The sequence below is a fragment of the Lacibacter luteus genome (assembly GCF_004118265.1).
GTDB classification, from domain to species: Bacteria; Bacteroidota; Bacteroidia; order Chitinophagales; family Chitinophagaceae; genus Lacibacter; species Lacibacter luteus.
This window is the reverse complement of record NZ_SDHW01000006.1, coordinates 230687-346029: the sequence shown is the minus strand read 5'-3', so window position 1 is coordinate 346029 and position 115343 is coordinate 230687. Positions and strand designations below refer to the sequence as shown.

Annotated in this window: 115 protein-coding genes, 1 tRNA gene and 1 pseudogene (2 of these 117 running past the window's edge); 49 read left to right on the top strand and 68 right to left on the bottom strand. The window is 40.5% G+C overall.

Features of this window, described 5'->3' with window-relative positions; genetic code table 11:
- From ESA94_RS18215 to ESA94_RS18205, 3 genes are all read left to right on the top strand, one after another.
- Positions 1 to 3983, top strand: partial view of a DUF6443 domain-containing protein gene (locus ESA94_RS18215; protein ID WP_129132369.1) — the 3' portion only. The gene continues 1288 nt to the left of window position 1, outside the view; 3983 of the gene's 5271 nt are visible here — the last part of the coding sequence; the start codon falls outside the window, past its left edge; the stop codon is at positions 3981 to 3983.
- Positions 3984 to 3989: 6 nt separating this feature from the next.
- Positions 3990 to 4238, top strand: a complete 249-nt coding sequence (locus tag ESA94_RS18210; RefSeq protein WP_129132368.1) for a hypothetical protein — start codon at positions 3990 to 3992, stop codon at positions 4236 to 4238.
- A gap of 355 nt (positions 4239 to 4593) precedes the next feature.
- Positions 4594 to 5175 (top strand): hypothetical protein, encoded by a 582-nt coding sequence (locus ESA94_RS18205; RefSeq protein WP_129132367.1) that lies wholly within the window; start codon positions 4594 to 4596, stop codon positions 5173 to 5175.
- 92 nt (positions 5176 to 5267) lie between these two features.
- On the opposite strand, the gene ESA94_RS18200 is transcribed toward ESA94_RS18205, so the two are convergent.
- From ESA94_RS18200 to ESA94_RS18190, 3 genes are all read right to left on the bottom strand, one after another.
- Positions 5268 to 6311, bottom strand: a complete 1044-nt coding sequence (locus tag ESA94_RS18200; RefSeq protein ID WP_129132366.1) for a WD40 repeat domain-containing protein — start codon at positions 6309 to 6311, stop codon at positions 5268 to 5270.
- 157 nt (positions 6312 to 6468) lie between these two features.
- Positions 6469 to 6768, bottom strand: a complete 300-nt coding sequence (locus ESA94_RS18195; protein WP_129132365.1) for a hypothetical protein — start codon at positions 6766 to 6768, stop codon at positions 6469 to 6471.
- A 12-nt stretch (positions 6769 to 6780) separates the two neighbouring features.
- The gene (locus tag ESA94_RS18190) at positions 6781 to 7443 is read right to left on the bottom strand and encodes a hypothetical protein (RefSeq protein WP_129132364.1); all 663 of its coding nucleotides are present in this window, start codon (positions 7441 to 7443) and stop codon (positions 6781 to 6783) included.
- A 260-nt stretch (positions 7444 to 7703) separates the two neighbouring features.
- On the opposite strand from ESA94_RS18190, the gene ESA94_RS18185 reads away from it, so the two are divergent.
- Positions 7704 to 8066 (top strand): hypothetical protein, encoded by a 363-nt coding sequence (locus ESA94_RS18185; RefSeq protein ID WP_129132363.1) that lies wholly within the window; start codon positions 7704 to 7706, stop codon positions 8064 to 8066.
- Positions 8067 to 8453: 387 nt separating this feature from the next.
- Here the strand turns inward: ESA94_RS18185 and ESA94_RS18180 are convergent, their stop codons facing one another.
- The 3 genes from ESA94_RS18180 to ESA94_RS18165 form a co-directional block, all read right to left on the bottom strand.
- A complete protein-coding gene (locus tag ESA94_RS18180; protein WP_129132362.1) occupies positions 8454 to 9122 on the bottom strand; it encodes a response regulator transcription factor in 669 nt (222 codons plus the stop codon).
- A gap of 11 nt (positions 9123 to 9133) precedes the next feature.
- A complete protein-coding gene (locus ESA94_RS18175) occupies positions 9134 to 9880 on the bottom strand; it encodes a sensor histidine kinase (protein ID WP_129132361.1) in 747 nt (248 codons plus the stop codon).
- A 621-nt stretch (positions 9881 to 10501) separates the two neighbouring features.
- On the bottom strand, positions 10502 to 10876 hold the full coding sequence (locus tag ESA94_RS18165; RefSeq protein WP_129132359.1) for a hypothetical protein: 375 nt from the start codon (positions 10874 to 10876) through the stop codon (positions 10502 to 10504).
- Positions 10877 to 11523: 647 nt separating this feature from the next.
- Between ESA94_RS18165 and ESA94_RS18160 the strand changes: the two genes are divergently transcribed.
- The 6 genes from ESA94_RS18160 to ESA94_RS18135 all read left to right on the top strand — a co-directional run bounded on the left by ESA94_RS18160 (position 11524) and on the right by ESA94_RS18135 (position 16160).
- On the top strand, positions 11524 to 13680 hold the full coding sequence (locus tag ESA94_RS18160) for a DNA/RNA non-specific endonuclease (RefSeq protein ID WP_129132358.1): 2157 nt from the start codon (positions 11524 to 11526) through the stop codon (positions 13678 to 13680).
- 66 nt (positions 13681 to 13746) lie between these two features.
- A complete protein-coding gene (locus ESA94_RS18155) occupies positions 13747 to 14424 on the top strand; it encodes a hypothetical protein (RefSeq protein WP_129132357.1) in 678 nt (225 codons plus the stop codon).
- A gap of 15 nt (positions 14425 to 14439) precedes the next feature.
- Positions 14440 to 15033, top strand: coding sequence for a hypothetical protein (locus ESA94_RS18150; protein ID WP_129132356.1), 594 nt, complete (start codon positions 14440 to 14442; stop codon positions 15031 to 15033).
- Positions 15023 to 15433: a hypothetical protein gene (locus ESA94_RS18145; protein WP_205756011.1), complete on the top strand. Its 411-nt coding sequence runs from the start codon at positions 15023 to 15025 to the stop codon at positions 15431 to 15433. Before ESA94_RS18150 ends, ESA94_RS18145 begins: the two co-directional genes overlap by 11 nt.
- Positions 15434 to 15495: 62 nt before the next feature.
- Entirely contained in the window at positions 15496 to 15972 is a 477-nt protein-coding gene (locus ESA94_RS18140) for a hypothetical protein (RefSeq protein ID WP_129132354.1), read from the top strand.
- A 2-nt stretch (positions 15973 to 15974) separates the two neighbouring features.
- On the top strand, positions 15975 to 16160 hold the full coding sequence (locus ESA94_RS18135; RefSeq protein WP_129132353.1) for a hypothetical protein: 186 nt from the start codon (positions 15975 to 15977) through the stop codon (positions 16158 to 16160).
- Positions 16161 to 16400: 240 nt separating this feature from the next.
- Here ESA94_RS18135 and ESA94_RS18130 read toward each other — a convergent pair whose 3' ends face one another.
- Positions 16401 to 16646 carry a hypothetical protein gene (locus tag ESA94_RS18130; RefSeq protein WP_129132352.1) on the bottom strand — a complete coding sequence of 82 codons (246 nt, stop codon included), beginning with the start codon at positions 16644 to 16646 and terminating at the stop codon, positions 16401 to 16403.
- Between the two features lie 312 nt (positions 16647 to 16958).
- On the opposite strand from ESA94_RS18130, the gene ESA94_RS18125 reads away from it, so the two are divergent.
- Positions 16959 to 17429 carry a hypothetical protein gene (locus ESA94_RS18125; protein ID WP_129132351.1) on the top strand — a complete coding sequence of 157 codons (471 nt, stop codon included), beginning with the start codon at positions 16959 to 16961 and terminating at the stop codon, positions 17427 to 17429.
- 639 nt (positions 17430 to 18068) lie between these two features.
- Positions 18069 to 18440, top strand: coding sequence for a single-stranded DNA-binding protein (locus ESA94_RS18120; RefSeq protein ID WP_129132350.1), 372 nt, complete (start codon positions 18069 to 18071; stop codon positions 18438 to 18440).
- Between the two features lie 99 nt (positions 18441 to 18539).
- On the opposite strand, the gene ESA94_RS18115 is transcribed toward ESA94_RS18120, so the two are convergent.
- Entirely contained in the window at positions 18540 to 19262 is a 723-nt protein-coding gene (locus ESA94_RS18115; RefSeq protein ID WP_129132349.1) for a hypothetical protein, read from the bottom strand.
- Between the two features lie 123 nt (positions 19263 to 19385).
- Here ESA94_RS18115 and ESA94_RS18110 point away from each other — a divergent pair, with 123 nt between their 5' ends.
- Positions 19386 to 20888 (top strand): recombinase family protein, encoded by a 1503-nt coding sequence (locus ESA94_RS18110; protein WP_129132348.1) that lies wholly within the window; start codon positions 19386 to 19388, stop codon positions 20886 to 20888.
- Here ESA94_RS18110 and ESA94_RS18105 read toward each other — a convergent pair.
- The 5 genes from ESA94_RS18105 to ESA94_RS18085 all read right to left on the bottom strand — a co-directional run bounded on the left by ESA94_RS18105 (position 20863) and on the right by ESA94_RS18085 (position 26610).
- Positions 20863 to 21924 carry a YifB family Mg chelatase-like AAA ATPase gene (locus ESA94_RS18105; RefSeq protein ID WP_240671090.1) on the bottom strand — a complete coding sequence of 354 codons (1062 nt, stop codon included), beginning with the start codon at positions 21922 to 21924 and terminating at the stop codon, positions 20863 to 20865. The two genes, ESA94_RS18110 and ESA94_RS18105, sit on opposite strands and share 26 nt — an antisense overlap.
- A gap of 64 nt (positions 21925 to 21988) precedes the next feature.
- Positions 21989 to 22294, bottom strand: a complete 306-nt coding sequence (locus ESA94_RS18100) for a hypothetical protein (RefSeq protein WP_129132347.1) — start codon at positions 22292 to 22294, stop codon at positions 21989 to 21991.
- 63 nt (positions 22295 to 22357) lie between these two features.
- Positions 22358 to 23362, bottom strand: coding sequence for a hypothetical protein (locus ESA94_RS18095; protein ID WP_129132346.1), 1005 nt, complete (start codon positions 23360 to 23362; stop codon positions 22358 to 22360).
- Between the two features lie 567 nt (positions 23363 to 23929).
- Positions 23930 to 25243, bottom strand: a complete 1314-nt coding sequence (locus tag ESA94_RS18090) for a MutS-related protein (protein WP_129132345.1) — start codon at positions 25241 to 25243, stop codon at positions 23930 to 23932.
- A 23-nt stretch (positions 25244 to 25266) separates the two neighbouring features.
- The gene (locus ESA94_RS18085) at positions 25267 to 26610 is read right to left on the bottom strand and encodes a dihydroorotase (protein WP_129132344.1); all 1344 of its coding nucleotides are present in this window, start codon (positions 26608 to 26610) and stop codon (positions 25267 to 25269) included.
- Positions 26611 to 26709: 99 nt separating this feature from the next.
- Between ESA94_RS18085 and ESA94_RS18080 the strand changes: the two genes are divergently transcribed.
- Positions 26710 to 28425 carry a hypothetical protein gene (locus ESA94_RS18080; protein WP_129132343.1) on the top strand — a complete coding sequence of 572 codons (1716 nt, stop codon included), beginning with the start codon at positions 26710 to 26712 and terminating at the stop codon, positions 28423 to 28425.
- 137 nt (positions 28426 to 28562) lie between these two features.
- Here the strand turns inward: ESA94_RS18080 and porT are convergent, their stop codons facing one another.
- Together porT and ubiE are read right to left on the bottom strand one after the other, a co-directional pair.
- Positions 28563 to 29276 (bottom strand): type IX secretion/gliding motility protein PorT/SprT, encoded by a 714-nt coding sequence (porT, locus tag ESA94_RS18075; RefSeq protein WP_129132342.1) that lies wholly within the window; start codon positions 29274 to 29276, stop codon positions 28563 to 28565.
- Complete coding sequence (ubiE, locus tag ESA94_RS18070) at positions 29249 to 29995, bottom strand: bifunctional demethylmenaquinone methyltransferase/2-methoxy-6-polyprenyl-1,4-benzoquinol methylase UbiE (protein ID WP_129132341.1); 747 nt, start codon at positions 29993 to 29995, stop codon at positions 29249 to 29251. The genes porT and ubiE overlap by 28 nt, the downstream gene beginning before the upstream one ends.
- A gap of 119 nt (positions 29996 to 30114) precedes the next feature.
- Here ubiE and yihA point away from each other — a divergent pair, with 119 nt between their 5' ends.
- Positions 30115 to 30759, top strand: coding sequence for a ribosome biogenesis GTP-binding protein YihA/YsxC (gene yihA / locus ESA94_RS18065; protein WP_129132340.1), 645 nt, complete (start codon positions 30115 to 30117; stop codon positions 30757 to 30759).
- Between the two features lie 81 nt (positions 30760 to 30840).
- Here the strand turns inward: yihA and ESA94_RS18060 are convergent, their stop codons facing one another.
- Positions 30841 to 31539 (bottom strand): response regulator transcription factor, encoded by a 699-nt coding sequence (locus ESA94_RS18060; protein ID WP_129132339.1) that lies wholly within the window; start codon positions 31537 to 31539, stop codon positions 30841 to 30843.
- A gap of 151 nt (positions 31540 to 31690) precedes the next feature.
- Here ESA94_RS18060 and ESA94_RS18055 point away from each other — a divergent pair, with 151 nt between their 5' ends.
- Positions 31691 to 32062, top strand: coding sequence for a co-chaperone GroES (locus ESA94_RS18055; protein WP_129132338.1), 372 nt, complete (start codon positions 31691 to 31693; stop codon positions 32060 to 32062).
- 53 nt (positions 32063 to 32115) lie between these two features.
- On the opposite strand, the gene ESA94_RS18050 is transcribed toward ESA94_RS18055, so the two are convergent.
- Positions 32116 to 32508, bottom strand: a complete 393-nt coding sequence (locus tag ESA94_RS18050; RefSeq protein ID WP_129132337.1) for a hypothetical protein — start codon at positions 32506 to 32508, stop codon at positions 32116 to 32118.
- Between the two features lie 276 nt (positions 32509 to 32784).
- On the opposite strand from ESA94_RS18050, the gene ESA94_RS18045 reads away from it, so the two are divergent.
- On the top strand, positions 32785 to 34347 hold the full coding sequence (locus ESA94_RS18045; protein WP_129132336.1) for a helicase HerA-like domain-containing protein: 1563 nt from the start codon (positions 32785 to 32787) through the stop codon (positions 34345 to 34347).
- Between the two features lie 38 nt (positions 34348 to 34385).
- On the opposite strand, the gene ESA94_RS18040 is transcribed toward ESA94_RS18045, so the two are convergent.
- From ESA94_RS18040 to ESA94_RS18025, 4 genes and pseudogenes are all read right to left on the bottom strand, one after another.
- Positions 34386 to 34763: a hypothetical protein gene (locus tag ESA94_RS18040; protein WP_129132335.1), complete on the bottom strand. Its 378-nt coding sequence runs from the start codon at positions 34761 to 34763 to the stop codon at positions 34386 to 34388.
- Positions 34764 to 35158: 395 nt separating this feature from the next.
- Entirely contained in the window at positions 35159 to 37072 is a 1914-nt protein-coding gene (locus ESA94_RS18035) for a RecQ family ATP-dependent DNA helicase (RefSeq protein WP_129132334.1), read from the bottom strand.
- A 26-nt stretch (positions 37073 to 37098) separates the two neighbouring features.
- Positions 37099 to 37451: pseudogene (locus tag ESA94_RS18030) on the bottom strand (four helix bundle protein).
- Between the two features lie 112 nt (positions 37452 to 37563).
- On the bottom strand, positions 37564 to 39789 hold the full coding sequence (locus tag ESA94_RS18025) for a heavy metal translocating P-type ATPase (protein WP_129132333.1): 2226 nt from the start codon (positions 39787 to 39789) through the stop codon (positions 37564 to 37566).
- Between the two features lie 44 nt (positions 39790 to 39833).
- Here ESA94_RS18025 and tsaE point away from each other — a divergent pair, with 44 nt between their 5' ends.
- Together tsaE and ESA94_RS18015 are read left to right on the top strand one after the other, a co-directional pair.
- Positions 39834 to 40277 carry a tRNA (adenosine(37)-N6)-threonylcarbamoyltransferase complex ATPase subunit type 1 TsaE gene (gene tsaE / locus ESA94_RS18020; RefSeq protein WP_240671089.1) on the top strand — a complete coding sequence of 148 codons (444 nt, stop codon included), beginning with the start codon at positions 39834 to 39836 and terminating at the stop codon, positions 40275 to 40277.
- 46 nt (positions 40278 to 40323) lie between these two features.
- A complete protein-coding gene (locus tag ESA94_RS18015) occupies positions 40324 to 41541 on the top strand; it encodes an alanine dehydrogenase (RefSeq protein ID WP_129132332.1) in 1218 nt (405 codons plus the stop codon).
- 57 nt (positions 41542 to 41598) lie between these two features.
- Here the strand turns inward: ESA94_RS18015 and ESA94_RS18010 are convergent, their stop codons facing one another.
- The 6 genes from ESA94_RS18010 to ESA94_RS17985 all read right to left on the bottom strand — a co-directional run bounded on the left by ESA94_RS18010 (position 41599) and on the right by ESA94_RS17985 (position 47140).
- Entirely contained in the window at positions 41599 to 41919 is a 321-nt protein-coding gene (locus ESA94_RS18010) for a cupin domain-containing protein (protein ID WP_129132331.1), read from the bottom strand.
- 4 nt (positions 41920 to 41923) lie between these two features.
- Positions 41924 to 42541 (bottom strand): ABC transporter ATP-binding protein, encoded by a 618-nt coding sequence (locus ESA94_RS18005; RefSeq protein ID WP_129132330.1) that lies wholly within the window; start codon positions 42539 to 42541, stop codon positions 41924 to 41926.
- Positions 42522 to 43328 carry an acyl-ACP--UDP-N-acetylglucosamine O-acyltransferase gene (lpxA, locus tag ESA94_RS18000; protein WP_129132329.1) on the bottom strand — a complete coding sequence of 269 codons (807 nt, stop codon included), beginning with the start codon at positions 43326 to 43328 and terminating at the stop codon, positions 42522 to 42524. The genes ESA94_RS18005 and lpxA overlap by 20 nt, the downstream gene beginning before the upstream one ends.
- Positions 43318 to 44742, bottom strand: coding sequence for a bifunctional UDP-3-O-[3-hydroxymyristoyl] N-acetylglucosamine deacetylase/3-hydroxyacyl-ACP dehydratase (locus ESA94_RS17995; protein ID WP_129132328.1), 1425 nt, complete (start codon positions 44740 to 44742; stop codon positions 43318 to 43320). The genes lpxA and ESA94_RS17995 overlap by 11 nt, the downstream gene beginning before the upstream one ends.
- 48 nt (positions 44743 to 44790) lie before the next feature.
- On the bottom strand, positions 44791 to 45846 hold the full coding sequence (gene lpxD / locus ESA94_RS17990; RefSeq protein ID WP_129132327.1) for a UDP-3-O-(3-hydroxymyristoyl)glucosamine N-acyltransferase: 1056 nt from the start codon (positions 45844 to 45846) through the stop codon (positions 44791 to 44793).
- A gap of 76 nt (positions 45847 to 45922) precedes the next feature.
- Entirely contained in the window at positions 45923 to 47140 is a 1218-nt protein-coding gene (locus tag ESA94_RS17985; protein WP_129132326.1) for an HD domain-containing protein, read from the bottom strand.
- A gap of 137 nt (positions 47141 to 47277) precedes the next feature.
- On the opposite strand from ESA94_RS17985, the gene porX reads away from it, so the two are divergent.
- From porX to ESA94_RS17960, 5 genes are all read left to right on the top strand, one after another.
- Positions 47278 to 48834 carry a T9SS response regulator signal transducer PorX gene (gene porX / locus ESA94_RS17980; RefSeq protein WP_129132325.1) on the top strand — a complete coding sequence of 519 codons (1557 nt, stop codon included), beginning with the start codon at positions 47278 to 47280 and terminating at the stop codon, positions 48832 to 48834.
- 135 nt (positions 48835 to 48969) lie between these two features.
- A complete protein-coding gene (locus tag ESA94_RS17975; RefSeq protein ID WP_129132324.1) occupies positions 48970 to 49251 on the top strand; it encodes a hypothetical protein in 282 nt (93 codons plus the stop codon).
- A gap of 101 nt (positions 49252 to 49352) precedes the next feature.
- On the top strand, positions 49353 to 50129 hold the full coding sequence (locus tag ESA94_RS17970) for an MBL fold metallo-hydrolase (RefSeq protein WP_129132323.1): 777 nt from the start codon (positions 49353 to 49355) through the stop codon (positions 50127 to 50129).
- 62 nt (positions 50130 to 50191) lie between these two features.
- The gene (locus ESA94_RS17965; RefSeq protein ID WP_129132322.1) at positions 50192 to 51151 is read left to right on the top strand and encodes a ComEA family DNA-binding protein; all 960 of its coding nucleotides are present in this window, start codon (positions 50192 to 50194) and stop codon (positions 51149 to 51151) included.
- A gap of 174 nt (positions 51152 to 51325) precedes the next feature.
- A complete protein-coding gene (locus ESA94_RS17960; RefSeq protein ID WP_129132321.1) occupies positions 51326 to 52465 on the top strand; it encodes an acyl-CoA dehydrogenase family protein in 1140 nt (379 codons plus the stop codon).
- 53 nt (positions 52466 to 52518) lie between these two features.
- Here ESA94_RS17960 and ESA94_RS21505 read toward each other — a convergent pair whose 3' ends face one another.
- The 6 genes from ESA94_RS21505 to ESA94_RS17935 all read right to left on the bottom strand — a co-directional run bounded on the left by ESA94_RS21505 (position 52519) and on the right by ESA94_RS17935 (position 57458).
- The gene (locus tag ESA94_RS21505) at positions 52519 to 52692 is read right to left on the bottom strand and encodes a hypothetical protein (protein ID WP_164972785.1); all 174 of its coding nucleotides are present in this window, start codon (positions 52690 to 52692) and stop codon (positions 52519 to 52521) included.
- A 224-nt stretch (positions 52693 to 52916) separates the two neighbouring features.
- A complete protein-coding gene (gene clpX / locus ESA94_RS17955; RefSeq protein ID WP_129132320.1) occupies positions 52917 to 54149 on the bottom strand; it encodes an ATP-dependent Clp protease ATP-binding subunit ClpX in 1233 nt (410 codons plus the stop codon).
- A gap of 139 nt (positions 54150 to 54288) precedes the next feature.
- Positions 54289 to 54918, bottom strand: coding sequence for a ClpP family protease (locus tag ESA94_RS17950; protein WP_129132319.1), 630 nt, complete (start codon positions 54916 to 54918; stop codon positions 54289 to 54291).
- A 21-nt stretch (positions 54919 to 54939) separates the two neighbouring features.
- Positions 54940 to 55635 carry a ClpP family protease gene (locus ESA94_RS17945; RefSeq protein WP_129132318.1) on the bottom strand — a complete coding sequence of 232 codons (696 nt, stop codon included), beginning with the start codon at positions 55633 to 55635 and terminating at the stop codon, positions 54940 to 54942.
- Between the two features lie 276 nt (positions 55636 to 55911).
- Positions 55912 to 57285: a trigger factor gene (tig, locus tag ESA94_RS17940; RefSeq protein ID WP_129132317.1), complete on the bottom strand. Its 1374-nt coding sequence runs from the start codon at positions 57283 to 57285 to the stop codon at positions 55912 to 55914.
- Positions 57286 to 57376: 91 nt separating this feature from the next.
- Positions 57377 to 57458: transfer RNA gene (locus ESA94_RS17935), tRNA-Leu, on the bottom strand.
- 152 nt (positions 57459 to 57610) lie between these two features.
- On the opposite strand from ESA94_RS17935, the gene ESA94_RS17930 reads away from it, so the two are divergent.
- The 4 genes from ESA94_RS17930 to ESA94_RS17915 all read left to right on the top strand — a co-directional run bounded on the left by ESA94_RS17930 (position 57611) and on the right by ESA94_RS17915 (position 63021).
- On the top strand, positions 57611 to 59857 hold the full coding sequence (locus tag ESA94_RS17930; protein WP_240671088.1) for a RelA/SpoT family protein: 2247 nt from the start codon (positions 57611 to 57613) through the stop codon (positions 59855 to 59857).
- A gap of 89 nt (positions 59858 to 59946) precedes the next feature.
- A complete protein-coding gene (locus tag ESA94_RS17925) occupies positions 59947 to 61209 on the top strand; it encodes an adenylosuccinate synthase (RefSeq protein WP_129132316.1) in 1263 nt (420 codons plus the stop codon).
- 88 nt (positions 61210 to 61297) lie between these two features.
- On the top strand, positions 61298 to 61723 hold the full coding sequence (locus ESA94_RS21620) for a hypothetical protein (RefSeq protein WP_205756009.1): 426 nt from the start codon (positions 61298 to 61300) through the stop codon (positions 61721 to 61723).
- 8 nt (positions 61724 to 61731) lie between these two features.
- The gene (locus ESA94_RS17915) at positions 61732 to 63021 is read left to right on the top strand and encodes an anthranilate synthase component I family protein (RefSeq protein WP_129132315.1); all 1290 of its coding nucleotides are present in this window, start codon (positions 61732 to 61734) and stop codon (positions 63019 to 63021) included.
- Here the strand turns inward: ESA94_RS17915 and ESA94_RS17910 are convergent.
- The 6 genes from ESA94_RS17910 to ESA94_RS17885 form a co-directional block, all read right to left on the bottom strand.
- Positions 63018 to 64103 (bottom strand): lytic transglycosylase domain-containing protein, encoded by a 1086-nt coding sequence (locus tag ESA94_RS17910; protein WP_205756008.1) that lies wholly within the window; start codon positions 64101 to 64103, stop codon positions 63018 to 63020. The two genes, ESA94_RS17915 and ESA94_RS17910, sit on opposite strands and share 4 nt — an antisense overlap.
- Before the next feature lie 10 nt (positions 64104 to 64113).
- The gene (gene gatA / locus ESA94_RS17905; protein ID WP_129132313.1) at positions 64114 to 65556 is read right to left on the bottom strand and encodes an Asp-tRNA(Asn)/Glu-tRNA(Gln) amidotransferase subunit GatA; all 1443 of its coding nucleotides are present in this window, start codon (positions 65554 to 65556) and stop codon (positions 64114 to 64116) included.
- A 57-nt stretch (positions 65557 to 65613) separates the two neighbouring features.
- Positions 65614 to 65823: a Sec-independent protein translocase subunit TatA/TatB gene (locus ESA94_RS17900; protein ID WP_129132312.1), complete on the bottom strand. Its 210-nt coding sequence runs from the start codon at positions 65821 to 65823 to the stop codon at positions 65614 to 65616.
- Between the two features lie 414 nt (positions 65824 to 66237).
- The gene (gene rplS, locus ESA94_RS17895; protein WP_129132311.1) at positions 66238 to 66591 is read right to left on the bottom strand and encodes a 50S ribosomal protein L19; all 354 of its coding nucleotides are present in this window, start codon (positions 66589 to 66591) and stop codon (positions 66238 to 66240) included.
- A 124-nt stretch (positions 66592 to 66715) separates the two neighbouring features.
- Positions 66716 to 68275 (bottom strand): ribonuclease Y, encoded by a 1560-nt coding sequence (rny, locus tag ESA94_RS17890; protein WP_129132310.1) that lies wholly within the window; start codon positions 68273 to 68275, stop codon positions 66716 to 66718.
- 140 nt (positions 68276 to 68415) lie between these two features.
- Positions 68416 to 68718: a cell division protein ZapA gene (locus ESA94_RS17885; protein ID WP_240671087.1), complete on the bottom strand. Its 303-nt coding sequence runs from the start codon at positions 68716 to 68718 to the stop codon at positions 68416 to 68418.
- A 118-nt stretch (positions 68719 to 68836) separates the two neighbouring features.
- On the opposite strand from ESA94_RS17885, the gene ESA94_RS17880 reads away from it, so the two are divergent.
- The gene (locus tag ESA94_RS17880) at positions 68837 to 69088 is read left to right on the top strand and encodes a hypothetical protein (RefSeq protein ID WP_129132309.1); all 252 of its coding nucleotides are present in this window, start codon (positions 68837 to 68839) and stop codon (positions 69086 to 69088) included.
- On the opposite strand, the gene ESA94_RS17875 is transcribed toward ESA94_RS17880, so the two are convergent.
- Both ESA94_RS17875 and pheT read right to left on the bottom strand, forming a co-directional pair.
- On the bottom strand, positions 69089 to 69376 hold the full coding sequence (locus ESA94_RS17875; RefSeq protein ID WP_129132308.1) for a hypothetical protein: 288 nt from the start codon (positions 69374 to 69376) through the stop codon (positions 69089 to 69091).
- Positions 69377 to 69395: 19 nt separating this feature from the next.
- Positions 69396 to 71819, bottom strand: coding sequence for a phenylalanine--tRNA ligase subunit beta (gene pheT / locus ESA94_RS17870; RefSeq protein WP_129132307.1), 2424 nt, complete (start codon positions 71817 to 71819; stop codon positions 69396 to 69398).
- Between the two features lie 451 nt (positions 71820 to 72270).
- Here pheT and dnaB point away from each other — a divergent pair, with 451 nt between their 5' ends.
- From dnaB to ESA94_RS17845, 5 genes are all read left to right on the top strand, one after another.
- Positions 72271 to 73869, top strand: coding sequence for a replicative DNA helicase (gene dnaB, locus ESA94_RS17865; RefSeq protein ID WP_129132306.1), 1599 nt, complete (start codon positions 72271 to 72273; stop codon positions 73867 to 73869).
- Between the two features lie 164 nt (positions 73870 to 74033).
- Positions 74034 to 74744 (top strand): RsmE family RNA methyltransferase, encoded by a 711-nt coding sequence (locus tag ESA94_RS17860; protein WP_129132305.1) that lies wholly within the window; start codon positions 74034 to 74036, stop codon positions 74742 to 74744.
- 104 nt (positions 74745 to 74848) lie between these two features.
- Complete coding sequence (locus tag ESA94_RS17855; RefSeq protein WP_129132304.1) at positions 74849 to 75337, top strand: carboxypeptidase-like regulatory domain-containing protein; 489 nt, start codon at positions 74849 to 74851, stop codon at positions 75335 to 75337.
- Positions 75338 to 75445: 108 nt separating this feature from the next.
- On the top strand, positions 75446 to 75715 hold the full coding sequence (locus ESA94_RS17850) for a hypothetical protein (protein WP_129132303.1): 270 nt from the start codon (positions 75446 to 75448) through the stop codon (positions 75713 to 75715).
- A 169-nt stretch (positions 75716 to 75884) separates the two neighbouring features.
- Positions 75885 to 76331, top strand: coding sequence for a hypothetical protein (locus tag ESA94_RS17845; RefSeq protein ID WP_129132302.1), 447 nt, complete (start codon positions 75885 to 75887; stop codon positions 76329 to 76331).
- Positions 76332 to 76421: 90 nt separating this feature from the next.
- Here ESA94_RS17845 and ESA94_RS17840 read toward each other — a convergent pair whose 3' ends face one another.
- The 8 genes from ESA94_RS17840 to ESA94_RS17805 all read right to left on the bottom strand — a co-directional run bounded on the left by ESA94_RS17840 (position 76422) and on the right by ESA94_RS17805 (position 82320).
- Positions 76422 to 76895, bottom strand: a complete 474-nt coding sequence (locus tag ESA94_RS17840) for a ribonuclease H-like YkuK family protein (RefSeq protein WP_129132301.1) — start codon at positions 76893 to 76895, stop codon at positions 76422 to 76424.
- A gap of 124 nt (positions 76896 to 77019) precedes the next feature.
- A complete protein-coding gene (locus ESA94_RS17835; RefSeq protein WP_129132300.1) occupies positions 77020 to 77382 on the bottom strand; it encodes a CoA-binding protein in 363 nt (120 codons plus the stop codon).
- A 3-nt stretch (positions 77383 to 77385) separates the two neighbouring features.
- A complete protein-coding gene (locus tag ESA94_RS17830; RefSeq protein WP_205756007.1) occupies positions 77386 to 78171 on the bottom strand; it encodes an energy transducer TonB in 786 nt (261 codons plus the stop codon).
- A 52-nt stretch (positions 78172 to 78223) separates the two neighbouring features.
- On the bottom strand, positions 78224 to 78667 hold the full coding sequence (locus ESA94_RS17825; protein WP_129132298.1) for a hypothetical protein: 444 nt from the start codon (positions 78665 to 78667) through the stop codon (positions 78224 to 78226).
- Positions 78668 to 78689: 22 nt separating this feature from the next.
- Positions 78690 to 79043, bottom strand: a complete 354-nt coding sequence (locus tag ESA94_RS17820; RefSeq protein WP_129132297.1) for a hypothetical protein — start codon at positions 79041 to 79043, stop codon at positions 78690 to 78692.
- A 76-nt stretch (positions 79044 to 79119) separates the two neighbouring features.
- On the bottom strand, positions 79120 to 79626 hold the full coding sequence (locus ESA94_RS17815; protein ID WP_129132296.1) for a GbsR/MarR family transcriptional regulator: 507 nt from the start codon (positions 79624 to 79626) through the stop codon (positions 79120 to 79122).
- 199 nt (positions 79627 to 79825) lie between these two features.
- Entirely contained in the window at positions 79826 to 80584 is a 759-nt protein-coding gene (gene map / locus ESA94_RS17810) for a type I methionyl aminopeptidase (protein ID WP_129132295.1), read from the bottom strand.
- Positions 80585 to 80682: 98 nt separating this feature from the next.
- Entirely contained in the window at positions 80683 to 82320 is a 1638-nt protein-coding gene (locus ESA94_RS17805) for a 2-oxo acid dehydrogenase subunit E2 (RefSeq protein ID WP_129132294.1), read from the bottom strand.
- Between the two features lie 207 nt (positions 82321 to 82527).
- Here ESA94_RS17805 and ESA94_RS17800 point away from each other — a divergent pair, with 207 nt between their 5' ends.
- Entirely contained in the window at positions 82528 to 82989 is a 462-nt protein-coding gene (locus tag ESA94_RS17800; RefSeq protein WP_129132293.1) for an META domain-containing protein, read from the top strand.
- 8 nt (positions 82990 to 82997) lie between these two features.
- On the opposite strand, the gene ESA94_RS17795 is transcribed toward ESA94_RS17800, so the two are convergent.
- Positions 82998 to 84833, bottom strand: coding sequence for a DNA polymerase III subunit gamma/tau (locus ESA94_RS17795; RefSeq protein WP_129132292.1), 1836 nt, complete (start codon positions 84831 to 84833; stop codon positions 82998 to 83000).
- A 138-nt stretch (positions 84834 to 84971) separates the two neighbouring features.
- Between ESA94_RS17795 and ESA94_RS17790 the strand changes: the two genes are divergently transcribed.
- Together ESA94_RS17790 and ESA94_RS17785 are read left to right on the top strand one after the other, a co-directional pair.
- Entirely contained in the window at positions 84972 to 85244 is a 273-nt protein-coding gene (locus tag ESA94_RS17790) for a hypothetical protein (RefSeq protein ID WP_129132291.1), read from the top strand.
- A gap of 121 nt (positions 85245 to 85365) precedes the next feature.
- Positions 85366 to 85689 carry a hypothetical protein gene (locus ESA94_RS17785; protein ID WP_129132290.1) on the top strand — a complete coding sequence of 108 codons (324 nt, stop codon included), beginning with the start codon at positions 85366 to 85368 and terminating at the stop codon, positions 85687 to 85689.
- Positions 85690 to 85735: 46 nt separating this feature from the next.
- Here ESA94_RS17785 and ESA94_RS17780 read toward each other — a convergent pair whose 3' ends face one another.
- On the bottom strand, positions 85736 to 86896 hold the full coding sequence (locus ESA94_RS17780; protein ID WP_129132289.1) for a hypothetical protein: 1161 nt from the start codon (positions 86894 to 86896) through the stop codon (positions 85736 to 85738).
- An 83-nt stretch (positions 86897 to 86979) separates the two neighbouring features.
- Here ESA94_RS17780 and glpK point away from each other — a divergent pair, with 83 nt between their 5' ends.
- From glpK to ESA94_RS17760, 4 genes are all read left to right on the top strand, one after another.
- A complete protein-coding gene (gene glpK, locus ESA94_RS17775) occupies positions 86980 to 88464 on the top strand; it encodes a glycerol kinase GlpK (protein WP_129132288.1) in 1485 nt (494 codons plus the stop codon).
- A gap of 32 nt (positions 88465 to 88496) precedes the next feature.
- On the top strand, positions 88497 to 88997 hold the full coding sequence (locus ESA94_RS17770; RefSeq protein ID WP_129132287.1) for a hypothetical protein: 501 nt from the start codon (positions 88497 to 88499) through the stop codon (positions 88995 to 88997).
- Positions 88998 to 89092: 95 nt separating this feature from the next.
- Positions 89093 to 90643 (top strand): glycerol-3-phosphate dehydrogenase/oxidase, encoded by a 1551-nt coding sequence (locus ESA94_RS17765; RefSeq protein ID WP_129132286.1) that lies wholly within the window; start codon positions 89093 to 89095, stop codon positions 90641 to 90643.
- Between the two features lie 134 nt (positions 90644 to 90777).
- The gene (locus ESA94_RS17760; protein ID WP_129132285.1) at positions 90778 to 91488 is read left to right on the top strand and encodes an MIP/aquaporin family protein; all 711 of its coding nucleotides are present in this window, start codon (positions 90778 to 90780) and stop codon (positions 91486 to 91488) included.
- A gap of 3 nt (positions 91489 to 91491) precedes the next feature.
- Here the strand turns inward: ESA94_RS17760 and ESA94_RS17755 are convergent, their stop codons facing one another.
- A complete protein-coding gene (locus ESA94_RS17755; RefSeq protein ID WP_129132284.1) occupies positions 91492 to 92106 on the bottom strand; it encodes a low molecular weight phosphatase family protein in 615 nt (204 codons plus the stop codon).
- A gap of 182 nt (positions 92107 to 92288) precedes the next feature.
- Here ESA94_RS17755 and ESA94_RS17750 point away from each other — a divergent pair, with 182 nt between their 5' ends.
- From ESA94_RS17750 to nifJ, 3 genes are all read left to right on the top strand, one after another.
- Positions 92289 to 92519, top strand: coding sequence for a hypothetical protein (locus tag ESA94_RS17750; RefSeq protein WP_129132283.1), 231 nt, complete (start codon positions 92289 to 92291; stop codon positions 92517 to 92519).
- Positions 92520 to 92529: 10 nt separating this feature from the next.
- Positions 92530 to 92835 carry a hypothetical protein gene (locus ESA94_RS17745; RefSeq protein ID WP_129132282.1) on the top strand — a complete coding sequence of 102 codons (306 nt, stop codon included), beginning with the start codon at positions 92530 to 92532 and terminating at the stop codon, positions 92833 to 92835.
- Between the two features lie 427 nt (positions 92836 to 93262).
- Positions 93263 to 96835 (top strand): pyruvate:ferredoxin (flavodoxin) oxidoreductase, encoded by a 3573-nt coding sequence (gene nifJ, locus ESA94_RS17740; RefSeq protein ID WP_129132281.1) that lies wholly within the window; start codon positions 93263 to 93265, stop codon positions 96833 to 96835.
- Between the two features lie 79 nt (positions 96836 to 96914).
- Here nifJ and ESA94_RS17735 read toward each other — a convergent pair whose 3' ends face one another.
- The 16 genes from ESA94_RS17735 to ESA94_RS17660 all read right to left on the bottom strand — a co-directional run bounded on the left by ESA94_RS17735 (position 96915) and on the right by ESA94_RS17660 (position 110409).
- Entirely contained in the window at positions 96915 to 97160 is a 246-nt protein-coding gene (locus ESA94_RS17735) for a redox-active disulfide protein 2 (RefSeq protein ID WP_129132280.1), read from the bottom strand.
- Positions 97161 to 97167: 7 nt separating this feature from the next.
- Complete coding sequence (locus ESA94_RS17730; RefSeq protein WP_129132279.1) at positions 97168 to 98226, bottom strand: kelch repeat domain-containing protein; 1059 nt, start codon at positions 98224 to 98226, stop codon at positions 97168 to 97170.
- Between the two features lie 35 nt (positions 98227 to 98261).
- Entirely contained in the window at positions 98262 to 98714 is a 453-nt protein-coding gene (locus ESA94_RS17725; protein ID WP_129132278.1) for a DUF1569 domain-containing protein, read from the bottom strand.
- Positions 98705 to 99112, bottom strand: a complete 408-nt coding sequence (locus ESA94_RS17720) for a hypothetical protein (protein ID WP_129132277.1) — start codon at positions 99110 to 99112, stop codon at positions 98705 to 98707. The genes ESA94_RS17725 and ESA94_RS17720 overlap by 10 nt, the downstream gene beginning before the upstream one ends.
- Positions 99113 to 99153: 41 nt before the next feature.
- The gene (locus tag ESA94_RS17715; RefSeq protein ID WP_129132276.1) at positions 99154 to 100557 is read right to left on the bottom strand and encodes an NADH-quinone oxidoreductase subunit N; all 1404 of its coding nucleotides are present in this window, start codon (positions 100555 to 100557) and stop codon (positions 99154 to 99156) included.
- A gap of 8 nt (positions 100558 to 100565) precedes the next feature.
- Complete coding sequence (locus ESA94_RS17710; RefSeq protein ID WP_129132275.1) at positions 100566 to 102056, bottom strand: complex I subunit 4 family protein; 1491 nt, start codon at positions 102054 to 102056, stop codon at positions 100566 to 100568.
- Between the two features lie 2 nt (positions 102057 to 102058).
- Positions 102059 to 103990 (bottom strand): NADH-quinone oxidoreductase subunit L, encoded by a 1932-nt coding sequence (gene nuoL, locus ESA94_RS17705; protein WP_129132274.1) that lies wholly within the window; start codon positions 103988 to 103990, stop codon positions 102059 to 102061.
- A gap of 185 nt (positions 103991 to 104175) precedes the next feature.
- Positions 104176 to 104490, bottom strand: coding sequence for an NADH-quinone oxidoreductase subunit NuoK (gene nuoK / locus ESA94_RS17700; protein ID WP_129132273.1), 315 nt, complete (start codon positions 104488 to 104490; stop codon positions 104176 to 104178).
- Positions 104487 to 105002 carry an NADH-quinone oxidoreductase subunit J family protein gene (locus ESA94_RS17695; protein WP_129132272.1) on the bottom strand — a complete coding sequence of 172 codons (516 nt, stop codon included), beginning with the start codon at positions 105000 to 105002 and terminating at the stop codon, positions 104487 to 104489. The genes nuoK and ESA94_RS17695 overlap by 4 nt, the downstream gene beginning before the upstream one ends.
- Before the next feature lie 178 nt (positions 105003 to 105180).
- The gene (locus ESA94_RS17690; protein WP_240671086.1) at positions 105181 to 105600 is read right to left on the bottom strand and encodes a 4Fe-4S binding protein; all 420 of its coding nucleotides are present in this window, start codon (positions 105598 to 105600) and stop codon (positions 105181 to 105183) included.
- A gap of 183 nt (positions 105601 to 105783) precedes the next feature.
- Entirely contained in the window at positions 105784 to 106860 is a 1077-nt protein-coding gene (gene nuoH, locus ESA94_RS17685; protein ID WP_129132270.1) for an NADH-quinone oxidoreductase subunit NuoH, read from the bottom strand.
- A gap of 146 nt (positions 106861 to 107006) precedes the next feature.
- A complete protein-coding gene (locus ESA94_RS17680) occupies positions 107007 to 108122 on the bottom strand; it encodes an NADH-quinone oxidoreductase subunit D (RefSeq protein ID WP_129132269.1) in 1116 nt (371 codons plus the stop codon).
- A gap of 3 nt (positions 108123 to 108125) precedes the next feature.
- Positions 108126 to 108590, bottom strand: a complete 465-nt coding sequence (locus ESA94_RS17675; protein WP_129132268.1) for an NADH-quinone oxidoreductase subunit C — start codon at positions 108588 to 108590, stop codon at positions 108126 to 108128.
- On the bottom strand, positions 108587 to 109129 hold the full coding sequence (locus ESA94_RS17670) for an NADH-quinone oxidoreductase subunit B (protein ID WP_129132267.1): 543 nt from the start codon (positions 109127 to 109129) through the stop codon (positions 108587 to 108589). Before ESA94_RS17670 ends, ESA94_RS17675 begins: the two co-directional genes overlap by 4 nt.
- 19 nt (positions 109130 to 109148) lie before the next feature.
- The gene (locus ESA94_RS17665; protein ID WP_129132266.1) at positions 109149 to 109499 is read right to left on the bottom strand and encodes an NADH-quinone oxidoreductase subunit A; all 351 of its coding nucleotides are present in this window, start codon (positions 109497 to 109499) and stop codon (positions 109149 to 109151) included.
- A gap of 190 nt (positions 109500 to 109689) precedes the next feature.
- Complete coding sequence (locus tag ESA94_RS17660; RefSeq protein WP_129132265.1) at positions 109690 to 110409, bottom strand: ferredoxin--NADP reductase; 720 nt, start codon at positions 110407 to 110409, stop codon at positions 109690 to 109692.
- A 505-nt stretch (positions 110410 to 110914) separates the two neighbouring features.
- On the opposite strand from ESA94_RS17660, the gene atpD reads away from it, so the two are divergent.
- The 5 genes from atpD to ESA94_RS17635 form a co-directional block, all read left to right on the top strand.
- Positions 110915 to 112414 (top strand): F0F1 ATP synthase subunit beta, encoded by a 1500-nt coding sequence (atpD, locus tag ESA94_RS17655; protein WP_129132264.1) that lies wholly within the window; start codon positions 110915 to 110917, stop codon positions 112412 to 112414.
- 82 nt (positions 112415 to 112496) lie between these two features.
- On the top strand, positions 112497 to 112748 hold the full coding sequence (gene atpC / locus ESA94_RS17650) for an ATP synthase F1 subunit epsilon (RefSeq protein WP_129132263.1): 252 nt from the start codon (positions 112497 to 112499) through the stop codon (positions 112746 to 112748).
- A 77-nt stretch (positions 112749 to 112825) separates the two neighbouring features.
- On the top strand, positions 112826 to 113176 hold the full coding sequence (locus tag ESA94_RS17645; RefSeq protein WP_129132262.1) for a hypothetical protein: 351 nt from the start codon (positions 112826 to 112828) through the stop codon (positions 113174 to 113176).
- An 89-nt stretch (positions 113177 to 113265) separates the two neighbouring features.
- Complete coding sequence (locus ESA94_RS17640) at positions 113266 to 115152, top strand: DUF4139 domain-containing protein (protein ID WP_129132261.1); 1887 nt, start codon at positions 113266 to 113268, stop codon at positions 115150 to 115152.
- A gap of 166 nt (positions 115153 to 115318) precedes the next feature.
- Positions 115319 to 115343, top strand: partial view of a VOC family protein gene (locus ESA94_RS17635; RefSeq protein ID WP_129132260.1) — the 5' portion only. 1034 nt of this gene lie beyond the right edge of the window; the window shows 25 of its 1059 coding nt (coding positions 1–25); it begins with the start codon at positions 115319 to 115321; its stop codon lies beyond the right edge, outside the window.

Here is a 115343-nt window from a genome sequence, read left to right as displayed (position 1 = left end):
CAATTGCTTTTGACTTTAATGGCGAACCAGATAATGTAAGAATCTGGAAAATAGGTTATGCGCAGAGTTCTGTTCCTTATTCAACAAACTCATTTGCACCCGGAAGTTTGTTCAAGTCTGTTCTGACGGACAAACTAGGCAATAAAACAATTGAGTATAAAGATTATTCAGGGAGAGTAGTGCTAAGCAAAGTGCAAAATGTAGCAGAGAATACACTAACAGATCATCATACAGGATGGGCTTGTACATATTACGTCTATGATGACTTTAATCGATTACGTTTTCTCATTACCCCAAAGGCTGTTGAATGGTTACAAAATAACAACTGGGACTTTCAGAATAATCTTAGCATAATAGATGAGCTCTGTTTTTGGAATGAGTATGATAAACGGGGAAGGATTATCAGAAAAAAATCACCTGGCGGTGCTATTGTTGAAAATGTATATGATAGTCACGACCGGCTTGTTTACCAGCAAAACGGCAATTTACGGGATGCAAATCAATGGCTGCTGAATTTGTTTGATAGCCAAGATCGACTGGTTGCTACTGGCTTAATTTCCGGTACAGGTAAATCAAGACAAGTTTTACAGGGAGAAGTCGATTTAATAAACTTTCAGGCTAATCCAAGCACTTTATCAATAGTAATAAATAACGGGGTACAGCATAACCTGCTTGTTAAAGGTTCACCTATTGCTAATGCCCAAAGCTTGTATGTTTTAACGGTTAATTATTATGATTATTATAACTATCCAGGTGTCAAAACATTTAATTCGCAGGTGAACTTTACCAATACTATTTCCTCAAACCAAGCTATAGAATTTAGCCAATCTCTTGCAACACTTGGTTTATTGACAGGAAACTATGTCAGGGTACTTGATAATGGCGACAGATTTTTATCAAAAACAATTTTTTACGACAAGGATGGTAATGTAATTCAAACACATGTTGAAACTATAAGGAATACAGTAGATATAACATCAGTCCAGTTCGATTTTGCTGGCAATGTTCGGAGTACCCATAGCGCCCATACCTCAAACCTGGGCGCACTTGTTATTGTAGAAAAGAATACACTTGACAAATTAGGAAGAGTAACGGAAGTAACACAATCGTTAAATGGATCTACTGATAAGTCAATAGTAAAGTACCATTACAACGAATTGGGTCAAGTAAAGAAAACAGTGCTTTCCCCCTCTTACAATAATGGTTCAGGAATTGAAACATTAAATTACGAATACAATTTGCGTGGAGTGCTTACTTCTATGAACAAAGCCCACGTAAATGATTATTCGAGAGGTGATAATTATTTTGGCTACGAGCTTGTTTATGAAAAAGGCACAACCGATGTTACAAATGTGAGAATGGACGGGAAGATAGCATCGGTTAAGTGGAAGTCTTTTGGGGATAATCGTCAGCGTGTATTTAACTATAACTATGACTATAGAGGACAGTTATTAAATGCTAACTTTTATCAGAAAAACTATGGTAGTACAACCTGGTCTAATGACAAAATGGATTTTTCATCTTCCTTTACGTACAAAGATTTAAATGGGAATTTAGGCACATTGATAAGAATGGGGGTTGTGCCGGGAGAAGGGGTTAAAACGATTGATAATCTGGAATACACTTACGATAATTCAGAGTTAAGTAACCGTTTAATAAAGGTGAAAGACAATGTGATTGGTAACTATGACGGAAAGCTCTTTGATTTCAAGGATGGCAGTACAACTGGAAATGATTATGAGTATAATACTGCAGGACAGCTAACCAAAGATCGAAATAAAGGAATAGGTACATCGCAGAATGGTATTGATTATAATGCGTTGGGTATGCCTATTTCTGTCAGGCTTGAAAACACGGGAAGAGTTATTTCTTATGTATATGACGCAAGCGGAAATATATTATCGAAGAGAATAACAGAGCCTGCCGGAGCTTTGAATAACAACCAGGCAGTAGATGTGTTGACCGAATATGCCAATGGATACATATATGAAAAAGGTGCTCTCGCTTTTTGGCAACATGCTGAAGGCAGAGTGAGGCTTATCACTCCTGTTAATAATGGAAACAATTATTTAAATGGAGGTATATCCATTTTCTCCGGGAAAGAAGCGATTTATGATTATTATATAAAAGACCATCTTTCCAGTATCAGAGTAATACTTACTGAAGAAAAGCAACAAAATTACTCAATTGCTACAATGGAGGATGAGAATACCAGTGTTGCGCAAACAGAGCAGACTATCTTCGGTCAGGATGGAGCAAACAATGAGGTAGTATTATCCAGAAAGGATAAGCCTAATGGATGGAACTCAAATAATTCCAATAAAGTTAGCAGGCTTTCTTCCATCGGTAGTGATAAAAAAATTGGCCCAAATGTTTTCATGCGTGTTATGGCTGGGGATAAGATTTACGGAATGGTAAATTATTTCTATCAACAAAATGAGACAAGTCAGCCACAGTCGCAGTTAACAAGTTTGCTTGTTAATACATTGATTTCTGGAATAGCTACTTCGGCTGCACCGGGTATAATTAAATCAAGTACTGGAATCGTTTCTAATACCCTTAATACTTCAGGCGGTGATCTGTTTAATTTCTTTCAACAGCAAAATAGCTCAGGATCTAATGATCGGCCAAGAGCGTTTATTACAGTTTTATACTTTGATGAGCAATTTAATTTTGTTTCTGAAGGAAGTTATTCTGAACGAGTAGTTTCTGCTGGTGATGGAGCAGCTCCATTAATCATCAACTCTCAGGTTCCTCAAAATGGATATGCAATTCTTTATCTGAGCAATGAGAGTGAGCAACAGTATGTTTACTTCGACAATTTCCAGGTTACTCATACAAGAGGAAGATTGATTGAAGAAACCCATTATTATGCATATGGTTTAAAAATTGCCGGAATAAGTAGCAAAGCGCTTCCTAGTAAATTAGGGGGAAGTAAAGTAGAGGCAAACGTGTCTTTTGGATTTCAAGGTGCTTTCAGTGAAGAAAATTATGATGTAGTATGGAACGAGTTCTTTTTAAGAAATTATGATCCACAGATTGGAAGATGGTTGAGTTTAGATCCATACAATGAATTTGCGAGTGGTTACATTGGTATTGGTAATGATCCAATAAATTTAGTTGATCCAACGGGAGGTTTCGTAAATCCTCCAACTGCTCTCTCAAAGGCAATTGCTTTTGCAAGGGCAAATAGCTCAACTGTAACACTTTTGAAATCAGGCCAACTCTCTGTAGTTTATGCGTTGAGTGACGGTACAATTACTTATAAGTTGTTTGGCATAGCCAATGCAAGTGTAGGAGTCGGATTAATATCGTCACAGATTGTTAATAATGTAAATAGCATCATGTTATTTTACAGACATGCCCCTCAACCCATTTATACCCGAAATATTTATTCAAACTCGGATGCAACACGAGTTAGCAATGTTAGTCAACATTTAGAAGCAAAATACACCTCACAAAACGATCCAAGGGTTATTGAACAATCAGAATTCAGTGCTTATGAAGCAGTGTCGTGGCAAAGTAGTCAGGGTAGCGCATATGATTACAATTATTATACCGGTCAAAAAATAACTAGATTGAATGGACATACTGGCGAAGATATTGGATCATTCTTTATACCAGGGGGAGGTACTATTAAGCTGGGATTCACTACCGTTAGAGGTGGATTTGCTGCCCTTAGAGGGACAAATACAATCTTTCGGGTTGTCTCTAAGGGTGAGGCGGCAGACATTTTAGAATATGGCTTTCGGCAGGCCCCTATTAGTTCTAAAATTTCCTCCTACGAGGGTAAACTATTCTGGACGAATGTAAAAGATGCGAAATGGTATCGTAAATGGGCTGGCGATGGTAACCAGATATTGAAAATAAAAGTTAATAAGGGATTCATTTTTGAGAATGGAACGGATGCAGGTAGACAATTTTATTTTGTTGCTCCAGAACGATTAAATCTATTTAACTCTGCTATAAAATCTATAAATTAAGTATTTATGAAAGCAAATATAGAATGGATAAGCCAAAATGTTAGTTTGGGAAAAAGGGTCTTCTTATTTTGTTTCGGAGATAAATGTATGTCAGGTAGAATAACAGAGTTTAAAAAAATTGGTATGGTTAATGAATTTGAAATTTGGGTTGATTTTATTGAGCCCGATTTTTTTAATAAAGAACTTGAAAGTAATAATACTTTTACCATTAATGAAGCTTCTAAAATTTTAGGGAAAGGCGAGGTGAAGTTATAAAGACCCGGTACTGTTTTTTTTAAGAATCTAAGTGTTGTTAAGAGAGAAATTGATTTACGGTATAAAGGTCTCCCAAAGAACTGTTTCAGCAAACAACACGCCAGACCAAAAGACGAGATGCGATTTATTTGTTTATTTACTTTGATGGTATCACAACACCTCTTTTGTCAATAAGAACCGATCGGGTCACTGTTGGTGCAAATAATCGCAACAGTTTTTAATTAGAGAGTTCATATATGCAAATATATTTCGTATGTTTAAGTAGTACCTTGCTGATTCTACCTCATTAATTTAATATTTCCGCTACAGCCCTGACTTCTAAGTCAGGCTTAGTGTATAAGATGAGTTTTTATCCATGAAAAGTTTGAATAATTTTTCTGATAATGAAAGCGACCAATGGGAAGTGATGCAGGAATTTAAAATCCTGTTCAAAGACGAACTGCTGACTGTTCAATTAGTTTGTATATACCATCCGGCTCCCGAACTGTACTTCTTTGTATCCGATCCTCCGCATAAGCGAACGTTGATGAAACGAAAGCTTCTTCCACCGGATAAAATAATTTGGTTATCCAATTGGAATATGGAAGACGCCGCCGAACTTACAGATATTATTGCTGAGCAAACAGGTATTGTATTGCCGTTGAATGAAACGAACAACCCGTTTGAATACAACGGTGATATTACTGTTGATTATTATTGCGCAATCATAAATGACATCAAGGTCATCAAGGCAAAAGCACCTTACGGAAACAATATCTACTACAAAATTTTTCTTGATGGAACCATTTCTGAGCTGGTCCGGATAAAAACAATTCAGGGCCTGTCTGAAGATTCCTGGATTCCCGGAGATAATACTTTTTTGCAATTTGAGGAACTTAATATCCTGAAGTCATTGGTAGAAACTTTTGAACAGTATAATCAGTGGAGGCAATTATGAGACATTGCTTTCATTCTATTTATGAAAGCAATAGTGACAATGAGTGATTATATTAAACTAAGTCTGTTATGCTTATCAATGACAATCATTTCCTAAACTATCTCAAATCTTTCCGGATGTCCGTTGACTGATTTTATGTTTCCGGGAGTTGTATTGAACTCATACAGATCATATGCCGCTAATGCCAAATCGCCGCTAAGGCACATTGCCAAAGCAGCACCAAGTTTTGCTGTTACAGTCTGATTTCCGATAACATCAAGCGTTTGATTGTTTTGTATAGTTCCCATCCATAATACACCTTCTTCCGTAGTGGAGAACCAGCAAAGGCCTTCCGAATAATATCCCCAGATGATATCGAAATTAAATACCTGTGGAAGTGAAGGATCAACCTGGAGCATCCTGGCATCTCTTAGTGTGATTGACCAATCGGAAGAATCAATCCAGTAATACCAAAGATTTTTGTCAGTCTGTCCAACAGCACAGTTAGCAACAAGTAAGTTTTGTCCAAGCGTGGCAATGCTGTTAATACCCCGTTGTGCCTGCGGGTTATAAACGGTTGTAGAAAGTATCTGGCCATCCGGTATTCGTACAACACACAGGTTGCCATCTTCTGAGCCGGTTACAATATATCCGTATGTATTATCCCAAAAGATCGTAGATACTCCCCGGATGTTGTGTATACCCCACGGATTTACAGGGTTAGCTGCCCGGAGATCTACTGAAACAAGAAACTGAAGATTGGTGCATGTAGGAGCATCTTTCCAGATACTTATAAAACCATTAGCGTGCCCGATAATAAAATAGAGCGCTGTATTGTCTGGAGTAGTATACGAAGTTCCGCTGTTTGCAACTCCTAAGGAAGGATCAAAACTAAGTGTTTGAAGTTTTGTCAGGTCAGACCAATCTCCGCTTTGGGTGAACCAGGTAATGACAGATTGTTCATCGTTTGAAGTCGCAAATATTCCTTTCGACAACCACGTAATCATTTGTACGCCTTCGGCTGAAGGTGTGTTCACTGCTTCTGTAATTAAAGGCCCTTGCTGCTGTGATTGGGTAAATTGAAAAATGCTTAACGAACCATCCCATCGTCCAACTGCAAAATAGTTCAAGTCAATCCAACTAAGTTCCTGTGCCATGCAATACGTTGTTCCAACATTGTTTACTGGTATACCAGCAGGTACCGTTAATCCGGGCATTGTTTCTTGTAAATGTTGCCATGATTTCAGGACAGACGGCATGGGTATTTTATTATTGTTCATCTTTACAGACGTTGATTATAATTAATAAAAGAGGCTATTGTTGGAATGGAGTCCATTCTACATTGTCAAGAAGATATTTTTTGCCCGGCTCAATAATTTCCCATTTCGGGGAGACATTTTTGTTTTCCCGATCTAAATCAAAATAGCCAACCCAGGGAATATAAGTAGCTGTTGATTTTTCCGCCTGCCTTGTTATTTCAAGAATCGAATTTTCTGCAGGACCTTCAGGTCTGTATTCTTTTTGTATGTGGACGATTTCAATAAATGCTGTTTTTGTATTTTCAGAACCTCTTTTACCAATAAGGATTCCGCTGATTGTAATTTTTTTCATCATCGTGATTTAAAATTAAAATGCGCCAATGGGAACGACAACAGGTAATCTGAAAAAAGTATGATACTCAGTAACACTGTCTCCTAAGTAAATCACGACATCATACGGTTCGATCTCTTTCTTGACCGGTTTTTTCCAGGTTGCCTGAAAATGCTGATCAGCTACAAGTCCGTTGCCGATTGCCCGGAGTAAATCTTCCCGGTTGTATTCGTATACGGAACGTTCATCCATAGAGCTGGTACTGAAGCCTGCGAAATAATATCCTTTTGGCACTTTCCTTCCTGTTTTTGCAAAAAGCTTTGTTGCTTTTTCTCCGACACGTTCATCAGGTGTCCAGTGAATATCTTGCCCTGCCATTTTCAAACAAATGCCCTCATAGCCTTTTCCTCGTGCAACAAAGACGGGATTGCAATCGACCCGGTGATCAACCTTCACCATCATGGCAACATGCAATGAAAGCTTGTCGATTCCACGCAGGGTTTGATTCGGCAGTTCAAACCCATACCGGATATGCATATGATACAAGTGATCATGTAGATGCTCGGTAATATGTTCATGTGGTGCATGGCTGGCAATGCAGGTATCTGCAGGCAGATCGAAAATGCCCGGAAATTGTGGAAGCCGTGGGCGAATAATGAATTGAGGATGGTCATCCCACTTTTGTTTTACTGATTTCATAATAGAAAGTTTTAAGTTGATGAGAATAGATTGAGCGTACACTTTTCAGGGATCTCAATTACAATCCAAGATGAATAAAAGTTTTTTGATTTGCACCCGTATAACTACCTGTTCGGATAGGCACAAATACGGATGTAAATGATCTGATGCTTTTTTATTTTGTTGTGCTGCCGCATACACCTGGTACGTTGTGCAGAATACCTGTTTCTTTTAAAACAAGTTGTAGTTAAAAGTTGGGGAGAATAAAAATGATGTGTTATATGTATGTCGAAGTCAATAATAAAGAAATACTACTTGATCTTTATAAAAAGAAGCCGCAACCTGTATCACTCCGTCTATCTGAACTCACACGAGAACAAAATCTATTCTATGAAAAAGAGCTGAACAACCTTGTTTTTAATTGCGGATGTGCGTCAGGTCGTTCATTGATGCGTTTGTTTTTTCCTGCTGTAGTCATTTTGATCGTAGCAGGGATTGTGTTGGGACTTCTTGATGTGAAAATTGCTGTTTGTATGGGGATTTCTATAATGATCTTGCTTGGTTTGATCGGGAAGCTCCAGAGCATCAACACTAGTAAAATGGAATACAGGAAAAAGATTTTACAAATAGTATTAACCATTTAAACCTGATTATTATGGCAGAACAACGAGTGATTACCGAAAGTTATTGGACAGTATGTTGGAAGTGGATTTTTCCTTATCCATGTAAAAAGTACAGAACTGTTACCAAGTGGTGCTATATGTTCAGTTATGTAAAGGAGTATCGATGGGTGTTCTTTTGCTACCTGGAAGCCTGTGAAAACGGGATCAAATATAATTGGTATGCAGGTTGTTTTAATCTGTTTGGAAGCGAAACTTTTTACAATATCGAAATGTGCTTTTCAAGCAAAAGACCGGAAACCGGAAAATGTGGCTAAAACAGGACAAAAAGAAATTGTTGTTAAACTATGGTATTGAGTTTTATGTATTTGTAGTAATTGATCTTAGAAAGATACGGTAATGGAAGAAACTCTATTTAAATGAATAAATTTTATTTTTGATTGCGTAAACAACAATACCTGCAGTATTGTGAACATCCATTTTTTCCTGAATCTTTTCTCTATACCCCTCAATCGTTCTGACAGAGAGATTGAGCCGGTCTGCAATTTCCTTGTTGGACAGTTGTTCGCAGATTAAGCGGATGATGCTGATTTCTTTGTCAGTGAATTGCGGTCTTTCTTTTTTTTGTGAAGGCGTAAACCTGCTTTTCGCTATCATCTGCATCAGTTTCGAAGAGGTATGCCTGCAGTAGTAAGTTTGTTCTTTATAAACAGCTTTTATTGCTTCAATTATTTCATCTTTATGGGCATTTTTGAGCAGATAGCCCCGTGCTCCTGCTTCCAGCATGTCAACAATAAGATTATCCTCGTCAAACATAGATAAGGCGATGATATTTGTTCCTGGCTGTTCCTGAACTAAAAGTTTGGTCGCTTCGATTCCGTCCATTTTCGGCATCTTGATATCGGTTAGTACTACATCAGGCCGTAGCTTTCTAACCAATGCGACAAGTTCAGTTCCATTTTCTGCTTCTCCGATAATGGTGATCTCGGGAAACTTTTTGATCATAACCGTGAATCCGTCTCTGAAAATTTCATGGTCGTCGGCAATAACAATCGTAATAGGATTGGATGCAGTAGTCATGTTGTATGTTTTTACAATGGAATTTCAAATGAGCAATGTACTCCTTTTCCCGGCTCACTTTCAATACAGATTTCTCCTCCCATAATTTCCACCCGGCTTTGCAGGTTTTTGAGACCAAGCCCATGTGCATTATTTTTTACAACTTCTGGATCGAATCCCACCCCGTTGTCCTGGGATTGAAAACGAACTGTAGTTTCATTTATGTATACGCTAAGAGTCAATTCTGTAGCGTGGGCATGTTTTATTGTATTATGCAGGATCTCTAGAATTATCCGGTACAGATGTACAGATTTTTCCTGGTCAACGAGTTGATTTTCGTTAGCAGAAAATTTGATGATGAAAGGAAAATGATTTTCGGTCTTGGAAATAATTTCTTCAACCGTTGCAACCAATCCCTTTCGAAGCAGTGTTCCGGGCATCAGGTTGAAAGCTATTTCACGTATACGGGTCAGACTATCATCAATGTGTTGACTTACATCTGCAATCAGTTGTTCGTCCTCCGGCGATGATGGATCAATTGAATTTATCTTAAATCGTATGGCGGATAACAATGGCCCGAGATCATCGTGAAGATCTGATGCAAATCGCTTACGTTCCCGCTCAAGAGTGCGTATTTCAGCCTGCATTTTATCCAAATGTAATTGTTTGGATTTCCGTTGCTGGCGGATAATCGTCACTATAAAATACAGCAACACTATGCCCAACACGCTTGCTGCAATGACGACTAAAATAAAGATTGATTTTTCCTGGGTATCCATAGCGCAGCCCATGCATATAAAAGGTTCACAAAGCAGTTAATATACACAAGAATGGCGTAAATATTTGTAATAAGCGAGAGACTTGCATTTGTTTCCATAAGAAAGAACACTTCTATAAACGCTTTATATGAGAAGTAAATTAAGATTCCGGTGCAGATAATAAATACAGGATCGAACAGTGGTTTTTTTCGTGCATTAGTAATCAGGTGTGTCATCTGTTCAATAGCAAGAAAGACAAGCAGGAATGCATTAATGATTCGGAACCCTGCGTTTGCGGACAATAGGGAATGCAGAATAAGATTATCAACTATCCAAACGACGATTAATGAGACAGATAATACAAAGAACGTGATTGGTTTTGATTTAAAGAGTCCCCAATTTTTAAAGAGGTAGAGGAATAACAGGCTCTCCAAAAGGACAAAGATATTTCCATTAATACTGTTGGAGTGGAAGTAGTGTACGAAAACAAGACTTGCAGTGTGATTCACCAGACCCAGCCAGACAAGGTAAAAAAAGGGGCGGTACGCTTTGGGTGTTTGTTTAAAGCGTACCAGCCCAATAATTGCAGCAAACAGAACACTATATCCCAAGATCGCAGCAATCTTATATAACCCCATACATTTATTGATTTAATACCGAAGGGGGAGGACAAATCGGAGGACACTTAATGGTGTCATCGACGATGTCTTCGCCAGGCTCTTCGCTTTCTAAGGTACTAAGGTCAGGTAAAATGTCTTCATCTTTTTCATTTACGGCAACAAGGATGGGGCGAATTTGTAATGCTTCATCCATTCCGTAATAAAGACGAATAGCGGTACAGTCGGGTTTTGCTAATAGGGTGGCAACGGCCGTTTTGTTAAACGTATCGCAGATGGATAAGATGTTTGCTCCGGCATACCGGGGATCAATGACAGCTTCTTTGTTCTGACGATAACGGGTGGTCATTTCAATTGCTTTTTGCAATGAAATAAATCCAGAGGATGATGAATTGTTCATACAAGAAATTTTGGGATCAATAATGAGTGTGCAAGTTGCCGAAAGACATAACACAGAATAAGAGGAGTAGTACGGTACTGTTGCAGGTAGTAACCGCAATAGATAGGGGTGTTTCCACGGTTGCAAACGAAAAAATCATTTTTCAAATTTGCTGCAACACTATGATTTCACTTTACCTACAGAGCACTGAAAACTGGACTGACTATGAAAATCGAAAAAGGGACAACGGGGAAGACCCCGCTTTTTTTTCTTGTAATGAAGCTTGGGAAGTTTTTTATTTAGCCGATAAACTGCAGAACCTGAGACCCGATTTGAAAAAACTGGAGATCCTTGAAGTAATTGCAACATCCTGCTCCAATGAAACCGGGCTTATTCCAAGGGGTATTTTTATTAATAGGGTTGCTCAACTACTGGAATCGCACCAAGAATAAATAGCGTATAATTCTGGATCAATGAAGATTATTAGTATGGGTCATTAATAAAAAACAATAGACTGTGTAAGCAGGCCTGGAGCTTTTCAGTGTTAGCAAAAATCTTATTGGTTGAGAAACCTACCCTTAATGTGGAAAGGTATACTACGAAAACGTATTTACAACCGCAGGTAGCGAGTTGGTAAAAGGTAGTAACGATTAAAAATACCCAAATCTATGCTAGTAACAATTGATCAGCTTGACGAATCAGTGAAACGTTTTGAATCCTGGCAAGGAGTTTCAGGGAGAGAAGCAGCCAATGTCATGGAAGAAGAGGCGTTTATCAGCGACCAGTCTCCCGAGATTTCGACAGCAACGATTAAGGATAACATTTTAGGAACTGCAGAAAATATTGAGAAGCGAAAGGAGATGCTGAAATCCGCAGCGCCTGAACCAATAGATTTTGCTTATGAACGGGCTATTGGTAAAAATGATTCTGTCTACAGCAATTTTGTGGAATTGATTGCAGATGTACAAAAGAAAATCGGCAGAATCGTAGTAAAAGAAGGAAGTAAAAATATAGGGTTTGCAACCGGGTTCATGGTTTCTGATCGTTTACTATTGACGAACTGGCATGTCTTTAAAAGTATTGAGGATGTGGTTGACAGCGAAGTGCAGTTTTATTATGAGCTTGACATGAGAGGCAATCCCCGTCAGTCAGTGTCCTTCAGATTGCAGGCGTCAGAATTTTTTTTCACCTGCAAAGAGCTTGACTATTGTTTAATAGCAGTCAGTTCTGTTGATGTGACGGAAACGCACCAATTATCTTCTATTGGGTACATATACCTTGATCCTGCTTTAGGGAAATTAGGAAACGAAGGAGAAGAATCGTTAAATATTATTCATCATCCGGAAGGGGATTATAAGCAATTATCAATTCGTGAGAATCTGTTTAAGAAGATAATGCCAACAACTATTTGGTATCATTCTGATACCGCACAAGGAAGCAGTGGTAGTCCTGTATTCAATGACCAGTGGCAAGTGGTAGGCTTGCACCATATGGGAGTTCCGAATAGAAATACCCAAGGAGAATATTTGGATAAAAACAATCAACCAATACCTCGTATTGGCGGTAAGGTGGATGTATCGAAAATTCATTGGATTGCGAATGAAGGAATCAGGATCAGTGTGATCCTGAAGGATGTCTTCATTCGATTCCCAGACTCATCCTTCATAAGCGGCTTAAAAAAAAGACCGGGTACGCCGTTCCTCACTCCTGTTGTACCTCCAGTCACACTGCATGAAGAAAAAGATAAATCAGAAAATATGCAATCAGAAAATAGCAACGTCCAGATTTCTTTCCCTGCTGCTTTGCTGAATCAAAGCGGAAGTATCCATTTGTCGATTTCAACAAAAGAGGAGCAAAAGATTCCAGCACCGACAAGTCCCTCGACCAGGTCAATGAATATTGATGAATCATTAATTGAAGCTAAAAAGCTTGAAGATGGCATGGATTATTCCTCTTGTAAGGGGTATCTGCCGAAATTTTTAGGTATTGAAATCCCGTTACCATTACCTAAAAAGCCATTAGAGAAATTCATCTCCAAACTTAACGGTAGTGGCGCTTTTGTCCTGAAATACTATCATTATAGTGTTATACATCATTCAGTACGAATGATGCCTGTTATCAGCGCAATTAATGTAGATGGTGACAACAACAAGCGATTAGATAAATCGAAGCGAAAAGATGTTTGGTTAAAAGATAACCGTATAGACTATGACATTCAAATCGGTGATTCATACTATAAGGGAAGCGGTTTTGATCGGGGACATATGAGCCGTCGGGAAGATGCGAATTGGGGGAAGACAGCTGAAGAAGCAAAATTCTTTGCCGATATGACCTGTATGTACACCAATGCCTGTCCGCAAATAAAAACATTGAATCAAGGCCACACCGGAGGGTTATGGGGAAGATTGGAAACAATCGTACTTGAAAATGGAGCCATGCAGGAAAGAGGAAAAGCTGCACGGATTAGTGTTTTTAATGGACCAATTTTTAATGATCAAAGAGATCCTGTATTTCGTGGTATTCAGGTTCCGATGGAGTTCTATAAAATTATAGTTTGGTATAACGACCGTAAGGAATTAAAGGCCACAGCGTTTAGACTGTCGCAGTCAGATCTTGTAGACGATATTGATTTCGAAGCCATAGACATTGATGACAATCTTACATTTAAAGAGTACCAGTGCAGTATTCAATCTTTGGAACGGGATACAAAACTGGATTTTTCACAGTTGCATCAATATGACACCTATCGCAAAGCTGATGGGGAACCCGAGCGTGAAGAAATTGTTTCGGAAGAAGAACTGAAGAAAATTATCAATAGTCTGTAAAACGGCAACAATTCATTCGGAATTAAGATAATGCATTTTTTTTACTAACAGCTCAATACAACAACAATGTCAGCAAGTTCAAGATCTCTTACGAAATCGAATCGCTTATTCTCTGGAGTTGGTTATTATGGGAATTTTTTAAACAGTCCGGTTAAAATCGGTGATATTTTTCAGGTAGATGGGAATGAACATATTAAACTGGGAAACATTCAACAGTTGACAACGGGCATTTCGATTAAGGAGTTTATTGAACAAAGCAATGAAGCAAATTTTAAATTCACATCAGGAAAATCATTTGAGATAAACTTCGGGGTAAACGCAGAACTGAAACTTGCAAAAGGCGAAGTGCTGATTAATTTTAAAAGTAATAGCAGTGCTTTTGTTTCGCTGAATGATGCAAAAGTGAGTGTATTATCCATTGGGATGATTGAGGATAAGTTGAAAGCCTATTGGAAATCGAAAGGGTATGATCAGGCCGGTAACAGAAGGAACTATATTATTGTTAGCAGTGTGATTGAATCGGTATCCGGCACTGTTATTTTTTCGGAAGAAAAAAATAATAAAGTTGTATTGAAAGCATCAACCGACGAAGAAATAAAATCAATAAAGGCGCTGGGATCAGGTCAATTTGAATATGTATCGAATACAAAAGCGACGCTGGAAATTATTTCTCCAAAAACAATTCAGCCTCTTTATCGTGCTTTGTGGATTCGAGCCAATGGTAAGTTCGATATTGTTTCATAAGCAAAACGATGCTTTATGTCGATATTCAATAGTACTGTTCTGTATTTATGCCTCTGGTTTTTGTTACCAATTATTCCGGCATTTCTATTTTTTAAATTACTTCCGGAGCGAGCTGCCGTAGGTGGCCCGTTTAGAGGGTTGAAAATTAATCTGAGCGGTGCGTTTGCCGGATATTTTCTCCTTTTCATAACGGCAATACCTTTTATGTATACCCTGATAAAGTGTAAAGGCTCTATGTATGAAGTTTGGACAATCAAAGGAACAGTCTTGCAGGAGAAAGATGGCCGTATTATACCACAATTTTATAACCCGAAAATTTCATTTGTGCCAACAACCGGAATACAGAATGGGGCTTTTCAAGTGCAGGTTGTAGGAGAAAGAAAAGGAGAAAGCAACATCATTTTTCCAACACTCCAGATTATGGCCGACAGCTTTGTAACGCAACCACTTGAACCGTTGGATTACAAATCAGGTAAAAAGAAAGAAAAGAAATATTGGGAGATGGACTATGATGATAAGTTCGCAACATATCCGGCAATTATTTTGAAACCGTCAACATTTCTGAACACAAATAATAATGATACAACTCATGTCCAGGATGATAATTAAAACAGCCCTTTTCGGTTGTTTTTTTGCTATGCTTTTTGGAGCGACCACTACTCAAGCGCAGCTAATTCAGGGAAGAGTATTGCATACTGGTATCAATACGTCCAAGCCTGTACCTGCAAAAGGAGTTAAGGTTATACTTTTTCCAAGGAATCCCACGACAGAAAAAATCAGCGATAACTTTTTTTTCTACGGGGATGATAAAATTCAATTACAAAAATTGAATGCCATCGTTACCTCAACAAACGATGCGGGTATCTATTATTTCTCGAAAGTAAAAGAGGGACGTTATATCGTGAAGGTATGTGTTGCTTATGGCATGACCTATAAATTTAAAGTTGTTAGCAGTCAGTATAAAGTTTTAAATATTAAAGATCTGCCGGCTGCCTTTAACAGCAAATAAATCCTTACACAAAACAATGAGCACACATTATGGTTAATAGGATATGGGCGACTTTTTGTAATATGAAATTCAAGGCGTTTGTACTTGGCCTACTCGTCCAGAAGTACCAGATTTGGGATAGAAACATTAATATATTTCTGGCATTAACATCTTCAGGCAGTATCGCTGCATGGGCTGTATGGCAAAAGTATCCACTAATATGGGGATGTCTTATCGCAACATCACAGGTGATTATGACCATTAAACCTTTTTTCCCTTACCACAAACTTGTAAAAGAGCTTAATGCGAAAAGTTTACACGTTGATATTCTGAATATTGAATTTGAAGATTTTTGGAATAAAGCCAATCGGGGCAAATTAACAGAAGATGAAATTCAGGAGCAATATTTTCAGTTTAACAAATCGTATGCTTCAGTACTGAATTTCTCAGATGATCTTTTGTTTACAACCTCAAGAGAAATTGAGCACAAAGCTAACTTGCGTATGAAAATATTTTTAAGAACGTTTTACAATATTGAAATAAACCCTCAAAAAGTTTAATTATGGACGATAAATTAAAGAAGCCAGAACGCACAAATGAGCGTGATATTGATATTAACAAAGGTGCTAAACCAGATTTAAATGAATCATATATCCCCGATTTTGGTTGGACTCCTCCAGCTCCTCCGGCAGGATCGATAGCAGAGTCAAAACCAGAAAGCGAAGGACCTGAACCTGATGGTGAGTAATGGAATTTGATTGCACGGTAAAAAGGACTCCCAAAGAACTGTTTCGGCAAACAACACGCCAGACCAAAAGACGAGATGCATTCATTTGTTTATTTACTTTGATGGAATCGCAACACATCTTTTGCCATAAAGGATGCTGCGCATGTCTGTCATGTTTTTTGCAGCTCAATCAGTTCTTTGTTCGGGAAGCTCCCTCTGTCTGTACAGCATCTTTCCGTCATGTATCTCGCCATACTCCGTTTATGCTTGGTTCCAGTCGTAGCCAACACACAGTATGCGTATCAGCGAATATGTATCCACAGCACAATTCAATGCTTCCCACATTCGCCATGATAAGCAATTGCCAAAGCATACTCCTTTCACCATGCAGCACTTCGTATGGATCATTCCGTCAAGAAGCTGTACATCCAGCCGCTTCCAATAATTAGGCGAGCCGTTGCTCCCCACTGCAACTGCGGATAAGAGCGCATGTATAAACCATTTCATTATTTGCATGCTCTCGTATCCTTGCCTCGTGCAGATTTCAGAGGAAAGGAAATGATGTTCTTTAATCTTTCAAGGATGCTGTCATCCGCAATTGCATTGCTGTTTATTCCAGCTTTTGGTGGGGGCTCGCAGCCACCTTCGTTCTTGCATCTCTTCGGTGTCTTTGTTCGGCTCGCTGGGCCGGCCTGGCTTCATTGCCAAAAGCTTTTGGCAAATGCTCTGCTTCTTTTTTGCTGAAGGCTCCTTTACCGGAAAACCACTGTTGCAAAACACAGATTTTGTATTTATCTTATATGATTAAACAGAAAAACTATGGTAGTTTCATACGAATCCTTTGCAGAGGAAACTGAACGGTATTTTTTGAATACAAACGTGATGATTGAAAATCTTTTGCCACAGAAGGAAATTCGTGGACTTGGTCAATTCGACGATTTACTCTCCCAAACGTTTGACCTCTTATTAGAAAACGAAAGATATACTTTCACAACAGAAATCATCAAATCTGTACAACGTACAGAAGAGGAAACAGAGTCAAAAAACCAAATTGATGCACTTGATTTGCTGTATGCTGAAATGCAGTTCTTTAATACCCGTTTTCCGTATTATTCTCCTGACATTGAATTTCCGAGTTATCTAAATGAGATCAAACCTGTTGATCAGATTGATACAGCACAAACAGTATTGGGAAGCATACAGGCATTGATAAATAAGCTTCCGAAGTGGCTGCAAAACATATTTAAAATCATAGAAGAAATCTTAAGTATTACTAAGACGTTTATTTGATGTGTCATTTTTCTCTACTGCCGCTTTATTTTAATTGAAGAAACCTACATGCAACCGCACTATGAGAAAGAATGATACGAGAATATTCTTAGAAGTAACTGCATTGTTTTCTTATTGACTTAAATCCCGCCAGCCGCCGACAAAGCTATTTCCTTCACACAGTTGTCAGGCAAGGTCATGCCCGTTGGGTTGCGACGCAAAAAATCTCCACTTTCATTTGAATCTACCTTGTTAGCTCAAGTTGTATTTTTTCCTACAAACCTTGCTCTTCCGTTCCACGCTTCAATAATGGGTGCCTAAGGCTGGCAGTAATCAGGCGAAGCCGGTATTTTTTAACCACTCAATTTTTAGTATGAAGCGTACAATCCTATTATCAAAACTCATGCACCTGTCATGGGAGATTCAGAAGCGGAAACCCCATGCCCTCAAACAGAAACAAGAACGGTCACACTACAAACGAAGTATTCGTTCTTTAGCAGTTGAGGCAGCATGGGTCATCCTCCAAACAGAAGACATCACCGTGTTTTATTTGGTAAAGCGGCATAGTTTATCAAAGCAACAACCAAGCATCAACACAAAGTCACTCACTCTTTTTCAATAACAGAACATTTCATTTTCTCACTTTTAAAATAGACAGGTATGATTATCATTGGACGATTAACAAAGAATGGCCTCATCAACACACTAAAAGATGAACGGAAAGTATTGAACTTCACGGTGGCAGTCAATGACTACTATAAACCCAAAGGTGCAGACAAAGCCGCTACCATCACTACCTACTACAACTGTTCCTATTGGATAAATATGCAGTTGGCAGAACGGTTAACTAAAGGAACACTGGTTGAACTCGATGGAAGAATTGGTGTGAATGCATATACCACTATGCAAGGAGAGGCGAAAGCATCGTTGATACTTCATGTGAATGCCATTAAAATTCATCAGACAATGAAGAATAATGTCGCTGCTTCAATACCAAAGAAGGAAGAGGTTTCAGAGGATCTTCCTTTTTGAGTGGAGTTAAACCGGGAGCATTGCTCCCGTTTTTTTAAGAAGTAAAAAAGCTGACACAGTATGTACTGTGCCAGCTTATAAAAAAAACAAAGCAAAAAATTAAAATCCCCAAATTTTTCTTCTGAATTCTGTAAGCACAGTACTGAATACTAAGAATCCAAGGAAAGCTGAAATAAGCCAGGTAAACCATTTGTCCAACTGTTTTTGCTTGTTTGTATCAAATGAACTAAATGTTTTAAACAAAGAGGGGATAATTACACAATAAAAGGCAATTGAAAAAAAGGTCACTCCGAAAAGAAGCCTTGCTTTTGTAGTGTAGTCGCTATTCAAAGCCAAAATACCGCTGAAAAAGCCTCCGAATATTAGCATTGTGGTGATTATCTGAGGAGGGTAAAATACTTTGTTGATATTTTTATAACTATTAAGTATTAGATACATGCCTTGTTCTAAGGCAGATACTTTTTCTCTGGCATTATCGTCTGTTAAGCTAATAGCTAAATCAGAATTCTCTTGCTTGTCACCAAACCGCAAGGATACTTTTAACTCTTTGTGGTCAATGTATATCTGTTGTTCAATAGTAATTCCTTTGATGTCATTTCTGAAAAGAGGGAGCTTGCATTCTTTAATTGATGCATATTTTTCAATTCCATTTGAATCGTGAAGAGTAATGCTAAAATCACTTTTATCTCGGTATCCAGAACCGTTTGATTCAAGATTTAATATATCAAATACGTTATTTTTTAAATATTCTTCAAGGTGCTCAATTACATTTTTATCAACCGTGTAAGAAGTGATAGGTGTTTGTTTGTGGTATGAAGTCATAACGTTAGTGATTTTTGGGAGCAAAAGATACTAATTAAAACATTGTTGAATAATTCAAAGTGAGAGCTAATATTATTAGTAAAATGAGCTTCATTTTTGTAACTTTATTGAAAGCGGTAAACTATGGAAAAACAAAAGAATATTGGAATCTGGATTCGGGTTAGCACCGATTTTCAAGTACAAGATGAAAGCCCCGAGCATCATGAAAAACGTGCGAGATTGTATGCAGACGCAAAAGGTTGGAATGTTGTTACAATCTATAGGCTTGATGCGGTATCAGGAAAATCAATTCTCGAATATCTTGAAACTAAACGGATGTTGCAAGACATCAAAAGCGGTGTTATTTCCGGTATAATTTTTTCAAAACTTGCTCGATTAGCCAGGAACACCAAAGAGCTTTTAGAAATTTCTGAAATATTTCGATCCTATAACGCTGACTTGATTTCACTTGCTGAGGCAATTGATACTTCAACACCTGCAGGCCGTTTATTTTTCACAGTGATTGCTGCAATGGCGCAATGGGAGCGGGAAGAGATTGCGGATCGGGTTGCGAAATCAGTTCCAATTCGTGCAATGCTGCAAAAGCCGCTGGGAGGACAAGCAACATTTGGATATAAATGGGAAGGGAAGCAACTTATAATTGATGAATCTGAAGCACCAGTACGAAAGCTGTTATATGAAGTCTTTTTAAAAACTAAACGAAAGAAGGCAACTGCAACTGAGCTTAATGAAAAAGGGTATCGAACCAGGAATGGAGCCAAATTTTCAGATACAACGGTTGAACGTTTAATCAAAGATCCAACAGCTAAAGGGATACGTCGGGCGAATTATACAAAATCATTAGGAGAAGGGAAACAATGGGTAATTAAACCGAAATCGGAGTGGATAGAGCATCCATGTCCAGCAATTGTATCTGAGGAGCTTTGGAATGAGTGTAATGCGATTTTAGAAGGGCAGCATCGTAAACGAAACAAAGTAGGTCCGAGAGCTGTGCATCTGCTTGCTGGGTTTGTCTATTGTACCTGTGGTAACAAAATGTATGTCTATACCGAAACACCTGTCTACAAATGCAAGTCTTGTAAACGAAAAATTGATGCATCAGACCTTGATGATATTTATCATGAACAGCTAAAGGAGTTTTTGTTGTCTGATATCGACGTGGAATCTGCTCAACATAAAAGTGACAGTTTGATTCAGGAAAAAGAAAGCCTTTTGAAAGCAATCCGTGCTGAATACACTGGACTTCTTAAGAAGCTTGAAATGCACATAGACATGCGAGGATCAGGTGAGCTGTCCAAGGATGACTTTGCAACGTTTTATGCTCCTGTTCAGACCAGGCTACGACAAATAGAATCTGAGATACCTGAACTGGAGGCTGAAATTGATTTCATCCGAATTCATAGCTTATCAACCAGCACGGTAATTGAAGAAGCAAAAGACCTATATAACAACTGGAAACAGCTTCCTTTTGAAGAGCGGCGCTCAATCGTTGAAACTATTACAGAACGCATTGAAGTTGATACTGATACGATAAATCTCTCCTTATCATACCTCCCCACACCCCTCCAACTTTCTCAAAATGGCGGAAATAAGCAACACGTCAGCATGGATTCATTGATGAAATAAGCATGAACGATGCCGGAAAGTCGAGTGCAATTTTTGCTCTTGAAATAGTTACTCTTCTTTCTTCCATTGGCTGACGCATTACTTCCAACACTGTGCGTTTAAATTCGGGTAACTCATCTAAAAACAAAACACCGTTATGTGCCAACGAAATTTCGCCGGGTTGCGGATTGCCGCCGCCGCCAACCAAGGCAACATCGCTGATGGTATGATGAGGCGAACGAAACGGCCGTTTGGAAATAAGTGTTGCATTTTCCGGCAGCTTACCTGCTACGCTGTGAATTTTTGTTGTTTCCAATGCTTCCTGCAAACTCAATGGCGGAAGTATGGTAGGCAAACGTTTTGCAAGCATGGTTTTACCTGCACCGGGCGGGCCGATCAATATTGCATTATGACTTCCTGCAGCTGCAATTTCCAATGCACGTTTAATATTTTGCTGACCTTTTACATCGCTGAAATCAAATTCAAAATCGTATTGTGCATGAAAAAATTCTTCTCTTGTATTTACAACAACAGGCTGCAGCGTTTGCTCATCTGCAAAAAAGTTTATTACATCACGTATATGCTCTACACCATACACGTTAAGGTTGTTCACCATTCCTGCTTCACGTGCATTTTGTTTGGGAACAATCAATCCTTTAAAGTTTTCTTTGCGTGCCTGTATGGCAATGGGCAACGCTCCTTTAATGGGTTGAATACTGCCATCGAGACTTAACTCGCCCATGATGACATATTCACTTAACTTTTCCGGATTAGGCACCTGCTCCGTAGCACCAAGAATACTAACGGCAATGGGCAAGTCGAATGCTGTACCTGTTTTACGAATATCGGCAGGGGCAAGGTTGACGATTACTTTGGTGCGGGGGAAAAAATAGCCCGATGTTTTTAATGCACTTTCAATACGCTGTTCGCTTTCTTTAACAGCACTGTCGGGTAAACCTACCATAAAAAATTTCTGACCATTGCTCACATTTACCTCAACGGTAATGGTGATGGCGTTTACACCGTAAACAGCGCTTCCAAAGGTTTTAACGAGCATGCAGTATGTGGATGTTTGGTTGTAAGATAAAAGTAATTTTTTTAGTGGAGAAGTAAAGCCGTTCTTAAAACCAAAGTGGTTCTTTACCCAATATTAGCTGCCACAATAAAGTAATAACAGTAAGCAATGTGTACAGTATTTTGCGTACAAAAAAACGAAGCTTTGCTTTGTTTGGATGAAAGCCCATGCGTTCCAATACTTCCGAATAAAAAGTACTGCCATCTTCTTCTGTTAAACCATGTTTGGCATTGAGCAGGCAGCGACCCCAGATGGCATGCTGCAGAATAGTGGCAACAAATACCGGCACAAGAATTTTCCAGTTAATTAAAAACGGAGCAGCATAAGCACCTGCAGTAAGTAAGCAGTGCAAAATAAAAACTAAGTTCGATTTAGTTTGTTGCGGCAGCATGTGTTCAACTAAAAGCAGAGAGGTTTACTGCAGCCACAAACATACAATTCTTCCTTTGCCGTTTGCAGGTGATAAAACGGTAACAGCATTATTTTGTATCAGCTGCAAACGTCCATTCAACTGCTTATCAAACATGTTTCCGTTAAATGTAAGCGCAATGCCCTCCTGTATTTCACTTGCCAGATACCCCTTGTGCAACGGATAAGTTTGTGCTGAGTCGGTAGTTGTATAACGATCTGCTGCTTTTACTTCGCCAAAAGAAACCGTTTGTTTTGCTGCAGCAACAAACAGTAAGTTACCTGTTGCAGTAAATGAACGAATATCAGAATTGTTTAACGGCTGTTTTGTTACAGGTTGTACAATTGCTCCGCTTGTATCGAAAACAAAAAAAGTATTGTACAATGCTGTACCTGGTTTTGGTTGAATGCTGTTTGATGCATCAACAACTGCATCGGGTAAAAGAAGAGAGCCTGCTGCAATACGGCATTTGTATTCTTTTGCTAAAGCCGCAAACAGCTGCTTGTATTGCGTTGCCATTTTTGATGCTTTAAGATGAAAAACAGCATAACTGTTTTTATCCTGCACCGGCGACTTAAACCAACCATTGAGATAGCTGAATAAACTGGCTGTTTTAATGTGTTTGAACGCTTCCTCAACCGACGAAGCTTTATACACGCTTTCTTTTTCGTTGGCCAAAACCAACCATGTGCCAATATGTTCGGGCAATACAACAACTGATTTGCTGTTGAGTTTACCTTCACGTTTCAGTTGTTCAAAATAAAAACGTAGCGAAGTTTCGAGATTATAGGCAGTAGAATAATTTACTGCTGTTAGGTAAGGTTGTATACCGATGAGGTTTCCTTTGCTACTGTCTGCACCATATTCAACATACGCAAACCTTGCTTTGAATTCGGGGTTCTTGCTCCAGCCGCTTTCTTTTTCTGTAGCTCTTCCGGTAAGCGACCATATGAAATAGCCTGCAAGCAAAACAGCTAAAAGAATAGTTATGCGGATGAAGATTTTTTTCATTGCTGCAAGTTAACCGATTCCGGAGTTTTTCTTTTAATGACGTATTTTCGAATGGAGTAAGTAACCGCTAAAGAGAATAGATAAGTAATCCATGGATAGTTGTGGAAAAAATCTCTATGGTATACACTCCAGCTTGAAGGCAGATAATCCCTATAGAGCATCGTAATCCAAATTATCAATTGTTCATAAAAAAAAGGAGCTGCAGAAATCACCATCCAAACGGTTATCCAGACTGAGTTTCTTGGTTTCTTAAACAGCAGGAGAGTAAAGATAACCAAGCCATTGATAAAAGGAATCCAATAGCTATAACCATATGGGCCTGTTATTTGATACGTGAAAAAAACATCTCTTTCATCATTGAAAGGTTGAATAAGCGGGTACAGTGTATAAATGCAATAAACAATAAAGAACAGGTATGTAAATAGCGATAATACGTTAGATGAAATAATAACTTCTTTCAGAAAAGGTCGCCATTTCTTAATGAGCAAATAGGTGAGTAGTAAAAAAAGCACGACATAGAAATAGCCGTCCGTTAACGCATCGTAAATAAAATTAAGCGTATTCATTCTACAATTTCTCCAGCATTTCAACCACTTTCTCTCTCTTCAAAATCAAATAACCAAAACGGTCGTTACTGATGCCTTCTTTTAATTGGTAACTGAACTGCAGTTGCTCATTGGTAGCTGTTGTTTCGAAATAGCGGAACGAAATATTCGGGTATTGTTTTAACTCTTCACCAATTTCGTACAGGTGTGTGGAAAGAATAAACAACGAACTTTTGATCTTTACCAAACCTTTAATTACTGCTGTGCTGCAATGCATGGCATCCTGTATGTTGGTGCCTTTAAACAATTCATCAATCAACACCAGCCATTTACGGCCATCAGTAATTTTTAAAACGGTATTCTTAATGCGTTGTACTTCGTTAAAGAAATAACTTTCGCCCTTTACAATATTATCCTGCACTTGTATATTACTCAGCAAACCATCAAACAAACTCAATTCAAACGAAGCTGCCGGTACACCCATGCCCAAATGAGCAAGATATACGGCACAACCCATCGATTTAATAAATGTACTCTTGCCGGCCATGTTTGCACCGGTGAGGAATAAAAAGTTTGCCTGCGGATTTAATGTGATATCGTACGCAACCGGTGTTTTCAACAACAGGTGATACAACCCTTTTGCTTTAATCACTGGTTCGTTGCTTTCGTAGATTGTAGGAAAATGAAGGTTGAATTTTTTTACAGCAACTGCCATACTGTAAAACGCATCAAGCTTGTGATAAAGATCGATCAGCTGTTCGGCTTCTGCTTTGTAATGGTATTGCAGAAAATGACCGTACTGCAACATTTTCTGCGGCAGCAGTTTGCTGTTGCCTGTTGCGATCATTTCACGAATATGTTCATGGCTCATCCATTTGCGGATGTCGGTTAAGATCTTTTGGAGAACAGGAGATCCATCATCTTTCCACAGTAATTGCTGCAACTGATCCATGCCTTTCAAAAAGTCGATAAAATGACCAACTGTATAGCGAATCAACCGGAAATCGGCTGCATCGAACAAACGATATAGTAAGGATGGAAAAGGAGAATAACTGTTGGGAATATGATCGAATGGGTAACCATAAAACTTTTCGATCATGAGGATGGTTCCATTGGTAATTACCGTTGGCCATTGATGCTGCAGTTGACCGATATGCTGCAATGCCTGTTGCGTTTGCAGAATTTTCGACAGCTGTTTATGCGGATGTGTTAACAGGTATTCGAGCTGCTCTCTTCCGCCAACAGTGTTGCAGAAGTTGATGCGTTGCAGCAACGAATACTCTTCCTCAGGGTTAAAAATCGATAGATCGTAATATGTGACTTTGTCTATTTCCAATGGTTGCAGATCGGTTTGTTGGTTTAGTTCCTGTCGAATAATAAGCGCTGTCCTTTATGAGATTCATTTATTACTCCATTTTCATAAACTAAATGTCCGTTTACGAAAGTATGCGAAATAGTAGCCGGGAAAGTAAAGCCTTCAAGCGGGCTCCAGCCACACTTGTACAACAGGTTTTCTTTTGAAACGGTGTGTTGTTTGTTGAGATCAACGAGAACAAGATCGGCAAAATAACCTTCACGCACATAACCACGTTCTTTTATCTGGAAACAATCGGCAACAGCATGACTCATTTTCTGTGCGATTTTTTCCAGTGAAATACGCCCTTCTTTGGCATAATGCAACATGAGTAAGAATGGGTGTTGCACCAGCGGTAAACCGGCATGTGCATGTTCATAGTTGCCTTGTTTTTCTTCCCATGTATGCGGGGCATGATCGGTGGCAATAATATCCAGTCTGTCGTCGAGTAATGCCTGCCACAACCCTTCTTTGTTTTCTTTTGCTTTAATAGCAGGATTACACTTAATGCGGTTGCCAAGTGTTGCATAATCATCGGCAGTAAAGTGCAGGTGATGTACACATACTTCGCTGGTAATGCGTTTTTCTTTTAACGGCATCATATTACCAAACAACTCCAGTTCTTTAGCTGTGCTGATGTGCAGAATATGCAGGCGTGTGTTGTATTGTCTTGCAATCTGTATAGCCATTAAACTCGATTCGTAACAGGCATCCACACTGCGTATCAATGGATGATCGGCAGGGGATAGTTCTCCTTTCTCTGCTTTGAGTTTATCGTAATTACTTTTAATAATGCTTTCGCTTTCGCAATGCGTTGCTATCAACATTTCACTTTCACGGAAAACTTTGTCAAGCGTATTAAAATTATCAACCAGCATATTGCCGGTACTGGCACCCATAAATATTTTAATACCGCAGATCTTGTCTTTATGCAGATTAGCTTTTAGCGTATCATCCGCACTGGCATTACTGGTGCCCATAAAAAAGGAATAGTTGGCCAGTGATGTGTTGGCGGCAATTGTGTATTTGTCTTCCAGCAAATCGAGATTGAGTGCATTGGGCACCGTGTTGGGCATTTCCATAAACGATGTAACGCCGCCTGCAACGGCAGCTTTCGCTTCGGTATAAATGCTGGCTTTGTGAGTTAAACCCGGCTCACGAAAATGCACCTGGTCGTCAATAACACCGGGAAATAAATGTTTACCTTCTGCATTTATTTCAATGATAGCTCCTTCGATAGTAATGCCGGGAGCAATTTTTTCAATACGGCCGTTCTTAACCAAAACATCAGTTGCCTTAATGCTTCCTTCATTTACCAGCAAACAGTTTTTAAGAAGATAGTTTTGCATAATATCAATTAATGAATCATTTATTTTGATGTGATACCGATGTACATTGTTTATTTGTATCGTCGGTATAACCTATTTTTACGAATAAAATATAACCGCATGCAATTTAGCAAATGCAGTCTATGGTTGGCTCTTCTTATACTTCCCTTTTTTGCAGCAGCGCAAAGCACCTATCTGCCGCAGCAATCGAAACACCAGCATTTCATCGACCGTCTGGAGCTGAAAACAGGCGAAGTAAGCGATCTTAATTTTACAACCACCAAGCCGTACGATCGTAAATACGCAGTGCAGTGGCTGGGAGCTAAGGTAGATTCGATGCGGGCTATAAAACCACTTTTTTTTAATACCGATACTGCTTTGCGTTTAAGTAAGGTGGATGAATACAATCTCCGCAGTCTTTACCTCAATAACCAGGAATGGATTAAAGGCGACCGTTCGGTATTCAACAGCAAAAAACCTTTTCTGAAGAGTTTTTATAAAACACCTGCCGGCTTTATTGAAAAGTATGGCGATGATTTTTTTGTAGCAGTTAATCCGATTATCAGTTACCGCCAGTCGGTGGAGTTGAACAATACCAGCCAGAATATTTTTATCAATCAACGTGGTTTAACGGTACGTGGCGGCGTTGATAACCGGGTTGGTTTTAATGCCATGGTAATGGATGTACAGGAGCGTGGTCCTTTGTTTGTGCAGCAATGGATCGATAGTGTGGATGCTGTGCCCGGCGGAAATTTTTACAAAACATTCAAGCAAACCGGTGTTGATTATTTTGATGCAAGAGGATCGTTTACATTCAATGCTGCAAAGTATATCAACTTTCAGATAGGCTACGATCGCAATTTCATTGGTAACGGTTACCGCAGTTTAATGCTTAGCGATTTCGGCGCTAACCAGTTGTTTGTAAAACTCAACACACGCATCTGGAAATTCAATTACCAGAACCTGTTTATGGAGTTGCATACAAAAGGAAAGAGCAATAACAGCAATGCACTCGTTCCAAAAAAATATGCGGCCATGCATCATTTAAGTATGAATGTTTTGCCCTGGTTAAATGTGGGTGTGTTTGAAGCGGTGGTATTTGGCAGGAAAGATAAGTTTGAATTCGGCTATATGAACCCGCTTATTTTTTACCGCACAATCGAAGGTAATCTCGGCAGCAGCGATAACGCCCTTATTGGTGCAGATTTTAAAGCCAATGTTGCAAAGCGTTTACAGTTTTACGGACAGTTGATCATTGATGAATTCAATATTAAAGAACTTCGTAAAGACCGCAGCTGGTGGGGCAACAAAACAGGTACGCAACTCGGTATGAAGTATATTGATGTTGCCAATGTCAGCAACCTCGATCTGCAATTGGAGTGGAACAGTGTTCGTCCGTTTACGTACTCGCATTTCGATTCTGTTTCGAGCTACACTCATTACAATCAACCACTGGCACACCCATTGGGCGCTAACTTTAATGAAGTGATTGCTGTTCTTCGTTACCAGCCAACGGGCAAACTTAATTTAACCGGCAAACTTATTTACTGGAAACAGGGTTTGGATAGTGCAAGTGGCCGTAATTCGGGCAGCGATATTTTTCGTTTGAATGATGATGGCCGCACCAGCAACTACGGATACAGTTTAGGTAATGGTGTTAACAGCACAGGCATCAATGCCTTGTTTCTTGCCAGTTACGAACTGTATGAAAATATTTTTATTGATGCAAACCTTATGTTCCGTCGTTTTACAAAAGGATCTGCCGCTGCACAAAACACTACCATGCTCGGTTTAGGTGTGCGGATGAATTTGTGGTACAGGGAGTATGATTATTGATAGAGTCACTGATGACGCTGATGGAACAGATGAGCGCAGATTTTTTCTGTTAATGAATCAGAATTACAAGTCGGTCAAATGATTTGAAATAATCAGTGAAGATCAGCAATGCTCAGTGTCATCAGCGTTTCTATTGCTTATCCTTCCAAATGAATACTAAACACCAGCATTCTCGCCTGCATTCTGTCAATTACGTTTGAGTAGATTAAGTTTTTATCCCTGCTGTGTACGCTGTTAAAGCTGTTGCTGAATTTTATTTCGGGACTAAAGATGAAGGTTGGAAAATAAAAATGAAAACCCAGTCCAAATTCATAACCCAACGCCGATTTATTGAGCTTCACCAGATCTTCTGCACGGCGTGCCTGGCTGTTGCTTGCCAAATCGTATTCGAATTTACCTCCGCCCAGCATATACACACGAAAATTATCAATACGATCGCTGCTGAACTTTAATTGTAACGGCAGGCTGATGTAAATACTTTCAATATTTTTTTGTTGCCAGTTAGGGTCGCCGGTTAAAGGCTGATTGATGTAGTAATTGATTCCCCTTGTTGCAAAGATCAACTGTGGGTTGGTTCTTGCTTCCAGGTGATCGATCAAACGAAGCGTACCAAGTAAACCTAAGCCAAAACCACCTTTGCTGATGGAGCTAACATTGGCAACACTATCATCCTGCAAAAATTTCGAATGATGATCCATTTGAAAATAAGCCGTATTGCCGCTGAGTGTAATACCAAAATAGTAAGGCTTAAGCTCGTGGTTGGGGAGGTTAATTTCCCGTTGAGCAAATGCACTGATACAGCCAAAAAGAAACAGGGTTACGATTATTTGTCGCCGCAATAAATACTGCATATGCCGAGCGTAAGAGGTTTGCATGAAGTGTTTGTAAATCCGGTTTTGTTCAATACAGCAACAAAGTTTTTTCCTTCGGGAAAAGCTTTAATGCTGTTGTTAAGATATTGATAGGCTTTTTTGTTTTTACTTACTGCGCCAGCCACCTGCGGAGCCACCAGACTCATGTACAGGTTATATGCCTGCAGTACACCGGGTAATTTGGGTTTAGAAAATTCCAGCACCACCAATCGTCCACCGGGTTTTAATACCCTGTAAATTTCGCCGATACCTTTTTCCAGGTTTTCGAAATTGCGTACCCCAAATGCCACAGTTACTGCATCAAACGTGTTATCGGGAAAGTTTATTGTTTCACTATCGCCGCTTTTCAGCTCAATCATATTTTCTAACCCTTTGGCTTTTACTTTTGTTCGGCCACCCTGCAGCATTCCCTCGCTTATGTCGATACCAATAATTTTTTCGGGCTGCAGCTGTTTTGCCGCCATAATGGCCACATCGCCGGTACCCGTTGCCACATCCAGCATCAATTTTGGATGAAGCGGAGCCAATTTTGCCAAGGCTTTTTTACGCCAGCTAACATCAATACCGGCCGAGAGAAAACGATTGAGAAAATCGTAACGGGGAGCTATGTCATCAAACATTTCAGCCACTTGCTTTTTCTTGCTCTCCACCGATCCTGCATCGGGTACAACCTTGTCGTGTGAATATTGTTCTGCCATGGGCCGCAAAGGTAAGGCAAAGCTGTAAGGAGTGAGGTAGAAGGTGGAAGGAAAAGCCGCTGCTTATACCCTAAACCTTCAACCCTTAACCTTTAACCTTTAACAACTATCTTGCAGCCGTGAATATCCATTCTGCTACATACCTCATCAGTAGTCCATCGGTAGATAAATGTCCTAAGCCAGATAAGGCAGAATATGCGTTTATCGGCCGCAGTAATGTGGGCAAATCGTCGCTCATCAATATGATCTGCAATAACCAGAAGCTGGCCAAAACCAGCGCTTCTCCGGGCAAAACGCAAATGATCAATCATTTTACCATTGAAAGTCTGGATGAGAAAAGCAATAAAAAAACAGACTGGTACCTTGTAGATCTGCCGGGTTATGGCTATGCCAAAGTTGCACAGGGGCAACGGAAACAGTGGATCAAAATGATTGAGAATTACATCCGCAAACGGGAAAACCTGGTGAATTTGTTTGTATTGATAGACAGCAGGCACAAGCCGCAGGAGATCGATCTGCAGTTTATTAATCAACTGGGCGAATGGGAAATACCGTTTACCATTGTATTTACCAAAGCCGATAAGAGTACACAGAAAGAAGTGGCAGCAATGGTAAAAACATTTTTAACAGCATTGGGGAAAACCTGGCAGTTTCTGCCACAGAGTTTTGTAAGCTCGGCTGTTAAATACAGGGGAAGAAAAGAAATACTCGGTTTTATTGCGCAATGCAATAAAGATTATTACAATCCTAAACCAGAAGAATGAGAAATCAGAAATGAAAAATGAGAAATAAAAAAGTAAAATACTTCTTCATTTCTCATTCTATATTTTTCATTTTAATTGCTCTTATTCAGATACTACCAGTCTGAAACCGTTACCGTGGATGTTTACAATTTCCACCTTCGGATCGTCTTTCAGGTATTTACGCAGCTTGGCAATGTACACATCCATACTGCGGCCGTTGAAATAAGTATCGCTGCCCCAAATACGTTTCAATGCTGTTTCTCTTGGTAACAGATCGTTTTTGTATTCGCAAAGCATACGCAGCAGTTCGCTTTCTTTTGGAGAGAGGGTATGTGTTTTACCTTCAATGGTCAACTCTCTCAATTTAGGGTTGAAATGATAGATACCCAGGTCGAACTCTTTGTTTTCTGTTTCCAGTTTGGTTTCTTCATTCCGTTTCAAAATGGCTTTGATCTTCATTAACAACACTTCGCTGTCGAAAGGTTTGGTAATATAATCGTCGGCGCCAAGTTTGTAACCGGTTAAAATATCATCCTTCATTGTTTTCGCACTCAGGAAAAACAAAGGAACGTCTGGATCAATATCACGAATTTCTTCAGCCAATGTAAAACCATCTACATGCGGCATCATTACATCCAGCAAACAAATGTCAAACTTCTCCCGTTGAAACGCAGCCAGGCCAAGGCGGCCATCACGCTCCAGCACCACATCAAAATCGTTCAACTCTAAATAATTCTTCAGCACATTTCCAAAGCTGGTATCATCTTCCACCAATAATACTTTTGATTTTACTTCTTCCATCGTATGTAATTTATTGTCAAATAAAGTTAAAGCTTTTGGTTATTGCAGCATTCGCTGTGCAATTTTTTGTTAAAGAACACCTGCCGGCGGCTGTAGTTAAAAGGAAGTAAAAGAAGTTCTGCACTTATTTTTGCGGTATAACAAGCAAGCAATGCGTATTACATCCGATAACCGTTTTAAGAAGCTGATCGTAATTGGCGATCGTGTATTAATTAAACCTGCTACGGCCGACCAGCGAACCGCCAGTGGTTTGTACCTGCCTCCGGGTGTGCAGGAAAAGGAAAAAGTGCAACAGGGATTTGTTATTAAAACAGGTCCGGGTTATGCTATACCCATTCCGGTAGAAGATGAGCCGTGGAAGAGCGATGAAGACCAGGTAAAGTATGTACCCCTGCAGGCAAGAGAAGGCGACCTTGCAATTTTTCTTTTAAGTGGTGCAACAGAAGTAATGTATGAAGGCGATAAATATTTTATTGTTCCGCAAAGTGCTATCCTGATGCTGGAACGTGAAGAAGAATTATAAAAAAAGCATCCCGTGAAAACAGGATGCTTGCTTATTTTAAGAGAACCAGAAGATTATTGTTTTACAAGAATCCATAAACCACCATTGGTTGCATTACCACCTGTTCCCCACGAACCTTCGAGGAATGTAAATTTTGAATTTACGGCAGCTGAAACTGAAATAGGGTTAGATGAGCCGGTATACGTATATGTGGCAGTTACAGTTGAACCGGAAACAATATAGGTGCCTTCTGCTTTTGAAGCAGTAGCTGTATCTGCTCCATCAAAAAAGCGAACGGTTCCGTTACTGCGGAAGAGTGCAGCATAACCATATGACGGATAGTTGGCAGCATTTCCCCATTTACCTTTCCAGAAGCCAATCATTGAAGGAGGTTCAGGTGAACTTTCTTTTTTACAAGATGACAATACGACGCTAAAAAAACATGCAGCAATAAATAGCTTTTTCATTAGATGTAGTTTAAGGTTAATAGTTAACTGATTTGTGAATACAAAATTATAGAGCTGTACTATGCCGGCCAATACCACTTTGAGGGAGATGCCGTAAAGTAGTAGCATAAAAAAATCGCTGCATAAACATGCAGCGATTACAATAAAGTATGAGAAAAATTGCTTGCTGATGTAAAAGTAATTCAGCCGGTTGCTGTTGTCAATACAACAAACAGGTAACTTTATAACATAACAGTAGCAAAGCACTTTACAATAATCAACTAATACCAATTTATCATGGCAGACGCACAACAATTTACTTCGGCTATACAACAGGGCTACACATTTAAAGGCGAGTCGTTTCGGTTAGGTACAGCAATGCTCGATAAACAGGTGCAAAAGGGAGCAGAAGTATTGTTGCCATTGAAAACAATGAACCGTCATGGTTTAATTGCAGGGGCAACGGGTACGGGTAAAACAAAAACCTTACAGGTTATTGCCGAAGGTTTGAGCGATGCAAGTATTCCTGTTGTATTGATGGATATTAAAGGCGACTTGAGTGGTATTGCTGCTGCCGGGGCAACCAATGCAAAAATTGAAGAACGTTTACAGCTGATGGGTGGCGAATACAAACCTGCTGCGTTTCCGGTGGAGTTAATGACGTTAAGTGATGATAAGAAAGGAGTTCGCCTGCGGGCCACCGTTAGTGAGTTTGGCCCGATACTGTTGTCGAAAATTTTAGGATTGAATGATACCCAGCAGGGTATTGTTGCCATGATCTTTAAATTCTGCGATGATAATAAAATGCCTTTGCTCGATCTGAAAGATTTCATCAAGGTTATTCAATACATCAGCGATGAAGGAAAGGCAACGATTGAAAAAGATTACGGAAAAATATCTACATCATCTACCGGAACAATTTTACGCAAGGTGGTGGAACTGCAGCAACAGGGTGCTGATGCATTTTTTGGTGAACCAAGTTTTGAAGTAGACGACCTCATGCGTATTGACGATGATGGTCGTGGAATGATCAGCATTATACGAGTAATGGAACTGCAGGACAGGCCCAAACTCTTCTCCACATTTATGTTGAGTTTGCTTGCAGAGTTGTATGCTACACTCCCCGAAGAAGGCGATATGGATAAACCCAAACTGGTGTTGTTTATTGATGAAGCACACCTGGTTTTCCAGGAAGCCAATGAAGCCTTGCTGCAACAGATTGAAACTGTCATCAAGCTCATCCGTTCGAAAGGAGTAGGCATTTTCTTCTGTACACAAAATCCGCAGGATGTGCCTGCAAGTGTATTGGCGCAATTAGGTTTAAAAGTGCAACATGCCTTGCGTGCATTTACAGCAGCCGATCGTAAAGTAATTAAACAGGCTGCAGAAAATTATCCTGAAACAGAATACTATGATGTGGATGAGCTGCTCACACAGCTGGGTATTGGTGAAGCCTTTGTTACATTGCTGAATGAAAAAGGAATTCCAACACCGTTGGTGCATGCAATGCTGATGCCGCCCCGCAGCCGTATGGAAGTGTTGAGTGATGCGGAAGTGGATGAACTCACGGGCAAAAGCAAACTGGTGAAGAAGTATGCACAAACTATCGACGGTGAAAGTGCACACGAGATCATTACTGCCAAACTGGAAGAAGCAGCTGAAAAAACAAAGGCAGCAGAAGAAGCAGAAGCCGAAGAGAAAGAAGAAAAGAAACGACCTGCAAAAAAAGAAGAAAGCTTTTTTGATAATCCAACTGTAAAACAGGTTGGTCGTACTGCTGCAACCATTATTACCCGTAGTTTATTAGGCGCATTGGGTTTGGGTGGAAGAAGTTCGAAGAAGAAGACGGGATGGTTTTAAAACGAATTGAATGAAATGCGAGCCGCAATGATTTTTATTCATTGCGGCTTTTTTTTGTCGTTCGGAAGATTATTATTTACAATTTGAATCCATCGGTTATTATCTTGTCTTATTATATAGGTTCCTTCAAATAATATCAATTCATCAATCTTTTGTTTTTTAGTGTTGATGAGGTAGGCTTGAGGTATATCTCCAGTTTGTTTTTCTTTATAGCTCAGAAAAATGCTGTCTCCATCAATTCTGTAAAAACCAGAATAGTCTACAGATGGAATGTGTAAATCAAATGAGCTATCATGAAACAACTTCAGTTCATACCAGTCCATAAAACCGTCTGTGAAAGCATAAAACAAAGATTGTTTTTTTGCAGAACAGGAAATGAACGAAAATAATACAGCCAAGAGAAGAATATTTTTCATAAAAAGTGTCTATTTATTTGAAGCCGGTTGTTTTCTTAGCGGTAAGATTATACCAACGAGAAGAGTTGTGATACTATAAGCATTGATAATATCTCAACTAACTCCACTAAAAATAAGTCGTATTGAAAGAATGATTCCAGTTGTAGCCAAAGTAATCAAAATTACTTTTATAGCATTTTTGTGAAGCTTGCTCCTTTTTAAGATTGAAAACACAATCAGATAAATGCAAAATACTGGAATTGAAAATACAAAACTGAATACAAGTGCTATCGGATAAACTTCAGCTAATCCAACAATAAGATGACTATTTTTGATTTTTAAATACTGAAATAACTGCGAAGTAAGTGGTGCTATTAATAATGTTAGCAGCCAATGGAAAAAAGCGAATGACCATTTCATTGGTTTATTTTTTTCTTCAACAACCCGCCATCACTCAACACAATTTTTTCTTCCGCAACCAAATGATCAATCACCTTCCACACCCGTTCTTTGTGTTTGCTGCCCAAACGGCTGATAAACTCTTTTACCACAATTCCTTTTTCATTAGCGGCACTTAGTATCTGTTGCTGCAGTTGTGTAAACTCAGCAGGGGAGAGTTCGTTTCCTTTTTTCCATAAGCACACATCGCATACACCGCAATCGGTACTTTGCTCATCTCCAAAATAGAGTCCAATGGTCTTGCTCCTGCAGTTATTGTTGCCGGTTACATAACTAATCATCTGTTGCACTCTTGCTTCAAACTGTTCTTTCCGTTTGTTGATATTGTTTTCGTTAATGAATAATTGTTCAACAGGTACACGGTTCTGTAAAAATTGTAACTGTGGTTTATCTTTTTGCGGACTGTATTGCAATATGCCAAACCGATGCAACTGCAGCAACGATTGTTTGATGAACTCAAGATCTGTTTTCAGCACTTTTACCAATTGCTTTTCAGAAACAATACATTCCATATCGAAGATGCCGCCGTAGGTGCGCAGCAATCCTTTAATCACCGGTTCAAGTTGTGGATGCTGTTCTTCAAATTCCTGTAATGTTTGCCTGCTGCTTGTAAACACTACTCTTGATGGAAGAAAGATCTGTTCGGCATAACTGAGCCAGCCTTCCTGTTCCAGTGTTTTCAATGCATACACTGCAGTATGACTGTTCAATTGAAATGCTTTGATGAAATCCTGCAGATCAAAATCTATCCATTGCCCTTCACCACTGCCACTTGCAAGCTGCAGATAATTTACAAGGCAGCGGTAAACATGCTTCACCTCTTCAACAGAAGGGAAACGGATAGCCGATAAGCCATTGAGTTCTGTAATGTCTTTTGCATCGTACAGCAAAACAGCATAAGCTTTTTGTCCATCACGACCTGCACGCCCTGCTTCCTGGTAATAGTTTTCCAGACAATCGGGCACATCGTGATGTATTACAACACGAACATCCGGTTTATCAATACCCATACCAAATGCATTGGTGCAAACCATTACTCTTGTTTCGTTGCGTAACCATGCTTCCTGTCGCTTACTGCGTTCCTCATTCGATAAACCTGCATGGTAGTAATCAGCAGTGATCTGTTGCAGCTGTAACAGTTGTGCAACCTCCTGCGTACGCTTTCTGCTTTTGCAATACACAATGGCACAGCCCTGCACATTCTGTAATATCTGCAATGCTTTATTAATACGGCTGTCAACTTCAAACACACTGAATGAAACATTCGGCCGTAAAAACGATCCTTTGTAAATATGATGTTTGCGAAATTGTAATTGCTTACAGATATCATCCTGCACCAACGGAGTGGCTGATGCTGTAACAGCCAACACAGGAACACCCGGTAATTCTTTTCTGAATGCTGCAATGTTTAAATACGAAGGACGAAAGTCGTAACCCCATTGTGAAATACAATGTGCTTCATCAACGGCAATCAGTTGAATGTTCATGCCGGGCAGATATTCTAAAAATAAATTTGTTTCCAAACGTTCGGGTGATACGTAAAGGAATTTTAATTTATCGTTCACCGCCAGTTGCAGAATTTCTTTCACTTGAGGGAAAGGCATACCGGTATAAATGGCAGCTGCTTCAATCTGCTTTCGATGCAGTGCTTCCACCTGATCCTTCATTAAAGCGATCAATGGTGATATAACAATACACAAACCTTCCTTTGCCAATGCAGGCACCTGGTAGCAAATACTTTTACCACCACCGGTTGGCAATAGGGCAAGCGTATCATGTCCTTCTAAAACAGAAGTAATAATTTCTTTCTGCATAGGACGAAATGAAGAGTAGCCCCAGTATTGGTGAAGTATGTGATTAAGTTGTTGCATTGTTATCTTATCTCGTCAGTCGTGAGTTAAGCTCCGATCATCTTCGACAGCATTTGAAAGCATCGGATGAGCAATGAGCCAAGCTCCTGTAATTGTTCTTTTGTTGTGTAATGTAATTCCACCGCAATATCAAAAGCTGTATCTACTTCAACAAGTGAACCTCTTGCAATTTCGAAAATCTTTTTCTTTCGGCGAGTGATTTTCTGGAAGAACCTTCGGCAATATTCAGATGAACAGATAATGCGGCTCTTCTGATTTGTTGAATCATTGCAAACTTTTCATCTGCAGGAAAAGACTTTGTTTCCTTATAGCAAAGCAGTGTAAATGTGCGTGATACTTTAAATAGATCGAGATTGGTGTGAGACAGGTTAAGAAACATATTTTTAGTACAAACTATACATTTTCGTAAGAAAATGAAAGTCCTGTGAAATATAGGTAACCCGAAAGGTTCGGGATCTCACTCACAACTGCCGATTCACGACTCACGTTTCTTAAACCACTCTTTTCACAAACAACCTTACACTGTTGATTGCCAGCACTACATCACTTAACCCCATTACCAATGCACCAAAGGTTGGTGTTAATAAACCAAATGCAGCAACGGGTATAGCAATGATGTTGTAGAAAAATGCCCAGAATAAATTTTGTTTGATGGTTAAGAACGTATGCTTACCCAAACCTAATGATAAAGGCAGATTTTTTAAACCATGATTCATCAATACCACATCGGCAGTTTGCATAGCCACCTGCGATGCTTCGCTCAACGAAATACCAATGGTTGCTTTTGCCAATGCAGGTGCGTCGTTAATACCATCGCCCACCATTGCAGTTGGCGTGGTTTTATTTAAACGCTCAACTACTTCCAGTTTTTGCTCAGGTGTTTGTTCGGCAATTACTTCATCAATACCTAATTCTTTTGCAATGGCTTCACTTTTTGCCTTACGATCACCACTCAGCAAAATGGTTTTAATGTTCTTGCTTTTGAGGTATTGTACAATCGGTTTTGCTTCCGTACGCAATTCATCTTTTACATCAACCCAGCCAACCAGTTCGCCATTACGCAATACATACACATTATGGTTTTCATCCATTGTTTGATCTGCTGCTGCTTTATACGAACCTGCGATCCATTCCACACCGTCTTTTGTAACAGCTTTCATACCTAAGCCTTTGATCTCCTCAATCGAAGCCCAGCGTTCATCTTTGTTCGTTTTCCATTCTGTAGCTATACAAACAGCAATCGGATGATTGGAATATTTTTCCAGTGAATAAACAATGCGTTGGAATTCTTGGTCTTGAATTGTGAGTGGTGAATGAATCAAAAGCTGATCAGCGGTACCCATATAACCTATAAACTCATCCTTATTTGATTGTTGATTTTTATTGTTCACCATTGACCATTCATTATTCACTATTGCCCAATCTGCTAATGTAAATCTGCCGGTAGTAAGTGTTCCTGTTTTATCGAACACAACCTGTGTAATGTTTTTAAACAGCTCAAGGCTTTTTGCGTTACGGAAGAGCACGCCATTTTTTGCAGCACGGCCTAACCCAACTGCAATTGCTGCAGGCGTTGCAAGTCCCATTGCACAAGGACAGGCAATAACCAACACAGCAATGCTGCGCATTAATGCAGGTGTAAATTCTTTTAAGATGATCCAGTTGGCGGCTAATGTTACAACTGCAATGCCTAATACAATGGGTACAAAAATGGCACTGATCTTATCGGCTAGTTGTTGTACAGGAGGTTTTTCTCCTTGTGCCTGTTTAACTAAGTTCACAATGTTAGCAAGTACAGAATCTTTTGCAGTTGCAGTTACTTGCGCTTTTACTGTTCCATCAACCAAAAGACTTCCACCAATCAATTGATCTTTTTGTTTTTTCGTAAGCGGTAAACTTTCACCGGTAATAATGGCTTCATTTACTGTTGCTTCACCCCATAGTATTTTACAATCTGCAGGTATCTGTTCACCGCTTTTGATCAAAATAAGATCACCAACATGCAACACTGTATTTTCAACAGGGAAGATCTGTTCCTGGTGCAGATCGTCAAATGCAATCATGTTGGCCATTACCTTTTGGCTTTTTGCCAAACTGTTTAATGCACGTTGGGTTTGTTCAACAGATGCATCTTCTAAATAATTACCAAGAAATACAAGTGTGATGATGGTAGCTGCTGTTTCATAAAACATGTATTCTTCTGCCTGCCCTGTAAGTGTTCCGTACAAGCTGTAAACAAATGCAGCAGTGGCACCAACAGCCACTAATACATTCATATTCGGCAAGCCGTTGCGGATACTTTTCCATGCACTGCGTCCAAAATAATTCATACCAATAACATAAACCGGCAAACACAAACCCAACTGCACCCATGGATTCATGAGCCAGTGAATGTGTATCCATTTCTCGATCATGTGTAACATCAGCACCAATGTAAACGGAGCACATAACAATACATACCGGAGAAAGCGGTTCATCTTTTTCTTCTCTTCCGGTTTAGCTGTAACACCGTTGCGTTCTGCAACAATATAGCCTAAGGATTCTAATCCTTTTTCAAGTTTATCCTGGTCGGTTGTTTCTGTAAAATCAAAATGCACTTCGCCGCTGGCCGGATTGGCTTTTATATTTTTCAACCCTTCTTTTTCGAGGTATTTGCTGATGGTGAGGGCACAATTTGCACAAGTCATTCCATCAACTTTCCAGTTCATTGTTTCCATACTGTAAAGTTACAGTAAGAGTAAAAGCGCATCAATCAATATCTTTGCAACCATCATTCAATTCTGCAGTGCATTACACAATTACAAAGGAGAATATACACAGCGTTGCAAAAGAAGTGTTGCAACAGTTAACGCAGTATAAAGTGTGGGCTTTTTATGCTGCAATGGGCAGCGGAAAAACAACATTCATCCATGCTCTGTGCGATGTGATGGGCGTAAGTGATGCAGTTGGCAGTCCAACGTTTTCCATCATCAATGAATATAAAGCGGCAGACGGATCGGTTGTGTATCATCTCGATCTGTATCGCATCAAAGACGAAGAAGAAGCCATACAGGCTGGTGTGGAAGATGTGTTGTACAGCGGTGATCTTTGCTTTGTGGAATGGCCTGAAAAAATACCCGATCTTTTTCCTGCAGCTACTGTTCAGCTTTCAATTGATGTTGTTGACAGCACAACCCGCAGATTAACGGTGAAAGTTCCGTCCTGATTTTGTAATTTGTACCTCTTTCCAACAAGAAACCAGCACAAACCGTATGGCTTTATCGAAACCGATTGTGAGCGCATCGTTCAGCTACGAAACATTAGAGGAGAAATTAGATATTAAATCGAAAGGCGCACAGCTGTTCATTGGTCTTCCTCGTGAACATATGTTCCAGGAAAACCGTGTTGCACTTACACCCGAAGCTGTAAGTGTGTTGGTGAACAATGGCCATAGGGTAATGATCGAATATCTTGCCGGTGAAGGCGCTCATTTCAGCGATAAAGATTACAGCGAAGCAGGTGCAAAAATTGCGTACGAGCGAAAAGAAGTGTATCAATGTGATATACTTATTAAGTCGGCTCCGGTTTGCGAAGCAGAATTGGAATTACTGAAGCCGGGTCAAACTATCATTTCTCCTATTCATATTGCGGTGATGAAACCCGAAATCCTGGCAGGGATGATGGAGAAACGAATTACTGCTTTGTCGTTCGAAAATCTGAAAGATGATTCCGGTCATAATCCCATCGTTCGCAGCATGAGTGAAATTGCAGGTAGTGCGGTAATGCTCATCGCCGGACAATACCTTAGCAGTTTTAATAATGGTAAAGGTGTGCTGTTAGGAGGTATCAGTGGTATACCGCCAACAAAAGTTATCATCATCGGCGCAGGAATTGTAGGCGAATATGCTGCACGTACAGCATTGGCAATGGGAGGCAGTGTAAAAGTATTCGACAACAATATTTACAAACTCAAACGCATGCAAACGGCCATTGGTCATCGTATGTGGACTTCAGTTGTTGAACCAAAAATATTGGCCAAGCAATTAAAAACATGCGATGTGGCAGTAGGTGCCTTATCATCTATCGGTGGTGCAAGAACGCCCATTGTTGCAACCGAAGAAATGGTGGCACAAATGAGGCCCGGTAGTGTAATTGTAGATGTTAGCATCGACAGAGGCGGATGTTTTGAAACAAGCGAAGTAACAAGTCATGAAAGTCCCATCTTTATAAAGCATGGTGTAATTCATTATTGCGTACCGAATATACCAAGCGGTTTTGCACGTACCGCATCACAAGCCATCAGCAATGTATTGATGCCGCTTTTACTTGAAATGGCGGACGAAGGTGGTTTGGAAAAACTGCTCTGGCACAAGCTGAATATCCGCAACGGCATTTATTTGTTTAAAGGAGCCCTCACTAATTTTTATTTAAGCCAACGTTTCGATTTAAAATATACCGATCTGAATTTGTTGATTGCAAGCAGGGGATAGAACGCAATTTGAAAATTTGCGAATTTGATGATTTGAAAATTGAAATCAATCAACACTCTATTTATACTCTTCCCTCTCCGGCATAAAAATATCAATCACTTTGCAGTTGCTGATGGCTTTGCCACCGTGTTTAATATTTCCCGGAATGGTTACAACTGCACCAGCAGTTAAACGTTCTGTTTTTCCATCAATGGTTAATTCAAACTCACCTTCTACTACATGCATAATTTGTTCGTGCATATGTGCATGTTCGGGAATGGGCGATCCCGCATCAATATTCCAGAAGGCAACCGTAGATGTACCCGTGTGCACAAACTTGCCATGATAGCCGGGAAATAATTCTTTTGCAGGAATGTTGTTGAGATGATGGAAATACATGTGCTTATTCTTTATAGTCCATAATGCTGATCTTGTGATTGCAGAATTTGTATTCCACCTCATCGTTACTGCTAACGATCACCAAACGTTCAGCACAATACTCATTAATTAAACGATGATACAACGAAATACCGTCTGCATCAAGATTGGTGCAAGGCTCATCGAGCAACACCACCGGTACATCACTTAAAATGGCCTGCGCCAGTTTAACACGCTGCTTCATACCACTGCTGAAATAGCGAATCTGTTTTGCAGCTGCTCTTTCAAGTCCAAGCAATGCAATGATTGTTTTTACAGTTAAACCAGGTAAAAAAGCTTTGAACGATTGGTGAAATGTAAGAAACTCTGTCAATGTCATTTCTTCGGGCAGTTCAAGATAAGGAGCTGCCATTGCTGCAAAACGATGTTGAACATCAGCAGCGATCAAATCGTCCTCGTGGTATTGAATGGTTCCTTCGGAGTGCTGAACAGCTCCCGATATTATTTGCAGCAGGGTCGATTTACCGGAACCATTGTTGCCGGTAATTGCATAGGCCTGCGCCTGTTCAAATTCGTATGTAAGGTGACGAAAGATCCACTCCCTGTTGTATCGCTTGCCGGCATCAGAAAGCAATATCTTCATCACTGCTTGTTTGTGAATGACGTTTGATGATACCGATGCCTGAACTTTTGATAAAAGCAAGGATCTCATCTCTTGTTTCAGTAGAAGGCAGCATCTGTTCGATCAATTCCAGTGCTTTTGAAACAATATGCTTCTCTACAAAGAGGATGTGATAAATTTTGAAGATCTCTTCAATGGTTTCTTTGCTGTAACCACGACGACTTAAACCAACGTTGTTGATTCCTACATAGCTCAATGGCTCACGTGCAGCCTTTACATAAGGAGGAACATCTTTTCGAATGGCGCTCATACCGGCAATGTAGGTATGCTTACCGATATGTGTAAACTGGTGTGCCGCACTCATACCACCAATAATTGCAAAATCATCAACCGTAACATGACCGGCCAGTTGTACCGAGTTGGCAAGAATAACATTGTTGCCAACAATACAATCGTGCGCCACATGGGCATAAGCCATAATTAAACAGTTGCTGCCAACCTTGGTTGTGTTTTTATCGGTAGTACCACGGTGAATGGTTACACATTCACGGATGGTTGTGTTATCGCCAATTTCAGCAAGCGTATATTCTCCACGGTATTTCAGATCCTGCGGTACGGCACCAATAACAGCTCCGGGAAATATGTTACAGTTCTTACCAATTCGTGATGCGGAGAAAATGGTAACGTTGCTCATTACATGAGTACCATCACCAATAACCACATCATCATGAATTACTGCAAACGGATCAATCGTTACATTGGCGCCTATTTGCGCATTCGGATGTATATGAGCAAGGTTACTGATCATTCTTGGTTCTTTTTACAATTTGTGCAGTAAGGTCGGCTTCGCAGGTAACTTTACTGCCTACAAAGATGGTTCCTTTCATTTCAACAATACCTCTGCGGATCGGACTTTTCAGTTCCATTTTTAAAATTAACGTATCGCCCGGTACTACCTTTTGTTTAAACTTACAATTATCTACTTTCAGGAAATAGGTATCGTATTTATCGTCGGTATCTTTTGGAATAGCGAGTAAACCACCACATTGTGCCAATGCTTCTACCTGCAATACGCCGGGCATAACATAGTTGCCGGGAAAATGCCCCTGGAAGAAAGGTTCGTTATACGTAACGTTCTTTACGCCTACAATATAAGTATCTGTAAGATCGATGATTTTATCTACCAACAAAAACGGGTAGCGATGCGGCATGATCTTTTCGATCTGTGTTACATCGTATACAGGGGGTTTGTCGGGGAAGTATGCTGGAACATTTGCTTTGAAGCGGTTCTTCTTAATATGTTCCTTGATTTTGCGTGCAAACTCCACATTGCTTGCATGGCCGGGGCGGTTTGCAATAATGTGGGCTTTAAATGGCATACCTACCAACGATAAGTCTCCAACAAGATCTAAGAGTTTATGACGGGCAGGCTCGTTAGGGAAACGAAGTTTTAAGTTGTTAAGATAACCTTCGCTTGTTACAGCAAACTTTTCTTTACCAAAAGCTTTCGACAAGGTTTCCAGTTGCTCATCGCTAACCGGTTTATCAACCACCACAATGGCGTTGTTTAAATCGCCGCCTTTAATGAGGTTGTTCTTTAAAAGAAATTCCAGTTCGTGAAAGAAAGAAAATGTTCTGCACGAAGCAATTTCATTATTGAACTCTTCAATATTACTCATCTGCGCATGTTGTGTGCCAAGTACAGGTGAGTTAAAATCGATAAGTGTATTGATGCGGAAACTATCGGCAGGCATTGCTACCATTTCCACTTTTTTATTTTCATCGAGGAAAAAAATATTATGGTCGATCGTGTACCATGTTTTGATGGCATCCTGCTTTTGACGGCCTGCTTTTTCAAGAGCTTCAACAAATGGCTGAGAGCTGCCATCGAGGATCGGTACTTCCGGTCCGTCGATCTTCACTAATACATTATCTATTTCGCAGCCGGCAAATGCAGCCAGTAAATGTTCAATAGTGCTAACAGTAGCTCCGTTGTTGGAAAGAGTGGTGCTGCGATTGGTTTCTGTTACAAAATCAACGTCAGCTTTAACTGAAGGCTGGTTGGGTAAGTCGATGCGTTGGAAAACAATACCTGTACTTGGTTCGGCCGGTTCAAGCGTCATTGTAACCGATGCGCCGGTGTGTATGCCTACACCGCTGATGGTAATTGGTTGGCCAAGAGTATGTTGGTTGCTGTGGCTGTTGCCATTGCTCTGATTCATGGGCACGAAAGTAATAAAAAACAGGTGAAACGATTGTAAGCAGATAGCTTACTGAATACTTTCCCTTTCGGCCATCAGTTGTTTAACCAATAACTCCAGTTCGGCAATGCGTTTTTCCATATCGGGCAGGTTACGAAAAATGGCCTGGCTGCGTAATGTACTGGTATAATCGGAGGCTGGTGAGCCTGTAACTACACTGTTAGGTTGTTTCAACGATTTGCTTACACCGCTTTGGGCATTAATACGGCTGCCATCGGCAATGGTAATATGACCAACAATGCCTGCCTGTCCGCCAATCATTACCCGGCTGCCGATTTTTGTACTGCCGCTAACACCGGTTTGTGCAGCAATAACGGTATAGGTACCAATTTCTACATTATGTGCAATCTGTATAAGGTTATCGAGCTTGGCACCTTTATGAATAATGGTTGAACCCATGGTTGCCCTGTCGATGGTGCAATTGGAGCCAATCTCCACCTCATCTTCCACTACCACATTACCAATTTGCGGAACTTTTTTGTACGTACCGTCTGCCTGTGGGGCAAAACCAAAACCATCGCCACCAAGCACAGTGCCTGCATGGATAATTACTTTATTACCCAAAACGCAGTTATGATAGATCTTCACGCCCGGGTTCAATACACAATGATCGCCGATTGTAACGCCGTTACCAATGTAGCAATGCGGATGGATTTTTACATTCTTTCCCAGCTTTACGTTTTCGCCAATATAGCTGAAGGCTCCAATGAATACGTTTTCGCCGATAGTAGCTGTTTTAGCTACAAAAGATGGTTCCTGAATGCCTACCATCTTTTGTTCCATAATTTGTTCGTAGGCCTGTAAAAGTGTGGCAAAAGCGCTGTAAGCATCGGGCACACGAATAAGAGTGGCGGCTAAAGCTTGCCGTAATTCCAACGATTCGTTGATGATGATTACCGATGCACCGGTGCTGTATAAATAATCTTCGTATTTGGGATTGGCTAAAAAAGCGAGCTGACCTGCAACGGCTTCTTCAATTTTACTGAAGGAACTAACTGTTGCATTGGGATTACCCTCTACCGAACCTTTAATGATGAGCGCAATTTGCGAGGCCGAAAACTCCATGTATCCTGTCTTATTATTTTAAAGTTACTTTCAAAAACGTTGCAAAACAATCTTTATAACGTGCTTTCTGCACTTTTTACTTTAGCGCAGGGCGGCAAAGATAAAACTTACGAACGGGGCTCAGCACAGTTTCATGAATCAATCCATATTCCACCTCAGAAATATCTTTAACCGTTCCGTCTTTAAACAGGATATTAATATGCTCGTTGCCTGTATTATACATCCTGTTTTCGGCAATACCGTTAAAAACGAAATATTCAACTTCTTCGTCTGTTAACGACAACTGTTCCTTTGCTTTACGCTGCACGGCCTCAATTTCTTTTTCATCAAACGGCTGCATCTGCAGTTTTGTTTTAAGCATATTACGGTTTAACAACCATTGGCTGAGGGTGCTGAGTACTTTATCTGGGTGATGCTGCCATTTTTTAATGGAAGCAAGCACATCGTAATCGTCCAGCTCACAAAACTTAGCCAGGTTGTTTCGTATAAATGTTGCCGATTGTGTTGTACGCAAAAATTCGTCCAATAACGGGGTGGATGAAAAAAGACCTTCTTCCTGCTTAGCCAGCAAGCGTGCTCTTTCCAGGATCTTCACCAGCATATTTTCAGCACTTAACACCGTTTTATGCAGGTAAGCCTGCCAGTACATAAGCCTGCGTGCCACCAAAAATTTTTCAATACTGTAAACAGCTTTCTCTTCAACCATCAACTCATTATCATGCACAACCATCATTTTAATAATACGGTCGTAACCAATAACGCCTTCGCTTACGCCACTGTAAAAACTGTCACGGGTTAAATAATCCATACGGTCAACATCAAGCTGTCCGCTTATCAATTGATGAAGAAATTTTTTAGGATATGTATCCTTGAAAATAGAAAGAGCTAAGCTTAAAGCTCCATTGAACTCGTTATTGAGATGTTCAAAAATGAGCAACGAAATTTCTTCGTGATGTACATCTTCAATTAACACATGTTCCAGCGAATGGCTGAAAGGTCCATGTCCCACATCGTGCAACAGAATGGCCAGTTTTGCTGCCTGTTCTTCTTCGGCTGTAATGTCAACACCCTTGCTTTTTAATTCGGTTAATGCAAGACTCATTAAATGATAAGCACCCATGCTGTGGTGCAATCTCGAATGTACAGCACCTGGATAAACCATATGTGCCATTGCCATTTGATGAATACGTCGTAAGCGCTGGTAAAAAGGGTGTGAAAGCACTTTATAAATCAACTCATCGTCGAACGTAATAAACCCATACACCGGATCATTCACTATTTTTCTAAACTTCATGCGTTTATCGATTGTTACTTTTTATGCCAATAACAGGATAATCTGTTAAATATCAAACAGGGAAGTGTGCAAAGGTAATAGCTTATGCGTTGAAACTTGTACCTTGAGTGCTTAACTTTAGCAATAAACCAATTAGTATGGCTTTAGCAAAAATATTATGGGTAGATGATGAGATTGAAAGTCTGCAATCGCAGAAATTATTTCTCCAGGGGAAGGGATACGAGGTACATACATTAACGAATGGTTTCGATGCCATTGATTATGTAAAAGAAAACCCGGTTGATGTGGTGTTAATGGATGAAACCATGCCCGGCATTACAGGTTTGGAAACACTAACCAAGATCAAAGAAGTAAACCAATCGATACCGGTTGTACTCATAACAAAAAATGAAACCGAGAACCTGATGGATGATGCCATTGGTTCGCAGATAAGCGATTATCTGATAAAGCCCGTAAACCCCAACCAGGTATTGCTGAGTTTAAAAAAGATCATCGATAACAAACGGTTGGTGAGCGAAAAAACAACTTCGGCTTATCAGCAACAGTTCCGCAATTTGTTTATGGCGCTTAACAGCAATCCCAACTACAATGAGTGGATGGATATTTACAAGAAGCTGGTGTATTGGGAACTGGAAATGAGCAAGGCCGATAGTCCGGAAATGAGCGAAGTGTTGCAACAGCAAAAGAACGAAGCCAACAACGAATTCTTCAAATACATTTCACGGCACTATGCAGGTTGGGTTAAACCAAAAGCTGCAGAATCGCCCATTATGAGTCATTCGTTGTTTCAGTTTAAAGTATTACCGCATGCTGAAAAAGGAACGCCTTTGTTTTTTATATTGATCGATAACCTTCGTTTCGATCAGTGGAAAGCCATACAGCCTGTGTTTGCAGATAATTTCCGTATTGCTGAAGAAGAATCGTTTTATGCTATTCTGCCTACGGCAACACAGTACAGCCGCAATGCCATTTTCAGTGGGTTGATGCCGATTGATATTGAAAAGAAATTTCCCAAACAATGGAAAAACGATCATGAAGAAGGAGGTAAAAACCTGCACGAAGAAGAGTTTTTTCGTGAACAGTTACGCAGGTTAGGTAAAGGCGATTTGAAAGCTTCATTTACCAAAGTATTGAATCACCAGGCAGGACAGGAATTGGTGAACAATATCCATAACCTGTTGCAGAACGATATTAATGTGATCGTGTACAATTTTGTGGATATGCTGAGCCATGCCCGCACCGAAATGGAAGTGCTGAAAGAGCTGGCCAACGATGAAAAAAGTTACCGCAGCATTACTGCCAGCTGGTTCGAGCATTCTCCGCTTAATCAGGCACTAAAGAAGATTGCCGACAAAAAGATCAACATTGTAATGGCAACTGATCATGGCAGCATTCGGGTACAAAAGCCGGCTAAAGTAATCGGCGATAAAGAAACCACAACGAATATCCGCTACAAACATGGCCGCAACCTCAACTTCGAGCCAAAAGATGTGCTGGCCTTTCGTGATCCTGCAGAAGCAGGATTGCCTGTACCGAATGTAAATTCATCGTTCATTTTTGCAAGGGAAGATGTGTACCTCTGTTACCCCAATAATTACAACTATTACGCAAACTATTACCGAAATACATTTCAGCACGGTGGAGTTAGTTTGGAGGAAATGATTATTCCGGTGGTACGAATGACAAGTAAATAAAGAGTAAGTACGAGGTACGAGGTTGGAGATACGATGTAAGACTGTGGAAAAGTCCTCCTTATCGAAACAGGTAAAAAGAGGCAGTAACGGTAAATTTGCAGTATCCTGTGATCCCCTTTAGGGAATGGAAAGAGTATGAAACTGAATCAAACAACACTGAATAAGTTAGAGGCAATTTTGGGTGAAAGCGGCTACATTGTTCGTTACGAACGGGGCACTTTCCAAAGTGGCTATTGTATCCTTGAACAAAAGAAGGTAGTTGTGCTTAATAAATTTCTGATGCTGGAAAGCCGGGTAAATACCCTGCTCGAATTAATTCCCTTAATCAACATCAGCTTCGATGCATTAACCGGCGAATCGCAAAAATTGTACGAAGAAGTGATGGCGCTGGCTGCGGCAAAAGCAACCAATGAGTGATTGATTGATGAGTAATGAGCGGCATGACGAGGTAGTTGATTTCTTTTACACTCATCACTCATAATTCATCACTGATTCACATCATTCATTAATTTTACTCTGTGAGCTATCCTCCCATTAAGATCACTTTTCTTGGTACCGGCACCAGCAGTGGTGTTCCTATGATCGGTTGCGATTGCGAAGTTTGCACATCATCCAACAAAAAAGATAACCGGCTCCGCAGCAGTATTATGATTGAAACTGCTGATACAACGATTGTTGTTGATACAACCCCCGACTTTCGTTACCAGATGCTTCGGCTGGGTGTAAAAAAAATAGATGCTATCATTTTTACACATCCGCACAAAGATCATATTGCCGGGCTCGATGATGTGCGTGCTTTTAACTACATCACCCGAAAGCCTATGGAAGTGTATTGCAATTATCTTACAGAAGAAGCATTACGCAGAGATTTCTATTATGCTTTTTCCGATACACGCTATCCCGGTGTACCGGAGGTCAATCTCAACACCATCACCGATCAGCCATTTATGGTGAATGAATTGCTGGTTGAACCGATACTGGTTTGGCATATGAAAATGCCGGTGCTTGGTTTTCGGTTCGGATCGTTCACCTACATTACCGATGCCAATTTTATGGAGCCTGCTGAAAAAGAAAAGGTCAGGGGCAGCAAAATAATGGTGGTCAATGCACTGCGTAAAGAAAAACACATTTCCCATTATAACCTCGATGAAGCAGTTGCATTGGTTCAGGAACTCGAAGTACCTGAGGCATATTTCACACATATCAGTCATCAGTTAGGTTTGCACGATATTATTGAAGGTGCATTGCCCGATGGGATTCATTTAGCTTACGACGGACTTACATTAACGTTATAGCATCTTATTTCTACCCGTTTTGAAGTATTTCATTTAAAAAGGTCAACTGCTAATTTTAAAGTATGCAGTTTTCCCGCCCTCACTGGATAAAAGAATATTTCAGCTTTACAAAAAAAGAACGCAATGCAACATTGTTGCTAGCAGCGGCTGCTCTTTTATTTTCATTATTGCCTTCTCTGTTTCCTTTTCTTGTTAAAGATGAAATTGAACTTACTATTGATACTGCCGTTCAACATAAACTTGCTGCTTTACAAACAATACCGGCCGATAAATCAAATGCAGATGCCGGGCTGTATCAACCCAAAGAATCGCAGTTTGAAAAATACCGCAGGCAAAAAAACAATGCTGAGTTATTTTTCTTCGATCCCAACAAGGCAACAGCCGAAGAATGGAAACGGCTTGGTGTACGAGAAAAAACAATTGCTACAATTCTTAAATACAGGAGTAAAGGCGGCAGGTTTTATAAGCCTGAAGATCTGAAAAAGATTTATGGCCTACGGCCTGATGATGTGGAGCGCTTAATTCCATTTGTTACACTTGAAACAACAGGCAAGCCTGAAAATGTTTTCGATAATTCAACTGCTGCAAACTCATCAACAACAGAGCGGAAAGAATTTTCAAAAGCAGTAGTGGAAATCAATAGTTCCGACACAGCTGATTGGAAACAACTTCGGGGTATTGGTTCGGGCTATGCAAAGCGTATTGTCAACTTCCGCAACAAACTCGGCGGTTTTATTTCTGTTGAACAGGTTGCCGAAACATACGGATTGCCCGATAGTGTATTTCAGCAAATTAAACCGCAACTCAAAAATAATTCTGCCAAGGTTCGCAAAATAAGCATCAACTACAGTACGGTTGAGGAATTAAAAGCACATCCCTATATCGGTTTCAGCGTAGCAAGCGCTATTGTACAGTACCGTAAGGAACACGGCAATTTCAGTTCAGTTTCCGATTTACAGAAAATCGGCGCCATAGACGATAAGCTGTACCAAAAGATCAGCCCATATTTATCGGCAGAATAAAGGGAGAAAATTATTTTTCCACTTCCGCTAACATGTGTTAGTGGAATGCCTATATTTGTTCTGCCGTTTCGATTGATTGCTATTATGTAAAACAGTTGAGTCATGGTGCTGGTTTGAGGGTCAGTTCATGGCTCAACTTATTTTAAGGCCGTCTCTGATTAAAACTTTTCGACGATGAATTTTACACAAAACGAAATAACACAGCAGGTAGCCCAGGTAGCGAAGGATTTTGCACAAAAGCATATTCAGCCACATGTAATGGAGTGGGATGAAAGTCAACATTTCCCCAAACATGTATTTCACGAAATGGGTAAACTTGGCTTAATGGGCATTTTTGTGCCGGAGCAATATGGCGGCAGTGGTTTTGGTTATTACGAATATGTAGCGGCTATTGTAGAAACTGCAAAAGTTTGCGGATCTGTTGGATTGAGCCTTGCAGCGCATAATTCACTTTGTACGGGGCATATGCTCTATTGTGCAAATGAAGACCAGAAGAAGAAATATTTACCAAAGCTTGCGAGTGGAGAGTGGATCGGGGCCTGGGGTTTAACTGAACCCAATACTGGCAGCGATGCAGCAAATATGAAAACGACTGCTGTAAAGGAAGGCGACGAATGGATATTGAATGGAACAAAATGCTGGATCACACATGGCATAAGTGCAGAGCTGGCAGTCGTTATTGCACGTACCGGCGAACCAAGAGCGAGTGGTAACTCTACAGCTTTTATTGTTGAGCGTGGAACTCCCGGTTTTAAAGCAGGTAAAAAAGAAAATAAGCTGGGTATGCGTGCAAGCGAAACTTCTGAAATGATCTTTGATAACTGTCGTATTCCTGATACCAACAGAATTGGTGAAGTAGGTGATGGTTTCAGACAGGCGTTGAAAATATTGGATGGTGGACGTATTTCTATTGCAGCATTGGCATTGGGTATTGCAAAAGGAGCATATGAAGCGGCATTAAAGTATTCGCAGGAGCGTTATCAGTTCGATCAGCCGATTGCCAACTTCCAGGGCATTTCCTTTAAACTGGCCGATATGGCTACTGAAATTGCTGCTGCTGAATTACTGATTTTTAAAGCTGCTGATTTAAAAAACCGTGGCGAAAAAGTAACTGAAGCTGGGGCGATGGCGAAATATTTTGCCAGTGAAGTTGCAGTGAAAGTAAGTAACGATGCGGTGCAGATTTTTGGTGGCTATGGTTATACCAAAGATTTTCCGGTAGAAAAATATTATCGTGACAGTAAACTCTGTACCATTGGCGAAGGTACCAGTGAAATACAAAAAATAGTTATTGCACGTGAACAGCTTAAATAGGCGATCGATAGCATGAGAAAGCCGGGCCGTTCCTTCGGGAACGGCTTTTTTATTTAATCGAGAAAATCATCCTCGTCTTTTGGTCCGTACTTATCAAAGAGCTTATCAATAGCTCCGCCGAAAATGGGAAACTTCTCTTTGGCAAAATTTCTGATTACATCAATTGCTGCATAAGCCTGTTGCTCTGTTAACCCTTTTTCCATTAAACGGTTGATGAGATCCTGCATGAATAAAAAGTTTAAAATGGAAAGGTAGAAGTTTAAAGTTGGATAGAATCACGGATAAAACAGATTTTGGCGAATAGATGCGGATTTTATATCTCTGCTTATTAGTTTTTATCCGTGTTATCAGGGACTCTATCTTTCTTCAAATAAAAAACCTGTTGAGATTACTCAACAGGTTTAACTATCGTTAACATTCGTATTTCTTACTTCGTAAATCGTACTTCGGCTTATGCAACTTTCAGCATACCCAGTTTGCTCTTATCAAACTTGTGCATTGCATAGTCGAGCGTAAGATGGAATTGTTTTTCTTCGCTGCCCGGTAAATCAAACATAGCATCGGTTAAAATACTTTCGCAAATGCTGCGTAAGCCCCTTGCGCCGAGTTTGTATTCCATTGCTTTGGCAACCATAAAATCGTACACATCATTATCAATAATGAGCTCAATGCCTTCCAGTTCAAATAACTTCTGATACTGTTTTACAAGTGCATTCTTTGGCGTTACTAAAATTTCACGGAGTGTTTCTACATCTAAAGGATTGAGGTAGGTAACAATCGGTAAACGTCCAAGTAACTCCGGTATCAACCCAAATGTTTTCAGATCCTGTGCATTTACATACTGCAACAGGTTTTTCTTCATGTGCTCCTGTTCTTCTTTGTTTACATTAAAGCCAATGGCGTTGGTGTTTACACGGCGTGCAATCACTTTATCAATACCATCAAATGCGCCACCGCAAATGAAGAGGATATTCTGTGTGTTGATCTTAATGAGTTTTTGCTCGGGATGTTTACGGCCGCCTTGTGGAGGAACTAATACCTCAGTTCCTTCCAGTAGCTTCAGCATACCTTGTTGTACACCTTCACCACTTACATCACGGGTAATAGAAGGGTTATCACCTTTACGTGCAATTTTATCGATCTCATCAATATACACAATGCCTTTTTCTGCAGCAGCTACATCGTAATTACAAACCTGTAGCAAACGGGTGAGAATACTTTCCACATCTTCACCTACATAACCGGCTTCTGTAAATACAGTAGCATCAACAATAGCAAACGGAACATTGAGTAGTTTGGCAATGGTTTTAGCCAACAGGGTTTTACCTGTACCTGTTTCGCCAACCATTACAATATTGCTCTTCTCAATTTCAATTTCGCTTTCGGTTTTTTGTTTTAAACGTTTGTAGTGATTGTAAACTGCAACAGCCAGCACTTTCTTTGCTTCATCCTGGCCAATAATATACTCATCTAAAAAGCGCTTAATTTCAATTGGCTTTTTAACGTTGAGTTTAAAGTTAGAAGTGGTTGCTTCATTACGCAGCAGTAATTCCTGTGCAATAATTTCCTGTGCATGTTCTACGCAATTCTCACAGATATGACCTTCCTGTCCTGCAATAAGGATCTTTACTTCGTCTCTGCTTCTGCCACAAAATGAACAATGCAACATGTTGTTTTTCGCCATCTGTAATGGGTTTTCAGGTTGGTTTGATTATACAAAACCAACTCAAAGATAATAATGGTTTTTAATTAAGGTAGTAGAATGATAAAAAAGGGATGGAGCACTACAAAGCCCCATCCCTGTAAATAGCTTGTTCTGATTTTTACAGCTTGTCGAGAATGCCATCCACAATGCCATACTTTACTGCTTCCTGGGCATCCATCCAGTAGTCTCGGTCGAAATCCTTCAACACTTGTTCTACTGTTTTACCACAATTTTCTGCAAGGATCTTAGCGCCCATTTCTTTTGTTTTGGCAATTTGGGTAGCAATAATTTCAAGATCGGCACTGGTACCCTGTGCACCGCCAATACTTGGCTGGTGGATCATTACCTCACCACTTGGGAAAATAAAGCGTTTACCTTTTGTACCTCCGCTGAGCAGTATTGAACCCATTGATGCAGCCATACCCATACAAATGGTACTAACAGGCGAATTGATCAATTTCATGGTATCGTAGATAACCATACCACTTGTTACTACACCACCGGGACTGTTGATGTAGAGTTTAATTTCTTCGCCGGGTTTTACTGCATCTAAGTACAGCAATTTGTTTACGATCTCTTTTGCAGAATTATCGTGTACAACACCCCAGAAAAATATTTTACGTTGCTCTAAAAACTTTTTATTGTAAGGTCCGAAAGCTGCAGCCGAAAACTGTTCTAACGGATTTTCTTTTGGTTCGTCATCTTCGTCTTCGAAACGAACAGGAAATTTTAAATTATAATGATTCATGATTGATCGTTGTTTTAGGGTTTAGCTTTCTTTTGATTTTCGTGGATTCATTACCAGTACTTCATCTACAAGACCATATTCTTTTGCTTCAGAAGCGGTCATCCAGAAATCACGGTCGCTGTCTTCTTTTACTTTATCGAATGTTTGACCACTGTGATAAGAAATGATCTGGTACAGTTCGTCTTTCAGCTTCTTCACTTCGTTCACCATGATCTGAATATCGGTAGCTTGCCCACCTGCACCACCATAAGGCTGGTGTAGCATAATGCGTGAATGCTTTAATGCTGTACGCTTACCATGTGTACCTGCGCACATTAACACCGCACCCATACTTGCAGCAATACCAATAGTAATTGTGCTTACATCGGGAGTGATGTATTGCATGGTATCGTAAATACCAAGACCGGCATAAATACTACCGCCCGGGCTGTTGATATACATCTGAATGTCACGTGTACGATCGGTACTTTCCAAAAACAGTAACTGTGCAGTAACAATGTTCGCTACATAATCATTGATTGGTTCTCCCATGAAAATAATACGATCCATCATGAGGCGAGAGAACACATCCATGCTTGCTACGTTCAGCGGACGTTCTTCGATAATGTATGGTGTAAGATTGGTAGGGGTGAAAGCGTTCTGATAATTATGCAATGTGGCGCCGGAGATACCACGGTGTTTAACGGCGTATTTTTCAAATTCTTTATTGAAATCCATAGTCATTTATTTTCCGGTTTGAAGTTAAGGGAAACGTTTGGAATAAATTGTTTTCAAATACCATGCAAGGCATAAAAGCAGGACATTAAGGCAGAAGAGATGGTTGGAGGTTTATGGTTTAAGGTTTATGGTTGGTAGTAGTTCGGTTATTATGACTGGGTTTATTGCAGATTGGCGATTTTAGATTTTGTAGGCTTGCTTAAACGAAAACCCCGCTGTTGTTTATTCAGCGGGGTTTATAATAAATCTGCAATCTAAAATCGCAAATCAAAAATCCTAATGGTGGTGATGTTGGTGTTCTTCATTCATCTTAATAAACTCTTCTGAGCTTATTTCTTTCTCATCTTTTTTCACCTGGCCTTCTGCCCATACAAACACTTTTTCTGTAACAAGACGACGGTAAGTTTGATCTACCTGTTGTTCATCTTTCAACAAACCATCAACGTACTGATCTAACCATTCGAGGTTACCATCGCCAAGGCTCATGCTGCCAAAGTAGCTTAACACCTGCTGGCGCATGCTTTCTTTCAATTCTTCCTGGGTTACATCCAGTTTATTTTCAGTGATGATTTTATCGGTGATCAAAGTCCAACGCAACTGATTGTTGAAAGTTGGAAATTCAGCTTCAACTTCATCAGTTGTTTTTGGCTTTTCGCCGGAAGTAGCCAGCCATTTTTTCAGGAAACCTTCAGGTAATTCCATTTTTGTATCATCCAGCATTACATGATACAGGTGGTGCTGGATCTGGTTGCTGCTTTGACGATCCCAGTATAACTGAATATCGGCTTCAATTGCAGCACGGAAATCTGCTTCGGTTGTAATGTCTTTGCCTGGTAATGCTTCTTTAAAGAACTCTTCGTTCAGCTCACGTTTTTCAATTAAACCAACTTTGGTAATTGTGAGTTTAAAGAATTTACCTTCTGCTTCAGCAGCATCTTTCAAACCTAAATCGCTAACTACCCAGTTGCGTTCTTTTTCTTCAAACGCATCAGCCAAAGTAATAACGATGGTATCATCTTTCTTTTTACCCTGCAACTGTGTACGGTAAGCAGATGTAAAATATTTAACCAGTAAAGAATTATCTTTTTTAATGCCGCCTTCAACAACTGTACCTTGTGCATCGCTTTCTTCAAACGTAAGGTTAAGTACATTGTCATCGCTGTTTACAGTTTCGGGCTCTGTCATTTTACCAAAACGATTCTGCAAACGCTCAATTTCGTCGTTCACCATTTCAGCTGTAGCCTTCACTTTATAGAAAGGAGCTTTTACTTTGGCGAGATCAATTTCAAAGCCGGGTTTTAAACCAATTTCAAAATCAAAGCTGTAATCAGCCGGTTGATCCATATTTGGTTTAAACTCTGTATTTGCAAGAGGAAGAGGCTGAGCAAAAATTTCCAGCTTTTCGTTTACGAGGTAATCGTTCAATCCTTTTTCAATGTTACGAATTACTTCTTCGTTAAAAATGCCGGGGCCGTACATTTTCTTTACCATACCTGCAGGCACCATACCCTTACGGAAACCGGGAATGTTCGCTTGCTTGCTGTAGGTTTTCAATGTTTTTTCAAACGCAGGAAAGTATTCTTCCTTTGTGATTTTTACAGTGAGTTTGTCGTTTAACAAACCAATGTTTTCTCTAGTTACTGTTGCCATAAAAACGTTGAATGTTTGAATGTTTAAAGTTTAAGGTTGGCGGTCGAACGTTGAAACATTTAACTTTCAACCTTAAACTGTAGTTGTTTTGTCCGGATGGAGGGACTCGAACCCCCACACCTCACGGCATCAGATCCTAAGTCTGACGTGTCTACCAATTTCACCACATCCGGAAGAGCGAAAAAACCAATATTCAAATTCGAAAATCCAGTACTATTGCATTAACCGGAACTTACGCCTTGTACCTTGGCTCTTTTTTTAATGGGTTGCAAAGGTAGGGGGTTTCAGTTATTCATACACTTTAGGAAACAGCTTTTTCATAAATTTGCCCTTACTGGAAACAATTACCAACATACCGGCTTACACCCTCACACCCGAACAGGAAAAGAAGGAAATCCTTCGCCACTACCGTAGTTTATTACGTTCGTTAAAAACGAAACTGAAAAAAGGCGATAAGGAATTGGTGCGTACTGCCTTTGAAATGGCAGCCGATGCACACAAAACAATGCGCCGTAAAAGCGGCGAACCTTATATTCTGCACCCGCTGGCAGTAGCACAGATTTGTGTGGAAGAAATTGGTCTTGGTGTGCGTTCAACCATTTGTGCACTTTTACACGATACAGTTGAGGATACTGATATTACATTGGAAGATGTAGCCCGTGAGTTTGGGAATGAAATTGCCCGTATTATCGATGGACTTACAAAAATCTCAACTGTTGTTGATGCCAACTCCACCCAGCAGGCCGAAAATTTCAAGAAGATATTATTAACGCTTACTGATGATCCCCGTGTGATCCTCATTAAACTGGCCGACCGTTTGCACAACATGCGTACGCTCGACAGCATGAAGCGTGAAAAACAATTGAAGATCTCCAGTGAAACGGTGTATGTGTATGCGCCGCTGGCGCATCGTCTTGGTTTATATAATATCAAGACGGAGATGGAAGATCTTTCCATGAAGTACCTGGAGCCGGACACCTACAAAGAAATTGCACGAAAGCTTGCCGAAACCAAACGGGAACGCAGCCGATATATTAATGAGTTCATCAAACCCATTAAAGAAAAATTAGACAGGGCAGGTTTTTCCAGCTACGATGTACATGGCCGTCCGAAATCGATCCATTCCATCTCCAATAAAATAAAAAAGAAAGGAGTAAGCTTCGAAGAAGTGTACGATCTTTTTGCGATCCGTATCATCATCGATTCTCCTCCCGAAAAAGAAAAAGAAGATTGCTGGAAAGCATACTCTATTGTTACAGATATGTACACACCCAGTCCCGAACGTTTGCGTGACTGGTTGAGTAATCCGAAAAGCAATGGTTATGAAGCATTGCACACAACAGTGATGGGGCCACAGGGCAAATGGGTGGAAGTGCAGATACGCACCAAGCGTATGAATGAAATTGCGGAGAAAGGTTTGGCAGCGCACTGGAAATACAAAGAGGGCACAGGCGATGAAGACCGTTTTGATAAATGGTTCCATAATATTCGTGAAGCGCTGAACACGCAAGACAGCAGCTCCATCGATTTTCTGCAGGACTTCAAGAGTTCGTTCCTTGCCGAAGAAATTTATGTGTACACGCCCAAGGGCGATGTAAAAATGTTGCCGGTTGGCGCAACTGCACTCGACTTTGCATTTAGTGTGCACAGCGATGTGGGCAGCCGTTGTATTGGTGCCAAAGTGAATCACAAACTGGTACCTATTGCGCATAAATTACGCAGTGGCGACCAGATAGAAATTATTACCAGCAGCAAACAAAAGCCGAGTGAAGACTGGTTGAATTTTGTTGTTACCGCCAAAGCCCGCAATAAGATCAAAGATGCACTTAAAGAGGAAAAGCGGAAGGTAGCAGACGAAGGAAAATATGTGCTGCAACGTAAGCTGGAGCAATTAGGCGCCAGTTACGATGTACAGAATGTTGATACACTTACTGTGTTTTACAAACAGCCATCGCATCTCGAACTGTTTTTTAAAATAGCCACAAAGGGCATTGATCTTAAGGAGCTGAAAGAACTGCATCTTGTTGGCGATAAATTTGAGCTGCCGAAACCGGTTAAGCCGGTAATGGAACCTAAGCCGGAGTACGATCCGAACAAACCATCGCATAAAGATTCGGAGCTGATCATTTTTGGTGAAAGCAGCGACAGAATTGTGTACACATTAGCGAACTGTTGTAAGCCTATACCCGGCGACGATGTGTTTGGCTTTGTATCTACAGGTAAAGGTTTAATCATTCACCGTACCAGCTGCCCCAATGCATCAAGATTGCTGGCCAACTTTGGCCACCGTGTGGTAAAAACCAAGTGGGCAAAGAATAAAGAAATCTCTTTCCTTACAGGTGTTAAGATTATTGGTGTAGATGATGTAGGGGTTGTAAGCAAAATCACCAATCTTATCAGTGGCGAAATGCGGCTCAACATCAGTGCTATTACCATTGAGGCTAAAGAAGGTGTGTTCCAGGGCAATATCAAAATATTTGTACACGATAAAGACGAGCTGGACGACCTTGTATCAAGACTTTATAAACTAACGGGCATTCAGAAAGTAGAGCGTTACGATACAGAGCAATAATTTTCTTTTCCCCACTCGTATTTTTTTGCGGCTTGCCCTTTGTATTCTCTTATTTTTGCGGCTTCAAAATAATCCACTCAAACTTTTTTATGGTTGATGTAATTCTCGGCCTCCAGTGGGGCGACGAAGGAAAAGGAAAAATCGTTGATTTTTTTGCTCCTAATTATGATGTGATTGCACGTTTCCAGGGCGGCCCCAATGCCGGACATACTTTGTATGTAAATGGTACCAAGGTTGTATTGCACCAGATACCCAGCGGTATTTTTCACAAAGGCATTGTAAACCTTATCGGTAACGGGGTTGTACTCGATCCGGTAACTTTAAAAAAGGAATGTGAGAAAGTAGCAGCAATGGGGGTAGATGTGCGTGAAAATTTATTTATTGCAGAACGTACAAATATTATCGTTCCTACACACCGTGCTTTAGATAAAGCTGCGGAACTCGCAAAAGGCGATGAAAAGATCGGCTCTACGTTAAAAGGCATTGGTCCTGCTTATATGGATAAAACAGGTCGTAATGCATTGCGTGTTGGCGATCTGCTCGATCCGGAATTTAATAAGCTCTACGAAAAGCTGAAGGCAAAGCATTTGCAGCTGCTCGGCAATTACAACTTTACAGAAGACATCAGCGAGTGGGAAAAAGAATTTTTCGAAGCCGTTGCGTTTTTGAAAACACTCAACATTGTAAACGGTGAATATTTCATCAACGAAAAAATTGATGAAGGCAAAAAAGTATTGGCAGAAGGTGCGCAGGGTAGCATGCTTGATGTTGATTTCGGTACATTCCCGTTTGTTACTTCTTCCAATACAATTTCTGCCGGTGTTAGTACGGGTTTAGGCGTTGCGCCAAACAAGATCCGTGAGATCATTGGTATTACAAAAGCCTATTGTACACGTGTGGGCAGCGGACCTTTTCCTACCGAATTGTTTGATGCTACCGGTGAAGAGTTGCGTAAAATCGGAAATGAGTTTGGTGCAACAACCGGTCGTCCACGCCGTTGCGGCTGGATTGATCTGGTAGCATTGAAATTTGCATGTATGGTAAACGGCATTACGCAGATTGTGATGACGAAAGCCGATGTACTGGATAGCTTCAGCGAACTGGAAGTATGTACAGCATACAATGTTAACGGAAAAGAAACCAAACAGATTCCTTTCGAAATAAGCAAAGTAAAAATTGAACCTGTTTACAAAGCATTCAGTGGATGGAGCAAACCAATTACGGAATGTAAAACATGGGCCGATTTTCCTGAGCAGATGAATGAATATTTAGCATTCATTAATAACTATCTTGGTGTAGAAGTGAAATATGTTTCAAATGGTCCGGGTCGTGATCAGATCATTACCGGCTGATAAGAAAAAAAGTGATTAAAAAAAACTGTAAAAAAGTTTGGCTAATTCAAAAACCCGTTGAAATTTTACAGCACAATCCAATAATAAAATGGCAAAGTCAATAAAGAAATCTGCGGACAAATCATCTCCAAAGGCGGAGAGCACTGGCAAGGCTGACAGCAAGCCAAAAAAGAATCATGAAGAAGATGAAGACGAAGATGATTTTGAATTAGAAGATGATGAGCCCGTTGCAAAAAAGGGCGCTAAAGCAACAGCATCAAAATCGAAAGCAAGTGATGATGATGATGATGACGATGATGCAGAAGAGGAAGATGATGACTGGAACAAATCGGAAGACGATGATTACGATCCCGATTTTGAAGAGTTTGATATGCCTAAATCAAAAGGCAAAAGCGGTGGTGCAGGAAAGAAGAAAGGTGAAGATGAGGACGACTTTAAAATGGACGAAGATTTTAAAGAGTTTGATATGATGGGTGGTGGCGATGATTTTGATGACGATGATGATGATTTTTAAATCTGCATGTGAAGCATAACTTCCGCACTTATTTAATAACAGATTTCTCTGTACTAAAACAACAAATGTTGAGCTGGTGTAACAACCGGTTCAACATTTGTTCTTTTTTAGATAACCATCATTACCGTTTGCCCGGCAACAGTTACGAATGCCTGGTTGGCTGTGGTGAAATTTCGGTGCTGCAGCTCAATGCAGGCACTGCATTGGAACAATTACAACAATGGTTACTGCAACACGAAGGCGAATGGCGTTTCGGGCATCTGGGTTACGATCTGAAAACGGAGATTGAAAGCTTACCATCCTTACACGAAAACAAAACAGGGTTTAGCGATCTGTGTTTTTTTGTACCGGAATATGTTTTTCAGTTATCGGAAACAGAATTAAAGATCGGTTCTGTTAACAACGATCAGGATTTGATTTTTCATGAAATCAAAGCAGAGCAACTGTCTTCAACGCAAACAAAACAACCCCTGCAAATAAAAGAACGCATCAGCAAAGAAGTGTATGTTGATACCATTGAAACCATTCGCAAACATATTTTGCGTGGCGATTGTTACGAGCTTAATTACTGCATGGAGTTTTTTGCAGAAAATGCAGTACTTGATCCCTTGCAATGTTATAAGGCACTGACAACTATTTCACCCAATCCTTTTTCTGCTTTTTATAAAGTAAGCAACAGCTATCTGCTTTGTGCAAGTCCTGAACGTTTTTTACGTAAGGAAGGAAGCAGACTTATATCACAACCAATTAAAGGAACCATTAAACGCAACAATGCCGATGCTGTTGCAGATGATCTGTTGAAACAGCAGTTGTACAAAAGCGCAAAAGACCGTAGTGAAAATGTAATGGTTGTGGATCTTGTGCGGAACGATCTCAGCCGTGTTTGCAAAGAAGGTACTGTACAGGTAGATGAGTTGTTTGGCATCTATTCGTTTCCGCAGCTGTATCAAATGATCTCAACTATCAGTGGACAAGTAAACGAAGCGCTCAGCTTCACCGATATTCTCCGTGCAACATTCCCCATGGGCAGCATGACTGGTGCACCCAAGCGAAAAGTAATGCAGCTGATTGAACTGTACGAACAAACACGTCGTGGATTATTTTCCGGTGCAGTTGGATATATTGCTCCCACGGGTGATTTTGATTTTAATGTAGTGATCAGGAGTATTTTTTATAATGCAGTAACAAACTATCTTTCTTATATAGTGGGCAGCGGTATTACGTTTTACAGCAATGCAGAACAGGAGTATGATGAATGTTTGCTGAAGGCAGATGCGATAAGGAAGGTGTTAAGTTAGCCCTTCTTCTTAGGCACAGGCTTTTTCTTCACTTCCGGCAATTCAGAAATTTTCGGATAAATATCTTTCATACCGTCTTCGCCGTAAAAGCGCATGAGCAGCTGCACACTTTCACTGAGTATGGTATAACGGGTGGCATTAAAGACCTGCATCTTTTCTTTCGGTAAACGAAGACTGAAGGTATTGTTGCCGGCTAATACCGCATCAAAATTGGGATTCAGCTGATTGAAGTATAACAGATCAACCATCAGGTTTTTTGCCATCACCACCGAACTGAACTTACCTGCAATTACCTGCACTTCAATATTCGGATCGGTTTTCTCAGGTGCAAATTCAGCAACCTGTGGTTGCTTGCCATCATTTACAACAGTAGTAACACCTCCCTTACCTTCCATGATGTAATGCGTGGCAATAAATTTCTTTACATGGTTACGGCTTTCTTCGGGCAAATGATATTGCAGTTTCCAGAAATCACGACTACCGCTTTTTTTAATGGCGCTGTACACTCTTCCCGGTCCGCCGTTGTAAGCTGCAATTACCAATAACCAATCATTAAGATCATTATAAAGCGTAGTAAGATATTTTGCTGCGGCATGGGTGCTGCGGAAATAATCTGTTCGTTCATCAATCCATCCGTTTACCTGCAATCCATATTCTTTTGCGGTGTAGGGCATAAACTGCCAGGGGCCACGTGCACCAACCCAGCTTGTTGCATTTGTATTCAATCCACTTTCAATAACCGCTAAATATTTTAATTCGTGTGGTAAACCGTATTGTGTAAGTACATTATCAATAAGCGTGAAATAGGGGATGCCCCAGCTCTTCATCTTCTGCAGGTTTTTACCGTACCTGTCGAGATAGTCCTGTATAAAGCCCCATGCCTGTGGATGGATCTGAGCATCGTAAGCTGTAGTGCCATTAAAATCTTTATTTACAAACAACGACTTGAATCCGTATTTCTCTATATTACCTTGTTTAGATTCAATACTTGTATCAACTGCAGTTCCATTAGGAATGGTAGTCTGTGCAAATGAACAGAACGCAAGAAGAATAAATGAAAGTGTAATGATTGATTTCTGCATTGGTAACAACTTACCCTGCTTTGTACGTTTGCATAAACGTATGAGCAAGGCGGAGCAAAGATACTTCATCGAAGTGCTTTGTCATCATCTGTAAACCAAAAGGTAATCCATTGCTGTGCTGGAAAAGCGGAATGGATAAACCCGGAATGCCTACAAGGTTGGCAAAAACCGTATAAATATCAGCAAGATACATTTCAACAGGGTTGCTGTTCTTTTCACCAATTTTAAAAGCGGTAGAAGGAGAAACAGGCATCAACAAAACATCTACTTCACTGAAAACCAGTTTAGTTTGTTCATATAGCTTACGGCGTACCTGTTGTGCCTTTGTATAATACGCATCATAATAGCCGGCACTCAGTACAAAAGTGCCCAGCATAATACGACGTTGCACTTCTTTACCAAATCCTTCGGAACGGTTGGCCGAGTAAAATTCTGTTAATTCTTCTTTTACCGGTGTTGCCTGGTAACCATAACGCACACCGTCAAAACGGGAAAGGTTACTGCTTGCCTCTGCAGTAGTAAGCACATAATAGGTCGGGACGATATAGTCAATAAGGTCAAACTCAAGTTCCTTTACTTCATAACCATCCTGTTTCAGCTGTTCAATAAAAGCAAAATGCGATGAACGGATCTCTTCATCCAAACCTTCGTGTTGCAGAGTTTGTTTGAAATAGCCGATTACAGGTTTGTTTGATGAACTAAGCAATTCCTCAGAATAGGAGGGAACGGGCAATGTAGAAACGGTAGCATCATAATCATCTGCTCCTGCAATAACAGCAAGCACCAACGCTGCATCTTCAACATTGTTTGCAAGAATACCGATCTGATCGAAGCTGGAACCGTAAGCAATCAACCCATGACGGCTAACTCTGCCATAGGTTGGTTTAACACCAACAATATTGCAGAAGTCTGCAGGTTGGCGAACAGAGCCACCTGTGTCGCTTCCTAAGCTCACCATGCAAAGATGTGCCTGTACAGCTACAGCCGATCCGCCAGACGAGCCGCCTGGTACCCTGCTTTCATCAATCTTATTACGAACGGGACCAAAGGCTGAGTTTTCGTTACTGCTGCCCATTGCAAATTCATCACAATTATTAATGCCGATAATGATGGCATCCTCGGCTAATAATTTTTGAACGGCAGTAGAGTTGTAAATAGAATGAAAGCCTTTGAGAATATTCGATGAAGCAGAAAGTGGATGCTGTTCCCAGGCAATAACATCCTTCACGGTTAAAACAACACCATGCAGTTTACCTGTTGCCGATCCTGCTTTTCTTTTTGCATCAAGTAACTCAGCTTGTTGCTTTGCCTCCTGAGGAAACACAGCCACCAATGCATTCAACTGTTGCTGTTGTTCTATTTGTTGCAGGTAGAATTCAACAGCCTCTTTACAGGATGTTGATCCTGCAAAAAGTTGTTGCTGGTATGCTTTTATGGATGCGAAAGGATACAAAAGGGAAGTCGCTTCAAAAAAGTTGAAGTGAAAAAATCAAATAAAAACAGGTAATGATTACTGTTTGTTCTGAGGAGTTTCAGTTGAACTTTCCTCGATTTCTTTGCGTACAGTATTCTTAGCGTCGTTAAACTCACGGATACCTTTACCCAATCCTTTCATCAGTTCAGGAATTTTGCGGCCTCCGAAAAGGAGCAAAATAATAATGGCAATAATGATGATTTCCTGAGTGCCGAGAACGCCAAGTAATATGGGTTGAAAATTCATGATCAAAAATTTAAAGGAACACAAAGTTACAGTTATTTATAACTCCTGCTTTGAAACAATTTGATAAAAAAACCTTCCGGAGGGAAGGTTTCAAAATTTTTATAAGAAAGACAAATTAGCGAATATAATTTCTGCCACATTTGCCTGCTTTGCCATTGGCTGCCTGATACGGAGAAATACCCCTGTTACATGACGTTAAAAAGAAAGCTACAACTGCAAGAGCTACTAATACCTTTTTCATGACCGGAACAACTGATTTAGTTAATAAATAGAGTTACGATTCTTTCAAAAGGTATGGGATCAAGAGGGGAGCTTAACGCTCAGGTCTGTAAATATAACGCAAAACCGGGGTATATTCATATAAAAGGGGGAAAGATTTCTTTCCCCCTTTTAGTATTGTGATAATCTTTTGGATTATTTCATGCGCTTTTCCTTAATACGTGCGCTCTTACCGCTTCTTTCACGGAGGTAGAAGAGTTTAGCACGGCTTACTTTACCAACTTTATTAAGTTCAATAGACTCAACGTTAGGAGAGTTTACAGGGAAAGTACGTTCAACACCAACACCATCAGAGATCTTACGAACTGTAAATGATGCAGTTGCACCCTGACCCTGACGCTTGATTACATCGCCACGGAACCCCTGGATACGCTCTTTACCACCCTCAACGATTTTATAGTTAACAGTAACATTATCACCAGCTTTAAAGTTGGGATGTTGTTTTCCTGCAGTTAATTGCTCATGTACAAATGCAACAGCGGCGTTCATAACTCTTAATTTTTAGGACGGCAAAGGTAGGGGGTTTTTACAGTAATTGGTAATTTGTTTGCAGGAATTTGGAAAAAAAGTTGAATCATTCTTCCCAATCCCTAATTACCGATTACTTTCAACCCTATCTCGCCACGTTTACAGCTCTTTTTTCTCTAATTACGGTTACTTTGATCTGACCCGGATACACCATTTCGGTTTGGATCTTCTGTGCCATTTCAAAGCTGAGTTTATCCGATTCTGCATCGGTAACCTTTTCAGCTTCTACAATTACACGTAATTCACGACCCGCCTGAATAGCATATGCTTTTTCAACACCGGGATAACCCATAGCAAGGCTTTCCAGATCTTTGATTCGCTGCAGGTATTGCTGCATAATTTCACGACGGGCACCTGGTCTTGCACCGCTAATGGCATCGCAAGCCTGTACAATTGGTGAAATAACATACTGCATTTCCATTTCATCGTGGTGAGCGCCGATGGCGTTCACTACAGCAGGGTTTTCACCATATTTCTCAGCCAGTTTCGCACCAAGTAATGCGTGGCTCAGTTCTGTTTCTTCATCGGGCACTTTACCAATATCGTGTAAAAGACCGGCACGTTTTGCCAGTTTTGGATTCAGTCCAAGCTCTGAAGCCATGATTGCGCAAAGGTTCGCTGTTTCACGGCTATGCATTAACAGGTTCTGACCATAAGAAGAACGGAAACGCATACGACCAACCATCCTGATCAGCTCTTTATGCATACCATGAATACCGAGCTCGATTACAGTACGCTCACCAATCTCCATCACTTGTTCTTCCAGTTGTTTACGGGTTTTTTCCACCACTTCCTCAATGCGGGCAGGGTGAATACGGCCATCGGCCACCAAACGTTGTAAACTCAAACGGGCTACTTCACGACGAAGCGGGTCGAATGATGAAAGAAGAATCGCTTCCGGCGTATCATCAACAATAAGGTCAACACCTGTAGCTGCTTCAATAGCACGGATATTACGGCCTTCACGACCAATAATCTGACCTTTTATTTCATCGCTTTCAAGGTTGAAAACGGTTACTGTATTTTCAATTGTTTGTTCAGCCGCAGTACGTTGAATGGTTTGGATAACGATCTTACGGGCTTCCTTACCTGCTTTCTGCTTGGCATCTTCAATAATTTCCTGTTGCAATACCAATGCACGGGTTTGTGCTTCCTGTTTCAGGCTTTCAACCAGCTGGTTTTTTGCTTCTTCAGCGCTCAGACCGGCAATTTTCTCCAATCGGCGGATGTGCTCTTCCTGGTGTTTCTCCAGTTCGGTACGTTTCAGGTTAACCACTTCGATCTGGCGATTGAGGTTTTCTTTGATCGCCTCGTTTTCTTTGATTTGTTTGTCGAGATTGCTTTCTTTTTGGTTGATCGATTGTTCCTTCTGGCGGGCACGATTCTCACTTTCGCTGATCTTGCGGTTACGTTCCATTACATCACGATCGTGGTCGGCCTTTAGTTGAACAAACTTTTCTTTAGCCTCGAGTTCTTTTTCTTTCCGGATGGTTTCTGCCCTGATGCCGGCTTCTTTGATCATCGATTGTGCCTGTGCTTCAGCTTCCTCTACCTGTTTTTGTGTGTTTTTAGCAAAGATGAATTTTCCGGCTACCACTCCTATTACGAGTGCTACAATTCCAATTATAACATAAATGAGTTCCATTGTTGTTGTGGGGTTTGTTTTCTTTCTGCAAATCGTTCCATTCTATGGCTTTATACATATACATAGCGGGACAATAGTGGCGAAAATACAGAAAAAAAGCAAGCACACAGATGTAATACATCACGAGTGGGGAATATGGCTTACGATTGCAGCAGTTGATCTATTTGGACTTCGAGTTTTTTTAAAGCCTCTTCGGTAGCAGTGTCGTTGTTAGCAGATAAACTGTTTCCGGATGTGGCTGTAACTTCTGTAGCATACCAAATAAGTACCATCGCTACATAGTCCTGCATGTCTTTTCCGGCAAAGCTGGTTTTGTATTCAACGATTTTTTCATTGATGGTTTTCACCGTTCGCCGTACATGCTCTTCGTGTTCGCTGCTTACTTTGATACGGTAACTACGATCGCCAATAACAATATTTATAGGAATTAATGATTCCATCATACCAAAATATGACTAAGTTTTTATATATTCGAAACTCGTAAAAAAGTTCCCTTATCTCTTTGTTGCACACCTTGCGAAGAACCCCTGCTTACAAACTACTTCAAACCAAGATTACAAAATGTTCGCAAAAGTTAAACCACAAGTGTTTCTCGATACACTTACGTTGGAACTTTCATCGCCGGACCGGAAAGCAATAAAAGCGGTGTTGAAAGATGAAAAAGGCGCTGTATGCCGTCATCTCGAATCGGAAGCATCATCACATTGTTCGCTTATATGGAGCGGCCTCAACGATCTGCCTTATGGCGTTTACACTATCGAATTAAAGCAGGGTGAAGATGAAATGAAACTGAAGATTATTAAACGGGTGTAATTACTCCGTTAATAAGGCGATACAACGATCGATCTCTTTTATAAATCCATTCAGCTTTTTTTCCAGTTCCTTTTTTTCTTTATCGTCCAGTTGTTGCTGCGATGCTTTTAATATTGCGTTCTGCATTTCCAGCACTTCCATTTCCTGTTTACGGTCGCCATGCTTTTCTTTTAACTGCAGCAGTTCTTCCCGGAGCTTTTTATTCTCCTTTTCCAGATGCTGGTATTTTTTTACCAGCAATTGCATTTTCTGCTGCAGTGATTGTATGTGTTGATCGATAGCTGCCACCGTTAACGTTTAATGAACCTTATTTTCTTATCTCGGCTGAAAACTGCTTTTCCAATGCCTGGATAAGCGTACTCATCATCTTCTCTGTTTCTTTATCTACCAATGTTTTTTCATCGTCCTGGAATACAAAATTGAGTGCCATTGATTTTTTATTCGCACCAATTTTTTCACTTTCAAAAACATCGAAGAGCGATACTTCTTTTAAACGACTCACTTTTGTATTCTTAATTGCCTTTTCAACTTCCGCATAGCTGATGTTCTTTTCAATTACAATAGCAAGATCACGTTCAACAGCCGGGAAACGTGGAATTTCTTTATAAACCAGCTTGGCTTTTGCAGCCAGCTGAGTTAAACTATTCCAGTTGATATCGGCAAAGTAAACAGGTTGTTTAATGTCGAACTGCTTTAATTGCGTAGCATCAACAATGCCAATTTTAGCAATTACCTGTTTTTGCGTTTTGTAAGTGATCACTCCGCTGAAACCTTTTTCTGCTTCTGCAATTTCTGTTTCGGCAGATAAACCGGCCTGTTGTAAAATGCCACTAACAACTGCCTTCAAAAAATATACATCGGTAGCCGATGCTTTTTGTTTCCACGAAGCCTCAGTGCTGCCTGTTGTATAAATAGCTAAATGATCTGTTTCGAAATATTTACCTGTTTCGGTTGTTTTGTATGTTTTACCAAACTCGAACAAACGAAGACTGTTGTTTTTACGGTTAAGGTTAAACGAAATGCATTGCAATCCTGTTTCCAGCATTGAAGGACGCATTACGTTGAGCTCTGCACTAAGATTGTTGAGCATTTTTACCGTTGTGGCCAATACATCATCACTATACCATGCACTGTTGGCAATGGAGTTAGTGAAAATTTCGTTGAAACCCTGTCCGGCAAGGTTATTACTGATCTTTTCTTTGTATGCAAAACCGGTGTGGTCTGCTTCGGTAGAAGGAGAGATGGTAATGCTGGTAGGAATTTCAACATTATCCAATCCATCAATTCGCATTACTTCTTCTGCAAGATCGGCAGGTAATTCCATATCGGGTTTGCTGAATGGTGCTGCAACCCAGATCTCATCAATAGATTCTTTTACCAGTTCAAAACCCAACGATTCGAAGATCTTCTTTACCGTGTCGGGATGATAATTTTTACCGCTGATCTTTTTCAGGTAATGAAACTTGAGAGCAATTTGTGTTTTCTCGTTTGGCTTTGGATATACATCCACCACATCACTTGCAATTTCACCGCCACCCAATTCTTTTATAAGTAGAGCTGCACGCTTCAATACATTCACTGTATTGCTGATGTCAACTCCTTTTTCAAAACGTGTAGCTGCATCGGTACGCAGGTTATGACGGAACGATGTTTTACGTGTTGTAACAGGATTAAACCAGGCGCTTTCTAAAAAGATATTCTTAGTAGTTTCTTTTACGCCGCTTTTCATACCACCAAACACACCTGCAATACACATTGCTTCTTCTTTATTACAGATCATCAGGTCTTCTGCATTCAACTTCCGCTCTTTTTCATCAAGTGTAGTAAAGGCTGTTCCTTCGGGTAAATTCTTTACAATTACTTCTGCACCGGTGATAGCATCTGCATCAAATGCATGTAAAGGCTGACCGGTTTCGTGAAGAATATAGTTCGTAATGTCAACGATATTATTGATCGGTCGTACACCGATAGCTTTTAAACGTTGCTTCAGCCAATCGGGGCTTTCTTTTACTGTAACATTTGCAATGCTTACACCTGCATAACGCTGACAAGCTTCTTCGTTTTCAACTTTAACAGTGATTGGCAAAGCTTTGCTGTCGGTTTTGAAACCATTGCTGAAAGGCGATTTCAGCACATAGTTTTTCTTATCGTGAAAGTTGAGGTATGCAATTACATCACGGGCAACACCCATATGACTCATTGCATCCATATGGTTTGGTGTTAAACCAATTTCAATGATCCAGTCGGTATAAGGTTTAAAGTAATCTGCAGCAAGTGAACCAACAGTTACGTTAGCCGGTAAAATCATAATACCTGCATGGCTGTTACCTAAACCAATTTCATCTTCAGCGCAAATCATACCATGGCTTTCCACACCACGTATTTTGGCTTTTTTCATGGTTAATGGTTCGCCGCCTGCAGGATAAATAGTTGTGCCAACTGTTGCAACTACAACTTTCTGTCCGGCAGCTACATTTGGTGCACCACATACAATTTGCAAAGGCTCTGCTGCACCAATATTTACAGTAGTAAGCGATAGTTTATCGGCATCGGGATGTTTTTCGCAGGTAAGCACTTCGCCAATAACCAACCCTTGTAAACCACCTTTTACTTCTTCGTAAGCCTCCATACTTTCCACTTCAAGGCCAATTGATGTAAGAATACGGCTCAAACGCTCCGGTTCAACAGAAACGGGTAAATATTCGTGCAACCACTTATAACTGATCGTCATGCTAAGAGAACTTTTATTCAGAAAGCTGCAAAGATAATTGATTGACTGCTTGAGCCCTACAGTAGTTTTAATTGGCTAAAACCGGTAGCAAAAAAGCAGGTTTCGGGGCAAAAGTCCATATTGTAATCTGTGCCATACAACAAAAGAAACGGTTTAAAATCTTTCTGCACAGCCTGTGTGGAAATGCGCTGGGTTCGAGCGAAAAAATAAATTAAATTGAGGATAAGCCGGGTGTTTTATGTGCATCACTTAAAAAAAATGGTGGATAACCCCGGATTTAATGTGAATTGGAGTTGAAGAAATTATACTATGGATTTGTTTTTGCTGGTAATGGTTTGTCATTTACATTCGTCGCCCTTGTTCCGGTAACAATTGCTTAACATGAGGTAACGATTGAGCAAACGCTTACAGAGCAAATCCCAAAATAACATTGTAGTATTCTTTGTGAACTATGGCTATTCCGAATTTAAATACAGACCGTTCTAAGAAAAAACGTACTACGGTAGATCAGCTTACCGGTAACTACAGTAAAGTGCAACCTCAGGCAAGAGAGCTGGAGGAGGCGGTGCTTGGTGCCATTATGCTGGAGAAAAGTGCTTTCGATATTGTAAGCGAAATTCTCAAGCCCGAATGTTTTTACGTATCGGCACACCAGAGCATTTTTAAGTCAATGCAGGAACTGCAAAGCAAATCGACACCGATTGATATTTTAACGGTTGTTGAACAGCTTAAAATAAATGGTGAATTGGAAATGATAGGCGGCGCTTACTTTGTTGCCAAGCTTACCAACTCTGTTGTTTCAACTGCTAACGTTGAAGCCCACTCCCGTATCGTTCTCGAAAAGTTTATTCAGCGCAAATTAATTACCATCAGCAACGAAACCATTGCAGAGGCATACGAAGATGCTGCTGATATTTTTGATTTGTTGGATGATGCAGAAAGTAAGTTATTCGAGATCACCAATAACTACATGCGTAAGAACTTCGAATCGATGGAGGATATTCTGGTGAAGACCATCCAGCGTATCGAAGACATGCGTAACAAGCAGGAAGATATTACCGGTGTGCCAAGCGGCTTTCCATCGATGGATAAAGTTATTTACGGTTGGCAGCCATCCGATCTGGTTATTCTTGCTGCCCGCCCTGCTGTGGGTAAAACAGCATTTGCCCTAAACCTTGTACGTAATGCAGCATTAAATGCAAGCAAACCAACGCCGGTTGCTTTCTTCTCTCTTGAAATGAGTGCTGCACAGTTGGTGCAGCGTATTCTTTCGGCCGAGAGTGAAATTATGCTCGAAAAAATTTCACGTGGTAAACTGGAAGATCATGAGGTACAGCAGTTGTATAAAAAAGGGATCGAACGTTTGGCAAAAGCGCCTATTTATATTGATGACAGTGCGGCATTAAATATTTTTGAATTGCGTGCAAAAGCCCGTCGTCTTGTAAACAAACATGGCGTAGGCCTGCTCATCATCGATTATCTGCAGTTGATGAGTGGTGCAGGAAATAAAAACACCAATCGTGAACAGGAAATCAGTACCATTTCACGTGGTTTAAAACAGCTGGCGAAAGAATTACATATTCCCATCATTGCACTTTCGCAGTTGAGTCGTGATGTGGAGAAACGTAAAGATGGTAACAAGATGCCACAGTTGAGTGATCTTCGTGAATCGGGTGCCATTGAACAGGATGCGGATATGGTGTTGTTCCTTTATCGTCCTGAATACTACGATATTACATCGAATGAGTTTGGTGAAAGCAACCGTGGTGAAACACACGTACGTATTGCCAAGCACAGGAATGGTTCGCTCGAAACAATTAAGCTGAGAGGCTTGCTGCATATTCAGAAATTTATTGAAGATGATTTTGGTGATGCAGGTGGAATGCCTGGCGGCGGTGCTGGTTACAATGCGCCATTACCGGGCGGACCAGGTATGCTGCCGGGTGGTGGTAACTGGAAACCTGTTGCTGAAGATGATGGCCCGAAAGTGTTTGTACAGAAAGGAAGTAAAATGAATGATATGAACTTCGATGAGGAAACGCCGTTTTAAATTTCTGATTTCGGATGTATGATTTTAAAATTATTCGATATGATCCCGCCTTAACGGCGGGATTTTTTTTGCTGTCAGGACATCGAAGACGTAAGACAGCTGCTTAAGTACTTACATTTTTTTGTGTAAACTATTCTCTCTTGTAGTTTTGTTTACTTTACATTATGGCTTTACCGTTTTTTTATTTGAATGATGTTGATACTGCAGCTTCAGTTATAACGCTTAACGAAGAAACTTCGAAGCATGTGGTACAGGTATTGCGTATGCAGGCAGGAGAGCAATTGAATTTAACCGACGGGAAAGGCAATTTGTTTACAGCGCAAATAAGCGATGCACATAAAAAGCATTGTGTAGTAAAAATTCAAACCACAAGCTTTACACCGCAAGCTGCACGCAAAACATCCATAGCTGTTTCGCTGGTAAAGAATGCAAGTCGCTTCGAATGGTTTTTAGAAAAAGCAACTGAGATCGGGATCACTGAAATTATTCCCTTGCTCTGCGAGCGCACCGAGCGCCAGCATTTCCGTTACGATCGTATGAAAGGAATATTGGTTAGTGCAATGTTGCAGAGCCAGCAAACATGGTTGCCTGTTTTGCATGAGCCGGTGAAATTTGAAAATTTGAAAATGATGCAATTTGAAAATGCGTTGAAGCTGATTGCTCATTGTGATGACAGAGAGAGGAGCCCATTTTCAAATTTTCAAATTAACGAATTTTCAAATTCTGTCATTCTCATTGGACCCGAAGGCGATTTTACTCCTGCCGAAATTGAAGCTGCAATTGAAAGCGGTTTCCAACCGGTAATATTTGGCGAAACAAGATTACGAACAGAGACTGCTGCTGTTGCGGCGGCGGTATTGCTGTGTATCCGTTAACCGAAGTGTTGATCTGTTGTTAATTTTCTTCAATCTGAAGCAATCTGCTGCTTTCGGTTTTAATCCTGGTAAAATGAGATTTATATTACAGGAAACTAACCTTAATGAACATCCTGTTTACAAGAACAATCACACTGCTATTGTTCATCCTTATTTCTACTAAGTTATTTTCTCAACGAAAGATCGAAGGAGTAGTGATTGATGCATCTGACAAGAGTCCTGTTCAATATGCATCTATATCCATAAAAAATAAATCTGTTTACGTTGATGCAGATTCAACCGGCCGGTTTTTTATTTCTGCATTTGAAAACGATACCTTGTCTATATCCTGTATAGGATTTAACGAGTTACTTATAAGTGCCGGTTCTTTTGTTATTAATAGGCACGTTGAACTTGTTCCCAAGGTGAAACAATTACCTACTGTATACACAGGTAAATTCGAAACCAAAAAAATTGGCACAATTAAAGCTAAGGTGTCGCATTCTTTTTCTGCTAACTTAACTGTAAGGACAGAGTTTGCAAAATTGATAAAAGTTCCTGCTGAAATTAATCTTTGCACAATTAGTAAAATTTCATTTGTAATTCGAAATTAAAACAAGAAGCAAGTTTTTTGTAACCCTGTTCGTATTCATATTTATGAAGCGGGATCAAAGGGAGGCCCGGAAAGGGAGTTATTAAATACAGATGTTATTATTACACAAATGAATATTAGCAATAACAGAATGGTTGTTGATATAACTGATCAGAATATCACTTTAGGTGCAAGATCTTTTTTTGTTGCAATTCAATGGCTTTCGGTAGCTCCGGCAATTGATTACAATCAACCGCAAATATCATTTACAAGAAATGAGAAAGAGTCATTAACCAGGTTGAGGGGAGATGAAAAGAATAACTTTCAATGGTATATACCACAGCCTGCTAAGGTTTTTGGAAACATGCTTGTTTGTGCAGAAATAATAGTGCGAGAATAAAAGCGAATCTTAAAGAATATGTTTCGGAAATATTGCAATAAACTCATATTGCATTTCTGTGCAAGGTTGTTTAACTTGTATATCCTTTCTTTTTTACTTCTCTCCACAAAGTAAACTGCAAGCGTAAAGCGTTGCCCGTGTCCATTTTATAATTTGTAAAACAAACAACATGAGACAGACTTTATTTGTCGCAGCAACTCTCTTTTGTATGCATGTAAGCACACACTTAGTGGCACAGGAAACAAAAGAACCTAATCCCGTTATTGTAACAACATGGATGTTTACGCCACCAGAAAATGGCGATACAACACTCAAAGGCGTTAATGTAGATTCGCTCGTTATGTATTACATCGATAAAGGTGTTCGTCCGAATACGCTTATTAAAAACTTTCGCATACTTACACACTATTGGGGCGACGATAATTTTAAGATCTTATTCATTTATGAAATAGATGGTTTTGGTAATATTCCAAAAGCCTCAAACAAAACCAGCGAACTGATTGATGCATCGTTTAAAAAAGATGCAGACAAGAATTTATTCTGGAAAAGATGGGAACGCATTTTTAACAGACATGAAGATAGTATTATGGCCAACTGGGGAACACCCAAAATGTAAAAGAGAAAAGATTTGCTGCGTTTGTAAAGGGCGACGAAGCTATGAACCGTGGTTTGCACGGTTGAGGGGCAGAACCGTAAACGACAAAAATCAGTTTACAATTTTATTGGCGCAGCTGCTGCTGGCAAAAGCTTCGGGTTTGGCTTTAAATGCAAAGCCCATACCGAGTATGTAACCCATTGCTTCACGCAATGCTTCATTGCTTTTAAAGTGAGGATTGGTGTTGATATCGGCATGTACTTCCATGTCAACATCATACTGTGTAAACAGGTCGCAGAGTTCGTAAGCAATCTCAATACTTTTTGCAACTTCTACCAGCATTCTTTCTTTAATGGAATACTTCTGTTTTGTTTTATCGTTGTGGATGAACATAAAGCCTCCATGTCCTTCACGTAGAAAAACAATAACAGTAGCAAACTCGGTATCGCTTCCTTTTACCTGGCTATCGGTACCAATACAAACTTTTAAACGGAAACCTTTATCGGTTTCTCTTACAATGGCGGTACGCACTTCTTCCTTAATAGGAATACGTATGTGCTCGCCATTAAATTTTCTCCATTTCATAAATAAGGGGGTTTCCCTAATTTACGAAACTCTTTTCGCTTGCAGCAAGCTCGTCGTGTTATAAGTTTATTAACAGCTGGGGATAACCGAAGAAATTTATACGAACAGGAGAGTGGGCTGAAACCTAATACTGGCCTGTACTTAAGAGCACAAGCGTACATGCTTCCACCGTTTCAATATTGCTGTTTTGTGCCAGTTTTTCCAACTCCGGATTCTCCGTACCCGGATTAAAAATGATGCGTTTAGGCTTTAAAGAAAGGATATAATCGTAGTACTCCTGTTGATGCGTAGGGTTAATGTAAAGTGTAACTGTATCGATTTCTTTATGCGGTAATTTTTCCGTTTCAATTTCTACATCTGCTACTGTGCCTTTATGGCTGCCGATACCTTTTACTGAATGCCCTTTACTTCGCAATTTATGAACTGCTAAATAACTATAGCGGCTGCTGTTGTCTGATGCACCGAGTACAAGTGTGTTTTTGCTCATAATTTAATCCTCCGGAATTATGAATGAAATTTTTTGCCTTCTCCAAGCCTTTACATTCTTATTACTTTGATAAGCAGGATTCCATTTTGGTCCTTTTCTGATTGCGTTAATGGCAATCATATCCAGCAAGGGTGTTGAGCTGTTAATTGCCTCAACTGAACAAACCTCTCCATCTGAACAAACAACAAATTGGACTTCAACTGACATGCGTTGAGGTTTATTGGTGGCCAGAACTAAATCAGGAAAAGTGAGTTGCTTACTAATATATTTCGCCCATGCTTTTTCACCGCCGGGAAAGTCTGCTTCTTTTTCAACCGAAACAAAGGCTTTACTGGTATCTTTTTTTAAATGTTCTTCCTGTAAGAGAAGTGTTTTCTTTTTTTCTTCTTCTTCATTTTCATTTAAGCCAGGTATTTCTTCTTTTTTTGATTTAGAAACAACATAGTGAAGCGAATCGTAAACTACACCTTTCTGATTATAGAAATACCAATAGCCGCTCGGTTTTCCGTCAACATATCGTCCTTTATAGAGAGGTTTGCCTTCCCAATAAAAAGCATGAGGGCCAACTTGTACCTGAAATGTGCTATCAGTAAAATAACCGTTACGAACCACCCTGCTTTTTGAATCATAGTCAGTATAAGCCCATACGCCATTATACGATTGCGATAAGCGATAGAAAAAAGCTTCTTTTTCATTCGTGGTAACTTCAAAGTAGCGATTCAATAAATCCTGCTTTACATTTTGTGCATATACCATTACGAAAAGGAAATTAAAAAAGAGTATAAACATGGGTTTCTTCATGGTAAAAAAATAAGGATCCTTAATGTAAATTACGTTGTAATTAAATAGGTGCAATTAGTTGTAAGAGATTTGTAATAAATAAGCCAATAAATACAACCGCAAAGCTAATGAAGAGTGTGTTCATTCCTATTTCACCAATTTTGAATACTGGTTTGTTCGGAATCTTATACATTGGATAGTATGCAAATTGAGTAATTACTTTTCCTGTCCAATAAGCTGCAATAAGTCCCGATAATGCTAAGGCGAGTGATGTTCCGTTCTTTAGATCATCAGCCAACAAAAATGAAATTAAGCCAAAGGAAAAATTTAACCCTTGTATATAACGACCATAGGTTTTTGCAATTTCCTGGTTGAGTGGTTTAAGTTTTTTTATATCGTTATACCAGTCGAATACTTTATGGCGAATGTAAGGATAAACCAGTGCTGTAAAAATTTGTCCGGCTGCACCGATATAAATTAGCCAATTGGGAATTTCTAATTTCATCACAGATAATTTAGCAGGGAGATTATTTCAAATGCACAAGTTCTTTCAACTGTAACGCATTTATTTCAAGCTTGCAGATGATGGTGTAGATGATCGCCAGAACAGGTGCGGTGTACAACAGAATGAATAAACCAAAGCCAAACGGTACCAGTAAGATCAAAATAGTAATGAGCCAGTGGTAATAGAGGCGAAGACTGCTTCGGTTGGTAAACCATTTGTTGGCAGCATGCACCAACATGCCAACTATATGCACTGCACCAATGGTAAAATAGGCTGTAAGCAACAGGCTGTTATCGCTGCTGATGAGCCAGCTGATAAAAAAGCCGGTGATCAAAAGAACACTGTTGTAAAATTCAATTAGCTTAAAACGTTTCATAATGCTGCCGTTTAAGTTTTCACAGCGAAAACTTAATTATAAAAAAAGCCGGTATTACCCGGCTTGAAAGAATAAACTATTTAAAAATTTTGAGTGCTGTACTTAAGAACCAGTTTTCATCGCTTTTAACCAGCACATCAAGCATATCATCGGCATGAGCACCAAATTTTTTAATGCCGTTAATTGTATCGAGAAATGTTTTTACTTCTTTATCACGTTTATCGCCTTCTACTTTACTCAGCTGATCCATCAGTTTCATCATCGGATCCAGCTCTCTCTTCTTGCGTTCTTTAATGATTTGTGTTGCAACTTTCCAGATATCTTTTTCTGCAGTAAAATATTCTTTTCGTTCTCCCGGTATCAACACTCGGTCAACCAAACCCCAATCGATCAGATCACGGATATTCATGTTCACATTACCACGACTAATGTTGAGCTGCGCCATAATATCGTCCTGTGTAAGTGGTTCCGGACTAATCATCAGCAATGCATGCACCTGCGCCATTGTGCGGTTAATGCCCCAATGTGTACCCATTGCTCCCCATGTGCTGATGAATTGCTGTCTGGCTTCTGAAATCTTCATGCCCCTAAGTTAGCAAGAAGTTTAGAATTTTCAAAAATTACTGAAAAATAGTTCTCGAATATGAACAGCCGTAAGTTAGATGCAGTAAGGGTTTGGCCGAAAGGAGTAGTATTGTGACCAATTGCAACAACGATAGCAAGAGTAGAATCTGATAACAGGAATACAGCGCATTATTCTTTGCTGAACAAAAAACTTGCATTTATATTTCGTTAGCAGCTGTTAAAATAACAGGCTTATTATCGGTAATAAGAATAGTGTGTTCGTGTTGTGCAACATAGCCACCTTTATTGCCAACAAAAGTCCAGCCATCGCTTAATTCTGTAGCTAATGTTGAATGTGTAGCAATGAATGTTTCAATGGCAACTACAGAATTTTTGCGAAAGCGTTTTGTATTAAAGCGATCGTAGTAATTCGGAATTTCTTCCGGCTCTTCGTGCAAACTTCGGCCAACACCATGCCCTGTTAGGTTCTGTATCACTTTACAGTTTGCTTTTTTTGCCTGTGTTTCAATGAGCTTACCAATTTCTGCAATGCGCACACCGCCTTTAATTTCATTCAGCGCATTGTACAAAATGCGTTTCGACAGATCGACTAATTGCTGATGACCATGCAGATCGCTTCCCACAACAAAAGAACCACCATTATCAGACCAATAACCATTTAACTCAGCAGATACATCAATATTCACCAGGTCGCCTTCCTGCAAAATAATATCGGAAGAAGGAATGCCATGTGCAAACGATTTGTTTACACTAATACAGGTGTAGCCCGGAAAATTATAGGTAAGAAACGGCGCCGATTTTGCGCCCATATCTTCCAGCATCTTTCCACCATACTCATCTAATTCTTTTGTGCTGATACCGGGTTTTGCAAAATCACGCATGGCTTTTAATGTAAGTGCAACAGCATTGCTGATTGCCTTCATACCCTCCAGTTCTTCGTTATTGGTGATGCTCATCTTTACTGATACTTATACATGCTAAGTTAGGTAATGAATACGCAAAAAAAATCCCGTCGCATTTTGCAACGGGATTATATAAAGTTGATTGAAGATACTTATACCAACATGGTAACAGGATTTTCGATGTACTTCTTGAGTGTTTGTAAGAAGGATGCACCAATTGCGCCATCAACACTGCGGTGATCGCAACTGAGTGTTACTTTCATAACATTGGTTGTACCAAAGCTGCCATCTTTTTTCTTGATAACAATTTCCTTAATACGGCCAACCGCAAGGATACAACTGTCAGGAGGATTAATGATGGCAGTAAAGTCTTCAATATCCATCATACCTAAGTTAGAAATGGTAAAGGTATTACCACTGAACTCCTGTGGTTGAAGTTTACCTGTTCTTGCTTTATCGTACAAGCCGTTTGCTTCAGAAGCGATCTGGCTTAAACTTTTCTGATCTGCAAATTTGAATACGGGAACAATCAAGCCCTGATCAACTGCAACAGCACTACCAATATGAATGTGTTGGTAGGTGCGGATGAATTCGCCCATCCATGATGAGTTTACAGCAGGGTGTTGACGTAATGCCATTGCGCAGGCTTTGATCATCATATCCTGGAAGCTGATCTTAACCGGACTAACTGCATTCATTTGTGCACGTGCTGCCATTGCATTATCCATGTTCAGTTCCATCTTCAGGTAGAAGTGTGGAGCAGTAAACATGCTTTCGCCTAAACGACGTGCAATGGTTTTACGCATATTGCTGTTAGGCGTATCTACATAACCTTCACCGGCACCTGGTGTAAACGCAATAACAGGTGCAGATGCTTTTGAAGCAGCAGGAGCAGGAGCTGAAGCAGCGGCTGCAGCAGGTTTGAAATTATCAACATCTGCTTTAATGATACGGCCACCATCGCCACTACCTTGTACAGCGTGGAGATCGATACCTTTATCTGCGGCAATTTTCTTAGCTAATGGCGATGCTTTTACACGACCGTTTTCTGTGCTTGAGCTTGCAGTGCTTGTTGCAGCTGCAGGCGCACTTGAAACGGCAGCAGTAGTTACAGCAGCTGTACTTGCAGGAGCGGCAGCACCCGGATTTTTAAATGCGGCAACCAAAGCAGTAATATCTGTACCGGCCTTACCGATAACTGCAATTACTTCGTTTACTTTGGCAGCATTGCCGGCTTCAACACCGGTGTATAAAATTGTACCGTCAGCATAAGGAACTACTTCCATTGTTGCTTTATCTGTTTCAACATCTGCTAAACTTTCATCGGCTTTAACAACATCGCCAACTTTTTTATTCCAGGCTACGATCTTTCCTTCTGTCATAGTATCGCTCAACAGCGGCATACGAATTACCGTAACACCTAACTGAGCAGCCAATGCATCCGCATCAACACCGGCAGCAGCAGGGGCAGATGGAGCAGGAGCGGCAGCTTCAGCAGCGGCATGAGCCGGGGCAGCAGAACCGCCATCAAGCAGGCTCTTATAGTCTTCGCCTTCTTTACCTACAATTGCAATGATTTCGTTTATCTGAGCGGCCTTTCCTTCGGGCACGCCAATGTATAACAATGTACCGTCTGCATAGCCAACTACTTCCATGGTAGCTTTATCGGTTTCAACATCTGCAAGCACATCGTCACTTTTAACTTTGTCGCCTACCTGCTTGTTCCATTTTACAATCTTTCCTTCGGTCATTGTATCACTTAACAGGGGCATGCGAATCACTTCAGCCATAAAATCAGTTTTTTTGTCGTAATGAGGGCGTGAAATTAAGGCAATTTAGCCAAATATCGACCTGTGCTTTCTTGCCAATAACTGTTAGCTTTTCAAGAGCTGAGGGTTATGCTTTGGAAAACGCTTTTTAAAACACATTTTTGCGGAAAATCAAGAGGGTAAGGCAACGATCCCCGGTACTTTATTGTCATGGTATAAATTACTGTTATGCGCCTGTTTCTAACTGCTTCTATTTTTGCGTTTGTGCTGCTTTCCTGCCGTAAGGAAAACACAGCAAATACTGCTGCCAACACGCAATTAACAGGTACCTGGCAACTAACCGAAGTAAACGATAAAAGCACGGGAACAACCATTACTTATCCTTCAGGAACAACAGAACGTATACAAATTACCTTGAATGCAGATGGATCGTTTAGCGGAAAAACAAGAGTTAATATTTTCAGCGGCGGAAGCTATACATTGCCATCAAACGGAAATATTCTGTTTGGTTCTTTTGGGTCAATGACCAAAGTTGCAGAAGACCAACTGGGCTCAGCTTTTTTAACTGTACTGCAAAACTGTTTATTGCAATCTGTGTTTCCTTGCGTTCCTGCAGCTTACAGCATCAGCGGCAATCGTATGGAAATAAAAACAACGTTACGTTACGATGCAAAATTGATAAAGCTGTAGGCACTCAATTAATCGAGCTGCATTCCTAAACGATCTCTCAATTCTTTTACCAGCGGATATTTTTCTGTCATTAGCTGGAACTGTTCCCTAACTGAAAGCGGACGTTCAACCGGTGTATTATCTTCCGGTTCTTCTATCAGATCAACATGAATATTGAGATTGGGGTTTTTGAAAAAACTCTGTATATGCAGCAGTAAGGAAGTTTTTTCCTGTTTCAGAAAACCTGCCTGTATTGCACCTGAAACAACCACTTCAAAATCGATGGGCGATTTCATACGGCATTCCATCATTTCAAAAGTGGATACCACCGAATGTTTTGCTGCTGCTTTCAGTTTCAAAATATATTCCTGCCAGGCTATTTTCAAACCTTCCACATCAATATCTCTTTGTTGATTGGCAGCACTGTTGCTTTCGGCAGCAATCTTCTCCCGCAGCTTTGATAAACCACCTTTTAAACCAGCTGTGTTTGCTTTAGGTGTTGAAGTTTGTATTGGTGGATTTTGTATTGATGGATTTTGAGCATTGCCCGCCCGGATCACCTGGTCGGACGGGGATATTGGCTCTTGTACCTTGTAACTTGTGCCTTGCAGTCTCTGCTGTGGTTCTTCCACTAGCAGCCTTGCGCCGCTTGTTTCCTGTACCTTGTTCCTTGTGCCTTCAGCTTGTTCCTTTACTTCCACCGGCTGCAACGAGCGGAACTGAACGGCTTTCGCTTTATCAACTACTTTTTTTTTATCAGAAAGGTCGATGGCCTGTTGCAGGTAAGTGAGTTTAATGATTGCCAACTCTACATGCAGACGTTTGTTGCGTGCCTGTTTGTAACCGATCTCCGCTTCGTTCAATACATTCAATGCACTGATGATGTAAGATGCTGATGTTTTCTTTGCAGCAGCAATATAACGGTCTTTGAAACTTTCAACCACTTCCAGCAGGCTGGCTACCCTTTCATCTTTACACACCAGCAGGTTGCGGAAGAATTCGGCCATGGCATTCAATACCATGTCGCCTTCAAAACCTTTGCGGTTAATATCATCGAACAACAACATACCTGTTGCAAGATCCTGCTGCTGCATGGCATCAAGTAACTTGAAAAAATAATCTGCATCTAAAATGTTCAGATGCTCTAATGTATTCTGATAAGTAAGTTCACCATTAGTAAAGCTCACAATCTTATCCATGATGCTGAGTGCATCACGCATACAACCTTCACTCTTCTGCGCAATCACTTGTAATGCCGGTTTCTCCGCTTTCAGCTCTTCTTTGGTAACAATTTCCTGCAGATGTTCAACAGTATCGTTGGTTGTAATACGTTTGAAATCGAAGATCTGGCATCGGCTGAGGATGGTTGGTAAGATCTTGTGTTTCTCTGTTGTTGCTAAAATGAAAATAGCATAGGATGGAGGCTCTTCCAGTGTTTTCAAAAATGCATTGAAGGCACTTGAGCTGAGCATGTGTACCTCATCGATGATGTACACTTTGTATTGCCCCATCTGCGGTGCAAAACGAACCTGTTCAATCAACGAACGGATATCATCCACCGAGTTGTTACTCGCCGCATCCAATTCATGAATGTTGAGTGATGTGCCTTCGTTAAACGTACGGCAACTTACACAGGTATCGCAAGCCTCACCATTGGGTTGAATATTTTCGCAGTTGATCGTCTTGGCCAGAATACGGGCACAGGTTGTTTTACCCACACCACGTGGACCGCAAAACAAAAATGCATGCGCCAATTGATTATGGCTGATAGCATTTTTAAGTGTAGTGGTGATATGACTTTGCCCCACCACCGTATCGAAGGTTTGGGGTCTGTACTTGCGTGCCGAAACAATGAATTTATCCATAACTGCGGCTGCAATTTAGGGAAAAATTAAACCTATGAGCTTACCGGGTTGCAAACCTGTATTGACTTGCATTTGCTGATATTACAGCGTAATTTTAATAAGCCTTCTCTGGAGCCGGTCATCATTTAATTGTGTGTGATGAAGACGCAACTGATATTCCTGGTAATACTTGTAGGTTGTTCCACCTGCAGTAAAGTAAACAGTAACCGAAATTGTGAAGAATGGGAAGTAACCGACCGCAAATCGTACAGCGGTACAGGCTTCGATTGGTCTTGTGCGGGTAGCCGCACTTTACAACTTGTTTTTTGTGGTGATGCGTTAAAAGATGCAAGTCCGGGAAATACGAAAATTATTTCTTCCGGTGAGTGTACAACCACAAGAACCTTTAACAGGTTTATTAAAAAGTGGTGAGCGTCTGCAAAACCTATGAATTTTGACGGGCTTGAAGAGCAACGCTGTAAACCTTACAGGTCTATAATTTCTGTTAAATTTGACTAAGGAACACCTTCTTCTTAGTACAAATCCCAATTAAATGAATCGTTTATTAGCTGTTTTTATGATTGCGTTATCTGCATGTGGAAAGAGAATCGGCTATGAAATAAAAGACACCGATACAAAATACACTTTCCGAACTAATTATTTAGAAATAGGAGATCATTCAAGGGTAACTATTACATCCATTGCTTTTTGGGACGATACAATTATCTGGAAAGGGATTAAAGTGGCTCCACAAAAGGATACATTTTATTATGAAAGGCTTGAAGATTTTTATGGACTTGACACCTTAGAAACGTATCAAAAATACAAGGCAAAGCATTGGTATATTAAAAGGGTTTATGATTTTTCCCCTTGGTAAAAATTGTTTTACAAATCAATTCTGCAAAAATGTTATAGACATAGAATTATAACACCGGGTGCCGTTTAAATTCTTTCGTTTTGTCAAATAATAAACGATAAGTAATTAACCTGCGACTGACATGTGTTCCCAGGCTGGCGGCTACATTCATCATGCGTGGATTAAAATCGCCGATCCATTGCATTTCATAATCATCATATAACATGGGAGCCTGTATCACTTTTGCTGCTTCAATGATCATGAATGCATCTACACCTTTGTGCTGATGTTCGGGCACAATGCCAAAGATGATACCGGTGAATTTTTTATTTCGCTTGGTTGCTTTCACCCAAAGGAATTTCAATTTGCTCCAGCTATCAAATCGTCCATTCAATTCCATGAACCATTGATTCAGATCAGGAAGATTGAGCCAGATAGCAACAGGCTCATCTTTATAATACGTAAACCAACAAATGCGTTCATCCATCACCGGTTTCATGGCATTGAACATGGCAATGGCTGTTTTCTCTTCCATTTGTTTTAATCCTGCATGACCGGCCCATGCTTTATTATAAACAGTACAAAAATCTTTGGCAAATTTTTCGAGTTGATTCACCTTGATATGAACAGCTTTGTAATCGGGGTCTTTTGAAAGATGATCATGACGCTGGTAAAATTTTTCACTTAACTTATCTTTTACTTTCAGCGAATAGCAATACTGATTGAAGAATAATTGAAACCCGTAGTTCTCAAATAACTGTTGATAATACGGCAGATTGTAATTCATGCAATACAAAGGCTGCTGAAACCCTTCTACCTGCAAACCCCACCAGCGATCACGCTCACCAAAGTTGATTGGGCCATCCATTGCTTCCATGCCCTTGCTTTGTAACCATTGTTTTGCTGTATCAAATAAATAATTTGCCGCCGATTGATCGTTGATGCATTCAAAAAATCCTACACCACCAACAGGCACATCATCGCCTTTCGATTTGTAACGGCTGTTTACAAATGCTGCAATACGACCGATTAATAATCCTTCATCATTTTTTAGTATCCATCGTATTGCTACCCCGTTAAGAAAGGCTTTATTCTTTTTCTCATCAAATACCTGTTCAATATCCTTATCCAGCGGACGTATCCAGTTCGCATCATCTTTATATAATGCAACAGCAACCTGTAAAAATTCTTTTGCTGACTGTTTATCATTAACTTCAACCAAGTGCATGTGCCTTTCTTTAGTCTTCAAATGTAAGGGTTCGTGCAACAACGATTTGTTAGTGTATTGTAAGAAGTTCAATTTATTGCTGTATGACGAAATATATTCTTGCCTTCGACCAGGGAACAACCAGCAGCCGTGCCATTGTGTTCGATCATGATGGAAGTATTGTTTCGGTTGCACAAAAAGAGTTCAAACAAATTTTTCCGCAACCGGGCTGGGTAGAACATGATCCCGAAGAAATATGGAGCACACAATTAGGTGTGGCTGCCGAAGCTATTACCAAAGCGGGGTTAACCACAGAACATATTCATGCCATCGGTATTACTAACCAACGTGAAACAACCGTCGTGTGGGATCGTAAAACCGGTAAGCCCGTTTACAATGCCATTGTGTGGCAAGACAGACGTACGGCAGATTTTTGTGATGAACTGAAACGGAAAAATCTGCACATCTTAATTCAGCAACGCACAGGTTTGGTGGTTGATGCGTATTTCAGCGCATCGAAAATAAAATGGATACTGGATAATGTAGAAGGTGCAAGAGCGAAAGCAGAGAAAGGTGAATTGTGTTTTGGTACAGTTGATACGTGGTTACTCTGGAACTTAACAAAAGGACAAGTGCATGCAACCGATGTAAGCAATGCAAGTCGCACCATGCTCATGAATTTACAAACACTGCAATGGGATGGTGAGCTGGAAAAAATATTCTCAATTCCCGGTAACATGTTGCCGCAGATTCGCAGCAGCAGCGAAGTGTATGGTGTAACACAAAACATACTAACGGCTACCAATATCCCCATTGCAGGTATTGCAGGCGATCAGCAAAGCGCCTTGTTCGGGCAAATGTGCACCAAACAAGGAATGGTGAAGAATACTTATGGCACCGGTTGTTTTATGCTGATGAATACAGGTGAGAAAGCGGTGATATCCAGAAACAATCTGCTCACAACAGTTGCGTGGAAGATCAACGGTAAAACTGAATATGCGTTGGAAGGAAGTGTGTTTATTGCTGGTGCTGTGGTGCAATGGCTGCGTGATGGATTGGGCATTATCCGGTCATCGGGTGACGTAGAAAAACTGGCAGCAAAAGTAAACGATAGTGAAGGTGTGTATGTAGTGCCTGCGTTTACGGGTCTTGGTGCACCTTACTGGAATCAGCATGCAAGAGGTACGATGGTAGGTATTACAAGAGGAACGACTGCATCGCATATTGCCAAAGCTGCCCTCGATAGCATTGCTTACCAAACAGCCGATGTGTTAAAAGCGATGGAAGCCGATGCCGGTATTTCTATTACTGAGTTAAGGGTGGATGGCGGTGCTACTGTGAACAATGGTTTGATGCAGTTCCAGAGCGATATACTGCACACGACTGTTGTGCGGCCAAAGGTGACAGAAACAACAGCTTTGGGTGCTGCTTATCTTGCCGGGCTTGCGACAGGCTACTGGAACAGCATCGATGAAATTCAGGAACAATGGAAAGTAGAACGCAGCTTTGAACCTCAACTGGATGAAGGCAAGCGAACTGAATTGTATAATGGTTGGTTGAAGGCGGTGAAGGCAACGCAGAGTTTTTAGTTCTGTCATAATTATAGTTAACAATGAAGAGCATGAAACAAGTAAGGCTGATCATATTTTTTTTAATCCTTGGTTTATTTTCTAAAGGGCAGAATGATGTCTTTAGAACAAAAGTGATTGTTTCCGAAATCGGATTAGTTGGAGGTGGTGTTGTTGTTTTTCCTCAAACGAAAGATACCATAGCAATGAGTGATGATGGTATTGTAACTGTGAATCTTGCTGCAAAAGAAAACAGGTTGTTTTATATTCTGTGGTCCGGATGGAAAACACAGATTTTCAGATTTGAAAATGGACAATGTGATTCAGCTGTATCGACTGTTATGGTTCCTGACACAAGTTTCTATCAAAAATTTTATGACTCAAAAAAATGCCCGATTTGCTTACGATCGAAATATGTTTTACCAATAACATACCATTTACCAACCAAAAAAATGTTTAGAAAAGCACGTAATGGCAAAATGTACCTTGGCGGTTGCATGGTTTATGATTACAGCCCACATTTTTATTGTAAGAAAGATGAATTTGAGTTTTGACGTTCGTAGCTATTCAAACTTCAACATCATTGAGTAATATTGCAAAGTCCGAATGGGCAACTATAAACAAAAAACTATAAACCAGAAATAGATTCTTGAATCGTTCACAACAAATACAACAATTAAAGACCACTGATCTTTGGGATATCATCATCATTGGTGGTGGTGCAACCGGCTTGGGTGCGGCTGTAGATGCTGCTGCCCGTGGTTATAAAACACTTTTACTTGAGCAATACGATTTTGGTAAAGGCACATCCAGTCGCTCAACCAAACTCATTCATGGTGGTGTGCGTTATATGCAGCAGGGTAATTTCCGTTTGGTGCGTGATGCACTCCGTGAACGTGGTTTGTTGTTGAAAAATGCACCGCATATTGCTCATCCGTTAAAGTTGGTGTTGCCTGCCTATCGCTGGTGGGAAAAGTTGTATTATGGTTTGGGATTGAAAGTGTATAATTTTTTATCGGCAAAGTTGAGTTTAGGTCCCAGTGAAATTCTTTCTATTAAAAAAACACAGACATACATTAAAGGACTCGACGGTAAAAAACTGAGTGGTGGTGTTGCTTATTTCGACGGACAGTTTGATGATGCCCGTTTGTGTATCTCACTCGCATTAACTGCTGCTGATGTAAGTGCAACTGTATTGAACTATTGCAAAGTAACCGGCTTGATGCACGATCTCGGCAGAGTAAAAGGTGTCCGCATAAAAGATTGTTTAACCAATGAAGAGTACGAAGCAAGAGGAACAGTTGTTGTGAATGCAACAGGTGTATTTGTGGATGATGTTTTGAAAATGGATGATGACGGACTGGAACGATCAGTAACACCATCGCAGGGAATACATATTGTGGTTGATAAGAAATTCTTTCCCGGCGAACAGGCATTGTTTATTCCACGTACCGATGATGGGCGTGTGTTGTTTGCTGTTCCTTTTCATGATAAAGTAATTATTGGTACAACCGATACAAGTGTTGAAGCAGCAGAGATTGAACCCAAAGCATTGGAAGAAGAAGTGGAATTTGTCATCAACCACTTTAAACGCTATGTGCAAACTGGTTTACAACGCAGCGATGTAAAAAGTGTGTTTGCAGGGTTACGTCCGCTGGTGAAAGTACCCGGACAGAAAAAAACGGCTGTGCTTCCCCGTGATCATACCATTTGGGTGTCGAAGGGTGGCATGATCAATATCAGCGGTGGTAAATGGACCACTTATCGCAAGATGGCACAGGAAGTTATTCTGAAAGCACACTACGAAGGCGGACTTGCTTATACCCGTTGCCAAACGGAAACCATGAAACTGCATGGCTGGATGAAGAAAGTGGATTTTGATGATCCGTTACATTATTACGGAAGTGATGCTGCGGCTATTCGTTTCTTACAGCATCAGGGCTATTCGCAATTGATCCATCCTGATCTGCCATATACTGTTGCAGAAGTATTCTGGGCTGTTGGTAATGAAATGGCCATGACGGTGGAAGATGTATTGAGCAGAAGAACAAGAGCCTTGATCCTTGATGCAAAAGCTGCCATTGCTGCCGCACCACTGGTTGCTGATATTATGATGAAAGAGCTGAACAAAGATGAACAGTGGAAACAACAACAGCTGAATGATTTTTATAAAGTGGCGGAAGGATATGTGCTAAGATGATGTCGGATATAGGATTGCTGATGTAGGATGTGAAGTTCGCCCGTCTGACGATTACTGTTCAAATAGAGGATCATTGATTAAAGAAAAGAAAATCCGAAATCATACATCTAAAATCATAAATCTCTTTTTGCCATATGTCTCCCTTCGTTGCAGAATACATCGGTTCCATGTTATTGTTGTTGTTAGGTAACAGTGTTGTTGCAAACGTGTTGCTCAGCAAAACAAAAGGTAACAACAGCGGTTTAATTGTGATCGCATTTGGCTGGGCTGTTGCCGTGTTTGTAGGTGTGTACAGCAGTGCCAATAGCAGCGGTGCGCATTTAAATCCTGCCATAACAATTGGTCTTGCAAGCATTGGTAAGTTTGAATGGAGCAGCGTGCCTTCTTATATTCTTGCACAGTTTCTTGGAGCAATGACAGGTTCTTCATTAATGTGGCTGGCGTACAAACAGCATTTCGATGCAACAGAAGATGGCGATGCAAAGCTGGCCGTGTTTTGTAATTCACCGGCAATTCCGAATGTGTTTTACAATTTGGCAACAGAAGTGATCGGAACGTTTGTGTTGATGTTGGGTGCGTTGCTCATCAGTGCACCTGAAACAAAACTTGGTGCATTGGATGCTTTACCTGTTGCATTGCTTGTACTTGGTATTGGTGTGAGTTTGGGCGGACCAACGGGTTATGCCATTAATCCTGCACGTGATCTTGGCCCACGCATGATGCATTTTTTATTGCCGATAAAAAACAAATGCAATAGTAATTGGGGCTATAGCTGGATTCCTGTTGTTGGTCCGGTGACAGGCGCAGTGATTGCTGCATTTGTATTTCAATTGATACAATCGTAGTACCTACGCAACCACTTTCGAAAAAACATACAGACATTCCATTGCAATCTGATTGCTGCGTTCGGTATATTTTTCATTCTGCAGAATAGTATTGTCAAAAGCTTTTGGATCGTTGTACGTGGTGCCAATACGCAGATCACAACCGGGAATGAAGGGACAGTTATCTTCTGCATCAGAGCAAGTCATCACCGCTGCAAAATTTTGTGTGGGATTTACTTCATTGTTGTACACTTTTGAAAAACAGGTTGTGAATTGATCTTCCGCAAAATATACTTCATACACAGGATTAACTGATTCCTCTTTTTTGTTGATGCGGAAACCTGCTGCTGTTAATGCGTTAATGGCATTCGGGTTGAAAGCTGTTGCTTCGGTACCGCCTGAGAAAGTCTGCACATTGGTTACATTGTAATACGCTGCTGCTGTTGCTGCCCATACCTGTCCTAAATGACTGCGGCGTGAGTTATGCGTACAAACATAAATAAGATTGATGGTTTCATTGGCTGACCGCTTTGCTTTGATATAATCAGCAATTTTTTCCAGCAATTGTTTACGTTCTGAAGAGATCTCTTTTAAGTTATTTGCTAAAGCTGTGCAGCGTTCGGTTATTGCCTGGAACATGTGTTACTCTTTTTTGCCTGTTTATTCTGCAATATTACAATGGATAAACGATAGGTATGCCATACCTACTGCAGAAGATAAATTGTGCAGCTTGCTATAAGTATGGCATACCTGGCTGGGCTAAAGAATTAATTTTACATTAGTTGAGTAAAATCACACTGTTCAACTAATTCAACCGGGTAGTGAAAAATAAAAGAGTTGAAGCGGCGATCATTTTCTTCACAGGCTTACTATTGTTGGTTTTTGCCTGGTTTGTGTATGCCGTGTATGAACCTGTGCCCGATCCTGACTCACCACGATTGGAACGGTTGAATGCACTGATCAATACCATCGGACAGTTGCCTTCAGCCATTTTGTTTGGCGGCATAGGACTATTGGTTTGTATGATCGCAGTAAGGAAGTGGAGAAGATGATCATCATTTAATGCAACAACTTATTTTTATTCTTCACATTGTTTTATCAGTTATGACATTCAACGAAGCATTTAATACCTACATTCTGCATCAGAAAGTAATTGGCTGGGGTTTCAGGCAGCCGCATCGTGTAAAATTGCCGAACGGTTATTCCGCCACACCTTGTGGTTATTATACCGAATATGAAAACGGGTATAAGTTAATTGCAAGTGGTGCAAGTATTGGTGAAACAGCTATTCAGGAAGCAATGATCTTAGATCCAAATGATGTACCTATAGCAAGAGATACGGAAGATTTGAGAGAGGTGGAGTGTTGAGTAATGATTTTTGAGGTCACAATTTGTGACCGCAAGTTTACGCATCTCTTCTTTTTTCACGACCAAAAGATTGTAAGAAATAAATGTTGTTCGTGAGACACGAACAACGGCGTTTGGCAACGCAACAACGGCAACAGCATATCCCTGTTCATCATTTCTACAACATCTGAGCATAGGTATGCCATACTTGCAACAGCAAAATAAAACTCAGCAAGCAGCAAAAAGTATGGCATACCTAACAGCACCACAGCTCGCATTGCCGCCATGAAAACGGAACCATGAACCGAGCGTGGCAACAGTTGATGCCATTATATATGCAGCCCGTCTCCAAACCTGTGTTTCCTCATATCAATTAGCTTTTTGGCTGATGATGGTCATGCATGGCCTTTTTTGCGTCGGGTAATTTCGTTGCTTCAAATACTAAAACATGGAAGCAACGATCACTGCAGTACAACCAGAGCAAACTCATCCTGAGAAAACTCAGTACGAGGTTATGGACGGCAACGAGGCCGCCGCTTACATTGCCTATAAGTGCAATGAAGTGTGCGCTATTTATCCCATCACTCCTTCGAGCACCATGGGCGAATGGGCCGATGAATGGAGTGCCAAAGGCATGAAAAATATTTTCGGCACAGTGCCACGTATTATGGAAATGCAGAGTGAAGCAGGTGCTGCAGGTGCCATACACGGTGCATTGCAGGGTGGTGCGTTGGCATCAACATTTACTGCATCGCAAGGTTTGTTGCTGATGATTCCGAACATGTTTAAAATTGCAGGTGAGTTAACACCAACGGTGTTTCATATTGCTGCACGTAGTTTGGCAACGCATGCGCTTTCCATCTTCGGCGATCATAGTGATGTGATGGCGGTGCGTTCTACCGGTTTTGCGATGTTGTTTGGCAACAATCCGCAGGAAGTAATGGATATGGCGTTAATTGCACAAGCTTCTACACTTCGTTCAAGAGTTCCCTTCTTAAATATTTTTGATGGCTTCCGTACTTCGCATGAGTTGAATGAAGTGGAAGTGATCTCCGATGAGATTATTGAACGCATGATTGATATGGAAGCCATTCATGCACATCGCAACCGTGCATTGAATCCCAACAATCCATTCATTCGTGGTACTGCACAAAATCCTGATGTGTATTTCCAGAACAGGGAAGCTGCAAATACCTATCATGCATTGGTGCCATCCATTGTGCAGGAAGTGATGAATGAGTTTGGCGTATTGACAGGACGTAAATATAAATTGTACGAATACTATGGTCATGCACATCCCGATCGTGTAGTGGTGATCATGGGTTCTGCTGCAGGTACTGTAAAAGAAACGGTTGACTATCTAAATAATAATGGTGCGCATGTAGGTATGATCGTGGTGCGTTTGTTCCGTCCGCTGGATGTGGAAGCGTTTATGGCAGTACTGCCGAAGAGTGTGGTAAGTATTGGCGTTCTCGACCGTTGTAAAGAACCAAACGGTATTGGTGAACCATTGTACATGAATGTGGTGAATGCATTGAACGAAGCACAGGAAAATCATCATGCACATGTTATTGGCGGACGTTACGGTTTATCGAGCAAAGAGTTTACGCCTGCTATGGTGAAAGCCGTGTTCCGTGAATTGAAAAAAGAACATCCGAAAAATCACTTTACCATTGGTATTGATGATGATGTTACACATACAAGTTTAGAATACGATAAAACATTTAACCTAGAAGCACAACACCAGTTTCGTGGTTTGTTCTTTGGTTTGGGTGCCGATGGTACAGTGAGCGCCAATAAAAACTCCATCAAGATCATTGGCGATAAAACCAACGATCATGTGCAGGGTTATTTTGTGTACGACTCAAAAAAATCAGGATCGTTAACGGTATCGCATTTACGTTTTGGTGAGAACCCGATCAACTCAACATACCTGGTACAGTCTGCAAACTTTGTAGCCTGTCATCACTTCAACTATTTAACGAAGTATGATATTCTGAAAGAAGCAGAAGAGAATGCGGTATTCCTGTTGAATGCGCCGTATGAAAAAGAAGAACTGTGGAGCAAGCTGCCAAAGAAAATACAGGAAGAGATCGTACATAAGAAATTAAAATTCTATGCCATCAATGCCTACACCGTTGCAAAAGAAGCGGGCATGGGCAACCGTATCAACACCATTCTGCAAACCTGTTTCTTCGCCATCAGTAATGTGTTGCCACGTGAAGAAGCGATTGCAAAAATCAAGGAAGCTATTTATGATAGCTATTGGAAAAAAGGTGAAGCGGTTGTACAGAAGAACTATGATGCGGTGGATAAAACACTTGCTAATTTGTACGAAGTGGATTATGCACAATATACCATCGGCGACAGACCCATTGATGCTGCAGTACCAGCTGAAGCACCTGCGTTTGTAAAAGAAGTCTTAGGAAAAATTATTGCAGGCGAAGGTGATGAATTACCGGTGAGTGCATTTCCTGTTGATGGTACATTCCCAAGCGGAACAACTAAATGGGAGAAACGCAATATTGCAGATGCAGTGCCGGTGTGGGATGCAAGCATGTGTACACAGTGCGGTAAATGTTTTATGATTTGTCCGCATGCAGCTATTCGTCCGAAAGTATACGACAAAGCATTGTTGAACGATGCGCCAGATGGCTGGAAACATGTTGCACCAATTGGTAAAGAGTGGAACAAAGAAACAGAAGCATACACATTACAGGTGTCAACAGAAGATTGTACCGGTTGTACATTGTGCGTTGAGTTCTGTCCCATCACAAGCAAAACGGATCCCGGTCATAAAGCCATCAACATGATGGATAAAACAGATATTCAGGAAAAAGAAAAAGAGAACTGGGATTATTTCTTAAGCATTCCTGAAGTGGATCGTACAAGAGTGAACAAAAACACAGTGAAAGGTTCACAGTTCTTCCAGCCTTTGTTTGAGTTCAGTGGTGCATGTTCCGGTTGCGGTGAAACACCTTACTTAAAACTCTTAACACAATTGTTTGGTGAACGCATGATCGTTGCCAATGCAACAGGTTGTTCATCCATCTTTGGTGGTAACTTACCAACAACACCATGGACAAAAAACAAAGAAGGTGTAGGGCCGGCATGGGCAAACAGTTTGTTTGAAGACAATGCAGAGTTTGGATTGGGCTTAAGTATGGCCAGCAATAAGAAAAAAGAAATGGCTTTGCAGTTGCTCGATGAATTACGTCCGATGGTTGGTGAAGAGTTGGTTGACAAGATCATCAATAATAACGGAACCACTGAAGCTGAGTTAGCAGAGAAACATGAACTGGTGAAAGAACTGAAGCTTCGTTTAAGTCGTGAACGTTCAATGGCTGCATTGAATCTCTTCCATCTTGCAGATTTCTTAGAAGAAAAATCGATCTGGATCATTGGTGGTGATGGTTGGGCTTATGATATTGGTTACGGTGGTTTGGATCATATCCTCAGCACAGGTGAAAATGTAAACATCATGGTGCTCGATACCGAAGTGTACAGCAACACCGGTGGACAAAAATCAAAAGCAACACCTATTGGTGCAAGTGCCAAGTTTAGTGTAAATGGTAAAACAGCAGGTAAGAAAGACCTTGCGATGCAGGCCATTGCACATGGCACCGCTTATGTTGCACAGATAGCAATGGGTGGAAATGATATGCATACTGTGCGTACCATTCTTGAAGCAGAAGCATATCCCGGTCCATCGTTGATCATTGCTTACAGTCATTGTATTGCGCATGGTATTGATATGGCACATGGTGCAGAAGAACAGGATTTTGCAGTGAAGAGTGGTTACTGGCCATTGTTCCACTACAACCCGATGAAACCAAAAGGAGAACGCTTTGTGGTTGATTCAAAAGACCCATCGTTACCATTGAGTGAATTCATGTATCATGAAAACCGTTTCAATGTGATTAAAGCAAAAGATCCTGCATTGGCTGCACGTTTCCTGGAAACAGCAGAAGAAATGAAAGAAGGGAAGTGGCACAGGCTGCAAACATTGAAAGGATTGTAAAGGAGATTAAACCCATATGAATAAAGCAAAGGGAGTTTCGTGAGAAACTCCCTTTAACATTGTATAACGAAGTAGAAGATTATTTTTTTCTCGATGCCAACTCTGCTTTGATCTTTTTCAGATTCATAATGTTCATTAAAGCAATGGGCAGGAACACAACAGGTAAAATAGTTGTTGCTGTAAATCCTTTTTTGGTATATGTATAAACAGCCGAGACTGCCATGATGAGAATCGATACAAGAATAACCGATACAGCAACGGTCATCATTTTAATGTTCTTCTTTAATTCTTCTTCGCTCATTTCTGAGAGTTGTTTTTGTGCCATGAGATTGTTAATAATTATTTTTAGTTAAAGTAAGAAAGATTGAATTTCCTAATGTGCCAGCTCCATTGTTTGTAAGAGTTAATAATTGGTTATTCTTCCAATACAGTGCTTGTGTGGCTTGACCAGAAATAGGTTCCCGTTCTGTTCCACATATATAAATATCCGAGCCAAAAGCTACAATTCCAGTTACTATTGTATTGTTTGATGTGCTTGACAGAATAGTCATCTCTCCATTTTTCCAGTAAACAGCATTGTCCTTTCCATTATTGTAATATCCTCCAATGTACACATCATTGTTTATTACACACAAGCTGGTAGCTTCACTATTAATTGTATCTCCCATAAAATTAACTACTGATCCGTTCTTCCAGTATTTAGCTACTGTTTTATTTTCTGCATTTTTTTCACTCCCGGCTACATACACATCATTCCCGGAAATTGTAATTGCTTTTGCTACCGCATCAAATGTTCCGTTTGACAAAGAAACGGGATTGCCGTTTTTCCAGTATTTCGCAACATTTTTACCGGAAGAATTTCTTTCAGAACCTGCAACATAAACATCATTGTTTGAAATAGCGATGCTAAATGCGTATGCATCATTTGTTCCGGTTGTAAGGTTAACGCTAGTGCCGTTTTTCCAATATTTTGCAATTTGCCATACTCCGGCACTTTCTGCACCAGCTATATACACATCATTTTTATCAACAGTCATTGAGTACACAAATGCAAGTCTTGAACCATCAGTAAGATTAACTTGGTTTCCATTTTTCCAGTATTTTACAATATCATGTTGGCTGGTACTTTCTGTTCCTGCAACATAAATATCTTCTCCCGAAACAAAAATGGATGCTACATATGCTCTGGTGGTGCCTTTTGTTAATTCTGTCGCAACGCCGTTTTTCCAGTATTTGGCTATGGCATTACTTCCCATCATCGTATGGCCTGCAACATAAACGTCTTTCACGGATGGAGGAGGTTCTGGTTGAGGGTTCTTTTTTTTCTTGCAAGCTATTGAACCGCTAAGAACTAATAATAGAAATGAAATAAGTATCAAAAATCTACTCATACGAGGTGTTTTAAAGTAAGTAATAAGGTTGTGGCTTACGCTCCAAACTGCCGCAAATGATGGTCAAGATGTTTCCACATACTCTTGCCCCATTGTTCGGCCGTCATCTTTCCAAAGAAGGGATGTACTTTATCGCCAACACCTGCTGCACCTTTTTCATGAAAAGCTTTGGTAATGGAAAGCATCTCGGCTTTTTCTTTTTCGAAATCACGTTCGTCCTTTACAATAAAGTTAGGGGCAGTGGGCAAACTTTGCCTGTATGGTTTTGAGTTGTATAAAATGGGACGAAACAGCCAGCCGATATAACTGATGGGATTACGCTTCAATGGTTTGCTCGTGAGCGGAACTTTATACGCTTCCTTGCAATGGGTGAGCATTTGTGCTGCTGTCATTTTTCCCCACTGACGTTGATGGTGGATGGTTAAGTTTTGCAGACGTTGCTGAATCTCTTCAAACGCCTGTTTATCGAACATGTTTTTTATTTCCATTTGCTGATGATTTCATCCTGCGCAAAATACGGAATTGTATCATCACTGTTTTGTTCTTCCTGGTTCCAGTAGGCAAGTGTAACAACCTGTCCGCTTTTTGTTTTCAACAAACGACCGAAAATAGCATTGGTAGGATTGAATGTTACATCGGTAACACCAACGGTAAAAGTTGATGGAGGCGGCGGTGCTTCAACAACAGGCGGAGCTTCTTCGCCTTCAACCGGTTTTGGTGCAGGCGCAGCTTTTGGTGGAGGAGATGCCACCACTACAACTGTATAACGATTCTGTTCAAGTAAGTTTTTTAAAAAGGCTACACGTTCAGGCGATGCATTCTTTTCTACGATCGCACACTTCACGCCATCCAGCTCTTCAAACTCATGATTTTTATTAATAGCCATAATAAGTACGATTTACGAAGTACAAAGTACGATCTCAAAAATTATTTCAACAACGAGTAAATATATTCATAAGCACCGCTGATGATGCCGGTAACAACAATGCCTGCCACACAAACAAACATGGAGATTTTCGGACTCCAGTTGAGTGCTACTCTTTCAACAGGTGTTTCATTTGCATCCATAAACATGGCTTTGATGATGCGCAGGTAGTAATACAACGATAGAACCATGTTCAACGCTGCAACAATAATGAGCAGGTAATTGCCTTTGCTTGCTCCACCCAAAAGCAAAAAGAATTTACCAAAGAAACCTGCAGTCGGCGGAATACCGGCTAATGAAAATAAAGCAACTGCCAATACCCATGTAAGTGCTGGATTGGTTTTGTAAAATCCTTTGTAATCATCAATATTTTCTTTGCCGCTTGCTTCACTCACTACATTGATCACTGCAAAGGCAGCAAGGTTTGAGAATAAATACACCAATACAAAATAAATAATCGAACTGTAGCTTTCAGCATTAGCACCTGACATGCCAACTAAAATAAAACCAACCTGCGATATAGAAGAAAAGGCAAGAAAGCGTTTGATGTTTTGCTGACGGATGGCAAAGAGGTTACCAACGATCATTGATAATACAGCCAGCACAGCAACAATATTGTACCACTGAAACAGAAGCTTGCTGAATACAGTAAACAACACACTCGTCATTACAAACAACATACTGCCTTTTGAAATAACGGAGAGATAAGATGTAACAGCAACAGGCGCACCTTCGTATACGTCGGCTGTCCATAAATGAAAAGGCACTGCAGATATTTTAAAACCAAAACCTGCAATGATGAGTATAAAACCAAACAGGAACAAGGGATTTTCAGAAGCTGCTGCGGTAATTTCGGCAAAGCCAACAGAACCAACCATGCCATAGATCATGGAAATACCAAACAGTAATAAACCCGATGCAAAAGCCGAGCTCATGATGTATTTCATCGCCGCTTCAGAAGAACGTTTTTTATCGAGATCGAAATTCGCCAATGCTGCCAATGGAATACTTGCCAGTTCAAGACCAACATAAAACATCAGCAGGTTGCTGCTGCTCAACATAAAATACATGCCTAATAATGTAGAAAGCATGAGTACATAAAACTCAATCGCATGTTTATGTTTCAATAACCAGTTATATGCTTGTAATGAAATGAGCAATGTGCCGAGGTTGAGAATGTTTTTTTCCAAACGCAACAGATCGTTGGTTTGATACATATCGCCAAACAGCGTTCCTTTTTCTTTAAAAAAGAAACCCGCTGCCAGGTTAATGACCAATAATATATTGATGAGGGACAGAACTGTTTTACCGTTCCATTCCTTTGCACTCAGTTTTACAAATAGCAACACGAAGATGATTGCTGTTAACAGCAGTTCCTGTTGCAGTAAAAGAAAAAAGTTACTCATAGCTTCGTTTACTTTATCGATCCGATCTTTTGCATCAGCACTTCTGTTCCGGGATTGATGAGATCCGTTAACCAGAATGGTGCAATGCCCATGATTAAAATTCCTGCCAGTAATACAATTGCAGCTGTACGTTCGTGCCAGCCTGCATCACTTAAACTTACATGTTCGTTGTTGCTTATTGGTCCCATAATGCTGGAACCAACTGCACGCAAAATATAAACAGCTGTTACAACAATCGATGCACATGCAACAATAGTTGCAGTATGATAAAATGCACCTGCCCGTTGCCAGCTACCCATGAACACCGTCATCTCCGCAACAAACCCACTTAAACCAGGTAAGCCAAGCGAACACAAACCTGCAATGACAAACACCGATGAAATAAATGGCATCACTTTTAACAAGCCGCCGAGTTGTGCCACCTGTCGTGTATGTGTACGGTCGTAGATCATACCGATCACAGCGAAGAAAAGAGCCGTCATTAAACCATGACTTACCATTTGCAACACAGCACCATTAATGGCTGTCTTCGTCAGCATACCAATACCCAGCAATACAAATCCGCAGTGACTAACCGATGAATACGCATTGATGTATTTAAGATCGGTCTGCATCATGGTCGCAAATGCGCCATACAGAATAGCGATACATGCAAGGATGATGATGATGGTTGAATAATGTTGTGCTGCATCAGGCATGAGCCATGTTGCCACACGTAAACAACCGTAACCTCCAAGCTTCATGGAGATACCTGCTAAGAACATCGACGCTGCTGTTGGTGCACTGGAGTGACCATCGGGCACCCATGTATGAAATGGAAACAATGCAGTGAATATGCCAAAGCCGATGAATGCAAATGGGAAGAAGAATCGTTGCAGATCGGTTGCTAACGGATTTGTTGCAAGTTTTACAATATCGAACGTATGTGTGCCATCAACATTGCTGTTGAAGAACAAACCTGCAAGTCCGACAAATACCAATGCAGAACCTGCCATCAACATCAACGCAAGCTTTAATGCACTGTATTCTTTTTTACCGCTGCCCCAGATACCGATGAGTAAGAACTTTGGTATTACTGCTACTTCCAGGAAGAAGAACATCAGGAAAATATCGAGCGATAAAAAGAAACCGTATGCACCTAAACTTAAAAACAACAGCAGGAAGAAAAATTCTTTGTACAGCTTTTCCTGTTTCCACGAAACCAACACACCTGCAAGTACAACAAACGAAGTGAGCAATATCATCGCAACAGAAATACCATCCACGCCCACATGGTAATGAATTTTTAATGCATGATACCAGCTGTGATCATGTTCAAACAAATAAGCTGCGTTGTTTACAGCACGTTCGCTAAGAAATTGCATCAATAAGTAAATACTCATTCCAAGTTGTGCAACAGCACCTGCTAATGCAACACTGCGTACCTGCTGTTGACCTTTCACCAGCAATACCAGCAGTGAAAACACAAGGGGCAATATGAGTAGTAAAGAAAGGTTCATAGTTATGGTTTCCAGATGTAAATAAATATGATCACGAGTGCAGCAATTCCACCAAAGAAATACAACAGGTAGTTCTGCACTTTACCGGATTGCAACGATTTAATCAGGTTCGATAGCCATCCTGTTGCTGCAGCAATACTATTCATCAACCCATCAACAATATTTTTATCGATCCATGCCGCAGGACGACCAATCAGATTGAACACAAGTTTTTTGGTGATGAATAAATAGAGTTCATCAATATAGAATTTTTTCGATGCAGCTTTGTATAAACCGCCCAATGATGTTGCCAAACGTTGCGGCTTATCGTTTGCTGTTTTGTACAACCACATAGCCAACAAAATACCGCCAATACCTAATGCAAGCGGTGCTAATGCAAAGCTGAGATGAAATTCGGAAGGCAAGGCTTTGCCATCACTTGAAACATATTCACCAAAATGGATAAAGCCTGCAGCGATACTGCATACAGCTAATAAGATCAAAGGAAGTTTCATGGAAAATGTTCCTTCGCCGTGATGATCATGTGCATCAGCTTCTTTGTTCCAGAAGATAGAGAAATACAAACGGAACATATAAAAAGCAGTGAGTCCGGATGTAAGTAAAGCGATCACATACACAACCATGCTTTTGTTATACGCTGCCAACAGAATTTCTTCTTTACTGAAGAAACCTGCAAATGGCCAGATGCCGGCAATAGCTAAACAGGCAATTAAGAAACTGATATGTGTAATGGGCATCAACTTGCGTAAGCCACCCATATCTTTCATTTCATTACTGTGCACTAAATGAATAACAGCACCTGCGCCAAGGAACAACAACGATTTAAAGAAGGCATGTGTAAACAAATGAAACATGGCAGCAGTATAACCCAGTCCATTTTCTCCACTATAACCACTAACACCAAGTGCAAACATCATGTAACCGATCTGGCTCATGGTAGAGTAGGCGAGTACACGTTTAATATCTGTTTGCGTACAGGCAATGATGGCTGCAAACAAAGCAGACGTAACACCAATGATGGTAACAACAGTTAATGCATCGGTGTTGATGGAGAATACAGGAAATAATCTTGCAACAAGAAACACACCGGCCACCACCATCGTTGCTGCGTGGATCAATGCAGAAACAGGCGTTGGGCCTTCCATGGCATCGGGTAACCAGATGTGTAACGGAAACATGGCACTCTTACCTGCACCACCCATGAACACCATCACCAATCCCCATGTTAATGCAGAGATGCCAATGAATGAAGCAGAGGTGATAGCTAAGAATTGTGAAGATTGTTGTGTAGTTAAATTTTGAATAATGGTATTGAAGTCTAAGCTTTCACCATAAAATGCAAGGATCAATATACCGATGAGAAAACCAAGATCGGCAAAGCGTGTTACAATGAATGCTTTTTTTGATGCAGCAACTGCCGATGGTTTCTGGAAGTAGTAACCGATGAGTAAATAAGAGGAAGCACCAACCAACTCCCAGAACATGTAGATCTGGAAAAGATTGGATGATACCACCAGACCCAGCATCGAAAACGTAAATAAACCAAGAAAGGAATAGTAAGTGGCAAATCGTTCTTCGCCTTTCATATAACCGAGACTGAAGATGTGCACCATCAGCGAAACAAAGGTTACCACCACGAGCATCATCACCGAAATAGGATCGAGCATAATGCCCATATCAATCGAAACATTTTCGCTGAACGTAAGCCAAGTATAGTTTAATGCAGTGATGCTTTGATAAGCATCTCCAACTTTGCCATTCACAAAAAAGTATTGGTAAGCAGTGTAAAGCGACAGTACTGTTGCGATCAATAAAAACAATGTGGCAATAATACCGGCCGACCGGTTAAAATACTTTCGCCCAAACAAACCCAGCAATACAAATGCTGCCAGGGGCAAAAGCGGAATAAGAGCAATGTATGATGAGTAGTTCATATGCCTCACCCTCGTTCCCTCTCCGTTAGAGAGGGAGGCCGGGCTTTTATTTTTTTATTGAACAATAGTTTTTAAACATTTCATCTATTCTTTTCATTCAGCGACTGTCTATTTAATTTAAGTCGTTCATAAACTAGGCTTGTGCCATGCCTTTCTCACCCTTTGGGGGAGTTAGAGGGGGCCGCCTAGTATTTCATATCAGTTGCATCTTCCACATCAATGGATTTATGACTGCGGTAAAGATTAATAATGATGGCAATTGCTACAGCTGCTTCGGCTGCAGCGATGGTTACAATAAATATGGTAAAGAAGATGCCGTCTAATTTTTCGGGATAGAGATATTTATTAAACACCACGAAGTTGATGTTAACGCTGTTCAGAATAAGTTCAATCGCCATCAGCATCGTAATCATGTTACGTCGTGTAAACAAACCATACATGCCGATAAAGAACAGCGCTGTGCTGACGAATAAAATATGTGAAACGGGTATGTCGCTCATTTTTCTTCGGGTTTTGTTTTAAGGGCAATCACAATACAACCAACCATAGCCGCAAGGAGTAAAATACTTACTACCTCAAACGGCAATGCATAACCGCCTTGTTGTGTATTGAGCATGGCATTACCAATGCGGGCCACATCGTTATCGAACGGTTGATCGATTGTTGGAAATCCATATTGATCGATAAGTAAATAGGTAAACGCAAAACCAAACACTACAGCCAATGCGCCTGCAACAGTTCGCAGCAGCGGCGCTTTCGGCATTTCTTTTCCTGATTGCTGCGTAAGAAATATCGAAAAGATGATGAGTACAACGATGCCGCCGACATATACAACAATCTGTACGGCAGCAATGAACTGCACATCCATCCAGAAATAAAGTGCGGCAATACCAATGAGTGAAAATAACAACCAGATCGCCGAACGAAAGATCTTACGGCTGGTTACCGATAAAACACCCATGCTCAGAATAAATGCTGAGATGAGATAAAATATAATTTGTGATGCAGTCATGGCCTCATCCTCGGTCTCCCGCAAGGCGGGAGAGGCCGAGCTGTTATTTTTTAGTTTAACAATAGTAATTAAGCATTTCAACTTTTGTTTTTCATTCGGCAGCTAACTATTTATTTACATCTTCAAATAGCTGGCTTTGTGCGTTGATCTCCTCCCTTTCAGGGGAGGCTGGGTGGGGTTATTCAACTCCCGCCCTAATCTTCGAACCAGGCTTATTCAATGTTTTCGTCAACTGACTTCTATCAAACACACTATGTTCAAATGTTTGTGCCATTTTAATTGCACCTGTGGGACAAGCTTCCACACACAAATTGCACATGGTGCACAGTTCAAGATGATACACAAATGTGTCGATGGCTTTTTTCTTCTTGCCTGTTTCTGCATCCACATCAAACTTAGTAATGATCTTGATGGTTGCATTGGGACAAGCCAGTTCACAAGCTGTACAACCTGTACATGCATGTTCATTGTTCTCATCATGTATCATCACCACTTCGCCTTTGAAGCGTTCGGGTAACACCAATGTATCCCTGTTATCAGGATACTGTTGTGTAATAATTTCTTTGTGATGTGTGAAATAGTAACCGGTACGTTTCATACCAGTTGCCAGCGATTTCACCGCACCCCAGATGTCTTGTATGTATTTTTTTAAAAACATAAGCCCCTAACCCCTAAAGGGGAATTATTTTATAGTTTACTATTCAAAATCTTTGTCACACATTTAATAAAACTCATTCAAAAATCAGGTTCTTGCCTTACTCCCCTTTAGGGGGTGGGGGCTTCAAAAATGCCAACCCATAATTGCAATCAACGTCACCAGTAGTAAGTTGAACATACTGATGGGTAATAAATATTTCCATTCGAGATTCAATAACTGATCAATACGTAAACGTGGAAATGTCCAGCGAAACCACATGATCAGAAATATTAAAGCGAATGTTTTTCCAAAAAACCAGATGCTTGAAGGAATCCAATCCATCACGCCATTAAAAGCCGTCCAGTTACCAATATGAAACGGCATCCATCCACCAAGGAAAAGTGTTGCACCAATGGCACAAACAATAAACACATTTGCATATTCAGCTAAGAAGAAGAGTGCGAATTTCATTCCTGAATATTCCGTATGAAATCCTGCAGTTAATTCACTTTCTGCTTCTGCCATATCAAATGGCGCACGGTTTGTTTCGGCGGTAACAGCAATAATGAAAATGATAAATGCAATGATGGCAGGTATATGTCCTTTAAACAACCACCATCCGTTTTCCTGTGCCTGTATAATATCGCTGATGCGTAAGCTACCTGTTAACACAACAATGGCAAGTACTGCAAGACCGGCCGACAATTCATAGCTTACGATCTGTGCACCGCTGCGCATGGCACCAAGCAAAGAATATTTATTATTACTCGCCCAGCCTGCCATTAAAATACTGATGACGGAAATAGATGATACAGCAGAGATATACAAAACACCAATGTTCAAATCCCACAGTTGAAAGTCTTTTGCAAAAGCAAGAGGTGCAAGCAATAGCATAGCAACGATCATAGCGACGAACGGTGCTACATTGAACAACAATTTATCTGCACCGCCTGGCGTCATTCCTTCTTTCACCAATAATTTCAATGTATCTGCCAATGATTGAAACATTCCTTTTGGTCCTACACGATTAGGTCCTAAACGGATTTGCATCCATGCCGATACTTTCCGTTCCATGATCACCAATACAAGACCAAGTGTGGCAAATAACCCGATCACTGCTACACCTGCAATAACCATTTCAAGCACCACTGCCCATGTTGCACCAACCTGTTCATTAAGCCAGAGATCAATATTTGCTGCTATGTTACTTAAGCTCCACATGTATGTTTATTTAGTCATCTGTATTAATTCTGTTCGTCTTTTGTTGCGTCGCACACTTGTACGTTTTATTTTCTATTCGTCATGATCTTCAAATAAGTTAGCCATGTGTGTTGCTGGCCTCCCTTTCAGGGGAGGTCGGGTGGGGGTCATCTGTCAATATCCGGTATCACCAGATCCAACGTTCCCATTGCTGCAATTAAGTCACCGATCTTTCCACCTTTTGCCATTCTGTTTAATATGGAAAGATTGGAGAAACCCGGTGAACGGAATTTGATACGATAAGGAGTTGTGCCACCTTCACTCACAATGTACACTCCCAACTCACCACGTGCTGTTTCAGCTTTGCTATAGAATTCGCCTTTTGGTAATTTCAATACAGCTTTTGTTTTTGCCTGGAAATCGCCTTCAGGAATATTATCGATCAATTGTTCAATGATGCTAATCGATTGGTTCATTTCACGCACACGAACCATGTAACGTGCAAATGAATCGCAACCGGTTTCCAGTATTTCATCAAATTGCAGCTTATCATAAATTTCGTAAGGGTAATGCTTGCGTACGTCGCAACTTACACCGCTTCCTCTTGCTACCGGTCCTGTGCAACCGTAGGAGATCGCATCTTCTGCTGAAATAATTCCCACTCCCTTCATACGATTCTGGAAAATAACATTGCCGGTTACCATCTCATCATACTCATGCACTTTGCTTTTATATAACTGCAGAAAATCTTTTACTCTCCGTTGAAAGTTTGGATGAAGATCATGCATCACACCACCGGGCACCATGTAGTTCATCGTTAAGCGTGCACCACATGTTTCTTCCATAATATCGTTGATGCTTTCCCGTTCACGAAACGCATGAAAGAAAGGAGTGAACGCACCGAGATCCATTGCCATTGCTCCCCACCACAATTCATGCGAAGCAATACGGGTAAGTTCATCCATCAATACACGTATCACCTGTGCACGTGGCGGTACTTCTAATTGTAAACCTTTCTCAACACACATAGCACAAGCGTGGTTGTTGATGTGTGCAGAAAGATAATCCATGCGGCTTGTTACATAAATGAACTGGCGATAGGTAAGGCTCTCACACATTTTTTCAATGGAGCGATGAATGTAGCCGAGATGCGGTTCTACATTCTTGATGGTTTCGCCATTGAGCGTAACAACCAAATGCAACACGCCGTGTGTGGCAGGGTGTTGTGGTCCCATGTTAATAATCAAATCGCCTTCCGTTGTTGTGCCTACTTCTTCAAACATAAATTATAGTCTGATCATGTTAATCGGATCTTCAAAATCCTTGAGCAATGGTTTCTTTCCCTCCCAACCATCAGGTAATATCAGCAAACGCAGATCGGGATGGTTCATGAAATTCACACCAAACAATTCATACACTTCACGTTCATGAAACTCTGCTGTGCGCCAGATATGTGCAACCGATTCTATTTCGGAATTGTTACGATCAAGTTTTGCTTTTACAACAAGCTCGTGTTTGTATATGGTTGAACGGAGGTGATACACCATCGTAAGATGTGTTTTCCAATCAACACAGGTTAAGCAAAACAGGAAATTAAATTGCAGTGCAGGATCAGTACGCAAGCTTTGTGCAAACGATAACCAGTTTGTTGCTTCTATATTTACAGTGAGCCAGCCGTTTGCATCTGCTTCATCTATTATTGCAGTTGCTGCTAACTCGCTGATGCCTGTCTTTAGTTCTTCGTTCGTCATACGCTTTCTTTTCCTTCTCTTATTTGTTCACGGGTTAAACCCATTTTTATTTTTTGCTGCAACGATATCAATGCATGTAACAATGCTTCAGGTCGTGGCGGACAACCGGCCACATACACATCAACGGGTATCACATGATCGGCTCCCTTTACAACAGAGTAAGTATTATAAAAGAAAGGACCACCGCTGATAGCACATGCGCCCATTGCAATAACATATTTGGGATCGGCCATTTGATCGTACAAACGTTTCAGCACAGGTGCCATTTTGTTTACGATAGTACCTGCTATAATAATTACATCGGCCTGGCGTGGTGTGGCTCTTGCTACTTCAAATCCAAAACGGGAAAAATCATATTTGGCACCAGCGGTACTCATCATTTCAATACCACAGCAACTGGTAGCAAATGTTAATGGCCATAGTGAATTGGAGCGTGCCCAGTTGATCACATCGTCGAGTTTACTAAGGACAATTCCGCCACCGGGTGTTTCATGTATTTCTCCGGGAAAATCACTTGCTTTTTGTTGTTGTGTTATCATCCGGTACTGTTTGTAAATGTTATTTCCATTTCAACGCACCTTTTTTATGTGCGTATAAAAAGCCCATGAATAAAATGAAAAAGAAAATAATGATTTCAACAAGGGCAAGCATGCCTACTTTTTTAGCAGCTACTGCCCAAGGATATAAAAAGATCAACTCGACATCGAAGATCAAAAAGAGAAGTGCAAATAAATAATAGCCAACATTGAACTGAACCCAGCTTGGCCCACGGGTAGGGATACCGCTTTCATATGGCTCGGCTTTCTGTTTATTCTTTGTGGCTTTGGTTACCACTTTCGCAATCAGAATAGCACCGGCCGAAAAAGCAATGGCAGCAAGAATCAAAACAATGAGTGAGGCAGCACCCATATACGTTTGGTTTGTTTGAAGATTTAATATACATCATTTATTGAATCCGCAATTATGCTATGCATAAAAGTTATTCAGATTTAAATAAAGTAATGTATGAATTGCGAGGTGAAGGTCGATGCTGTACAATTTTCAATTATTGATCAGCATCATACAAAAAACTGTTTCACCTCACAATCCGCATCATCAATTAACCATAAAGTTCCTGGTGAATAGTTTTTCTATCGTAGCCCATTTCCATGATGCGTTTTTTTGTTTCATCGATCATGGCTTTCCATCCGCAAAGGAAAAAACTTGCTTCCTGTTTGCTTGCACATAATTCTTCGTAGATAGGATGTACATAACCTTTACGGCCATCCCATTCTTCTCTGGAGAGCGTTGGTATATAATGGAAGCTTGGTAATTCTTCTTGTAATTGCGCCAGTTCATCAAAATACAACAGATCTGTTTTTTTGCGTGTGCCAAACAACAGGTAAATATTTTTATGCTCAATGTTGTGCATTTTAATATACTGCGACATACTGCGGAATGGTGCAATGCCTGTACCTGTGCAGATGAAGAAAATATCTTTTTCGATTTTTTCTGGTAATGTAAATACACCCATTGCTCCACGAACAGGTATTTGTGTACCAACAACCGCATTGGCAAACAACCAGGTTGTACCTGCACCTTGTTCGTTTAACACAATTAATAGTTCAAACACATTTGTACCATCGGGGGGCGATGCAATACTGTAACTGCGTAAGCGTTTGCTTTGTTGTTCGTGAATTGGAAATTCGAGTTGTACAAATTGGCCGGGTTTAAAATCAAATACATCAATTTCGGCAAGCTGTATCCAGTATCGTTTTGTGTTAGGGGTTTCATCCACTATACGGATGATTGTACCTGTTCGCCAGGGTTGTAGCGCCATTCTTTTCAGTTTTAATGCTCCAAATTATTTTATCTGCCGCTATAAACCAACCTTTTTTTGCGGAATCGAGTGCGTGGTGATGACGATCATTTTTCTTGCCGCTTTGAAGAACCCAATTACTGATATTGGTTAGGAAAATGTACTAAAAGAACTGCCGGATGTCGAAATATGAACATAGCGAAATGAAAGTTTGCTGAAGTTTGATTTTGAAAATAGAAGGTGCCGGTTTTTGTAGGGGGCTGTGAGGATGGAACTTTTTAAAACCACTCGGCTTATCGAACATTGCTATTCGGGCAATTTCACAATCGGACAATTAGTATATGCAGAAAAGGCCTGTTGGGGTGGGTTTTTCCTGATTTTTAACCCGATTGAACCAGGCAACGAGAGGTTTTCCTGCTTTTTTCCACCAATTTGAAAAATAGCCCTTTACAAATTGGCAATTCATTCGCCCACACTTACCTTTGCGGCCAGTTTTCAAAACCATACTATTTAAATAACACTCAATATGGCCAATACTGGTAAGGTAAAACAGGTTATCGGTGCCGTTGTAGACGTTCAGTTCAACGGTCAACTCCCCGAAATTTACAGCGCTCTTGAACTTAAACGCCCCAATGGTGATGTACTCGTAATGGAAGTACAACAACACCTTGGTGAAGACAGCGTTCGTACGATCGCAATGGATGGTACAGAAGGTCTCGTTCGTGGTATGGAAGTGACTGATACCGGTAAAAACATCCTGATGCCTACTGGTGAGGCGATCAATGGTCGTTTATTTAATGTAACTGGTGATGCCATCGATGGTTTGCCACAGGTGAGCAAAGCCAATGGTCGTGCGATCCACGCAAAACCACCGGCTTTCGAACAACTTTCTACAGCCAGTGAAGTACTTTTCACCGGTATTAAAGTAATTGACTTGATCGAACCTTATGCAAAAGGTGGTAAGATCGGTCTGTTTGGTGGTGCGGGTGTAGGTAAAACCGTATTGATCCAGGAATTGATCAACAATATCGCAAAAGGTTATGGTGGTCTTTCTGTATTTGCAGGTGTGGGTGAGCGTACTCGTGAAGGAAACGATCTGTTGCGTGAAATGATTGAAGCGGGCATCATGAAATATGGTGACAACTTCAAACACAGCATGGAAGAAGGTGGTTGGGATCTGACAAAAGTGGATATGGAAGGATTGAAAGAATCAAAAGCAACCTTCGTATTCGGTCAGATGAACGAACCTCCGGGTGCACGTGCTCGTGTGGCATTGAGTGGTTTGACAATCGCTGAGTATTTCCGTGATGGCGATGGTACCGGTAAAGGAAAAGATATCTTGTTCTTCGTTGATAATATCTTCCGTTTCACACAGGCAGGTTCTGAAGTATCTGCGTTGTTAGGCCGTATGCCTTCAGCGGTAGGTTATCAGCCAACACTTGCAACTGAAATGGGATTGATGCAGGAGCGTATCACTTCAACTCGTAACGGTTCAATTACCTCTGTACAGGCGGTATATGTACCTGCGGATGATTTGACCGATCCGGCGCCTGCAACAACATTTGCTCACTTAGATGCTACTACGGTATTGGATCGTAAGATCGCTGACTTAGGTATCTATCCTGCGGTAAGTCCGTTGGAATCTACTTCACGTATCCTTACTCCTGCTATTGTGGGTGAAGCACACTATAACACTGCAAACCGTGTGAAGTTGATCCTTCAACGTTACAAGGAATTGCAGGATATCATCGCTATCCTTGGTATGGATGAATTGAGCGAAGAAGATAAAATGACTGTATTCCGTGCTCGTAAAGTACAGCGTTTCCTTTCTCAGCCATTCCACGTAGCGGAAGCGTTTACCGGTTTGAAAGGTGTATTCGTAAGCATCGAAGACACGATCCGTGGCTTTAACATGATCATGGATGGTGAAGTAGATGAATATCCAGAAGCATCATTCAACCTTGTTGGTACAATTGAAGATGCTATCGAAAAAGGTAAGAAGTTAATGGCAGCGGCAAAGGGATAAGAAAGTTTATAGTTTATAGTTTATTGTTGGCTTCGTTGTTTAACAGGAACTAGAAACTAAAAACCACAAACTAGAAACAACAATGAATTTAGAAATATTAACTCCTCTCGGAAAAACATACAGCGGCGAAGTGAACGGTGTTCAGTTGCCGGGTGTTGATGGTAGTTTTGAAGTGCTTGATAACCACGCTCCGATGGTGAGTGCATTGAAAGCAGGTCAGTTGAAAGTGTTACTGGAGAAGAACCGCACCGAATCGTATAAGATACAGGGTGGTTTTGTAGAAGTGCTGAACAATAAAGTAACAGTGCTTGTAGAAGGAAGTGAAGCTGTGTAAACAGGTTTAGATAAATTTAGAAAGGTCCCGTCAAAAAAATTGACGGGATTTTTTTATCTTACAATAAATAGCTCAACATGAAATACATCCTCTTCCTCATCTTTATTAGCTCCACTGATATTTGCAATGCGCAAACTCAACGTATCAAAGACCTGATACCTGAAGGTGGTGACATTAATGCATCGCAGTATACAAAAGCACAGGAAGTAAGGATGCGGCAATCGATTACTTTAGATAATGCTGGTGAAAAGATTCTGCTGCATTTGAATGGTAAACCGCACATTCTTAAAGGGACAGCCCCGATGTTGTACCTTGTTGAGCCGCATAAAATAAAATGCATGGACATTGTAACTGATGAAAAAAAGATTGCAGACTATACGAGAGATACAAGTATTAAGAAACTGATCATAATAGAAACAAAAGAGTAAAATCGTTCAAGTTCCCGCTTAACTGGCGGAATTTTTATTTTATGTAATCTCATCATTCCCTGCATCCATCGTTCATAAAACAATTGTTTATGAAAACGAAATGGCTGCAATTTCTTCTTTATTTTCTCCCTATTACATTAGTTGCTCAATCCGTAAAACGTGTTCCTGTTGAAACAAAAATGGAACAGGTAACGGTGTTTACCAAAGGAGCACAGGTAAAACGAACCGGAAAACAAATGATCAGTACCGGTAAACAGGAGATCGTATTCACTGGTATTTCCACCGATATTGAAAAGCAGAGTGTGCAGGTAAAAGCCGATGGCAAGCTCATTATTTTATCGGTACGTGTACAAAGAGATTATTTAAAGGAGCAGGAAGTAAGAGAGGAAATCAAACAACTGCAGGAAAAAGTTAGTGCACTCAACGATAAGATCAGCATTACCGGTAAAACACTGGATGTATTTAAGCAGGAAGAAACGATGCTGATCAAGAATCAACAGATCGCAGGTTCAACAGTTACGCTTAAACCGGAAGAGTTGCGGCAGGCACTCGATTTTCAACGGCAACGCTTAACCGAAGTGTTGAAACAACAACTTGCCTTGCAAAAAGAAATGGAAGAGCTGAATAAAGACCGCAACAAGTTGAACAATCAACTGGCAGAAATGAACCGCAAGTTTGATCTTTCAACCAATGAAATTGTGGTATTGGCCGATGTAAAAGAAACAGCAACAGTTCCTTTCGAGATAACCTATCTCGTACAAAAAGCAGGTTGGTATCCTACGTATAATATCCGTGTAAAAGATGTAGCGAGTAATCTTCAACTGGAGATGAATGCCAATGTGTACCAGACAAGTGGTGAAAACTGGAACAACATCAAGCTTGTTTTATCAACCGGTAATCCCAATGAAAATAATTCGAAGCCGTTGATCAATCCCTGGTTTATTTCTTACACGAATCAACAGGTGAATAATTATATGAAGCAATGGATGATTGGCGGCAGTGATAAAATGTTGATGGGAAGAGTTACAGACGACAAAGGTGCTCCTGTGTCGAGCGCCAGTGTTGTAATTAAAGGAACCACACAAGGAACAACAACTGATGCCAATGGATTTTATCGCCTTAACAGTAATGCTGCTGTACAAACATTGTTGATCTCTTCAGTTGGTTTTGAACAATACGAATTTGCCGGCGGTAAAGGTTTTGCTAATGTTTCACTGACGCCAATTAATAGCAGTTTAAGTGAAGTTGTTGTAATTGGTTATGGGGCCTCTGATGGATACGTGGCCGGAAGCGCTCCGGGCTTAGCCAAGAAAGAAGCAAAATCTAAGTCAAATTCAATTCCTTTACAGGTTCTCACAACATTCCAGCCTATCACCACCCAATACGAAATACAGGAAATTGCAACAGTCAATAATGATGGTAAAATAAATACCATCAGCATCAATGAAAAAGGCATCGATGCCTACTATGAATATTATACAGCACCAAAGCTGGATGAAGCAGCTTATCTCACTGCCAAACTCATCAACTGGCAGGATCTGAATTTAATTCCCGGCGAAACAAATTTATTTTACGAAGGAACATTCCTCGGCAAATCTTACCTCGATCTGTCGACAGATTCTGATACCTTATCACTTTCATTGGGTGTTGATAAAGGCATCACCGTAAAAAGAACAGTGTTAAAAGAATTCAGCAACAAAAAATTTCTCGGCAGCAACCGTACCGATACAAAGCAATTTGAAATTGTAGTACGCAACAACAAAAATGTACCGGTGAATATTATTGTGGAAGATGTGTTCCCAATTTCTACATTAAAAGAAATTGAAGTGGACGACTTGAAATACGATGGAGGCAAACTGAATGATGAAACAAAGATCGTTACCTGGTCGTACACAATCGATCCCAAACAAACAAAGAAAATGGAGCTGCGGTACAGTGTAAAATATCCAAAGGAAAAGAAACTGCAACTTGATTGATGAAAACAGTGAACCACGAAGGCACGAAGACAGGAAGATGCACAAAGAGAAAATGTATTCTTCGTGTTCCTTAGTGACTTTGCGCCTTCGTGGTTCAAAAACTTCCTTTGCAGCAGCGTCTTTTTCTGCATCTTTCCTATCTTCACGCACTTCAAAATTCAATGATATGCGCAGGATCATCAGTGGTATTC

Coding starts and splice junctions, on each gene's coding strand:
- ESA94_RS18210 (WP_129132368.1), top strand. CDS start 3,990: ATGAAAGCAAATATAGAATGGATAAGCCAAAATGTTAGTTTGGGAAAA.
- ESA94_RS18205 (WP_129132367.1), top strand. CDS start 4,594: ATGAAAAGTTTGAATAATTTTTCTGATAATGAAAGCGACCAATGGGAA.
- ESA94_RS18200 (WP_129132366.1), bottom strand. CDS start 6,311: ATGGCACAGGAACTTAGTTGGATTGACTTGAACTATTTTGCAGTTGGA.
- ESA94_RS18195 (WP_129132365.1), bottom strand. CDS start 6,768: ATGATGAAAAAAATTACAATCAGCGGAATCCTTATTGGTAAAAGAGGT.
- ESA94_RS18190 (WP_129132364.1), bottom strand. CDS start 7,443: ATGAAATCAGTAAAACAAAAGTGGGATGACCATCCTCAATTCATTATT.
- ESA94_RS18185 (WP_129132363.1), top strand. CDS start 7,704: ATGTATGTCGAAGTCAATAATAAAGAAATACTACTTGATCTTTATAAA.
- ESA94_RS18180 (WP_129132362.1), bottom strand. CDS start 9,122: ATGACTACTGCATCCAATCCTATTACGATTGTTATTGCCGACGACCAT.
- ESA94_RS18175 (WP_129132361.1), bottom strand. CDS start 9,880: ATGGATACCCAGGAAAAATCAATCTTTATTTTAGTCGTCATTGCAGCA.
- ESA94_RS18165 (WP_129132359.1), bottom strand. CDS start 10,876: ATGAACAATTCATCATCCTCTGGATTTATTTCATTGCAAAAAGCAATT.
- ESA94_RS18160 (WP_129132358.1), top strand. CDS start 11,524: ATGCTAGTAACAATTGATCAGCTTGACGAATCAGTGAAACGTTTTGAA.
- ESA94_RS18155 (WP_129132357.1), top strand. CDS start 13,747: ATGTCAGCAAGTTCAAGATCTCTTACGAAATCGAATCGCTTATTCTCT.
- ESA94_RS18150 (WP_129132356.1), top strand. CDS start 14,440: ATGTCGATATTCAATAGTACTGTTCTGTATTTATGCCTCTGGTTTTTG.
- ESA94_RS18145 (WP_205756011.1), top strand. CDS start 15,023: ATGATAATTAAAACAGCCCTTTTCGGTTGTTTTTTTGCTATGCTTTTT.
- ESA94_RS18140 (WP_129132354.1), top strand. CDS start 15,496: ATGAAATTCAAGGCGTTTGTACTTGGCCTACTCGTCCAGAAGTACCAG.
- ESA94_RS18135 (WP_129132353.1), top strand. CDS start 15,975: ATGGACGATAAATTAAAGAAGCCAGAACGCACAAATGAGCGTGATATT.
- ESA94_RS18130 (WP_129132352.1), bottom strand. CDS start 16,646: ATGAAATGGTTTATACATGCGCTCTTATCCGCAGTTGCAGTGGGGAGC.
- ESA94_RS18125 (WP_129132351.1), top strand. CDS start 16,959: ATGGTAGTTTCATACGAATCCTTTGCAGAGGAAACTGAACGGTATTTT.
- ESA94_RS18120 (WP_129132350.1), top strand. CDS start 18,069: ATGATTATCATTGGACGATTAACAAAGAATGGCCTCATCAACACACTA.
- ESA94_RS18115 (WP_129132349.1), bottom strand. CDS start 19,262: ATGACTTCATACCACAAACAAACACCTATCACTTCTTACACGGTTGAT.
- ESA94_RS18110 (WP_129132348.1), top strand. CDS start 19,386: ATGGAAAAACAAAAGAATATTGGAATCTGGATTCGGGTTAGCACCGAT.
- ESA94_RS18105 (WP_240671090.1), bottom strand. CDS start 21,924: ATGCTCGTTAAAACCTTTGGAAGCGCTGTTTACGGTGTAAACGCCATC.
- ESA94_RS18095 (WP_129132346.1), bottom strand. CDS start 23,362: ATGAAAAAAATCTTCATCCGCATAACTATTCTTTTAGCTGTTTTGCTT.
- ESA94_RS18085 (WP_129132344.1), bottom strand. CDS start 26,610: ATGCAAAACTATCTTCTTAAAAACTGTTTGCTGGTAAATGAAGGAAGC.
- ESA94_RS18080 (WP_129132343.1), top strand. CDS start 26,710: ATGCAATTTAGCAAATGCAGTCTATGGTTGGCTCTTCTTATACTTCCC.
- porT (WP_129132342.1), bottom strand. CDS start 29,276: ATGCAGTATTTATTGCGGCGACAAATAATCGTAACCCTGTTTCTTTTT.
- ubiE (WP_129132341.1), bottom strand. CDS start 29,995: ATGGCAGAACAATATTCACACGACAAGGTTGTACCCGATGCAGGATCG.
- ESA94_RS18060 (WP_129132339.1), bottom strand. CDS start 31,539: ATGGAAGAAGTAAAATCAAAAGTATTATTGGTGGAAGATGATACCAGC.
- ESA94_RS18055 (WP_129132338.1), top strand. CDS start 31,691: ATGCGTATTACATCCGATAACCGTTTTAAGAAGCTGATCGTAATTGGC.
- ESA94_RS18050 (WP_129132337.1), bottom strand. CDS start 32,508: ATGAAAAAGCTATTTATTGCTGCATGTTTTTTTAGCGTCGTATTGTCA.
- ESA94_RS18045 (WP_129132336.1), top strand. CDS start 32,785: ATGGCAGACGCACAACAATTTACTTCGGCTATACAACAGGGCTACACA.
- ESA94_RS18040 (WP_129132335.1), bottom strand. CDS start 34,763: ATGAAAAATATTCTTCTCTTGGCTGTATTATTTTCGTTCATTTCCTGT.
- ESA94_RS18035 (WP_129132334.1), bottom strand. CDS start 37,072: ATGCAACAACTTAATCACATACTTCACCAATACTGGGGCTACTCTTCA.
- ESA94_RS18025 (WP_129132333.1), bottom strand. CDS start 39,789: ATGGAAACAATGAACTGGAAAGTTGATGGAATGACTTGTGCAAATTGT.
- ESA94_RS18015 (WP_129132332.1), top strand. CDS start 40,324: ATGGCTTTATCGAAACCGATTGTGAGCGCATCGTTCAGCTACGAAACA.
- ESA94_RS18010 (WP_129132331.1), bottom strand. CDS start 41,919: ATGTATTTCCATCATCTCAACAACATTCCTGCAAAAGAATTATTTCCC.
- ESA94_RS18005 (WP_129132330.1), bottom strand. CDS start 42,541: ATGAAGATATTGCTTTCTGATGCCGGCAAGCGATACAACAGGGAGTGG.
- lpxA (WP_129132329.1), bottom strand. CDS start 43,328: ATGATCAGTAACCTTGCTCATATACATCCGAATGCGCAAATAGGCGCC.
- ESA94_RS17995 (WP_129132328.1), bottom strand. CDS start 44,742: ATGAATCAGAGCAATGGCAACAGCCACAGCAACCAACATACTCTTGGC.
- lpxD (WP_129132327.1), bottom strand. CDS start 45,846: ATGGAGTTTTCGGCCTCGCAAATTGCGCTCATCATTAAAGGTTCGGTA.
- ESA94_RS17985 (WP_129132326.1), bottom strand. CDS start 47,140: ATGAAGTTTAGAAAAATAGTGAATGATCCGGTGTATGGGTTTATTACG.
- porX (WP_129132325.1), top strand. CDS start 47,278: ATGGCTTTAGCAAAAATATTATGGGTAGATGATGAGATTGAAAGTCTG.
- ESA94_RS17975 (WP_129132324.1), top strand. CDS start 48,970: ATGAAACTGAATCAAACAACACTGAATAAGTTAGAGGCAATTTTGGGT.
- ESA94_RS17965 (WP_129132322.1), top strand. CDS start 50,192: ATGCAGTTTTCCCGCCCTCACTGGATAAAAGAATATTTCAGCTTTACA.
- ESA94_RS17960 (WP_129132321.1), top strand. CDS start 51,326: ATGAATTTTACACAAAACGAAATAACACAGCAGGTAGCCCAGGTAGCG.
- ESA94_RS21505 (WP_164972785.1), bottom strand. CDS start 52,692: ATGCAGGATCTCATCAACCGTTTAATGGAAAAAGGGTTAACAGAGCAA.
- clpX (WP_129132320.1), bottom strand. CDS start 54,149: ATGGCGAAAAACAACATGTTGCATTGTTCATTTTGTGGCAGAAGCAGA.
- ESA94_RS17950 (WP_129132319.1), bottom strand. CDS start 54,918: ATGAATCATTATAATTTAAAATTTCCTGTTCGTTTCGAAGACGAAGAT.
- ESA94_RS17945 (WP_129132318.1), bottom strand. CDS start 55,635: ATGGATTTCAATAAAGAATTTGAAAAATACGCCGTTAAACACCGTGGT.
- tig (WP_129132317.1), bottom strand. CDS start 57,285: ATGGCAACAGTAACTAGAGAAAACATTGGTTTGTTAAACGACAAACTC.
- ESA94_RS17925 (WP_129132316.1), top strand. CDS start 59,947: ATGGTTGATGTAATTCTCGGCCTCCAGTGGGGCGACGAAGGAAAAGGA.
- ESA94_RS21620 (WP_205756009.1), top strand. CDS start 61,298: ATGGCAAAGTCAATAAAGAAATCTGCGGACAAATCATCTCCAAAGGCG.
- ESA94_RS17910 (WP_205756008.1), bottom strand. CDS start 64,103: ATGCAGAAATCAATCATTACACTTTCATTTATTCTTCTTGCGTTCTGT.
- ESA94_RS17900 (WP_129132312.1), bottom strand. CDS start 65,823: ATGAATTTTCAACCCATATTACTTGGCGTTCTCGGCACTCAGGAAATC.
- rplS (WP_129132311.1), bottom strand. CDS start 66,591: ATGAACGCCGCTGTTGCATTTGTACATGAGCAATTAACTGCAGGAAAA.
- rny (WP_129132310.1), bottom strand. CDS start 68,275: ATGGAACTCATTTATGTTATAATTGGAATTGTAGCACTCGTAATAGGA.
- ESA94_RS17885 (WP_240671087.1), bottom strand. CDS start 68,718: ATGATGGAATCATTAATTCCTATAAATATTGTTATTGGCGATCGTAGT.
- ESA94_RS17880 (WP_129132309.1), top strand. CDS start 68,837: ATGTTCGCAAAAGTTAAACCACAAGTGTTTCTCGATACACTTACGTTG.
- pheT (WP_129132307.1), bottom strand. CDS start 71,819: ATGACGATCAGTTATAAGTGGTTGCACGAATATTTACCCGTTTCTGTT.
- dnaB (WP_129132306.1), top strand. CDS start 72,271: ATGGCTATTCCGAATTTAAATACAGACCGTTCTAAGAAAAAACGTACT.
- ESA94_RS17860 (WP_129132305.1), top strand. CDS start 74,034: ATGGCTTTACCGTTTTTTTATTTGAATGATGTTGATACTGCAGCTTCA.
- ESA94_RS17855 (WP_129132304.1), top strand. CDS start 74,849: ATGAACATCCTGTTTACAAGAACAATCACACTGCTATTGTTCATCCTT.
- ESA94_RS17850 (WP_129132303.1), top strand. CDS start 75,446: ATGAATATTAGCAATAACAGAATGGTTGTTGATATAACTGATCAGAAT.
- ESA94_RS17845 (WP_129132302.1), top strand. CDS start 75,885: ATGAGACAGACTTTATTTGTCGCAGCAACTCTCTTTTGTATGCATGTA.
- ESA94_RS17840 (WP_129132301.1), bottom strand. CDS start 76,895: ATGAAATGGAGAAAATTTAATGGCGAGCACATACGTATTCCTATTAAG.
- ESA94_RS17835 (WP_129132300.1), bottom strand. CDS start 77,382: ATGAGCAAAAACACACTTGTACTCGGTGCATCAGACAACAGCAGCCGC.
- ESA94_RS17830 (WP_205756007.1), bottom strand. CDS start 78,171: ATGTTTATACTCTTTTTTAATTTCCTTTTCGTAATGGTATATGCACAA.
- ESA94_RS17825 (WP_129132298.1), bottom strand. CDS start 78,667: ATGAAATTAGAAATTCCCAATTGGCTAATTTATATCGGTGCAGCCGGA.
- ESA94_RS17820 (WP_129132297.1), bottom strand. CDS start 79,043: ATGAAACGTTTTAAGCTAATTGAATTTTACAACAGTGTTCTTTTGATC.
- ESA94_RS17815 (WP_129132296.1), bottom strand. CDS start 79,626: ATGAAGATTTCAGAAGCCAGACAGCAATTCATCAGCACATGGGGAGCA.
- map (WP_129132295.1), bottom strand. CDS start 80,584: ATGAGCATCACCAATAACGAAGAACTGGAGGGTATGAAGGCAATCAGC.
- ESA94_RS17805 (WP_129132294.1), bottom strand. CDS start 82,320: ATGGCTGAAGTGATTCGCATGCCCCTGTTAAGTGATACAATGACCGAA.
- ESA94_RS17800 (WP_129132293.1), top strand. CDS start 82,528: ATGCGCCTGTTTCTAACTGCTTCTATTTTTGCGTTTGTGCTGCTTTCC.
- ESA94_RS17795 (WP_129132292.1), bottom strand. CDS start 84,833: ATGGATAAATTCATTGTTTCGGCACGCAAGTACAGACCCCAAACCTTC.
- ESA94_RS17790 (WP_129132291.1), top strand. CDS start 84,972: ATGAAGACGCAACTGATATTCCTGGTAATACTTGTAGGTTGTTCCACC.
- ESA94_RS17785 (WP_129132290.1), top strand. CDS start 85,366: ATGAATCGTTTATTAGCTGTTTTTATGATTGCGTTATCTGCATGTGGA.
- ESA94_RS17780 (WP_129132289.1), bottom strand. CDS start 86,896: ATGCACTTGGTTGAAGTTAATGATAAACAGTCAGCAAAAGAATTTTTA.
- glpK (WP_129132288.1), top strand. CDS start 86,980: ATGACGAAATATATTCTTGCCTTCGACCAGGGAACAACCAGCAGCCGT.
- ESA94_RS17770 (WP_129132287.1), top strand. CDS start 88,497: ATGAAACAAGTAAGGCTGATCATATTTTTTTTAATCCTTGGTTTATTT.
- ESA94_RS17760 (WP_129132285.1), top strand. CDS start 90,778: ATGTCTCCCTTCGTTGCAGAATACATCGGTTCCATGTTATTGTTGTTG.
- ESA94_RS17755 (WP_129132284.1), bottom strand. CDS start 92,106: ATGTTCCAGGCAATAACCGAACGCTGCACAGCTTTAGCAAATAACTTA.
- ESA94_RS17745 (WP_129132282.1), top strand. CDS start 92,530: ATGCAACAACTTATTTTTATTCTTCACATTGTTTTATCAGTTATGACA.
- nifJ (WP_129132281.1), top strand. CDS start 93,263: ATGGAAGCAACGATCACTGCAGTACAACCAGAGCAAACTCATCCTGAG.
- ESA94_RS17735 (WP_129132280.1), bottom strand. CDS start 97,160: ATGGCACAAAAACAACTCTCAGAAATGAGCGAAGAAGAATTAAAGAAG.
- ESA94_RS17730 (WP_129132279.1), bottom strand. CDS start 98,226: ATGAGTAGATTTTTGATACTTATTTCATTTCTATTATTAGTTCTTAGC.
- ESA94_RS17725 (WP_129132278.1), bottom strand. CDS start 98,714: ATGGAAATAAAAAACATGTTCGATAAACAGGCGTTTGAAGAGATTCAG.
- ESA94_RS17720 (WP_129132277.1), bottom strand. CDS start 99,112: ATGGCTATTAATAAAAATCATGAGTTTGAAGAGCTGGATGGCGTGAAG.
- ESA94_RS17715 (WP_129132276.1), bottom strand. CDS start 100,557: ATGAGTAACTTTTTTCTTTTACTGCAACAGGAACTGCTGTTAACAGCA.
- ESA94_RS17710 (WP_129132275.1), bottom strand. CDS start 102,056: ATGAACCTTTCTTTACTACTCATATTGCCCCTTGTGTTTTCACTGCTG.
- nuoL (WP_129132274.1), bottom strand. CDS start 103,990: ATGAACTACTCATCATACATTGCTCTTATTCCGCTTTTGCCCCTGGCA.
- nuoK (WP_129132273.1), bottom strand. CDS start 104,490: ATGAGCGACATACCCGTTTCACATATTTTATTCGTCAGCACAGCGCTG.
- ESA94_RS17695 (WP_129132272.1), bottom strand. CDS start 105,002: ATGACTGCATCACAAATTATATTTTATCTCATCTCAGCATTTATTCTG.
- ESA94_RS17690 (WP_240671086.1), bottom strand. CDS start 105,600: ATGAAACGTACCGGTTACTATTTCACACATCACAAAGAAATTATTACA.
- nuoH (WP_129132270.1), bottom strand. CDS start 106,860: ATGTGGAGCTTAAGTAACATAGCAGCAAATATTGATCTCTGGCTTAAT.
- ESA94_RS17680 (WP_129132269.1), bottom strand. CDS start 108,122: ATGTTTGAAGAAGTAGGCACAACAACGGAAGGCGATTTGATTATTAAC.
- ESA94_RS17675 (WP_129132268.1), bottom strand. CDS start 108,590: ATGACGAACGAAGAACTAAAGACAGGCATCAGCGAGTTAGCAGCAACT.
- ESA94_RS17670 (WP_129132267.1), bottom strand. CDS start 109,129: ATGATAACACAACAACAAAAAGCAAGTGATTTTCCCGGAGAAATACAT.
- ESA94_RS17665 (WP_129132266.1), bottom strand. CDS start 109,499: ATGGGTGCTGCCTCACTCATTGTTTTGATTCTTGCTGCCATTGCTTTT.
- ESA94_RS17660 (WP_129132265.1), bottom strand. CDS start 110,409: ATGGCGCTACAACCCTGGCGAACAGGTACAATCATCCGTATAGTGGAT.
- atpD (WP_129132264.1), top strand. CDS start 110,915: ATGGCCAATACTGGTAAGGTAAAACAGGTTATCGGTGCCGTTGTAGAC.
- atpC (WP_129132263.1), top strand. CDS start 112,497: ATGAATTTAGAAATATTAACTCCTCTCGGAAAAACATACAGCGGCGAA.
- ESA94_RS17645 (WP_129132262.1), top strand. CDS start 112,826: ATGAAATACATCCTCTTCCTCATCTTTATTAGCTCCACTGATATTTGC.
- ESA94_RS17640 (WP_129132261.1), top strand. CDS start 113,266: ATGAAAACGAAATGGCTGCAATTTCTTCTTTATTTTCTCCCTATTACA.